This window comes from Actinomyces qiguomingii (assembly GCF_004102025.1).
GTDB lineage: Bacteria > Actinomycetota > Actinomycetes > Actinomycetales > Actinomycetaceae > Actinomyces > Actinomyces qiguomingii.
This window is the reverse complement of the sequence record NZ_CP025228.1, coordinates 1-115343: the sequence shown is the minus strand read 5'-3', so window position 1 is coordinate 115343 and position 115343 is coordinate 1. Positions and strand designations below refer to the sequence as shown.

General features: G+C 66.4%; 101 protein-coding genes, 3 tRNA genes, 2 pseudogenes and 1 CRISPR repeat array (1 of these 107 running past the window's edge). Of the genes and pseudogenes, 49 read left to right on the top strand and 57 right to left on the bottom strand.

Annotation, left to right across the window (positions count from 1 at the left end; translation table 11 throughout):
• The 3 genes from CWT10_RS00495 to CWT10_RS00485 form a co-directional block, all read right to left on the bottom strand.
• On the bottom strand, positions 1-309 hold the 5' portion of the coding sequence (locus CWT10_RS00495) for a flagellar basal body-associated FliL family protein (protein ID WP_103062272.1). The gene continues 201 nt to the left of window position 1, outside the view; 309 of the gene's 510 nt are visible here — the first part of the coding sequence; the start codon lies at positions 307-309; the stop codon falls past the left edge of the window.
• A 133-nt stretch (positions 310-442) separates the two neighbouring features.
• Positions 443-1186 (bottom strand): ABC transporter permease, encoded by a 744-nt coding sequence (locus CWT10_RS00490; protein ID WP_103062273.1) that lies wholly within the window; start codon positions 1184-1186, stop codon positions 443-445.
• The gene (locus tag CWT10_RS00485; protein WP_269843729.1) at positions 1183-2022 is read right to left on the bottom strand and encodes an ABC transporter ATP-binding protein; all 840 of its coding nucleotides are present in this window, start codon (positions 2020-2022) and stop codon (positions 1183-1185) included. The genes CWT10_RS00490 and CWT10_RS00485 overlap by 4 nt, the downstream gene beginning before the upstream one ends.
• Before the next feature lie 214 nt (positions 2023-2236).
• Here CWT10_RS00485 and CWT10_RS00480 point away from each other — a divergent pair, with 214 nt between their 5' ends.
• From CWT10_RS00480 to CWT10_RS00470, 4 genes are all read left to right on the top strand, one after another.
• Positions 2237-4153: a sensor histidine kinase gene (locus CWT10_RS00480; RefSeq protein ID WP_128683175.1), complete on the top strand. Its 1917-nt coding sequence runs from the start codon at positions 2237-2239 to the stop codon at positions 4151-4153.
• 140 nt (positions 4154-4293) lie between these two features.
• Positions 4294-4560: a sensor histidine kinase gene (locus tag CWT10_RS16685; protein ID WP_168190740.1), complete on the top strand. Its 267-nt coding sequence runs from the start codon at positions 4294-4296 to the stop codon at positions 4558-4560.
• On the top strand, positions 4557-5222 hold the full coding sequence (locus CWT10_RS00475) for a response regulator transcription factor (protein WP_158247628.1): 666 nt from the start codon (positions 4557-4559) through the stop codon (positions 5220-5222). Before CWT10_RS16685 ends, CWT10_RS00475 begins: the two co-directional genes overlap by 4 nt.
• A gap of 803 nt (positions 5223-6025) precedes the next feature.
• On the top strand, positions 6026-7336 hold the full coding sequence (locus CWT10_RS00470; protein ID WP_103062545.1) for an ISL3 family transposase: 1311 nt from the start codon (positions 6026-6028) through the stop codon (positions 7334-7336).
• 189 nt (positions 7337-7525) lie between these two features.
• On the opposite strand, the gene CWT10_RS00465 is transcribed toward CWT10_RS00470, so the two are convergent.
• The 14 genes from CWT10_RS00465 to CWT10_RS00400 all read right to left on the bottom strand — a co-directional run bounded on the left by CWT10_RS00465 (position 7526) and on the right by CWT10_RS00400 (position 19317).
• On the bottom strand, positions 7526-8005 hold the full coding sequence (locus CWT10_RS00465) for a pyridoxamine 5'-phosphate oxidase family protein (protein WP_168190739.1): 480 nt from the start codon (positions 8003-8005) through the stop codon (positions 7526-7528).
• A 48-nt stretch (positions 8006-8053) separates the two neighbouring features.
• Positions 8054-8836 carry an ABC transporter permease gene (locus CWT10_RS00460; RefSeq protein ID WP_103062457.1) on the bottom strand — a complete coding sequence of 261 codons (783 nt, stop codon included), beginning with the start codon at positions 8834-8836 and terminating at the stop codon, positions 8054-8056.
• A 2-nt stretch (positions 8837-8838) separates the two neighbouring features.
• The gene (locus CWT10_RS00455; protein ID WP_103062458.1) at positions 8839-9786 is read right to left on the bottom strand and encodes an ABC transporter ATP-binding protein; all 948 of its coding nucleotides are present in this window, start codon (positions 9784-9786) and stop codon (positions 8839-8841) included.
• Positions 9761-10609 carry a thiopeptide-type bacteriocin biosynthesis protein gene (locus CWT10_RS00450; protein ID WP_103062459.1) on the bottom strand — a complete coding sequence of 283 codons (849 nt, stop codon included), beginning with the start codon at positions 10607-10609 and terminating at the stop codon, positions 9761-9763. The genes CWT10_RS00455 and CWT10_RS00450 overlap by 26 nt, the downstream gene beginning before the upstream one ends.
• Positions 10606-13020, bottom strand: a complete 2415-nt coding sequence (locus CWT10_RS00445; RefSeq protein ID WP_128683173.1) for a hypothetical protein — start codon at positions 13018-13020, stop codon at positions 10606-10608. The genes CWT10_RS00450 and CWT10_RS00445 overlap by 4 nt, the downstream gene beginning before the upstream one ends.
• A complete protein-coding gene (locus CWT10_RS00440) occupies positions 13017-14135 on the bottom strand; it encodes a hypothetical protein (RefSeq protein WP_103062461.1) in 1119 nt (372 codons plus the stop codon). Before CWT10_RS00440 ends, CWT10_RS00445 begins: the two co-directional genes overlap by 4 nt.
• A gap of 76 nt (positions 14136-14211) precedes the next feature.
• Complete coding sequence (locus tag CWT10_RS00435; RefSeq protein ID WP_128683172.1) at positions 14212-14373, bottom strand: thiocillin family RiPP; 162 nt, start codon at positions 14371-14373, stop codon at positions 14212-14214.
• Positions 14374-14392: 19 nt separating this feature from the next.
• The gene (locus CWT10_RS00430) at positions 14393-14554 is read right to left on the bottom strand and encodes a thiocillin family RiPP (protein ID WP_103062462.1); all 162 of its coding nucleotides are present in this window, start codon (positions 14552-14554) and stop codon (positions 14393-14395) included.
• Positions 14555-14573: 19 nt separating this feature from the next.
• A complete protein-coding gene (locus CWT10_RS00425; protein WP_103062463.1) occupies positions 14574-14741 on the bottom strand; it encodes a thiocillin family RiPP in 168 nt (55 codons plus the stop codon).
• A gap of 60 nt (positions 14742-14801) precedes the next feature.
• Positions 14802-14960: a thiocillin family RiPP gene (locus CWT10_RS00420; protein ID WP_103062464.1), complete on the bottom strand. Its 159-nt coding sequence runs from the start codon at positions 14958-14960 to the stop codon at positions 14802-14804.
• A gap of 59 nt (positions 14961-15019) precedes the next feature.
• Positions 15020-15715 (bottom strand): nitroreductase family protein, encoded by a 696-nt coding sequence (locus CWT10_RS00415; RefSeq protein ID WP_103062465.1) that lies wholly within the window; start codon positions 15713-15715, stop codon positions 15020-15022.
• Positions 15705-17309: a hypothetical protein gene (locus CWT10_RS00410; RefSeq protein ID WP_103062466.1), complete on the bottom strand. Its 1605-nt coding sequence runs from the start codon at positions 17307-17309 to the stop codon at positions 15705-15707. Before CWT10_RS00410 ends, CWT10_RS00415 begins: the two co-directional genes overlap by 11 nt.
• Positions 17310-17326: 17 nt before the next feature.
• Positions 17327-17935 (bottom strand): TOMM precursor leader peptide-binding protein, encoded by a 609-nt coding sequence (locus CWT10_RS00405; protein ID WP_103062467.1) that lies wholly within the window; start codon positions 17933-17935, stop codon positions 17327-17329.
• 41 nt (positions 17936-17976) lie between these two features.
• Positions 17977-19317: a YcaO-like family protein gene (locus tag CWT10_RS00400; protein ID WP_103062468.1), complete on the bottom strand. Its 1341-nt coding sequence runs from the start codon at positions 19315-19317 to the stop codon at positions 17977-17979.
• Between the two features lie 565 nt (positions 19318-19882).
• On the opposite strand from CWT10_RS00400, the gene CWT10_RS00395 reads away from it, so the two are divergent.
• On the top strand, positions 19883-21043 hold the full coding sequence (locus tag CWT10_RS00395; RefSeq protein ID WP_103062469.1) for a Gfo/Idh/MocA family protein: 1161 nt from the start codon (positions 19883-19885) through the stop codon (positions 21041-21043).
• A gap of 114 nt (positions 21044-21157) precedes the next feature.
• Here CWT10_RS00395 and CWT10_RS00390 read toward each other — a convergent pair whose 3' ends face one another.
• Together CWT10_RS00390 and CWT10_RS00385 are read right to left on the bottom strand one after the other, a co-directional pair.
• Complete coding sequence (locus CWT10_RS00390; protein WP_103062470.1) at positions 21158-23179, bottom strand: FAD-binding protein; 2022 nt, start codon at positions 23177-23179, stop codon at positions 21158-21160.
• Positions 23180-23216: 37 nt separating this feature from the next.
• The gene (locus tag CWT10_RS00385) at positions 23217-24065 is read right to left on the bottom strand and encodes a 3-ketoacyl-ACP reductase (RefSeq protein WP_103062471.1); all 849 of its coding nucleotides are present in this window, start codon (positions 24063-24065) and stop codon (positions 23217-23219) included.
• A gap of 158 nt (positions 24066-24223) precedes the next feature.
• Between CWT10_RS00385 and CWT10_RS00380 the strand changes: the two genes are divergently transcribed.
• Positions 24224-25123, top strand: coding sequence for a sugar phosphate isomerase/epimerase family protein (locus tag CWT10_RS00380; RefSeq protein WP_218937323.1), 900 nt, complete (start codon positions 24224-24226; stop codon positions 25121-25123).
• Between the two features lie 1344 nt (positions 25124-26467).
• On the opposite strand, the gene CWT10_RS00375 is transcribed toward CWT10_RS00380, so the two are convergent.
• The 6 genes from CWT10_RS00375 to CWT10_RS00350 form a co-directional block, all read right to left on the bottom strand.
• A complete protein-coding gene (locus tag CWT10_RS00375) occupies positions 26468-27613 on the bottom strand; it encodes a Gfo/Idh/MocA family protein (protein WP_158247609.1) in 1146 nt (381 codons plus the stop codon).
• The gene (locus CWT10_RS00370; protein WP_103062473.1) at positions 27610-28518 is read right to left on the bottom strand and encodes a DUF6807 family protein; all 909 of its coding nucleotides are present in this window, start codon (positions 28516-28518) and stop codon (positions 27610-27612) included. The genes CWT10_RS00375 and CWT10_RS00370 overlap by 4 nt, the downstream gene beginning before the upstream one ends.
• Positions 28515-30293, bottom strand: coding sequence for a hypothetical protein (locus tag CWT10_RS00365; protein ID WP_128683171.1), 1779 nt, complete (start codon positions 30291-30293; stop codon positions 28515-28517). Before CWT10_RS00365 ends, CWT10_RS00370 begins: the two co-directional genes overlap by 4 nt.
• A 7-nt stretch (positions 30294-30300) precedes the next feature.
• Complete coding sequence (locus CWT10_RS00360; protein ID WP_103062475.1) at positions 30301-31221, bottom strand: carbohydrate ABC transporter permease; 921 nt, start codon at positions 31219-31221, stop codon at positions 30301-30303.
• Positions 31218-32102: a carbohydrate ABC transporter permease gene (locus tag CWT10_RS00355; protein ID WP_103062476.1), complete on the bottom strand. Its 885-nt coding sequence runs from the start codon at positions 32100-32102 to the stop codon at positions 31218-31220. The genes CWT10_RS00360 and CWT10_RS00355 overlap by 4 nt, the downstream gene beginning before the upstream one ends.
• 129 nt (positions 32103-32231) lie before the next feature.
• Entirely contained in the window at positions 32232-33584 is a 1353-nt protein-coding gene (locus CWT10_RS00350) for an ABC transporter substrate-binding protein (protein ID WP_103062477.1), read from the bottom strand.
• Positions 33585-33949: 365 nt separating this feature from the next.
• Here CWT10_RS00350 and CWT10_RS00345 point away from each other — a divergent pair, with 365 nt between their 5' ends.
• The 16 genes from CWT10_RS00345 (at position 33950) to CWT10_RS17815 (ending at position 51012) form a co-directional block, all read left to right on the top strand.
• The gene (locus CWT10_RS00345; protein ID WP_158247610.1) at positions 33950-35035 is read left to right on the top strand and encodes a substrate-binding domain-containing protein; all 1086 of its coding nucleotides are present in this window, start codon (positions 33950-33952) and stop codon (positions 35033-35035) included.
• Positions 35036-35496: 461 nt separating this feature from the next.
• A complete protein-coding gene (locus tag CWT10_RS00340; protein WP_103062479.1) occupies positions 35497-38262 on the top strand; it encodes a lysylphosphatidylglycerol synthase transmembrane domain-containing protein in 2766 nt (921 codons plus the stop codon).
• A 125-nt stretch (positions 38263-38387) separates the two neighbouring features.
• Entirely contained in the window at positions 38388-38786 is a 399-nt protein-coding gene (locus CWT10_RS00335; protein ID WP_103062480.1) for a hypothetical protein, read from the top strand.
• A 138-nt stretch (positions 38787-38924) separates the two neighbouring features.
• Positions 38925-39113 (top strand): hypothetical protein, encoded by a 189-nt coding sequence (locus tag CWT10_RS00330; RefSeq protein WP_103062481.1) that lies wholly within the window; start codon positions 38925-38927, stop codon positions 39111-39113.
• A 197-nt stretch (positions 39114-39310) separates the two neighbouring features.
• On the top strand, positions 39311-40546 hold the full coding sequence (locus CWT10_RS00325) for a sensor histidine kinase (RefSeq protein WP_233188063.1): 1236 nt from the start codon (positions 39311-39313) through the stop codon (positions 40544-40546).
• A complete protein-coding gene (locus CWT10_RS00320) occupies positions 40543-41232 on the top strand; it encodes a response regulator transcription factor (RefSeq protein ID WP_103062482.1) in 690 nt (229 codons plus the stop codon). The genes CWT10_RS00325 and CWT10_RS00320 overlap by 4 nt, the downstream gene beginning before the upstream one ends.
• Positions 41233-41827: 595 nt before the next feature.
• Positions 41828-42562, top strand: a complete 735-nt coding sequence (locus CWT10_RS00315; protein WP_158247611.1) for a class I SAM-dependent methyltransferase — start codon at positions 41828-41830, stop codon at positions 42560-42562.
• Between the two features lie 70 nt (positions 42563-42632).
• Positions 42633-44132: a DUF2079 domain-containing protein gene (locus CWT10_RS00310; RefSeq protein ID WP_103062484.1), complete on the top strand. Its 1500-nt coding sequence runs from the start codon at positions 42633-42635 to the stop codon at positions 44130-44132.
• Between the two features lie 165 nt (positions 44133-44297).
• Entirely contained in the window at positions 44298-44837 is a 540-nt protein-coding gene (locus tag CWT10_RS00305; RefSeq protein ID WP_103062485.1) for a nodulation protein NfeD, read from the top strand.
• A 65-nt stretch (positions 44838-44902) separates the two neighbouring features.
• Positions 44903-46288: a flotillin family protein gene (locus CWT10_RS00300; protein WP_103062486.1), complete on the top strand. Its 1386-nt coding sequence runs from the start codon at positions 44903-44905 to the stop codon at positions 46286-46288.
• A gap of 101 nt (positions 46289-46389) precedes the next feature.
• Positions 46390-46548 (top strand): hypothetical protein, encoded by a 159-nt coding sequence (locus CWT10_RS16680; protein WP_158247612.1) that lies wholly within the window; start codon positions 46390-46392, stop codon positions 46546-46548.
• Positions 46545-47375, top strand: a complete 831-nt coding sequence (locus CWT10_RS00295) for a DsbA family protein (protein WP_103062487.1) — start codon at positions 46545-46547, stop codon at positions 47373-47375. Before CWT10_RS16680 ends, CWT10_RS00295 begins: the two co-directional genes overlap by 4 nt.
• A gap of 244 nt (positions 47376-47619) precedes the next feature.
• Positions 47620-48564 carry an ROK family glucokinase gene (locus CWT10_RS00290; protein WP_103062488.1) on the top strand — a complete coding sequence of 315 codons (945 nt, stop codon included), beginning with the start codon at positions 47620-47622 and terminating at the stop codon, positions 48562-48564.
• A 1368-nt stretch (positions 48565-49932) separates the two neighbouring features.
• Positions 49933-50184: an antitoxin VbhA family protein gene (locus tag CWT10_RS00285; protein WP_103062489.1), complete on the top strand. Its 252-nt coding sequence runs from the start codon at positions 49933-49935 to the stop codon at positions 50182-50184.
• A gap of 152 nt (positions 50185-50336) precedes the next feature.
• A complete protein-coding gene (locus CWT10_RS16995) occupies positions 50337-50528 on the top strand; it encodes a Fic family protein (protein WP_199176319.1) in 192 nt (63 codons plus the stop codon).
• Positions 50529-50574: 46 nt separating this feature from the next.
• Positions 50575-51012 carry a Fic family protein gene (locus tag CWT10_RS17815; protein ID WP_199176320.1) on the top strand — a complete coding sequence of 146 codons (438 nt, stop codon included), beginning with the start codon at positions 50575-50577 and terminating at the stop codon, positions 51010-51012.
• 195 nt (positions 51013-51207) lie between these two features.
• Here CWT10_RS17815 and CWT10_RS00275 read toward each other — a convergent pair whose 3' ends face one another.
• Positions 51208-51906: a sugar O-acetyltransferase gene (locus CWT10_RS00275; protein WP_233188064.1), complete on the bottom strand. Its 699-nt coding sequence runs from the start codon at positions 51904-51906 to the stop codon at positions 51208-51210.
• A 292-nt stretch (positions 51907-52198) separates the two neighbouring features.
• On the opposite strand from CWT10_RS00275, the gene CWT10_RS00270 reads away from it, so the two are divergent.
• From CWT10_RS00270 to CWT10_RS00235, 8 genes are all read left to right on the top strand, one after another.
• Positions 52199-53251: an iron-siderophore ABC transporter substrate-binding protein gene (locus CWT10_RS00270; protein WP_103062490.1), complete on the top strand. Its 1053-nt coding sequence runs from the start codon at positions 52199-52201 to the stop codon at positions 53249-53251.
• A gap of 10 nt (positions 53252-53261) precedes the next feature.
• A complete protein-coding gene (locus CWT10_RS00265; RefSeq protein WP_199176321.1) occupies positions 53262-54362 on the top strand; it encodes a FecCD family ABC transporter permease in 1101 nt (366 codons plus the stop codon).
• Positions 54359-55483, top strand: coding sequence for a FecCD family ABC transporter permease (locus CWT10_RS00260; protein ID WP_233188065.1), 1125 nt, complete (start codon positions 54359-54361; stop codon positions 55481-55483). The genes CWT10_RS00265 and CWT10_RS00260 overlap by 4 nt, the downstream gene beginning before the upstream one ends.
• Positions 55480-56490 (top strand): ABC transporter ATP-binding protein, encoded by a 1011-nt coding sequence (locus tag CWT10_RS00255; RefSeq protein WP_103062491.1) that lies wholly within the window; start codon positions 55480-55482, stop codon positions 56488-56490. The genes CWT10_RS00260 and CWT10_RS00255 overlap by 4 nt, the downstream gene beginning before the upstream one ends.
• On the top strand, positions 56487-57500 hold the full coding sequence (locus tag CWT10_RS00250; RefSeq protein ID WP_103062492.1) for a siderophore-interacting protein: 1014 nt from the start codon (positions 56487-56489) through the stop codon (positions 57498-57500). The genes CWT10_RS00255 and CWT10_RS00250 overlap by 4 nt, the downstream gene beginning before the upstream one ends.
• A gap of 1433 nt (positions 57501-58933) precedes the next feature.
• Positions 58934-59206 (top strand): hypothetical protein, encoded by a 273-nt coding sequence (locus CWT10_RS00245; protein ID WP_128683170.1) that lies wholly within the window; start codon positions 58934-58936, stop codon positions 59204-59206.
• 79 nt (positions 59207-59285) lie between these two features.
• The gene (locus CWT10_RS17600) at positions 59286-60902 is read left to right on the top strand and encodes a Tox-REase-5 domain-containing protein (protein WP_128683169.1); all 1617 of its coding nucleotides are present in this window, start codon (positions 59286-59288) and stop codon (positions 60900-60902) included.
• 71 nt (positions 60903-60973) lie between these two features.
• Positions 60974-61639: a hypothetical protein gene (locus tag CWT10_RS00235; RefSeq protein WP_128683168.1), complete on the top strand. Its 666-nt coding sequence runs from the start codon at positions 60974-60976 to the stop codon at positions 61637-61639.
• Between the two features lie 53 nt (positions 61640-61692).
• Here the strand turns inward: CWT10_RS00235 and CWT10_RS00230 are convergent, their stop codons facing one another.
• Together CWT10_RS00230 and CWT10_RS17170 are read right to left on the bottom strand one after the other, a co-directional pair.
• Positions 61693-62781, bottom strand: a complete 1089-nt coding sequence (locus CWT10_RS00230; RefSeq protein WP_128683167.1) for an integrase core domain-containing protein — start codon at positions 62779-62781, stop codon at positions 61693-61695.
• Entirely contained in the window at positions 62781-63128 is a 348-nt protein-coding gene (locus tag CWT10_RS17170; protein WP_128683166.1) for a hypothetical protein, read from the bottom strand. The genes CWT10_RS00230 and CWT10_RS17170 overlap by 1 nt, the downstream gene beginning before the upstream one ends.
• Before the next feature lie 320 nt (positions 63129-63448).
• Here CWT10_RS17170 and CWT10_RS00220 point away from each other — a divergent pair, with 320 nt between their 5' ends.
• On the top strand, positions 63449-64057 hold the full coding sequence (locus tag CWT10_RS00220) for a hypothetical protein (RefSeq protein ID WP_103063959.1): 609 nt from the start codon (positions 63449-63451) through the stop codon (positions 64055-64057).
• A gap of 584 nt (positions 64058-64641) precedes the next feature.
• Here the strand turns inward: CWT10_RS00220 and CWT10_RS00215 are convergent.
• On the bottom strand, positions 64642-65454 hold the full coding sequence (locus CWT10_RS00215) for an ISAs1 family transposase (RefSeq protein WP_244936761.1): 813 nt from the start codon (positions 65452-65454) through the stop codon (positions 64642-64644).
• Positions 65411-65824 carry a transposase family protein gene (locus CWT10_RS17165; RefSeq protein WP_244936760.1) on the bottom strand — a complete coding sequence of 138 codons (414 nt, stop codon included), beginning with the start codon at positions 65822-65824 and terminating at the stop codon, positions 65411-65413. Before CWT10_RS17165 ends, CWT10_RS00215 begins: the two co-directional genes overlap by 44 nt.
• A 111-nt stretch (positions 65825-65935) precedes the next feature.
• Here CWT10_RS17165 and CWT10_RS00210 point away from each other — a divergent pair.
• A pseudogene (locus CWT10_RS00210) lies at positions 65936-67509 on the top strand (IS1634 family transposase).
• Positions 67510-67584: 75 nt separating this feature from the next.
• On the opposite strand, the pseudogene CWT10_RS17810 reads toward CWT10_RS00210, so the two are convergent.
• Positions 67585-68007: pseudogene (locus CWT10_RS17810) on the bottom strand (ISAs1 family transposase); the annotation flags it as partial.
• Entirely contained in the window at positions 67956-68444 is a 489-nt protein-coding gene (locus CWT10_RS17805) for a transposase family protein (RefSeq protein WP_425320996.1), read from the bottom strand. The pseudogene CWT10_RS17810 and the gene CWT10_RS17805, both read right to left, overlap by 52 nt.
• Positions 68445-68691: 247 nt before the next feature.
• On the opposite strand from CWT10_RS17805, the gene CWT10_RS00195 reads away from it, so the two are divergent.
• Complete coding sequence (locus tag CWT10_RS00195; RefSeq protein ID WP_233188119.1) at positions 68692-68850, top strand: hypothetical protein; 159 nt, start codon at positions 68692-68694, stop codon at positions 68848-68850.
• A gap of 140 nt (positions 68851-68990) precedes the next feature.
• Here the strand turns inward: CWT10_RS00195 and CWT10_RS00190 are convergent, their stop codons facing one another.
• From CWT10_RS00190 to CWT10_RS16925, 3 genes are all read right to left on the bottom strand, one after another.
• A complete protein-coding gene (locus CWT10_RS00190; protein WP_103062891.1) occupies positions 68991-69461 on the bottom strand; it encodes a transposase family protein in 471 nt (156 codons plus the stop codon).
• Between the two features lie 78 nt (positions 69462-69539).
• Positions 69540-69758 (bottom strand): DUF8175 domain-containg protein, encoded by a 219-nt coding sequence (locus tag CWT10_RS18110; protein WP_483396346.1) that lies wholly within the window; start codon positions 69756-69758, stop codon positions 69540-69542.
• Between the two features lie 60 nt (positions 69759-69818).
• Positions 69819-70913 (bottom strand): DUF8175 domain-containg protein, encoded by a 1095-nt coding sequence (locus CWT10_RS16925; RefSeq protein WP_174721924.1) that lies wholly within the window; start codon positions 70911-70913, stop codon positions 69819-69821.
• Positions 70914-71501: 588 nt separating this feature from the next.
• Between CWT10_RS16925 and CWT10_RS00180 the strand changes: the two genes are divergently transcribed.
• Positions 71502-71699 (top strand): hypothetical protein, encoded by a 198-nt coding sequence (locus CWT10_RS00180; RefSeq protein ID WP_128683163.1) that lies wholly within the window; start codon positions 71502-71504, stop codon positions 71697-71699.
• A 1111-nt stretch (positions 71700-72810) separates the two neighbouring features.
• On the opposite strand, the gene CWT10_RS00175 is transcribed toward CWT10_RS00180, so the two are convergent.
• From CWT10_RS00175 to CWT10_RS00155, 5 genes are all read right to left on the bottom strand, one after another.
• Positions 72811-74025 (bottom strand): AI-2E family transporter, encoded by a 1215-nt coding sequence (locus CWT10_RS00175; RefSeq protein ID WP_103062889.1) that lies wholly within the window; start codon positions 74023-74025, stop codon positions 72811-72813.
• Between the two features lie 79 nt (positions 74026-74104).
• The gene (locus CWT10_RS00170) at positions 74105-74575 is read right to left on the bottom strand and encodes a response regulator (RefSeq protein WP_103062888.1); all 471 of its coding nucleotides are present in this window, start codon (positions 74573-74575) and stop codon (positions 74105-74107) included.
• Positions 74572-76761 carry an ATP-binding protein gene (locus tag CWT10_RS00165; RefSeq protein ID WP_103062887.1) on the bottom strand — a complete coding sequence of 730 codons (2190 nt, stop codon included), beginning with the start codon at positions 76759-76761 and terminating at the stop codon, positions 74572-74574. Before CWT10_RS00165 ends, CWT10_RS00170 begins: the two co-directional genes overlap by 4 nt.
• The gene (locus CWT10_RS00160; RefSeq protein ID WP_103062886.1) at positions 76758-78197 is read right to left on the bottom strand and encodes an SLC13 family permease; all 1440 of its coding nucleotides are present in this window, start codon (positions 78195-78197) and stop codon (positions 76758-76760) included. The genes CWT10_RS00165 and CWT10_RS00160 overlap by 4 nt, the downstream gene beginning before the upstream one ends.
• 99 nt (positions 78198-78296) lie before the next feature.
• Positions 78297-79166 carry an alpha/beta fold hydrolase gene (locus CWT10_RS00155; protein WP_103062885.1) on the bottom strand — a complete coding sequence of 290 codons (870 nt, stop codon included), beginning with the start codon at positions 79164-79166 and terminating at the stop codon, positions 78297-78299.
• Positions 79167-79204: 38 nt separating this feature from the next.
• Here CWT10_RS00155 and CWT10_RS00150 point away from each other — a divergent pair, with 38 nt between their 5' ends.
• Positions 79205-79669 carry an S-ribosylhomocysteine lyase gene (locus tag CWT10_RS00150; RefSeq protein WP_103062884.1) on the top strand — a complete coding sequence of 155 codons (465 nt, stop codon included), beginning with the start codon at positions 79205-79207 and terminating at the stop codon, positions 79667-79669.
• 168 nt (positions 79670-79837) lie between these two features.
• Entirely contained in the window at positions 79838-80602 is a 765-nt protein-coding gene (gene mtnN, locus CWT10_RS00145; protein WP_233188118.1) for a 5'-methylthioadenosine/S-adenosylhomocysteine nucleosidase, read from the top strand.
• A gap of 60 nt (positions 80603-80662) precedes the next feature.
• Here the strand turns inward: mtnN and CWT10_RS00140 are convergent, their stop codons facing one another.
• On the bottom strand, positions 80663-82249 hold the full coding sequence (locus CWT10_RS00140) for an aspartate:alanine exchanger family transporter (protein ID WP_103062883.1): 1587 nt from the start codon (positions 82247-82249) through the stop codon (positions 80663-80665).
• Between the two features lie 1402 nt (positions 82250-83651).
• A CRISPR array of direct repeats spans positions 83652-84121; the repeat unit is 37 nt; unit sequence GTCAGGAAGCACCTCGCACCTCCAGGTGCATTGAGAC.
• Positions 84122-84693: 572 nt separating this feature from the next.
• Between CWT10_RS00140 and CWT10_RS00135 the strand changes: the two genes are divergently transcribed.
• Complete coding sequence (locus tag CWT10_RS00135; RefSeq protein ID WP_233188170.1) at positions 84694-85191, top strand: VanZ family protein; 498 nt, start codon at positions 84694-84696, stop codon at positions 85189-85191.
• Positions 85192-85590: 399 nt separating this feature from the next.
• On the opposite strand, the gene CWT10_RS00130 is transcribed toward CWT10_RS00135, so the two are convergent.
• Positions 85591-85677: transfer RNA gene (locus tag CWT10_RS00130), tRNA-Leu, on the bottom strand.
• A 427-nt stretch (positions 85678-86104) separates the two neighbouring features.
• Between CWT10_RS00130 and CWT10_RS00125 the strand changes: the two genes are divergently transcribed.
• Genes CWT10_RS00125 through pknB form a run of 7 tightly spaced genes read left to right on the top strand, consistent with a single transcriptional unit; the run spans position 86105 to position 94762 of the window.
• Positions 86105-86812, top strand: coding sequence for an FHA domain-containing protein (locus CWT10_RS00125; protein ID WP_103063245.1), 708 nt, complete (start codon positions 86105-86107; stop codon positions 86810-86812).
• Positions 86809-87270, top strand: a complete 462-nt coding sequence (locus tag CWT10_RS00120; protein WP_103063244.1) for an FHA domain-containing protein FhaB/FipA — start codon at positions 86809-86811, stop codon at positions 87268-87270. The genes CWT10_RS00125 and CWT10_RS00120 overlap by 4 nt, the downstream gene beginning before the upstream one ends.
• On the top strand, positions 87267-88733 hold the full coding sequence (locus CWT10_RS00115) for a PP2C family protein-serine/threonine phosphatase (protein WP_103063243.1): 1467 nt from the start codon (positions 87267-87269) through the stop codon (positions 88731-88733). The genes CWT10_RS00120 and CWT10_RS00115 overlap by 4 nt, the downstream gene beginning before the upstream one ends.
• Entirely contained in the window at positions 88730-90223 is a 1494-nt protein-coding gene (locus CWT10_RS00110) for an FtsW/RodA/SpoVE family cell cycle protein (RefSeq protein ID WP_103063242.1), read from the top strand. The genes CWT10_RS00115 and CWT10_RS00110 overlap by 4 nt, the downstream gene beginning before the upstream one ends.
• On the top strand, positions 90220-91713 hold the full coding sequence (locus tag CWT10_RS00105) for a peptidoglycan D,D-transpeptidase FtsI family protein (RefSeq protein WP_103063241.1): 1494 nt from the start codon (positions 90220-90222) through the stop codon (positions 91711-91713). Before CWT10_RS00110 ends, CWT10_RS00105 begins: the two co-directional genes overlap by 4 nt.
• Positions 91710-92927: a serine/threonine-protein kinase gene (locus CWT10_RS00100; protein ID WP_103063240.1), complete on the top strand. Its 1218-nt coding sequence runs from the start codon at positions 91710-91712 to the stop codon at positions 92925-92927. Before CWT10_RS00105 ends, CWT10_RS00100 begins: the two co-directional genes overlap by 4 nt.
• 20 nt (positions 92928-92947) lie before the next feature.
• Entirely contained in the window at positions 92948-94762 is a 1815-nt protein-coding gene (gene pknB / locus CWT10_RS00095; RefSeq protein ID WP_199176347.1) for a Stk1 family PASTA domain-containing Ser/Thr kinase, read from the top strand.
• Positions 94763-94932: 170 nt separating this feature from the next.
• Here the strand turns inward: pknB and CWT10_RS16675 are convergent, their stop codons facing one another.
• The 5 genes from CWT10_RS16675 to CWT10_RS00075 form a co-directional block, all read right to left on the bottom strand.
• Entirely contained in the window at positions 94933-95088 is a 156-nt protein-coding gene (locus tag CWT10_RS16675; protein ID WP_168190738.1) for a hypothetical protein, read from the bottom strand.
• Positions 95088-95858, bottom strand: a complete 771-nt coding sequence (locus CWT10_RS00090) for a class E sortase (protein ID WP_103063238.1) — start codon at positions 95856-95858, stop codon at positions 95088-95090. Before CWT10_RS00090 ends, CWT10_RS16675 begins: the two co-directional genes overlap by 1 nt.
• Positions 95859-95869: 11 nt before the next feature.
• On the bottom strand, positions 95870-96334 hold the full coding sequence (locus tag CWT10_RS00085; RefSeq protein WP_103063237.1) for a cell division protein CrgA: 465 nt from the start codon (positions 96332-96334) through the stop codon (positions 95870-95872).
• An 88-nt stretch (positions 96335-96422) separates the two neighbouring features.
• Positions 96423-97283 (bottom strand): aldo/keto reductase, encoded by an 861-nt coding sequence (locus tag CWT10_RS00080; protein WP_103063236.1) that lies wholly within the window; start codon positions 97281-97283, stop codon positions 96423-96425.
• A 208-nt stretch (positions 97284-97491) separates the two neighbouring features.
• Positions 97492-98118 (bottom strand): hypothetical protein, encoded by a 627-nt coding sequence (locus CWT10_RS00075; protein ID WP_103063235.1) that lies wholly within the window; start codon positions 98116-98118, stop codon positions 97492-97494.
• 158 nt (positions 98119-98276) lie between these two features.
• Between CWT10_RS00075 and CWT10_RS00070 the strand changes: the two genes are divergently transcribed.
• Both CWT10_RS00070 and CWT10_RS00065 read left to right on the top strand, forming a co-directional pair.
• Positions 98277-98798, top strand: a complete 522-nt coding sequence (locus tag CWT10_RS00070; RefSeq protein ID WP_103063302.1) for a peptidylprolyl isomerase — start codon at positions 98277-98279, stop codon at positions 98796-98798.
• Positions 98799-98845: 47 nt separating this feature from the next.
• Positions 98846-99688 (top strand): rhomboid family intramembrane serine protease, encoded by an 843-nt coding sequence (locus CWT10_RS00065; protein WP_103063234.1) that lies wholly within the window; start codon positions 98846-98848, stop codon positions 99686-99688.
• Positions 99689-101178: 1490 nt separating this feature from the next.
• Here the strand turns inward: CWT10_RS00065 and CWT10_RS00060 are convergent.
• The 6 genes from CWT10_RS00060 to gyrB form a co-directional block, all read right to left on the bottom strand.
• Positions 101179-101251 (bottom strand) — tRNA-Ala (locus CWT10_RS00060).
• A gap of 3 nt (positions 101252-101254) precedes the next feature.
• Positions 101255-101389, bottom strand: a complete 135-nt coding sequence (locus tag CWT10_RS16980; protein ID WP_218937322.1) for a DLW-39 family protein — start codon at positions 101387-101389, stop codon at positions 101255-101257.
• Positions 101390-101418: 29 nt separating this feature from the next.
• A tRNA-Ile gene (locus CWT10_RS00055) sits at positions 101419-101492 on the bottom strand.
• Positions 101493-101542: 50 nt separating this feature from the next.
• Complete coding sequence (locus CWT10_RS00050) at positions 101543-102043, bottom strand: DUF3566 domain-containing protein (RefSeq protein ID WP_103063233.1); 501 nt, start codon at positions 102041-102043, stop codon at positions 101543-101545.
• The gene (gyrA, locus tag CWT10_RS00045) at positions 102040-104694 is read right to left on the bottom strand and encodes a DNA gyrase subunit A (RefSeq protein WP_103063232.1); all 2655 of its coding nucleotides are present in this window, start codon (positions 104692-104694) and stop codon (positions 102040-102042) included. The genes CWT10_RS00050 and gyrA overlap by 4 nt, the downstream gene beginning before the upstream one ends.
• Positions 104695-104815: 121 nt before the next feature.
• Positions 104816-106918: a DNA topoisomerase (ATP-hydrolyzing) subunit B gene (gene gyrB, locus CWT10_RS00040; protein ID WP_269843778.1), complete on the bottom strand. Its 2103-nt coding sequence runs from the start codon at positions 106916-106918 to the stop codon at positions 104816-104818.
• 310 nt (positions 106919-107228) lie between these two features.
• On the opposite strand from gyrB, the gene CWT10_RS00035 reads away from it, so the two are divergent.
• The 3 genes from CWT10_RS00035 to CWT10_RS00025 are packed head-to-tail and all read left to right on the top strand — an operon-like array spanning position 107229 to position 110096.
• A complete protein-coding gene (locus tag CWT10_RS00035; RefSeq protein WP_103063231.1) occupies positions 107229-107861 on the top strand; it encodes an MptD family putative ECF transporter S component in 633 nt (210 codons plus the stop codon).
• A gap of 1 nt (position 107862) precedes the next feature.
• Positions 107863-108588 (top strand): energy-coupling factor transporter transmembrane component T family protein, encoded by a 726-nt coding sequence (locus CWT10_RS00030; RefSeq protein ID WP_103063230.1) that lies wholly within the window; start codon positions 107863-107865, stop codon positions 108586-108588.
• Positions 108585-110096 carry an ABC transporter ATP-binding protein gene (locus CWT10_RS00025; RefSeq protein WP_103063229.1) on the top strand — a complete coding sequence of 504 codons (1512 nt, stop codon included), beginning with the start codon at positions 108585-108587 and terminating at the stop codon, positions 110094-110096. Before CWT10_RS00030 ends, CWT10_RS00025 begins: the two co-directional genes overlap by 4 nt.
• 47 nt (positions 110097-110143) lie before the next feature.
• Here the strand turns inward: CWT10_RS00025 and CWT10_RS17150 are convergent, their stop codons facing one another.
• The 4 genes from CWT10_RS17150 to dnaA all read right to left on the bottom strand — a co-directional run bounded on the left by CWT10_RS17150 (position 110144) and on the right by dnaA (position 115211).
• Positions 110144-110821 carry a DciA family protein gene (locus CWT10_RS17150; protein WP_244936759.1) on the bottom strand — a complete coding sequence of 226 codons (678 nt, stop codon included), beginning with the start codon at positions 110819-110821 and terminating at the stop codon, positions 110144-110146.
• Positions 110814-112034: a DNA replication/repair protein RecF gene (gene recF, locus CWT10_RS00015; protein WP_103063228.1), complete on the bottom strand. Its 1221-nt coding sequence runs from the start codon at positions 112032-112034 to the stop codon at positions 110814-110816. The genes CWT10_RS17150 and recF overlap by 8 nt, the downstream gene beginning before the upstream one ends.
• Positions 112035-112089: 55 nt before the next feature.
• Positions 112090-113223: a DNA polymerase III subunit beta gene (gene dnaN, locus CWT10_RS00010; RefSeq protein WP_103063227.1), complete on the bottom strand. Its 1134-nt coding sequence runs from the start codon at positions 113221-113223 to the stop codon at positions 112090-112092.
• A gap of 503 nt (positions 113224-113726) precedes the next feature.
• Entirely contained in the window at positions 113727-115211 is a 1485-nt protein-coding gene (gene dnaA, locus CWT10_RS00005) for a chromosomal replication initiator protein DnaA (protein WP_103063226.1), read from the bottom strand.
• Positions 115212-115343 lie beyond the last annotated feature (132 nt).

Below are 115343 nucleotides of genomic sequence, written 5' to 3'. Positions count from 1 at the left end.
CTCCGGCGCTACGGCGTCGTCACGAAACCAGTGGCGCATCCACACGGTGGACGGCTTGGACAGCAGGCCGGGCGACGCCGACCGGCTGGAACGCACTGCCCGGTAACCGGCAACCGTGTCGGCGCCCATGGGGTCCTCGGCCATGACCTCCGCCGGCTTGACGGCTGTGGCCCCGGCGGAACGCAGCCACCACCAGGCTCCACCGCCCAGCCCGATGCCAACAACCGCCAGCCCCAACACACGACGCGGCACGCGACGAACCCCGCCGGTTCCGGCAACCGGGGTTACGGCATCATTGAAGTAGGCCATCGGAGAGGCTCCTTTCGAACCGGTATGGGTGAGCTGTTGCATTTGCCGGTGGGCCGCCCCGCTGAGACTGCGGAGCGGCCCACCAACGGCGTTTCAGGGACCGCGTTCATGACGCGATGCTCGCGACGGCGCCTCAGGTCCAGCGCATGAGCTTGGTGGCAGCCCAGAACAGTGCTGCCCCGACGACGCCGGTGACACCGAGCCCGATCAGCGCGTCGCTCAGTTCGCTCACGCCCGTCAGCGGCCAGCGCAACGCGTCGAGCAGGTAGGTCAGCAGCAGGAAGTTGGCGAGCGTCTGTATCCAGCCCGGCATCATCTCCAGCGGCATCATCGCACCGGAGGCGAAACCCATGGGCAGGACCACGATCATAACCGCCAAGGAGACTGCAGTGACGGTGGGCAGAATCAGGCCGACGAGCATGCCCAGGGAGTAGAAGACTAAATTCCCCAGGAACACCGGCACCACGGTAAGGAGCGCCCACGGCGACAGCGTGACGCCGACCGCCGGCACAAATCCGGTGAGCACGATGAGCACCGCCTGCACGAGCGCGGAAACGATGGCGACGGTCAGCGCCGAGGCGAGGATAGAGCTCACGGACATCGGCGCACTGCGCAAGACCCGCCCGACTCCCTTCTCCCGCCACTCGACAATAGTTGTGGCGCCAATGAACATACCGACGAATGCGACTCCGAAGCCCATAACGTTGGGACTGATGTCATTGACAATGTCATGTCCGTTGAGCCCCGGTTGGTCACCCATGGTCAGGGCAAGGACAACCAGCAGTGCCGGCGGGAAAGCGTAGGTGAAGAACATGGTGGACGGGTCACGCAGATTGGTGCGCGCCAGGGAAAATGTTAGGGTTTTGAAGGGGGTCATGAGTCGTACTCCTTTCCTGTGAGCTCCATGAACGCATCCTCCAGGGTCGGACCGTGCACCTGCGCCCCCGCCGTCGGCACATCCGCCGCACCAAGAGCCGCGAACGCCTCACCCACATCACGCACGTGAACCACCAGCCCATCCGCACTCACGGTCGCAGCCGTAACCACATCCAGACCGGTCACCACATCCAGGAACGGCACCGCCCCGGGCAGCAGCACCGAGGCACCACCACCCACACCGGCAACCAGAGCAGACGGAGAGGCCGTAGTCACCACCCGGCCACCATCAAGAATGGTGACCACATCGCACAGACGCTCCGCCTCCTCCAAATAGTGAGTCGTATACACCACCGTCGTACCCTCATCACGCACCGACCCCAGCAGACCCACCAGGTCATGCCGAGCCGTCGCATCCAAGGACGCCGTCGGCTCATCCAAGAACAACACCTCCGGCCGATGCACCATCGCCGAGGCCACCGCCAACTTCTGCCGCTCACCACCAGACACCCGCTCCACACGCGAATCGCGTACATGCTCCAGGCCCATGATCTCAATAAGCTGCTCTGCGCGAGAGGCTGAAGCACCGAAGATCGCGGCAACGGTAGACAGGTGCTCCCACACGGTGGCACGCGAGAAGAACGCCGTGGCCTGCGGCTGAATCCCCACCCGCGCCAGCAGGCGCGGATCACGCGGCAACGGCGCGCGACCCAGCAGCTCCACACTGCCCTCCTGAGCAGGTCGCGCACCCTGGATGATCTCCACCAGCGTCGTCTTACCCGCACCATTCGGACCGATCACACCATGGAACGCCCCCCGCTCCACCGCCAAATCCACATCCCGCAGAACCTGCCGCCCCCCATAAGACTGACACACACCGCGAGCAACCACCGGTTGCACCACAGTCTCCTTTCACGGTCGAACCTTCGGATGGCTCGACCATGGCACAGCAGCGGTCCCCGGCTGTTCCGACTTCCCGCCACCACCGCCCATACTTTGGTAGGAGAGGCACGATCTGAGCTAGTCTGTGGGCACTCTTGAAAGGTCGTTCATGCCTCCCCTACCGTCCCCAGCGCTCAGCGTCGCGCCGAGTCGACTTGGCGCTGTCTGGCGTGCTTACCGGGAACTCAGCATCTTCACGGCCTTCAGCCTGGCTTTCTCCGCGATGCCTGCGTTGTTCCAGGAGTTCGCCGTCACTGACGCGGTGGGGTTGGTGGTGCCGTGGGCGCTGCTGCTGATCCCCCGACACCCTTTGGCCGCCGCCCTGGTCCTGGCAGCAGGTACAGCTCACGGCATTGTAGACGCTAAAGGACCCGGATTGGTCATGGCCGGGTACTTCGCCACATACGTACTCGTCCGTCGGGGTCGTTATCGGCAGGCTGTTGTGATTGTGGTGGCCATGGTTGCCGGCAACCTCCTGGCCTGGCACGCGGGAACGAAGATGGATGACCTGCTCATCAGCCAGGTGTTGTGGATTGTCATCTGTCTGGGTATCGCCTCACCTCTGCGGCTTGCTGACGCCAACGTCTCCCGGGCCCAGGCCGCTCACGCCCAAGCCCTGCGTGACCAGCGCGCCCTCATAGCCCGCGAACTCCACGACACCCTCGCCCGCGCCAACACCCAAATCGTCCTGCGCGCCCAACAAGCACAAACCCAACTCAACAACCCCAACCACACCAACCAGATCAACACCGCCCTAGACGACATCATCACCACCGGACACCAGTCGGTCCTCGACCTGCGCACCATGCTGCGCCTCCTAAGACAAGACACCGACACCTCCCTGAACCCCACACCCCCCACACCCGACCTAACCACCACCCTCGCCCAAGCCCGCCACACCCTCCACCAAGCCGGCCTCCACGCCACCGTCACCCATCAAGGAGACCCCACCCGACTCACCCCCACCCTGACCACCACCCTGACCCGCATCCTGGACGAATGCGTCGCCAACATGACCAAATACGCCGCCCCCGACGCCCAATGCACCATCAAACTAAACATCACCGACACCACCGCCGAACTCCACGCCATCAACCCCCTATCCGACACCCGACACCCAACCCCCACCACCTCATCCAAACTCGGCATCCTCGGCATCCAAGAACGCACCCACGCCCTCGGAGGAACCACCACCACCAAACACACCAACCACCAATGGATACTCCACACCACCCTCCCCCTCACACCAACCAACAAGTCTCGAGAACACGTGCTAGACGCCCCCGGTAGCAGGCATCGGCGGGGTTGCACATGGAACTGGTTGCACGCCCATTGGGGCCTGAGCCTCTTGACCGGCATCAGTTTTGTCATCGCTGTATTCAACACAGTCGACGCCGGCATACGCTTCACCACGTTGGTGGGGTTGGTGGTGCCGTGGGCGCTGCTGCTGATCCCCCGCAACCCCTGGGCCGCCACCATCATCCTTGCACTCGGCGCGACACACGCGACGGGCAGCGACCAATTCACCGGAACCGTCATATCGACGACCGCTGCGACCTGCATCCTCCTCCGTCGGGGTCGTTATCGGCAGGCTGTTGTGATTGTGGTGGCCATGGTTGCCGGCAACCTCCTGGCCTGGCACGCGGGAACGAAGATGGATGACCTGCTCATCAGCCAGGTGTTGTGGCTCGTCCTTTGTCTCGGCACTGCCTCGGCCCTGCGGCTTGCTGACGCCAACGTCTCCCGGGCCCAGGCCGCTCACGCCCAAGCCCTGCGTGACCAGCGCGCCCTCATAGCCCGCGAACTCCACGACACCCTCGCCCGCGCCAACACCCAAATCGTCCTGCGCGCCCAACAAGCACAAACCCAACTCAACAACCCCAACCACACCAACCAGATCAACACCGCCCTAGACGACATCATCACCACCGGACACCAATCAGTACTCGACCTGCGCACCATGCTGCGCCTCCTAAGACAAGACACCGACACCCCCCTAGAACCCACACCCCCAGCACCGACCTGACCACCGCAATAACCCAGGCCCGCCACACCCTCCACCAAGCCGGCCTGCGCGCCACCGTCACCCATCAAGGAGACCCCACCCGACTCACCCCCACCCTGACCACCACCCTGACCCGCATCCTGGACGAATGCGTCGCCAACATGACCAAATACGCCGCCCCCGACGCCCAATGCACCATCAAACTAAACATCACCGACACCACCGCCGAACTCCACGCCATCAACCCCCTATCCGACACCCGACACCCAACCCCCACCACCTCATCCAAACTCGGCATCCTCGGCATCCAAGAACGCACCCACGCCCTCGGAGGAACCACCACCACCAAACACACCAACCACCAATGGATACTCCACACCACCCTCCCCCTCACACCAACCAACGAAGGCAACAAGGACGAAACATGACACAGAGCAGCCAGTCCAATCCGATCCGTACCGTCATCGTGGACGATGACGCCATCGTGCGCGATATGTTATCCACGAACCTCGGTGCGGACAGCAGCATCAAGATCGTGGCCACCGCCACCAACGGAGCCGAAGCAGTAGACCTGGTTCACGAACACATCGTGGACGTCGTGCTCATGGACGTTCAGATGCCTGTGCTGGGCGGCGTCCAGGCCACCTCGCGGATCCTCGCCGCCGGAGGGAATACGCGGGTCCTTCTGTTAACCACATTCGATGATGACACCTACCTCGACGGCGGAATCGCCGCGGGCGCGTCAGGTTTCCTACTCAAGAGCACGCCGGCTAAAGAAGTCGTGGCAGCGATTCGGACCGTACATGCGGGCGGCAAGGTCCTCTCTCCTGGACCGACCAGCCGCGTTCTGGAGCGTTATATGCGCGGTCAGCGTCCCAGTACCGGCTCAGACTCAGGCCTTGATCTGTCGACGCGCGAGCTTGAAGTGCTTCGTCTTCTGCGCAAAGGCTACTCGAACCGCAGAATTGCGCGCGAGATGAACGTTGCCGAGACGACCGTCAAGACTCATGTCTCCTCCCTCATGCGCAAGATGGGCGCAGGCAGTCGGCTGGAGGTCGTAGCCGAGGCGAACCAACGGGGCATCGGATGATAGCGCGTGTCACTCTGCTACTCTCTCTGGGACTTTCGTGGTCCGACTAAGGTAGGAGTCGGAACAGGCGTACTGAGGAGCAAATAGCATGTGCAAGTCGAGAGGATACAGCTGTTCCACCCGACTCACAACGAATAGGAGATCACTACCCTATGCGCTCCCCTCGCACCCTCGCCGTCTTTACCTTATCCATATCGCTCCTGGGGCTGGCGACTCCCGCCGCAGCAGCACCCGCCGAACTACCATCTCCCATCCGTGTCACCGCCTCACGTAGCGAATCGCCAACACTCATTTCGCCTTCGAGAATCCTGCACCCGAAGTGGACATGCCTCATCGTTCCATGTTGCAACTAACCGATCCTCTTGAGTGGGGATGTGGGATCATCTCGGCCTTCATGCCCCTGGGGAGGCGAACCGATCCTCTTGACTGGGGATGTGGGGTGCGGCGGGCTCCTGGGCACCATACGCCAGCTCCCACAGAGCCCCGGCACCTTTGAGGCAGTATGTCCACCCCGGTGATTGCGGCGACCTCAGCCCCAGGGCAGCGCCTTGAGCCTGACCTTGAGTGCTGGCTGGTTGTTCTTGACTGTCAGCAGGTAGTCGGCGCCCCGGCAGGGGCTCGAGCCCGCCAGTCCCACCGACCGAACTCGATGGTCATATCGACCGAACTCGGTAAACGGGCTCTTCGTGTTTGAGGGTGTGGTGGTGGGGTAGTCGTGGGTGCGCGTGTCGCAGGGGCGGGTAGGGGTCGAGGTCCCCGATGATTGGTGGTTGCTGAACACCACCGATCACGGAGACCTCGACATGGCCGAGACTACCTTTGCTGCCCCTGATTTTGCTAGTTTCCTGGGCCTGGACGCGCTGGGACTGACTGTCACCGGCATGCGCATAGATGGCGGCGGTGCACTGGTGGAGTGTCGGCTGCAGGTCTGCGAGGAGGATGCGTTCTGCCGGGTCTGCGGGGCCCAGGGCGCCCCGGTGGGGACCGTCGCGAGGCGGCTGGCGCATGTTCCGGTGGGCTGGCGCCCAACCCACTTGCTGGTGCGGCTGCGCCGGTGGCGCTGCCAGGGCTGTGGGCGTGTGTGGAGGCAGGACGCGTCTCGTGCGGCCGCCAAGCGGGCGAGGCTGACCTTGGCGGCCAAGGAGTGGGCGATCCGGGCCGTGGGGGTGGAGTTCATGTCCATCTCGCGTGTGGCGGCAGCTCTGGGGGTGTCCTGGCACACCGCCAATGAGGCCGTCCTTGAGCGGGCCAAGGACCGCTTGATCAATGATCCTGGACGTCTGAAGGGTGTGGAGGTCATCGGGGTGGATGAGCATGTTTGGCGGCACACCCGCAAGGGCGACAAGTACGTCACCGTCATCATCGACCTTACACCCGTGCGCGACCGTACCGGCCCCTCCCGCCTGCTGGACATGATCGAAGGCCGCTCCAAGCAGGCCTTCAAGCAATGGCTCCAGGAACGCGACGAGGACTGGCGCAGCCGGATCGAGGTGGTCTCGATGGATGGGTTCGCGGGCTTCAAGACCGCCGCCGCCGAGGCCCTACCCGGCGCGACGGAGGTCATGGACCCCTTCCACGTGGTCGCGCTGGCCGGGGACAAGCTGGATGAGTGCCGCCGCCGCACCCAGCGCGAGACCACCGGGCGGCGGGGCCGTAAGGACGACCCCCTGTACAAGGCCCGCAGGCTGCTGCGCACCGGGGCGGGCCTGGTGAGCGACAAGGGCTGGGAGCGTCTCGAACAACTGTTCGCCGACCCCCACAACACTCCGGTAGAGATCATGTGGGGCGTGTATCAGAAGATCATGGCCGCCTACCGCGCCAAGGCCCCCGCCCAGGGCAAGACCCTGATGGAGAAAGTGATGCAGACCCTCACCACCGGCGTGCCTGACGCCCTCGAAGAGCTGAAGTCGCTGGGCAAGACCCTGGCCCAGCGGCGCGAAGACATACTCGCCTACTTCGACCACCGCGGCACATCCAACGGACCCACTGAAGCAGTCAACGGCCGCCTGGAGCACCTACGCGGCATCGCCCTGGGCTTCAGGAATCTGACCAACTACACCATCCGCAGCCTCATCCACGCCGGAGGCTTCAGACAACAGCTACTACACCCCTAAACGCGAAGAGCCGGTAAACGCACCCGTAAACCGGAAAAGCATATAACCAGCAGCGTCACGACGCTCGTAGGTGAAGGGCCTCGGGTTAGAGCACCAAGCCGGGCACATTTTTGGGGCTTGGGAATGAAAGCCATTCCCAAGCCCCAAAGCCAATCCCATTACAGAACTAGCCTGCATAATTGGGGCGATTCACCTCCTGCCCACACGCATGGTGCCGCGACAAAGATGGGTGTCGACGAGTTCGATGCTCTCGGCTTCCAGAACGAACACCTTCTTGTCCAGTAGGCCATGCACGCTGCTTGCGCTCGAGGGAAGCCTGTTCCTCATCCGGGCCAGGTAGGTCGTCAGTGCAGCGAGCCGGCTCAGCCCTTGAGGGCGTACCACCTCTCCCGCCAGGAGCAGGGACACCAGTCGCCCCTGCTCCGCCTGCTCGGGAAGCACGAGTGCGGAACAATGCGGATCCGCCTGCATGTGAGCCACGTGCCGAGATCCCTTCGAGGAGACGAAGACCAAGCGGTGTTCATCAAGCGTGGCGAAGAAACACGGCGTGAGCCGGGGCTCCTGTGCGCCCACGGTGCCCAGGACGCACATGTCGTGCTCGTCGAGGATCGCGGTTACGCGCCTCATAATCGTGCTCACTTTCACGGATGAGTCGGTATTCCATTCCATAACGTCATCCCCTCCCATCGAAGTCCGTTCATTCAACGAACAAGCCACTCAGTTCTTTGCGGCCTCCCAGCGGAAGGTCTTCACCGCCAGGGGAACGGCCACGATCGCCAAGGCGGTGAGAACCGCGAAGTCCAGCGTCGTCTCGTACCTCTGCGCACCTCCGTTGATCCAGAACAGCAGGTCCCCGAAGTATGAGGTGGGGAGGAAGTCAAGGACACGCTTGACCGAGTCGGACAGCAGTTCCAGGGGGACGACCACCCCCGACGTGAAAAGGAAGAACAGCCCGGTGAATGTGGCGATATTAGTGGCGGCCTGTCCCGAACCGACGAGCGAGCCGATGAAGTAGCCCAGGGCCAGGAACAGCACGGAGGAGGGCAGGGCGACGAGCACAGCACGCCATACGGAGGCGGTCTCGCTTATGCCGAGAAGCGCACCCAGAACTCCGACCAGGACACTGAGCGCGATCGCAAGGAGCACTCGAACGGCCAGGTGGGTCAGGATGAATTGTCCTCGCGATACCGGGGTGGTGCCCAGAATACGCAGGGTGCCGTACTGGCGGTACTCGGCGATCGGGCCGGCGGTCAGGGTCATGCATGTCCCGGTGAGAAGCATGCACAGCGCGATGGGTACCACCATCACGGAGAAGTCTGGTCCCGGTCCCCCCATGGAAGAGCGGAGGATCTTGTCCATGCCCAGGTACAGTCCGGCCATGAAGAAGGGAAAGACGGTGGCAATGCCAAAGTTCGTCCGGTTGCGGGACATCTCCCGCCAGTGAGTGATGGTAAGGGGACGGGCGCTGCGGAGCGCGCCGCTGTTGATCGTGGTGCTCATGGTCAGTCTTCCTCGGGTGTCGTAGTGGCGGTCAGTTCGGTGCCGGTGGCGGCCAGGTAGGCGTCGCCTAGCGTGGGCTGACGGATGCTGAGGTCGTAGCATCCGGGGGTCTGGGACAGGAGGGCGAGCGCCTCATCGGTCCGCGCCGTCTTGAGAGCGGCGGAGCGGTCCGGGTTGACTGTGAGCTCCCCGAGGGACCGCAGCCGGGAGGCGTTCTCCTCTGACAGGTCCCCTGACAGGCGGAAGACGACTGCCGGCCCTCCGGCGAAGGAGGCGATCAGCTCCTTGGGGGTCCCGGAGCTGACGCACTTGCCGCGGTCCACGATGAACACGGAGTCCGCCAATGCGGTGGCCTCCTCCATGGAGTGTGTGGACAGGACGATCGTCGTGCCGCGGTCCCTCCAGCTGCCGAGGACCGACCACAGTCGTTCCCGTGCCCGCGGGTCCAAGCCGGTGGAGGGCTCGTCGAGAATGAGCAGTTCGGGGTCGGAGACCATCGCCAGGGCGACGTTGAGACGCTGGAGCGTGCCCCCCGAGAGCTTGGTCACCTGGCGCTCGACGTACTTCGCCAGCTCGAGGGAGTCGAGGATCTCGTCGGCAGGCCGGGGATGATCGTAGAAGGAGGACCACAGGTCCAGCAGTTCGCCGACGCGCAGGTATTGGAAGACCTTGGCCTCCTGCGGCTGGATGGCGACGCGGCGGCTGAGCTCGTCCCGTGCGGTGCGCGGGTCAAGGCCCAGGGTGCGCACGATGCCCGAGTCTGGGGTGCGCAGGCCGACCGTCATCTCCAGAGAGGTGCTCTTCCCGGCACCGTTGGGGCCGAGGAAGGCGTGGATCTTGTGCTGCTCGGCGGTCAGCGTCATACCCGCGAGTGCGTCGATGGCCCCTCCGGGGGTGTTGTAGCGCTTGCGAATATCCCGCAGCTCAAGCGCGGGGCTCTGGGCGGTCATGGCAGGTGTCTCCTTCGGTGGTGGGTGATGATGTTTCACAGAGATGTGCCGCCAGGCACTCCTCGAGCGGGTTCAGTCCAATCCTATTGATGTGCATATGTATGAGGTCGAGCGGAAAGTCAGGAGCGGCGGCCGAGCGCTCCGCCAGAACCCTGCTGGTTAGCTGCACCAACTCGCTCCAGTCGGCGGGCGGCCGGGCGCGGACGCGCAGGCGTTCATTGAGGTTGGGAGCCCTTTGGCGGAGCTTGTCCGGTTCGAGCCCGCCATAGCGGAGTCGGTTGGCCCACCGGTCCGCAATCCGACCGGACAGGGCTCCCGGCTTGAAGCCCCCCTCGCTTTCCACGGCACCGATGTAGTCAATGGCCGCCATGAGTCGATCCGTAGGAGTCCAGGCCCATACCCGGTTGTCCGCGCAGGCCTGGGAACTCTTCTCGAAGAGTACCTCCGCGTCCTCCATGCCCTCGGGACCGCCGTACTTGGCGAACTCGGGAGAGTAGAGGCAGACGCACACACCGCTGCGGTGGCCTGCGCGCTCGGCCATGGGATCGCGAATGATCCGGGTCATTGTCCGACCGGACTCGCGCCGGGCGAGCTGTTCGAGGCGGGGCAGCTTGCAGTACCAGTCATCCACGTCTTCGACGTGTCCCCGCAATCTCACCCGCAGGTGGTGGCCGGAGTGGTCCATGTAGCGCAGGAAGTGCCAGCGGTCCACGCCGTTCAGGGAGGCCTTCCACTCGAGTACTGCGGGCAGCAGCGCGCCGACGTCGTCTCCATCTCCGGAGTAGATCTTGACGTAGAGCCAGTCACGATTCTGCGAGTTCATTGTTCCTCCTGCCTGGGCCAGCGCAGTGAGACGGCGAGTTCACTGACGCGAGGACGCCCGGCCGGATCGTGGTAGGGGTGTTCCCCCGCGCCGGGGAGGGCCTCCGTGATCCTCACCATGTTCGCGCCCGAATCTAGCCAGTGGCTCAGCGAGGACAGCGAGGTGCGCGAGGCCAGATCGACGAACTGGGGCTTGCGACGGTCGTTGGTGGTTCCGCCCCCGGCGGCTAGCTGCTGAATGAAGACCTGTCGGGGCATGTGCTGCCGACGGCGCAACTCGTCAATGCGCCGGACCGATAGGCCCTCCCCGTCACGGACGGCGTCGAGCAGCGTCGGTGCGCTCAGCAGCCAGGACTCGCGGCGTGTGACCAGTCGCCTACCCGCCATCCGCCTCGGTTCGTGCTCAATCGCACCCTCCGCGAGGCGCTTGTATCCCGACGTCAGTGCCGCGTAGGCCTCGGTGTGCGGGGGGAAGCGGACCCAGGGGTCGGCCAGGAGGGCCACCCAGTGCAGGTAGGTGTTTAGCAGGTGCTGCGGAGTGAGCCCCAGGTAGGCCAGGCCGACCGGCCCGTCGTCGTCCCACAGCTCCAGGGAGTCGGTCGCGGGGTCGTGGATCAGGCTGAGCGATTCCAGGGGGACGCCGCGCGGCGACTTCGGTTCGCCGGGCAGCTGGAGTTCGGGCAGTACACCCGTACACATGGCCTGGCCGGTGTTGCAGTCGGCCCAGGCGGTTAGCTCCAGCACCTTGCAGCCGTGCCACAGGCCGCTGATCTCGGCCTCGAGATCCTGACGGAAGGTTTCCCCGAACAGGCGGTGGAACCGGGCCTGGTAGGCGCCGATACCGCTGCCCGTGTTGTTCAGGACCATCAGGTGTTCGTCACCGCTCAGGTCTTCCCAGCTCGAGGCCACGGGTTGGAGCATGACGCCCAGGTGGCGCGGGGCGGCGGTGGCGCCGCAGGCCAGCCTCGAACGGGCCGCGGCCTGTTCGACGTCGGCTCGTTGGTTCCTGATGAAGGCAGCCGAGAGCTCGCGGTCACCATCGTTGTCGACCGCCAGGGCCATACAGAAGGACAGCGGGGAGTCGCACCGACCACCGACGCCGTAGCGGGCGACGAAGCGCTCAACCATGAGGTCGTAGGCGTAGGACCGGAAGATCCACGGGGACATGAGTTCCGAGAGGTCCTCAAGGTCCTCGCGGAAGCCGGGTGCCGATAGCACGTCCGGAACCGGCCACGGGGCCTCCCGGTCCTCATACAGGAGGCCTCCGGGGCGTCGGCCCAGTTCACCGTGACAGAAGACCCGGGAGGAGAACTCCGTTAGTCTCTGCATGGACCGCACGCGAACGGCGGCGTCTGCGGTCTTACAGTCCCGTCCCGTCGCCCCGGCCCCGAGCATGTCGTCCGCACTGACGCCGTCTATCCCCTCAGGGAATACCGAGCTCATGGCCGCCAGTGGGGCCTCCCCACGGCTCCAGGGCACGCGCTCGCGCAGGGCCCCGGCGTCAAGGTGACGGCGCACCCGATCGGTGGCGACGCCCGGTACGAAGGTGTCGGGGTAGTCGGTAGGAGCCCAATCGGCCCCGGTTACGAGTTCCTCGCGGAAGATGATGCCGTCCTGGTGCACGTATTGCGCGAGCATGACCAGCCTGTCGTGCTCCTCGGCCGGGAGGTTCCCCATCGGCGAGGACTCGAGAACGAGTCCGGGGTGGAGGGCACCGTCGTGCGCCGCCCGGCGGAGCAGCCCGGAGGCCAGGTGGACGGCCACGGTCCGTGTGGAGCGGCCCCGCCCGTCGGCACCGGCGATGTTGACCGTGGTCAGGCCCGAGAATGGGCTGGTCTTGAGCGCGGTGCGGGTGGCGTAGTTGTACAGGCTGCGCACTAGGCGCTCAGAGAGGGCCTTGGCGGGCCGACGATCCAGAAGACGGGCGACGAGTTCGGGGGTGGCCAGCGCCAGACTGGCCAGGTACCCGGGATCGCTCACTGTGCGATCCAGGGCCTGAAGCATCTCGGCGTCGTCGGCCGCCAGGGCCTCGCTGAGCGAGGCGTCGAGGGCATCGCGCCGGTCGATCTGCTCGCGCCACTCCTCGAAGGCGGCCAGGAGTCCGGACGGGGCCACCGCGCGCAGTGCCCGCTCGGCCCGGCCGGCCACGGCCTGTCTGGCGAAGACCTCACGCTTGGCTTGGAGGACGAGTCGCCGGACCTTGCTGTCCTCAATGTCCGGCACCAGCTCAAAGATCTGATCGATGAGCGGCTGCGTGAGTGCCTCCAGGCGCTCCTCGACGTCGTGGAGCCGGTCCAGGCAGTCGGTGACCGCGGTTGAGGCTCCCGGCACCGCATCAGCGGGCAGCCCGCCCATCCGGGCGAATACGGTGGGGCTGACCCCCGCGCGCGAAGCAGTCACGGTATTGTTCATGAGGGAACCCCCTGCACAACCGTCGCAATGGAGCGCCAGAAGCTCCAAACCACGAACAAGACGACCCAGGCGGCGAAGAGGTAGGACAGGACTCCATAGGTCATGTAGGCGATCCGCCTGGGCGCCGGAAGGGCGGTCAGATAGCCCGGGAGTCGACGCCGCCTTATCGTGGAGACGAGCAGGGTCCGCGAGCGCCCTCGCAGGTCGATCTCCCCGGTCGCCGCCTCCAGAGCACTGACGGTGTCCGACGGCGCCAGGGGGTTGAGGTTGGCCACCAGGAGAACAAGCTGGTAGCCCATGAGCGTGGTGGCCACGAGACGGGTGGTACCGGTGGACACCGATGCCACGATGGTCGTCGCCCCCATGATCCAGCCGTCGTTGACCATCCCCGCCAGGGCGATCGCCACCCGCGGACCCCGCTCACGAATGCGGTAGGCATCCGTGCGGTCGACGTAGGCCACGGGCACCACCCAGAACAGCATTGCGACTCCCAGGCCGCGCGCAGGCTGCCCGTGCACCCCGCACACGATCCCGTGCCACGACTCGTGCATCAGGATGGCGAGCAGTTGGATGGGCAGAGCGATGAGTGCGGCAATGGAGAGCTGGAGCGGTGTTGCACCGGACGCCGAGTGTGCCCCCACCGTGATGACCCGGGCGAGGCCGACGACGTAACCGACCAGCGCCACTAGGACGGCGGCGGTGAGAGGGCCGCGGCGGTACAGGGGGCGGATGATCTCGACGACGGGCGCCAGGATCCGGGCGAAGCCCCTGCTGATGATGAAGCGGGGCATCATCCGGTCCAGACCGGTGCGGCGGCGCCTGCCGGGGGTTCCTCCGACCAGGAGCTGCTGATCGGCCAGGCCGCGGGTGAGAGCGTCCACGTGGGCGGCTCGGACCAGGACCGGCGTCACCTTCTGCGCATTCACCGCGGAGGCGATCTGCTCGGGGGTGCGGTGCCCGTCGAAGAGATCGATCATTGCCGAGGCGACATCACCCACGCGGTGGTAGGTGCCGTCGGCGGTGTCGTGGAGGAGCGGCAGCCCGTCCATACCCACGATCTTCTCCACACCATCGCGGAGCATGGGGGCGGGTGGTGAGCTGGTAGTGGTGGTCATGGGGGACTCCAAGGGGTTCGGCTCGTGCGGCGGGCGAGCGGCGCTGGCGCTGCCCGCCCGCCGCACGAAGGTGGTGTCAGCCCAGCGTGGAGGCCGTGCCGACTGTGGCCGAGGTGCTGGCCGGGCAGGAGCCCGTCGAGGCGCTGGAGGCGGAGAAGGTGCACCCCAGCGCGTTGCCGTCGGGCAGGACTTCCATGTCGGCGGAGTCCAGGGCCGAGAGATCGACATCGTCATTCATGATGTTCCTGCTTTCCGGGTCAGCCGAGGCAGGCCCAGGTGGAGGCGCACCCAGCAGTAGACGCGGGGCACGAGGCGGTAGAGGTGGAAGTGGTGGTGCTGAAACAGCCGAGCGCATTGCCCTCGGGAAGGACTTCCATGTCAGTGGCGTCCAGGGATGAGAGATCGACGTTGTCAGTCATGGTGTTCCTACTTTCCGGGTCAGCCGAGGCAACCCCATGAGGAGACGGTCGACGCCGAGGTAGCCGGGCACGCGGAGGTGCTCGCTGACCCCAGCGAGGAAGTCGTACCCAGGGCATTTCCCTCGGGCAAGCTCTCGACATCCTGGTCGATCTCCTGGGCGAGCAAGTCGATGATGCCGCTGTTCATGATGTTCTCGCTTTCTTGAGAGATGGTTCTGATGTGGTTGGTGTAGCGAAGCGAAGCGCTTCACCCATAGCTGGACGCCGTCGTAACGGAGGACGCCGAGGTGAGCGGGCACGAGGCGGTGCTCGCCGAGGAAGCCGAGGCGAAGCAGCCCAGGGCGCTCCCGTCTGCGAGGGTCTCGAGCTCGATGTCGTCACCGATGAGGTCAATGCCGTTATCCATCTGTTTCACCTCCTTTCTAGGTATGGGTCCGTTGTGTACCCCGGGTCGTCCGGGGAGTCTCATGCGCCGTCGGGCGGTGGGGCGACCGTCACGGCGAACATCTGATGGCGCGAGGCGCCGTCGGACTTCAGTAGGTGACGCACGGAGGCGGGGATGAAACCGGCGAATACCGTTCCGACGAGCCCGTGGCCCGTGCAGTCCAGGTGGAAGTCGTAGACGACGGCGGAGGCCCGGGCCATGGCTATGCGGTAGCCATGCGCCCCTCCCCAGGAGTCCGCTCGGTCGAGGTCCGTGGCGACCGAGACGATCGCGCCGGCCCTGGCGAATTCCTTCTGGACCCCGAAGTCCTCCCAGTGCTCGGGGGGAGGCGGCTGGGCGATGTATGCGGCACCGTCGGCGTCTACCCGGTAGACACCGGGGGCCAGGTCGATGCAGCGCAGGGCGAAGACGAAACCTTCGAGCGGGACCGCCTCGGCGGCCTCCCCCCAGTCCTCCCGATCCCGGCGCAGCGCCTCCCGCAGGGATGCCAGCCGCTCGGCGAGGAACAGGCCGTCGGTGCTGTAGGTCAGTGAGGAGGAACGCCGGTCGAGGGTCTCCCGCAGGCTGAGCCCCGGGTCGACGGATTCAGGTAGCGGGACTGGCCGTTCCTGGGGGAATCCCCGGAGTGTACGTTCCCGTCCGCGGCCGTCGGCCGTGGGGGTCCCGGTGGAGAAGCCCGCGATTGTCTTCTGCATTAGGGTGAACTCAGTGCGCATGGGTTTCTCCCAGGTAGGTCACGGTGGTGATGGGCTCCAGATTGGGGTCGGCGTGGCAGGCTGCGCACAGGGCGCGTTCGTCCCACCGGGCTACGGGTTGCCAGGGGATGGCGAGGGCCTGGCTGACCCTGCGCGCGGTCATGGCGGAGCAGCCGCCGTCCTGGATGGACACCCGCAGAGCGAATGACCCGTACTTCCTCGCCACCTTGCCGACATTGGCCGTAAGAATCAGGGCGACCGGGGCATCGAGTCCCGGAGCGGCCTCGCCGAGCCTGACCAGCGTGTGCTCGGACTCGCTGTAGGCGTAGGTGCCCACAGGGAGGATGTCCGGGTCGTTGACGACTACCCGTGCCCCGACGGAGCCGATATTGCCGCCAGCGGCCGTCCAGCGGCGCAGCTTGCCGCCCTGCTCGGCCTGCGGGCGCAGACCCGCGGCGTAGTTCAGGATCAGGCCGAGCGTCTCGAGGTTGAGTCCCGCTCCCGACCCGTCCAGGAGCTCGGGCCGTCGCTCGGGCAGGACCACCGTGTCTGTTCCCGAGTACTTGCGGAATTCGAACTGCAGTTTAAGGTTCGAAGGCTTGTAGTGGGCCTGGTGCCCCTTGATGTCCACGAACTCGCGGGGCGGGATGGCCACCGACTGCTCGTAGCGGGCGGCGAGCCCAGGCACGTCGGCCACGGGCCCCTCCGCGTCGCCGCAGATCGGGCAGGCTGCCCGGGTAGCCGCGGGTGCGTGCAGGGCACGGAAGGTGGCCGTACTCATGACCCTGGTGTCGATCGGCAGGTGGGTCACCATGCAGCGGGAGAGCAGGGCGACCACGGTGTGGCAGGCGATTCCGAGGCCCATGACCGTGGCGGCTGCGTCGGCAGGCTCATCTCCCGGAGCCGGAAGGCCAGCGAGGGCGCAGTCGATGCACGGGGTGAACTCCGGATCGATGTAGGGGCCGACCTGGAAGAAGTCCTTACGCAGGGCCACCCTGAGGAACGGGATCCCGCCCTCCCAGGCCCGCAAACCCCATTCGCTGACGTGGGGGTGCGACTCCGGGGTGTCGACGAAGATCATCAGGCCGGCGTCGTTGGGGGCGTCCACGACGACGCAGGATGAAGCGCTCAGCAGGTCCGCCAGCGCGCCCACCCCGCGCTGGTCCCCGGCGATGGCGACGCGGGTTGCCCGGAACCCCTCCAGGCCCTCGGTCCAGTGACGCGCAACCCCGGTGCAGTCACCCATGCGGGACAGCAGCGTCGCGAGTTCCTCCGGGACCTCCCCCTGCGGTATGGCCGCCGCCTGGTCCTCAATGGCGCCGCAGGACCACAGGAAGGCCACTGCTTTGAAGACGGCGTCTTCACTCAGCGAGAGTTCCTCGGCGAGCTGGGCGTGGGACCGACTGCCGTCGCACTTGGCGAGCAACTCGGACAGGTGGGTGCGGGCGAACTCGCCCGACAGAATCTGGGGTTTGGGGACGCCGCACAGGGTGGCGCCGTCCTCGTTCTCCACGATCGCCACACCCAGCCGGACCACGGGCAGGTCGGGGACCTGGAACTGTTGGTCGTAGCGGGCGGCAGTGCCGATAATCTCGGCGGAAATCGATGCGGCCATGATGATTCTCCTCTTCCTCAGACCAGGTTCTCAATCGCGGCCGTGGGGTGACGAAGTCGGTCGTAGCGCGAGCCGCAGCGTTCGCACCGGTCGACGGCGACCGTCTCGTACTTGTGGAGATCGCCCCGAACCAGGTCGAATACCCTCACCTCGCCACCCAGGGCAGTTGCGGCATCGCGCCGGTCCATGTCGGAAAGGGCCTGGCCGATGAAGCCGGCAGCAATAGCCACCTCACCTCCGCTGAAGCCCGCCGGAAGTTCCGCGCCGGCCCGCATGAGCGAGACGGTACGTTCCTGGTGCTGGCGAAGGCGCCGCCGGTAGCATCCGTAGCAGGCGGTGCGCCCTGGGACGACCACCGGGCCGCACTCCAGGGATGTCGGTAGGAGTTCGACACCGACGGCGGGGACCGCCCGGGCGAACGCGACTGAGTCGATGCGATCCCTATCCTCGGGGCGGTGCCCGGACCACACGGAGACTATCCGCGATGCGTAAGGAAGCGATGCGGTGTAGACCGGCCCGGTCGCGTGGTGGAGTCGTGCCTGGGAGGTGTCGAGTAGGTCGACAACCCTCCGGCCGAATTCTCCGGCGTATATGACGAGGGTCTCGTCAGGAAGAGTGATGAGCATAGGTTCTCCTAGTCGGCAGTGGTGTCCGTGGCTGCCCGTCGTCAGGCGAAGGGCTGGAAATCGGGGTTGATGTCCTCCTCGCCATGGACTTCCAAGCCCATGGCGGCCGGCGCGGCATACAGCCGGGGTGTGGCGAGGTAGCGCGCCGAGTGGACGAAGGACAGCGGCATCGCCTCCGGCACGAGGACCTTCACGACGTGCATGCCGACCTGACGCGCCTCATCGGTGGTGATGTCAACCGCGATCACCTCGGCGCCCCGCTGCGCTAGCCGATCGACCGCCCAGGACAGCGGGTCCTCCTGAGGGTCGGGTGTCTGTCCAATCTCATGGAGCGGCACCGTTGGACGGCTTCCTTCGAGGAGAAAGTCGAAGACTCCTCGATGCGAGGCCTGGGCATGCAGGACGGCGCCTCCGACAACCGAGATCCCCAACATCGCAAAGGGGTCGGGACTGGCGGCATGGGCTCGCAGGGCGATCCTCAGCGAGGAGAACTCTCGGTGGATCTTCGCCAGAGCCCGCTCAGGATCAAGGTCACAGGTAGCGGCCACCACCTGGGCCAGCACCGGGTCCTGGCTGAGTTGGATCCCGTAGATGACGGGGATGCCGTAGTCCGTGGTCGCATTGAACAGCCGGACCTTGATGTCCGAGGACGTCCCCATGCAGTGGTACTCGCGCGTGGCGGGACGTAGGAGCGCCTCATCGACCTCGATGCTCGGTAGGTGCAGCCGTTGTAGCCACGTCAGGGAGATCGAGTCGCGTTCAACTACCTCAAGCAGACCACCGAGAACAGCCTCATGTATGTCACTGTGCGCAGCCGTTCCAGTGGAGATCGGGTGGGTGAACAGCTCCGCCTGCGAGTGAACGGGGAAGCGCAGGTAGACGAGGTTCGCGGGAACGAATACCTCCCTGCCTCGGGTCAGCGACCAGGCGCGCTGCCAGCGGATGGGGAGACGGGGGTCGTACTCAACAAGGGTGGCCGTGTCAGCGGCGAGTTCACGCTCGGAGCAGCGGGGGAACCTGTCCGGCCCCACAGCGGCATCGCCCAGTTCCGCCTGCGTTGCCATGATCAGCGCGGCCTCGTCCCAAGTGCACGAGGAGTAGCGTTCTAGGGATTCAACGATGGAGATGTCCCTAGCCCGCACGGGGTCGATCGCGCCACCGGCGCCGTCGAAGTTGCCTTGGGCATTGGAGTGACTCCAGTTGCGCTGGGTGGACAGCACCGCCGATGGGTTGTCGAGGGCGGCCGTGTAGATCGCAAATGGTGGCTCGGTCTCACCGTTGGGCAGTCGGAAGGAACGTGAAACCAGGCCGCAGGGGGACTGGAGCCTGCGCGCGCGGCGGAGCCCTGCGGGGCTGGGCTCCTTGAGGTCACTGACGTACATCGGTCACTCCGATCAGCACCGAGCGCACACAACCGCCGTCCCGGGAGTTCGGATCGTTGGAGCGAAGGTTCTCGCTCGGCCAACCATCGGCATCATGCTGTTTCACCAGTCGGCACGGCCGACCGTTTAGGCCTGAGGATTCGATCATGGTCACTCCTTTGTGGCTAGAACGGAGCCGACCGCAGCGCCGCCCTGGCGGGTTCTCGATGACAGGAATAAGCTTCGCGAACGGTTTGGGCACCAAGTCACCTCCCAACGAGCTGTATCGCCTCCTCCCTTCCGAGGGGCATTTGCTCGCAACCATGTACGAAAGAAGGAGAGCCGCCGTACATACGGTTGTGTGCGCACCTCGGCGCCTATCGCGCCCAGGCCCCGCCGGTTACGTCTTTCAAGTGCGCTTGACGTTCAGGCGTGCCGGGACAGGCCGCCGAATGAATGGAGTCAGGTCGACCATGCCAACACCGATTGAAACTGTTCACTAGGTTCGCTATCGTTCAGTTTACGCCAGGATCGTTCACCAGCGTTCTTGGCTGCCTGCAGCCGTCACCAGGTAGGAGCGACAACGATGTCCCGGACCCTAACCATCGCCATGAACGGCATCACCGGCCGCATGGGCTACCGGCAGCACCTGATTCGTTCAGTCCTGCCGCTCCGCGACGGCGGCGGTCTGCTCCTCGAAGACGGCTCCCGCCTGCAGGTGGAACCGATCCTGGTGGGCCGCAACGCCAGCAGGCTCAAGGAGATCGCCGCCCGCCACGGCATCGAGCGCTGGACCACCGACCAGGACGCGATCATCTGCGACCCAGGAGTCGACGTCTACTTCGACGCCCAGACCACCTCACGCAGATACGCGGCCCTTGCCGCCGCCTTCGACGCCGGCAAGCACATCTACACCGAGAAACCGACCGCCGCGACCCTGCAGCAGGCGGTCGACCTTGCCAGCCGCGCCGCCGCCACAAATCTGACCGTCGGCGTGGTACACGACAAGCTGTACCTGCCCGGTCTGATCAAGCTGCGCCGCCTGGTGGACGAGGGATTCTTCGGCCGGATCCTGTCCCTGCGCGGCGAATTCGGCTACTGGGTGTTCGAGGGCGACGTCCGCCCCGGTCAGCGCCCCTCTTGGAACTACCGCAAGCAGGACGGCGGCGGAATGATGGTGGACATGTTCTGCCACTGGAGCTACGTCCTGGAGAGCATCCTCGGCTCCGTCAAAAGCGTCTACTCCCAGGCCGTCACCCACATTCCCACCCGTTGGGATGAGCAGGGCCAGGCCTATCCCGCCACGGCGGACGACGCCGCCTACGCGGTCTTCGAGGTCGAGACACCTACCGGCGAGACTGTGATCGCCCAGCTCAACTCCTCCTGGGCGGTGCGTGTGCATCGCCGGGAGCTGGTGGAGTTCCAGGTGGACGGCACCCACGGCTCGGCCGTTGCCGGACTGTTCCACTGCGAGTCCCAGCAGCGCGCCAACACCCCGCGGGCGAGCTGGGACCCCGACGTCCCCGCAGACCTCGACTTCATGAGTCAGTGGATCGAGGTTCCCGACGACGGCGCTCCGGCAAACGGCTTCCGCGCCCAATGGGAAGAGTTCCTGCGGGACGTCGCCACCGGCAGGCCGCACCGCTACGGGCCAGATTCGGCGGCGCGCGGCGTGCAGCTGGCCGCCCTGGGCCAGGAGTCGACCAACACCGGACGCAAATTGTCAGTCCCGCCACTCACCTTCTGAACCAGTCGCCCCGGCTCCATGGAGGCCGCTCTCCCCGCCGTCCCAGCCCCACCGCCTCAGCCCCGCCGTCCCAGCCCCACCGTCCCAGCCCCGCCGCTGTGGACCGTCGGCCCATCAGCGCACTCCGCCGTCGTCACGGAAATCCCGCCAGATATTCTCGAAGAAGTCGTCACCCGTGTCTGGGATCGGGCGGCGTGGGCGCCAGGTCGCCTCCACCGTCGGACCGCCGTCCGTCCCACGCCCGAGCGTGACTTCCTGCACCTGTGCGTCCAACGCCCCGTCGTCGGACTGGAAGCGCATGGATTCGGGCAGGCCAGGTTGTGGCAGCGAGCCGGCGGCATCGGTGTAGAGCACCGAGCCGCGGGAGCGCCCGCCACGCCGGAGGTAGTCGTCCATGGCCGTCAGGTAGACGAATTGGCTGGTCAAGATGTCCCGCAGCAGGAAGAGCCGATCCACGCTGCGGCGGGAGGCGGTATCCACCACCACCCGGTCGGCAAGGCCGGTCAGCATCTCGTGTATCCGCTCCAGGGCCTCGCTCACGCCCTGCGTCGAGCGGACCAGGCCGGCCCGCTCACTCATAATGCCCTGGGTGGCGGTGAGCAGGTCGCCGGTGTTGTCGGGCTCCTCCGCCGCTCGCGTCCCGGCGTCGGCCAGCAGCGTGCGCGCCCCGATGACCGCCGGGGTGGCGACGACGGCGAACTCCGTCATGTCCATCGGATCTCCCCGGCGACGGGCGGCTATCCACTGGGCGGCGCGCATCGCACCCACCTGGGTGGAGTTGAGGGCGGCACCGCCGGGCCGGTAAACGCCATGTGTGCCCGCCGCCTCGCCGACGGGGAAGAACCCGGTTAGTGAGGGCGAGTGCCACCAGTGGTCGACGGCGAGGCCGCCGTTGTTGTGCTGCACGCATACGTCGATCTCCAGGCGATCCCGCGCCAAATCGATGGCCGGATTCTTCTCACGGTACAGCTGGTAGGCGGGGCGGTTCATGGCAAGCAGCCGCTCGACCGGAGTGCCGAACAGGGCTCCGGCCCGCCCCAGATAGTCGCGGGCCGGCGGTTCCAGGGCGTCGGAGTCTAGCGGGATGCCGCCGGGGTTGCGGGTGAAGTCAAGGAAGACGCGCCGGCCCCGCAGCACGGTCTCGCGGTACACGAGCAGGTCGATTAGACAGGAGCCGCCGCGGGCCTTGCGGATGTCGAAGGGCCACTGGTAGCCCTTGAGGAAGGTCAATGACAGCAGGCGTTTATGGTCGGGGATCGCTTCGGTGAGGAACTCCCGCTCGTCATCGCCGTCGGTGTCGGTGGATATGAAAGTGGGGAGCACCTGCATGTAGCTGCCGGAGACGTTCCAGCGCGGCGCGATGGAGGCGAGGCCGAATTGCCATTCGGTCAGGTTCTTGCCGGTGGCTCCGGCTCTGAATGCGGCGCCGGAAGCGCCCCACTGGCCATGCGGGAACACACTGCGGGCGTACATGCCGGCCGGGCCGCCGGTGGCGTAGACAATTGACCGGGCACGCACCAGCAGGAAGCGGGAGGCACCCGCGGCCGCTTCTGCCTGCGTAACCCGACGACGCAGGCACGCCAGCCCCACCGCCTCGCCGTCGACGGCAAGTACGTCGATAACGCGCAGATTCTCAACCACGCGCGTGCCGTCCCGCCCAACCTTGGCTTCCAGACGCTCCACCATGGTCCGCGAGGTGTACGGGCCCGCGCTGGTGGCGCGCTGCCGCGGGTCGTGGTCAGTCTGGTAGCCGATGAACTCGCCGTAGCGGTTGCGGGGGAAGGCGACGCCCAGATCGACCAGGTGCATGAACGCCTGAACGGACCCAGCCGCCTCCACCAGGGCGTTATCGCCATCCATGGCGCCGCCGTCGAAGAGAGTCTGCGCCATCTCGGCCACGGAGTCACCGGTCGCGCCGCCCAGGGTGAGCTTGTAGTAGGTCTGCTTGTCCGAGCCGGCGTTGCGGGAGGAGCCGGTGGTGATCCGGTCGGAGATGATCAGCACATCCCGCTGCCCGTACTGCACCAGCCGGTCCGCGGCGCAATAACCGGCCGCCCCGGTGCCGACGACGACGGTGTTGGCGGACAGTACGGGCACCTCACTGCCGTCAATGCGAATGGTTGACCGCCCCGGCATGACTGCCTCCTTAGCCAAATCCATGTTGGGTGGACATTCATAAACGCGGGATGTGCATGCCGCCGTCGACGTGGATAACATCCCCCGTGGAGTAGGGAGCATGTCCGCAGGCGAGCATGGCGACGGTGCGACCGACGTCGTCGGGCCGACCCCAGCGGGGCATCGGTGAGATGCCCGCGGCGAAGAGGTCGTCATAGCGGTCTTTGACACCGGCGGTCATGTCGGTGGCGATCACGCCGGGGCGCACCTCGTAGACGACGATTCCCTCACCGGCGAGGCGGGCGGCATACAGAAGGGTGGCCATGTGCACGCCGGCCTTGGAGACGCAGTACTCGCCGCGGTTGGTCGAGACCGTGTCCGCCGATATGGAGGAGACATTGATAATGGTGGCGGCGGGGCGGTCCAGTAATGGCAGACCGTTGGAGACGTCGATGCCGACGGCGGCGAGGTCGCGGTCGCGCTGGGAGATCATCTCCCGGGCGACCAGCTGGGTGAGGAAGTACGGGCCGCGCAGGTTGACGCTGAGAACGCGGTCGAAGGAGGCGGGGGTGGCCTCAAGCAGGTCTGCCCGCACTTGCGGGGCAATACCCGCATTGTTGACCAGGAGGTCGACCCGGCCGAAGCGCTCCAAAGTGGCAGCAAGGTACCGGGGGCCGACGTCGAGGTCGTCAACGCCTCCCCGGATGTAGGTGACCCGACCGGAGCCCCCAGGAAGGGTGCGCAACTCCTGCAAGGTGTCGGTGGGCTCCGGGCGGGTGGCCAGAAGCGAGACCGCATAGCCGCTGCGCAGCAGTTCCTCGGTAATGCTGCGGCCGATCCCGCGGCTGCCCCCGGTGACCATGGCAACGGGGGTCCTTGGGGGTGGATAGGCGATGGCCTCGCGCATGGGATCTCCTGTGATCGTGCGGATCTCGCGTTAATGCGGTCACCGTGGGCCTACTTCGGGATGTGCCGGGAGCCGGGGCGCCGAAGGCAGCCACGCGAATGTTCTAAGAGTTACTATACTGATCGTTAGCGATCCTTCCAAGCGATGAGGCCAGGCGTGTGATCACTCGAAGTAACTTCACTCTCTCCCGATGCTCCCTCAACACCGCCACCATTAAGCACGCCAACCTCGCGCAGGCCGTGGATGCCGCGGCGGCGGCGGGCTACGGCGCCGTCGGGCTGTGGCGCGATCGGGTGCAGGAGGTCGGCACCGAGGAGGCGGGACGCATTGTCCGCGAGGCGGGCTTGGAGGTTTCGTCGTTGTGCCGGGGCGGCTTCTTCACCGGCAGCGACGCCGAACACGCCCGGGCGGCGGTTGATGACAATCGCCGCGCCATCGACGAGGCGGCCGCCATCGGCGCCTGCGAGCTGATCCTGGTGGTCGGTGGGCTGCCGGCCAATCCGAAGCCTGGTATGAGCGCTGCCCTCGACACCGGGCAGCCGGAGCGCGACCTACGTGCTGCACGAGACCGGGTCGGCCAGCGCCTGGCCGAACTCGTCCCCTACGCCCGGGAACGTGGCGTGCGCCTGGTACTGGAGCCGATGCACCCGATCTTCTGCGCGGACCGCGGTGTTGTCTCCACACTCGGGCAGGCGCTGGATATTGCGGCTCCCTTCTCCGCGCACGAGGTGGGCGTGGTGGTGGACACCTATCATGTGTGGTGGGACCCGCGGCTGGCCGAGTCGATTGCGCGCGCCGGCGCCGAGGGACGGCTCGCCGCCTACCAGGTCGGCGACTGGGTGCTTCCGTTGAAGGAGGACACGCTCAACTCTCGCGGATATGTGGGCGACGGGTACATCGATTTCGCGACGATCACCAGCTGGGTCCGTGACGCCGGATATACCGGGGCGGTGGAGACGGAGATCTTCAATGTCGACATCTGGGCGCGGCCATTCGGCGAGGTCGCCGAGCGCGTCGCCGCCGATTACGCGACGCGGGTGCTTCCGTACCTCGGCTGACGCGAGGCGGCAGGGCCTGGCCGAGCGGTCAAAGATACTCACGGTCCAGGCAATACCTCCGCGGGGGTGGCCAGGGCGGAGGCCTGGCCTGCAATTCGTGGTTGCGGATGTTGTCGGCAGTGGTGATTGCTGCCCGCAGCCCCCGTCTACTACGCCACTTAGGCGTTGGGTACGCCGGTTAGGCGTTGATTGAAGGCCCCGGAGCCCTTCAGCAAAGGCCTAAGTGGCGTAGTAGAGACCGAACCCGCGTAGTAGAGGCCGAACCGGCGTAGTAGACACCCGCGGGGCCAGGCCGGGGCGGAGGCCTGGCCTGCGCCCCGTGGGTACGGCCGTTGTCGGCGCTGGGGATCGCTGCCCGTAACCCCCGTCTACTACGCCACTTAGGCGTTGAGTACGCCACTTAGGCGTTGGTTGAAGGCCCCGGAGCCCTTCAGCAAAGGCCTAAGTGGCGTAGTAGAGACCGAACCCGCGTAGTAGACAGGCTCTTCCGGTTTGAGGGTGTAGTGGGTGGGTGTGGGCCCGGTCGGCTGCCGGCCTCGTACTTGGACCGCGTTCCTGCCGTTGGACCGTCTGAGAGTGCGTTTCAGACGGTCCAACGGCAGCCAGGTGGTCCAACGGCAAGCAGGTGGTCCGGGTGCGGGGGTGCTGACTCGGGCCGGTGGGGTTGCCTTGGACGCCGGTGCACCCAAGGTCAACGGTCAAGATGCCCTAGACCTAGGCCGCGGAGGTCGCCGGCATGGCCGGCAGCCAGGCCCGGCCTGGCAGCGGGCCGGGCTGGGCCGGACTGGTCTGCGCTCCCGACTGGGCTGCGGGCCCGGTTCATCGCCAAAGACGTCCCAGCCGACCGGACAACGGGGGGCCGGATCGGCAACCAGAGGCCCTGGCCTACTCACCACACCAGGGCGGCAGGCCGGCGCCTGGGAGCCAAAGCGTCCAGAATCGGCACGAACACCCCGCCCCTCCCAGCACACGCCCTCAGACTCGTTAGAACCATGCGGACCTGGTGAGCGGCGCCGGGCGGGAGATCCTCGTTCGTGCCGAATCTGGACACTTCCCCCGGGCCCGCCGACCCCACCAACCGAACTCGATGGTCATATCGACCGAACTCGATGGTTATATTGACCGAACTCGGCGAACACACCCGTAAACCGGAAGAACCCGATCGGGTACCGCACGCCCAACCAGTTCGAATGCGAGCTACTGCAGGCCGCCGCCCAGAAAGCGGCCTGACAAACACACAACAACCGAGAGTCTAAAAACACCCAGCACTCCGTTTCTGCGAAGGCGCCGGGCTTACCACTTCACGGTTAGCAGAGCCGCACGGCCTCCCAGTCAACCGACGGGTCAATCGTCCCGAGACGATACCGCCCACGGCGCCCCGGCCTCGCGGAACGTGCTCCCGGTCGAGGCGCAGTGGTGCACCCACCGGGTGGCGTCGCGCAGCACCGGCGTCCGGTCCGTTCCATCCGCCACCGGCTCATCCCTCCAAGTAACCAGCTCGGGTGCAATCGGGCGCGGGTCCGGAGCGCGACGCACGGCCTCCAACAGCGTCATGAAGCCGCTCACGGATTCCAGTGGCACCAGCAGTTCCTCCTCCCCCTGCCGCGCCGCCAGGAGATTGCCCAGCAGATCACGGCGGCCGTACTCGATGCCCGCCACCGTGTTCCCGTGCGCATCCAGGTGCCGGGCGCGATCCTCGGTGTACGCCAACTCCACTGCCCCCTTATCGCCGTAGAAGGTGATCAGCGGCGGCGCCTCACGCCTAGCACACAGCGTCAGGGCCGCCGTCACCGCTGCCCCGGTCCGGGTCTGGATCCGCACCGCCGAGGTGTCGTCGGCCTCAATGTCATTGACCCGGTACTGATCGAGCACGATCGGCCCGACGTCGTCGGCCCGCCCGCATCCCAGGATCGCCAGGGCCGAGGCGAAGGCGTGCGCGAATGGGTTGGTGAGCACGCCGTCGACGACGTCGCACCCGTCGAGGGTGCGTCTGCCCGCCCAAGGCGCACGCCGCCAGTATGAGACCGGCCGGCTCCAGCAGCCCGCTATCCCCACCGCACGCAAGGAGCCGACCATTCCGTCCGCGAACGCGCGCCGGAGCCGGGGGACCGCCGCCGAACCGAGTGCCTGAAAACCAATCTGCAGTATGCGCCCGGAGCTGCCGGCCACCGTTAACAGCCGACGGTATTCCTCCAGTGATGCGGTAGGAGGCTTCTCCAGCAGCACATCGCATCCTGCGCTCAGCGCCGTGACGGCGAGCTCGAGATGCGTGCTGATGGGGGTGGCAATGACCACCACGTCCACGTCGACGCTCTGCAGGCACCGCCGCAAGGTCGCAAAGTGGGGCGCGACCGCCGCTCGGGGCGGCCGGAGGTCAACCGTCGCCGCCAGGCGCGCCCAGCCACGCCCCTGCAGCGCCAGTACGTGGCGCACATGTCTGCCGCCGTGACCGTGGATCCCGACGACGGCGATTGTCGGGACTCGTTTCATCGTTCCCATCCGACCTCGGCCAGGGCGCGCTCGACCCGGGTGACAGTAGTCAGGTCCTCATCCGTTATCAGCGCCTCCAGTCCAAAACCGAAGGGGCGTCCTGCGGGCAGTCGCAGCGGCTCGCACCATGCCAGTGCCGGGCATACCCCCGGATACTCCGCGGTTCGCACGAACCAGGGGACGCGGGGACCGCGCTGGCGCAGCACTACTGTCACCGCTTGTCCAATCGCGTCAGACCGGTGCTCGGTCGACGGCGCGGAGCGCATGGCGATCCATTCGGCGCTGGATCCATTGATGCTCCGCTCCCCCGCGGCCTCGGGTGAAAACACCTCCCAGTCCAGCCGGCGCGGGAAACGCCAGAAGATGCCCCCGTAGCCAGCGCCGGCGCGCCCCTGGGCGCCGGGAGACGAGATAACCGCATCATGGTGCGGCGTGATGACACTGTTCCATCTCAGCACGGCCTTCCTCCCAGAACCGCCGGGCGGTGATACCAGCCGCGTGATGGACCGGTCCTCAATCAGTCGACTCTCCCCATCGGCGCCGATCCATTCGATTGTGCACTCTAGACCTCGCCCCCTAAACGTCTTGCCTGCCCCGTCCCTCCCACACAGCCGGTCCGGTCTCACATCAACCACCCGTTGACGCCCGTGCCTGTTGTGCCAGAGGTATCCCCGTCCCGGCACATAGGTCTTTCCACCCCAGAAGTGGCTGCCGTTGACGTCGGGTAGGGCCAGCGAGAGCCCCATGTGGTGGGGGTGGTCGGCCGGGGCGATCTCCGTGAGCACGGTGCCCGCGGGAGAGCAGATCGGATGCAGGTAGGGGCGCGGTGAGGCGGTGTCCGCGAGTGTGTCTCCCGCCTCGAATAGCAGCGTCGATCCGTCGGCTCCGGTCAAATCGATGGTCATAGCAGGTACCCCGTGTCGCGGATGCGCCTCGCACCGGAGTTCTCGACGTCGGCGTCCAGCGACGAATATGAGCGGAAGCGCAGCCTCATCTCCCCAGGCACTAGCGCGGATATGTATAAACGCTGTCCGCCAAGCGCATCCGTTCCGCCGATATGATGCAGCTCCTCGCCGGGCTCGTAGAAGGGCGGCGTGAAGCACACGTCTCCCGCCATGGTGATCCGCAGTGCTCCATCGCCCTTGCCCCAAGTCACCTCATCGGCGTCGGGCGTCCATACACCCTCCTTAACCCTAGTGACCGCCTCGGCGGGAAGATCCGGCAGTGCCACCTCCAGGCACACGCGGGTGCGGGGTCCCCGGGTCCTTACTGTCAGGTCGAAGCCACCTGGTCGAGGCACCACGGTCACTTCAGTGCTCAGGGTGAGGGTGTCTGACCCTCGCTGTGAGAACGCCATCGCCGCGGCGAAGCGCCCCTCATGCTCCAGGGCGTAATCACCGTCCGGGCGACGCGCCCCAACCGGCAGCGGCTGGTAGTAATTCGCCGTCGTCTCCTCACTGAGCAGATATCCCGCGGTGTCCTTGGCTGTGAGGGGGTTAATCCGCTGCGCCCGGAAGGGACCCAGGCCGAAGAAGTCGCGCGATAGTCGCAGTGACCTGATTTCCACATCCCCCACCCAGGCGTGCAGGAAGGTTGGATTTGTGGCCAGACCCGAGACGGTCCTCTTGAGGAAAGGCCAGTCCGAACCGCCGTTCAGGCACAGGTAGTGGCTCCGACGGCGCATCACGGCCAGGCCCGACGTGAATAGTCGCTCATCGGCGCCCGGCGCAATCGGCTGGGGTAGCGGCGCCGTGCTGCGCGGGTCAAGTAGTGCATTGCTGAGTTCGTCGCCCGGATCCGCTACGCCCATACGCCAGGCGCGTTCGCACCACCAGGCCAGATCGCCGCGGTTCCTGGTCACACTGATCAGGCGCAGCTGGTGGTGGAACAGACTGAGCGGCACCGTGCGGAACTGGTCCTGTCGGCGCGAATGAATGGTCTCCACCTTTCCTTCCCGATCGGTCATGGCCACCACCGCCTCCAGATTGCGTACAACCACGTCCTCCAGCTCCGGCCGGTGGAGTTCTCTGGCCAGAACCAGCAGGCTCCGGTTAGTCACATGCGCCGCGTAGCTGGCCGAACGCTCGGAGTATTGGCCGTCGGGGTCCACATCGATTCCCTCTGCCAGCCACTGGTCGATTCGGGCACGTCGCTCCTGATCCGGGCGGCGTGACTCCAACTTGGCCAGGGCCTGGCACAGTTCCCAGCGATGGTTGGGCGTGTGCACACCGCCGCGGCGCAAGGACGGATCGAGCCGGTCCAAACAGGCGTCAAGCACTTGCCGCAGACAAAAGATCAGCGGCTCACAGGTCTTACCGCCGTCCTTAAGGCAGGCGGGCGGGCGTTCAGCGGTGGGCGGTTGCTTGAGTAGCAGGAGGGTATCGAGCATGTCGTTGGCGGTGAAGGCGGTGTCGGGAGGGGATTGCAGGTTGCCGCCGTCGAACAGTCCGGTCGGCCCCTGCACCTCTACCAGCGCCTGCGCCATCCGGAGCGCGGCGCGAAGCAACCCGCCGTCGCCGTCTGCGCGCGCTCCGGGCGCGCAATAACACGCCACCATCACTTTCATTCGGCGGGCGAGTGCGCGGTGAGGCGGAGCCGAACGCAGAAAATCTTCCTGCTCACTCAGCATGCGCGCCGCCTGCCGCTGCGCCTGGGCTGCGAGTTCAGCAAAGTGAGTCATCGCGGGATCAGTCCTTGATTCCTGTACTCAGGTCCGCACCCATGATGTTGCGCTGGAAGACCAGGTAGATGATCAGCAGGGGAACGATGGAGATTATCGACGCCCCCAGGAGCACGGTCCAGTTGATGTTCTCCGCACCTACAATCGAGCGCAGCGCCACCTGGAGTGTGAACTTGTTCTTGTCCGAGATCACGATCAGCGGCCAGATGTAGTCATTCCAGCGCCATTGGAATGAGAAAATTGCCAAGGTGAGCATGGTGGGCCGGGACAGCGGCGCCATTATGCGGAAGAATGTTGACAGCTCCCCGGAACCATCGATCCTGGCGGCTTCTAGGAGCTCGTCGGGAACCGTGATGAAGAACTGGCGGAACATGAACACGCCCGTGGCCGTCATGATTGAGGGCATGACCAGACCGGCGAGCCGGTTGTATAGGCCCAGATCACGGATCACCAGGAAGGTGGGCGACAGTATGACCTCCGTAGGCAGCATGGTGGTCATGAGCAGGGCCACGAACAACACCTTCAACCAGCGATTGGAGTATTTGGCCAGCGCGTACCCGGTTGCGGCGGATACGATAACCGTAAGCACCGTCGTGGTGGAGGCGACTATGAGGGTGTTCTTGAAGTAGGTGGCGAAGTCGAATCGCGTCCACGCCTGCGCATAACCGTCAACCGTCCACTGCCGCGGGAAGAAGGACAGCGGAAAGGAGAACAGCTCCCCGCCGGGTTTGAACGAGGAGAGCAGAAACCACAGCACCGGGAATCCGTAAACCAGGGCCACCAGCCACATGGTTGCGGTGAGCAGAGGTGACTTTCGGGTGTGGGCGAGCTCCTGCTCGGACCGCCGCCTACCGGGCCTGCGGGCCCGGGCATCACGTCTTCTGGACGTTTTCGGAGCGGGTCTCGCCGAACGCTCGTTGCTTGTCATCGCGCCTCCCTGCGGTTATTCACATACAGCTGTGCCAGGGACAGCACCAGGAGGATGACCATGAGGATCATTGAGGCGGCCGATGCGTAGCCGATCTTCGCTTGGGAGAACCCGGTGGTGTAGATGTACTGCACGATCAGGTTGTTGGCGGTGCCCGGACCGCCCCCATTGACTGCCTGAACCATGGCGAACTCCTTCATCGCACCGAGCGTGGCCAGCAGAATCACCATGAACGACGTCGGCCGTATCGACGGCATGGTCACGTGCCAGAAGGTCTGCCACGGGGTGGCGCCGTCCAAGGCGGCAGCCTCCTTGAGGCTGCGGGGCACGTTGCGCAGGGCGGAAATGAACAGCAGCATGGAGAATGCAGTGCCAGCCCAGGCTCCAGCGAAGACCACCACCATGAGTGACAGGTCCGCATCCGTCTGCCATTTCGGTCCCGTTCCGCCCATTCGGGAGATCAGATAATTGATAAGACCGAAACTCTCGCCGAACAGCCACCGCCAAATGACCCCGACCACAATAGGGGATATCAGCCAGGGCATGAAGAACACCAACCGCGCCACCGACTTGCCCACCACGCGCTCACTCGTCAGAAACACGGCCGTCAGCAGTGACAGCGCGTATGTCAGCGGCACGGAGACGATCGCATACTGGAAGGTGCGCAGCAGTGCGCCGTAGAAATCCTCGTCGGCAAACAGGTCCGTGTAGTTGGCCAGGCCCACGATCTCATAGCTCCCCCGCCCGCGGTAGTCGGTGAAGGAGTAGAACAGGCCCGTCGCCGCTGGCCAGATGAAGAAGACCGCGTACAGGGCGATGATGACGCCGGTGAGGACCAGGGGCTGCCACCGGTAGGTCCCCGGCGACCTTCGTTTCCGCATGAACCCGGGCGTCCGCCCACCCGGAAAGCGACTCGTCGTCGTCCCGAAGGCCGCACGACTGACTGGCCGGACACTCATCATGTCACCCCCGGAGCTCACCTGGGATCCTGACGCCAACCGTGGTTACCGTCAGGACGCCCCGCCCACCTGCTCGCTCAGCTGTGTCTCGATGGCGCTGATCGTGGCATCGACGTCCTGTTCCCCGCTGAGGTACTTGATGACCTCGTCGCGCAGGGGATCTCCGTCCATGGTCTTGCCGGCGTTCTGCCACTGAAGTTGAGAAGTGATCTGGTAGCCGGCGATGTCGGGCGCTGCCGCGATCTCGTTGTTGTAGGTGTCGAAGGCGTCCTGCGCGAAGTCGTAGTCCACCTCGACTCCCTCAATGGAGGGCAGTGCGCCGGCGAGTTTGCAGTACTTCGCGTAGTGCTCGTCCTGGTAGGTCCAGGAGATGAAGTCTTTCGCCGCCTGTCCGTGTCCGTTGGCGGAGAAGGCCACCATCAGGTTTGTACCCAGGTTGGTCGCACGGGTGGGTTGAGCCGGCATGTAGACCGAGGCCCACTCGAAATCGGTGATATTTGAGTTGAAGTCCGCCAGCTGCCACACGCCGGAGTAGTAGGCGGCCACGCGACCCGACTTGAACAGTGCCGACGGGTCGTCCTCAGACAACCACACCGATCTGGGCATGGTGGCGTCGTCGTTGATGCCGGCGAAGAATTCCAGGGCGGTGCGGGCCGCATCGTCCGTGGTGTATGCGCCGTCCTCGCCCTCGGTGAAGCCCTTGGAGCCGAACTGGTAAAGGAAGGAGCGCAGCCGGTGCGATGAGCGGTCCATCACCAGGCCGTATGCGGCGCCGGTGTTCGCCCTGACCCGCGTGACCGCCTCAACGAACTCCTCCCAGGTCCAGATCTCCTCCTCCGCAGTCGGATACTCGACTCCGGCCTGGTCGAACAGGGATTTGTTGATGAACAGCCCCACTGCGGTGAGCGCGGCAGGTAGGGTGGTGACTCGCCCATCGTCATCGGGCACCAGCAGGTTGGTCATAATGCCCCGCTCGGAAGCGACGTCGGCCAGGTCCACCAGATCTTCGGAGAAGGTCGGGTCGACCGACGGAATGCGGCCGATGTCGGGAAGGTCGTTGGCCAGTGCGGCATTGACCAGCTTGGTGTTGAAGTCGTCGTAGGCGACGTCGACGATCTCAATGTGGATGCCGGTCTCCTTTTCATAGTCGGCGGCAAGTGCCGCGTATCCGCCTCCCTCATTGGCGTCGCCCGAAAGCCAGAAGGTGAGCGTGTCGGTCTCCTCTTCGGCGGAGGATCCGCCCGAGGCGCAGGCGGCCAGCGCCAACGCCGGCACGGCGAGTGCAGCACCTCTGGCGAATGAGCGTCGCGTGACCGGGACCGAAAGAGCCGCCCGAGGCGTGCGGGAACGCGGGCCGAGTGAGGAGTTGAGCGACGCGCGCGAAGGCGTCTTTGCGGCTGACATGAGCGGATCCCCTTCCCTTCATTGCAAACGAGACCTGCCGGTAGCATAGGGCGGGATGTTCCATTACGTCAAGTACTGATCTAGTTCGATCGTTTGTCCCTCAAGGCATCATGATCGAACTTGCCCGCGTGCCGTAGAGTTCGTGCTGTACCGATGCACCCCGTCAGCCGCGTGCACCGGCTGCCGCGCAGGGAGGCTGCGGCTTTGGCTGCAACTGCGGCTTCAGCTGAGACTGCGGCTGCGGCTGCGGCTGCGGCTGCGGCAGTGTTTCCCCTGGTTTCCCCTGGGGCCCGCCGCCAGGCGAGGATGCATCTGTACCGCCGGCGCCTACACCGCCGCATACAGTTGGAGGAACCCGAATGCTCATGGGAGACGACGCACAAGATCTGCCGTCCAACCGACGCGACCAGCTCCTCAAGCGTCTCAGGCTCCAGGGCAGCGTCCGTACGGCGGCGCTGGCCCAGGAGCTAGGCGTGACCCCGATCACCGTGCGCCGTGACATCAATGAGCTCGCCCGGCAGGGCTTGGTGACACGTGTGCGCGGCGGGGCCAGGCTCGCCGTCACCCCGCAATCACCCGCCCTGCTGCGAGCGGGCCTGACCATCGGCTTCATCGCCCCCTCGCTGGACTTCTACTGGCCCAGCATCATTGAGGGGGCCAACCTGGCGGCCGATGAGATCGGCGCTCGCGTGCTGCTTCAAGGATCAACCTTCTCCGCCCGAGACAACCTCAGTCAGGTCAAGCAACTGGTGGAGCACACACAGCTCGACGCACTCGCGGTGGTTCCCGACGTGGAGTCGACTGACAGCGACCGGCTCATCCAGTACTTGGAAGACCTGAGGATCCCGATCGTCCTGGTGGAGCGGGAGGCGAACCCGCATTCCTTCCAGGCGCGCGGATTCGACTCCGTCGTCGCCGATCACCGTCGGGGTGCCCAGGTGTGCGTGCAGTACCTGCGCAGCCTCGGGCACCAAGGCATCGCACTGATCCTGGACAAGCCGATCCCCTCGCGGCACGCCATCGCGGCCGGCTACACGGAGGCACTGCAGGCGGCCGAGCTTGAGCCGGCCGCTCATTTGGACACCACCCGACAAGACGGCGGTGCCCGACTGGCACTTATCAAGGAATTCACTGCGCAGTGCCTCGCCCAGGGTGTCACCGCGATCATGGTTCATTCCGACGAGGCCGCCCTGCTGTTGTTGGAGTGCCTTGTGGACTCGGGCGCTTCAGTGCCGCAGGACATTTCGGTCATCGCCTACGACGACGAGCTCGCGGCCATCGCTCGTCCCGCCCTTACCGCCATCGCCCCACCCAAGCAGGCGTTGGGCCGCTACGCCGTGCGTGCCCTCGCCTCTCGACTGACGTCACCCGACCAGCCGTGCACGCATCTGCGCGTCGAACCTGCCCTCGTCGTCCGCGACTCCACAGGGCCCGCACCCACCCGTCACTAGGGCTCCGCCCGATCTGCCGCACCCGACGAATAACTCCGCCCTACCACCGCAAACACCTATGGACCGTCTGGCTGCGGTCCAAGCGCAGTTACACCAGATCCACGCCTAGACGCGGTTCGGGCCCGGACTCCGTTTGGAGCCCGAGCCCGAACCAGCCAGGGATCTGCTTTCAGGGACCGGCGTTCCCTGCCGACGTAGATAAGTCTGCCAGCAGGCCAAGACCCTGCCATCAGCCAATCGGAGGTCCGATTCGGCTAACCGTTCGGCGGAGGGCCTCCGCCACCTGGCCGATGCGCGTCCGTGATGACATAGATGGCATAGCCGTCGATGCCCCAGCCTCCACCCAGCTCGCTCACGGCACCCTCCGATGCGGCATTCCCCGTGCTCCCAGGCTCGGCCTGGTAGGCTCAGGGAGCCCCGATCGGGGCAGATCGCACCAGCAGGACCACAGGTTGACCGACATGACTGATGTCCCGCCCCCGGACAACCCGGAACGCGCTCAGGCGACGTCACCGGTCGGTATCCCACGCATCGGCGTCACGCCCCTGGTCAATAAGACTGCACCGACCGACCATGATCCCGCCGCCTCCGCGACTACTCGTTCCCTGACCCTGCTGGTCGACGCCCCGGAGCGCCGACTGCGTCGCGCCGAAGACCTACTCGATCTGGCTATTGCCGCACTCATCCTGGCCTTCATGGTCATTCTGGCGGCCTACGCCCATGCCACCACCACCGGCGTAACCCTGGACGTGCAGAACGCATTGGCCGTGGTGCTGCGTCGCGTACTGGTCTTCCCCCTGCAGGCCGTTGAGGGTCTGATCACCTTCACGGTCCCGGTAGTTGTGATCATGCACCACCTGTTGCGCCGCGCCTGGTACACGGCGGGTGAGGCGCTGCTGGCGGGAGCCGGCGGCTTCATCCTGGCCTGGTTGTGCCTGCACGCACTGGACGCCTGGGGCCCGCCCATCCTCGCCTCCGGCCTGACGGTGACGGCCTCCGGCGCGGCCCGGGTCGGCATCTCCACGGTATTCGCCACCTTGGGAGGCCTGCTCACGGGGGCCGGCGAACGCCGCTCCTCCCCCGTGATCCGCCACACCTGGACCGCCGTGTGGATCGTAGTGGGCCTGGCGGTCCTACGCAGTGCGATCACACTTCCGGGCGCCGTCATCTCCATTCTGCTGGGTCGCCTGCCCGGGCTGGCCGTGCGCTATGCCTTCGGAGTCGACGACACTCGCGCCCAAGGCATCGCCCTGGTGCGCGCCCTGCGGAGGGCCGGCATCGACGCCGTCCGGGTGGTGCGCATGGACCGCGCCCCCGCCGCTCGCGCCTGGACCGTGGAGACCCGGGCGCCGCTGGGCTACACCGAGCGCGTTAGGGAGACCCCGCTGACGGCCCCCGCAGAGCTCGACGACGCCGCCCCCTCCGACGGGTCCGCCGCGGATGCCGGGCCGCAGGCAGCGCCGGCTCCGCAGGTGGGCGCGCCGGTGCCTGCGGAGGACCCCTCCACGATCAGGCCCGCCGACGACGTCGACCTCGACGCCATCCTGTCCGAGGCTTCCTCCGCCGCGCTCGCCGAGGGCAGACTGTCCATCCACCGCATGTATGCCGTCTGGGACTCCACGGGTGTGCGCCACGATGTCACGGTCCTGGACGCCGACCGGCAGGTGGCGGGCTTCCTCTCCACGCTCTGGGATCGGGTGCGTGTCAAAGGGCTGTCACCCGAGCGGGATCTGTCGGTGCGCTCGGCGGCCGAGCATGCGGCCCTGATGACCCTGGAGGCGGGTCGTGCGGGTGTGCGCACCCCCAGCCTGGTTGGCCTGGCCGAGGCGGAGGAGTCCGTGCTACTGGTCACCGACCATGTGTCCGGGGCCCGCGCCCTGGCCGACCTTGATGAGGTCGACGACGCCGTGCTGACCGACCTGTGGGATCAGATCAGCCGCGCCCACACGGCTGGCCTGGCTCACCGGGAGATCGACTCCTCCACTGTAGTCATTGATGACACCGGCGCCGTCTGGCTGCTCGGCTGGGACTCGGGCGAAACGATCTCCTCGGAGTTGTCCCGGCGGGTGGATCTGGCCCAGGTGCTGGCGCTGACCGCCTCGCTGACCGACGTTCATCGCGCCATCGCCGCCGCCTCCCGTTCGTTGAGCACACAGCAGCTCGCCTCCATCGCCCCCATGCTTCAGCGGGTGGTGCTGCCGGCCGCCACCCGTGAGGCCATGGGTCGGCGGGGCAAGGTGCTGCAGGAGCTGCGCGACGCCCTGGTGGATCTGACACCCACCGCGCATGCGGAGCCCGCCAAGCTGGCCCGTTTCTCCCCGCGCACCGTGATTATGGCGATTGTGGGATTGGTGGCGCTGTGGACGCTGCTGGCCCGCTTGAACATTGAGCAGATCACCGACGCCGTGGCCGGGGCGAATGTGTGGTGGATGCTCGGGGCGCTGGTCTTCTCGTTGGCCACCTATGTGGGCGCCGGGCTGACGCTGGTGGCCTTCAGTCCGGTGAGGCTTCCGCTGTGGAAGTCCACCGAGGTGCATCTGGCCTCTTCCGTGGTCGCCCTGGTGGCGCCCGCCGGTGTGGGCGGCGCCGCCATCAACCTGCGCTTCCTGTCCCGCAGGGGTGTTCCGACGGCGCTCGGCGTGGCGACGGTGGCACTGGTGCAGGTGGTTCAGTTCGTCATCACCGTGGTTCTGCTCATTATTGTGGCCGCCACCACCGGACAGTCCACCAGCTTGACGCTGCCCAGCGGCTGGGTGCTGGTGATCGCCGTCGCGCTGGTCGCCGTCGTCGCCACCGCACTGTTCATCCCGAAGGTGCGCAGTTGGGTCTGGGAGAAGATCGAGCCGACCTACCGGCAGGTGTGGCCGCGGCTGGTGTGGGTCATGTCCAATCCGGGGAGGCTGGCACTGGGAGTGGGCGGCGCCGTGCTGCTGAGCGTGAGCTACATTTTGTCCTTCGGGGCCAGCTTGTGGGCCTTCGGGCACACACTGTCCTTCTCGGTTCTGGCCATCACCTATCTGGCGGCCAACACGGTCGGCTCCGTGGTCCCCTCTCCCGGTGGAATCGGCCCTGTGGAGCTGGCGCTGACCGCAGGCCTGGTCACCGCGGGCGTGCCCAACGGCGTGGCGCTTTCCACGGCCATCGTCTACCGCCTGGTGACCTTCTGGATTCCGATCCCCGTGGGCTGGTTGAGTCTGCACCGTCTGCAAAAGCATGGCGATCTGTAGTCCGCGACCACGCCGCATCGGATCTACGTCGCCGCGCATCCCCCGATCGGACCGGCCGATAGGGGGATGCGTGCGGGCTGTGCGGCGGCCATGCTCGGCTTGATGCAGCCTTGAAGGAGTCCCTGATGAGCATCGAGATTCTCGCCGCCGTGGCCAGCAGCCTGGTCACGGCCGTAGTCGCCTACTTCGTGTCCCGCCGCCGCTACCGGAGTTTCCTCACCGCCCGTGCAGCCATGGGGGGAACGATCACCGACGCCGGACTGTTGGGCACGCTCAGGACAATTGTTCAGACTGTTACCACCGCAGGCGCCTGCGCCGCAGTAGGGGCCGTCCTGCTGGTGGTGGAAGGACGCCTCCTCACCCCGGTGCAACTAGCCATAACCTGCGGTGTTATCCTCCTGCTCGCCGCCGCGCTCGCATGGGTGTACGGAAGGTATGCGGTGCTGGCCGAGTTGGCTCGCACCCGAAACCTGGAGCTTCCCTACGGCCAGTGGGGAGTGTTCTTGGCCAGGGGCCGCTTCTGACCGCTGTGGACGCTGCCCGCCCCTGCGGGTATCGTCCGGCCACGCAGCTGTTCCCCGGTCCAACCGGACGGCCCTTCCCGGCACCCGCCCGGGCCCCGGAGGCGTCACTCTCCCCGCGACATCCCTACAGGAGTCTTCATGCCCGCTCCCCGCGACACCGGTTGGTCTCTTCTGCTGCTCGGCGTCGCCCTTGCCGTCCTGGCCGCCTGCCAGCACGCCGCCTGGCTGTGGTTCGTGGCGATCGTGGTGCTGGTGGTCGCCATTGGCGTCCTGGCCGTCAGCTTCGCCAATGACGCCGATGTGCCGCCGGACGATCAGCGCCCCTGAACACGGCTTCAGCAGTCGCCGCCACGCCGACGGTCGGAGACTACATTCCGGGTGCTAAAAGGCCACGTGAGAGCGTCACCTGTACCTCTTCCCACCTGCATACGCCACCTCAATCGCAACTACCGGTCAGGGCGCTGAGTCCCGCCCACTTGTTAAGGTGTTATGAGTACGGCGACTAAGACGAGAGGAGAGGGTTCATGGCCGAACTCAGCGCTGCCATCACCTCTCTGACGGCACGCGCACGCGCCGCCCTCCGGCGTCCGCCCGAGCCCCTGTCCAGTCGCCGCATCTACGTGATCATCGGGGTGATCGTTGGTATCGGTAGCCTCGCGAACAGCTGGGTCCTCGTCGGCACTCTGCCTACTCTGGGCGATCTGATCATTATGCTGGTCGCGTCGATTATTGTGACTCTTATCCCCCTGCATCCCCTCCCTGGTGCCCTGGCCTACCTGTGCTGCTGGACCGTGCTGTTGGTCATCCCGTCCGCGGATCTGGCGGACATGACTGTCACCAACCTGGCCTTCATGTTCTTCCTCGGGCGCTTCTTCCGCCCCCGTCCGGCCATCTCCCTATTCCTCACGACGCTGTTCATCGAAGTCATCGTCCTGGCCATCGTGGCCACCGGCGACCTGGCCAATTCTCTGGGATCGGTCTGGTTTATTGCGGTGCTAGGAGCACTCCTGATCCCCCTCGGCGCGCTTGTACGCTTTATTGAGGCCTCCCGCCTGGCCGACGCCGAGCAGGCCGATGCGCAGCTGGAGGAGATGCGGCTGGAGATCGCCCGAGAGATGCACGACCTGGTTGCCTACTCCATGTCCCAAACCGCCCTGCGCGCCCAGCGGGCCGCGGCCGATCCCTCCTACCCCGATCAGGCCCGCGACGAATTCGCCGCCCTGGAGGCCACCGCCTCCGATGCCCTCCACGAGCTGCGCCTGCTGCTGCGCACCCTGCGCCAGCCCTCCTCCACCCAGGAGCAGCCCGTCTCCACCGCAACAGGTCTGGGCGGCATTGTCACCGACCTCAGCACCGCTGTCAGCGCCGTCAGCGCCGATGTATCCGCCGCCGGTTTCGAGATCACCTACCACTACCGGGGCGACGCCGTCCCCACCCGCATCCAGGCGAGCGTACTGTCCCGAGTGGCCCGGGAGATGGGCGCCAATATCATCCGCCACGCGGACCCCAAAGCACCTGTCACCATGACGCTCACCCTGGGGCCGGAAGTCATCCGACTCGTATCCACCAACCGCGTGCGCAACACCGACGCGCATCTGCCCCGCTCGGGCACCGGCGTCCTGGGCATGCGCGAAAGGCTGGCCACCATCGGCGGCACCCTTACCACCCTTTCCGACGACGGCTCCTGGATGGTCACCGCAACCGTCCCCGTCGCCGAGTCCCGTAGTACCGTCCTCGCACCTTCGGAGAAGCGCCCATGATTCACGTCGGCATCGTTGACGACGACCCGCTCGTACGCCGCACCCTCACCGATCTACTCACTGCCAACATTGATGACATCCATGTGGTGTGGTCGGTCGGCGACGGGAACGACGCCCTAGACCTCCTGCGCTCCGACGGGCCCGACTCAAACGTGCAGGTGCTCCTACTGGATGTGCAGATGTCCCGCCTGGACGGCATCGCGGTAGCCAGGATCCTCAAGCGCGAGCGCCCCGAAATCGCCATCCTCGTGCTGACCACCTTCGTGGTCGATTCGGTGGTGGACCGGGCCCTGGACGCCGGGGTACGCGGATTCATCGCCAAGGAGGATCCGGTGGAGACCCTGGCCGCCAGCATTCGGCACGTCGCCGCCGGCAATATGGTGCTCTCACCGACCTCCTCCGCCATCATCACCGCCAAGCCCGGGCGCCGCGTGGCCGCCACGCCAGAACCACCCAGCACGCCGCCACCGGCCGCCGACGCCCTGCCCCCGGGCGTCACGCTCTCCCCCCGGGAGGTGGAGGTACTCGCCCTCATGGCGGAGGCGCAGACCAACAAACAGATCGCCCACACCCTGGGCGTGAGCGACGCCACCGTCAAGACCCATGTCTCCACCCTGATCGCCAAACTGGGGGTGCAGGACCGTGTTGGCGCGGTTGTCTACGCCCTCCGCGCGGGCCTGGTCTGAAAACTCCCCCAATCGGCCTAACCATATGGGTGGTACCGCCTCACATGAAATCCGGGAGCATGGAGCCGTTCGTTACAAGAACCGTAAGATCTCATCTCACAGAAAGAGCATCGCGATGAACCTTGTCGACACCGCAGGCGTCTACGCCTCTTGGAACCCCTGGGTAGTTCTTGGCTGCAGGTGGCGCTGGGGCTGATTCTCGGCAGTTCGATGGGGGCGCGGCCCGGACTTGTTCCGGGCCGCGCCCCCGTCTTCTTCCACATCCTTCGCCCCGCCACCTGCCACCGCGCCCCTCATTCGATAGGCAGCCCCAATAATCCCCCGATCGATCCACCCAGATGGCCGATCACTCGGAGCCACAACCAGGATGGAATACCTGCGTTCTAGCAAGGGCCGAGCTTGGCGCTCACAAGCCAGTTCGACCCGTACACCCATATATCAACTATCGGCCCCAGGCCGATACTCATCGGAGCACACACATGGACTCGACGATCACCACGCGGCGACCGCTGCGTAGGAACCAGGCGCACACCGCGTCCCCCAAACACTCAAACCACACCTGCACCCGCCGGTCCGGTGAGAATCGATGAGCCGCATGTCACTCTCCCTCAATCCATCCCGCCGCCACGCCGCCTCCCCCGCCTCGCTGTCCCTGTGCGACGAGCCGGAGATCCAGTCCGTCCTGGACCTACTGTCCTTCATCCAGAACCCGCGGTTGGCGGATCTACGCGTCCTGGAGCTGTCCTGCGCCGCCGGTCCCGTCACCCTGCCCATAGCCGCCGCCGGCCACCGCGTGCTGGCCACCGACCCGCGCACCGACTCCCTGGACCTGCTCGACGCCCGCATTGAGGACCTGCGTAACGTGCGCCCCCAGATCGCGGCCCGCATCCAGACGCACCTGGCGGATATGACCAACTTCCACTTCACCGAGAAGTTCAAGGCCGTCTGCATCCCCTCGGGCGCCATCACCGTGCTTTCTCCCGAGCAGCGCCGCGAAACCATTCGCCTGGCCACCGCGCACCTGATCCCCGGCGGTCGCCTCATCCTGTCGGCCGAGCACGTGCGCCCGGAAGCCCCTGCCAATGCCACCTTCACCGCCCGCCCCGGCATAACCCTGACCGAGCGGATCGACCATGCACGCCGTCGGCGGCGGGTCACCCTCACCCGCGGCAAGCTGACCCGCACCTCCGAACTATTCCTAGTCACGCCCCACGACCTGCTGCGCGACTTCGAAGAAGCCGGCGTCACGGTGGACTACCGCCATTTCATCCCCGACGCACGCCGCCCGCACCACACCAATATCGTCTTCGGCACCGTCAAACTGCACTGACTCCGGGCCCGGCAGCGCCTCGGCGGCGTCAGTGCCCGTAGGAGGCGGAGGGCTCGGTAGGCTCGCGTCGATGACCTCCGCTCACCTCCGCCTTAAGCGCCCGCCAACGCCGTCCCGCATTCACCGGTCGGCCCGGCTGCTCGATCTACTACCGGCCGCGCTGGCCGTGATTGTTGGCGCGGTCGGCATGATCGCCTACTCGGTCGGCCAGTGGCGGGCCATGCAGGTTCCCAGTTGGGACCTGGGGATCTTCTCCGAGCTGGCCAAGGCGTACTCGCGCCTGCAAGCGCCGATCGTCCCGATCAAAGGCGAGGGTTACAACCTGCTGGGTGACCACTTCCACCCGATCCTGATCCTCCTGGGTCCGGTGTGGCGGCTATGGCCCAGTCCGCTGGCCCTACTGGTGTTGCAGGACCTGCTACTGGCCCTATCCGCCTGGCCGCTGACTCGGCTGGCGACACGTCTGCTCGGCCGCCCGGTCGCCCTGGCGCTCGGCCTGTTCTACGTGCTGTCCTGGGGAATGCAGGGCGCGGTCGCCTCCCAGTTCCATGAAATCGCCTTCGCAGTCCCGCTGCTGGCCTGGGCCTCGGTGGCCTTCGCGGAACAACGCTGGCGCGACTGCGCCCTGTGGGTTCTGCCACTGGTCACGGTGAAGGAGGACCTGGGGCTGACCGTCTTCATGGCAGGACTGGCCATCGCCCTGCGCGGCCGACTCGGTGCGCCGCACCAGCCAGCCGGCCGTGGCCCGGCCTGGTGGCGCAACCTGAGCACCACCAGGCTCGGAGTGTTAGTCGCCCTTGTTGGCCTGCTGTCCTTCCTGCTCACCGTCGGCGTCATCCTGCCGTCCCTGAGCCCTTCAGGCACCTGGGAGTACGGGCTGTCAGGAAACGGCGGCTCCACCAGTCTGATCGCCCGCCTGCTCTCCTCCGAGGTAAAGGTCCAGACCCTGGGGATGCTCGTGGGCACGGCCGGCCTGATCGGACTCGCCTCACCGTGGATGTCCCTGGTGCTGCCCACGCTGGCCTGGCGCTTCCTGTCCTCCAACGAGTTCTACTGGACATGGCAGAACTGGCACTACAACGCGATCCTGATTCCGATTGCGCTGGGGGCCCTGCTCGACGTCGTCGCCCGCCTGAAAGCCCCCACCCAAGCCGACGCCGTCCCGATGTGGAGGCGCTGGCTAATCGCCCTGGGCGTCCTCATGCCCCTGGCCATTGGCCTGACCACCGCCCGCGACCTGCCGCTGTGGGAACTGCGGCAATCCGACTACGGCGCCGCCTCCCCGCGTGCGGCGACCGCCGCCCGAATCATGGAGCTGATACCCGACGGCGCCAGCGTGGAGACCGACCTGGGACTACTCGCCTACCTGGTTCCTGACCACACCGTGTACTGGGTCGGCACCGGCGACGTCGACACCGACTACGTCGTGATCGACTCCCACTCCACCGCCTGGGGCGGCAATCCACCGGCGGACGCCGCCCAGTGGGCCACCGCCCAGTCAACCACAGGCGCCGTCTATGAGCCGGTGCTTAACACCGACGGCTACCAGGTGGCCCGGCGCGTGCATTGACCACGCGCTCGGCGCGCCCTAGGCACGCGCCGTTATGGGAAGAACTACCCATCACCGTGCCGCCCGGCTCGTGGGACGGCAGTTCCCCACCTCCGACCGGTGTGTAACAATCCGGGCGTAAGCAATGCGGGAGTCGAGAGGCCGTCCCGGCCCGGAAAGGCGGACATGTCCCCGTTCATGTGGTGCGCCGTCCTAGGCTGCGGCGCTCTGGCCGTCTCGCTCCTGCTCGACGGCCTCTTCGACGGCCTGGACGACCTGTTTTTCGACGGCTCCATGCCGGTCCTGGCCTGCGCACTGGGCGTATTCGGCGCCGTCGGCATGGGCGTGCAGGCACTGGCCGGCGAAAGGCTGTCCACACCCCTGCTAGTAGGAATCCCACTGGTCTTCGCATTAGCGTCCGGAGCCGGCGCCCGCGCCACATGGGTGCGGCTGCGCCGATCCATGCCGCGCAACGCCGTGCCGCTGACCACCGGCGAGCTGGTCGGGACCGAGGTGCGCGTGATTTGGTGGAAGGACGGGCGCGGCGAGGTGATCGCCACCTCCCGCGGACACCAGGCCACCCTGCCCGCCCGCTCGGACGACCCCCTGCGGGGCGGCACCATCGCCTGGGTCATCGATGCCGCCAAAGACGACACGCTCCTCATCAGCCGCCTCGACCCACCCGCGCCGCCACTTCCGGAGCGACCCACCGCACCCGCCGCCTGATCCGGATCCGACCCGGGCACACCGGACCAACAATCTCCCAAATACCCACAGAAGAAAGGTACGTAATGCTCTACGCCATCATCGCCGTCGTCGTCCTAGCAATCCTGCTGGGCGTCTACATGCTCTCCCGCGTAGTAGTCGTGCCCTCCAACCTGACCGGGCTGGTCTCCGGATCAACCCGCAACGGCGAGGTCAAGATCATCCGCCCCGGCGGTCGCGACTTCGTCCTACCAATCATCCAGTCGATCCAGTACCTGCCCTTCACCCAGAACACCATCGGCTTCCAAGTGACCGCGGAGGACGAGAACAAGATCAACGTCTCCGTCTCCGCCGTCGCCGCCGTCAAGGTGGGCGACTCCGACCAGCAGGTGCGGGCCGCCGCCAAACGTTTCCTGGGCAAGCCGAACACCGACCAGGCGATCGCCGACTCCTCCCGTGACGCCCTGATCGGCTCGCTGCGCTCCATCATCGGCCACATGACGGTCACCGACCTGATCTCCGACCGCGACGCCCTCCAGCAGAACGTCTTCGACGACGCCAAGTCCGTCATGGCCAATATGGGCCTGGAGATCGACGTGCTGCAGATCTCCGAGATCACCGACGCCTCCGGCTACATCGACTCCCTGGGCGTGCCCGAGCAGCAGCGAGTGGCCAAGGACGCCCGCGTGGCCCGCGCCAATGCCGAGCGGGAGGCCAAAGACGCCGAGGTGTCCTCGCGCCAGCAGATCGCCGAGCGCGAGCGCGACCTGTCGCTGCGCCAGGCCCAGCTGAAGGCGGAGACGGACAAGGCCCAAGCGGAGGCAGACTCCGCCGGTCCGCTGGCCCGCGCCGCCAAGAAGCGCGAGATCGCCATCATCGAGCAGGAGGCCGCCGAGGCCAAGGCCGCCCTGACCGAACGGGAACTGGACTCCACGGTGCGTAAGCCCGCCGACGCCGCCCGCTACCAGCGTGAGCAGGAGGCCGAGGCCGCCAAGGCCGAATCGATCCGCAAGGCCGAGGCCGAGGCCGAACGCACCCGCCTGGACGCCGAGGCACAGGCGCAGGCCACCGTCGCCCGGGCCGAGGCCCAGGCCCGCGCCACCGCAGCCCAGGCCAAGGCGGAGGCCGAGGCGATCGCCGCCCGCGGTCGCGCCGAGGCCGAGGCCGTGCGCGCCGCCGGTGAGGCAGAGGCCAAGGCCATGAGCGACAAGGCCGACGCCCTGGCAAAGTACGGGCGGGCCGCCACCCAGCAGATGATCCTGGACAAGGCGCCGGAGATCGCCCGTGCCCTGGCCGAGCCCCTGGGCAGCGTCAAGGACATGTCGATCATCTCCACCGAGGGCGCCTCCGCGCTGCCCAAGGCGGTGGCCGGCAACGTCGAGCAGCTCGACGCCGTCATGCGCTCGCTGACGGGCACCAGCCTGACCGACATGATGCAGCGCTTCACCTCCGACGACAACGACGGTGTATAGCTTCCTGTGGCCCGGGTGGATACTCGAGGCCGAGTCCCGGAAGATTCGGCGCACTGCACGTCGGGCGCGTCGGCGCTAGGAACCGCACCGGCGTCGTCTTCATGCCCACGGGTCACTTCCGGCACACCGCCTTCATCCTTCATCTGCCGCCGACGGCGCCGCACCGCATCGTTCTTTATCGAGATGCCGCCAAATGGGGCCTGCATGTGGGCCCTGCCGCGGGCGACGCCGTCGTCGGCTCTGACACACTGCGCTCATGACCTCATCCACCTACGGTACCGCGCCAGAGCAGCGGCCCGTCTCCCGCGCCAACCCAATCGTCATCACCCTGCTTTTGGTAATTGCGATCCTGCTCTCCGTCATCGCGATCGTCCTGGTGGTACGACCCGGTCAGTCCAGCACCGGCACGACGGCGGAGTCTCCAGCGGCTACGGACTCGGCAACCGCCACGGCGTCGGCCAGCGCGGTTCAAACCTCTGCGCCCTCACAAACAGACGCCGGCCTGCTGGAGCTCCTGCACGGCGAGGTCACCCGCGACGGCAACGATTCGCGCGCCAAAGGCAACGTTGACGCCCCGGTGGTGATGGTCGTCTACTCCGACTTCGCCTGCCCGTACTGCACTCAATTCGCGCAGGAGGTTGAGCCGGAGCTGGAGGATCTGGTTGCGGAGGGCACGCTGCGCGTGGAATGGCGCGATCTGGCCCAGATCACCGAGACGTCCCCCCTGGCGGCGCAGGCCAGCATCGCCGCCGGAAACCAGGGTAAGTTCTGGGAGTTCCACGACGCCGTGTATGCCGCCGCCGACCCGACCGAGCACCCGGAGTACACCGAGGACTCCCTGGTCGCCTTCGCCGAGGAGGCGGGCGTGCCGGACCTGGAGCGGTTCCGTTCCGACATGAACGACGCCGCCACCGTGCAGGAGGTGCAGGACGCCAGGCAACACGCCTACGACATCGGCATCACCGGCACGCCCTTCTTCATCATTAACGACGCCTACATCGGTGGCTACGCGCCCGCGGACTACATGCGGAGAACCATCCTCGAGCAGGCCGCGGCAGCGGGGCATGGCGCCACTCCTGCCCCGTAACCGGGCTCCCCGTCATATCGACCGACCTCGGCGGTTACTTCGACCGACCTCGGCGAGGGGCGGCTTGCGCCCGGGGCGTGCCGATGCCGGCGCCGCCGGAGGTTGGCCCACACCGTCACAGCTGCAAGAATATGCCTGTAGATCCCCGCCAGATTGGCGCGAGTCGGCAACCACTGGGGGCACCGATGCCCTCACGCGGCGGTTTGGCACCTAAACGCAGGAAAGTGAAACAAGGAGGAAAGCCATGGCACTGAGCATCGGCGTCGACGTGGGTGGAACCAAGATCGCCGCAGGCGTGGTGGACGAGGACGGCACCGTACTGGCAACCGCCCGCCGCGACTCCCCCGCCACCAGCAGGGAGGCCATCTTCACGACCATCGCAGACGTGGCCAATGAACTCGCCGCGAAGTACGACGTCGAGGCCATAGGCGTGGGCGCGGCCGGCTTCACCTCCTCGGACCGCAACACCATGGTCTACGGCACCAACCTCGACTGGACCGGCGCCCGCATCGCCGATGAGATCGCCTCCCGCACCGGCAAGAAGGTCGTGGTGGAGAACGACGCCAATGCGGCCGGATGGGCCGAAGCCCGTTTCGGCGGCGGCAAGGGCGCGCAGAACGTCCTTGTGGTGACACTGGGCACCGGAGTCGGAGGCGCCGTCATCATCGACGGGCACCTGGTGCGCGGTGCCGCCGGCTTCGCCGCGGAGATCGGCCACATCAACGTAGTCCCCGATGGACGCCCCTGCGGATGCGGTCAGCGCGGCTGCCTGGAACGCTACGGCTCGGGCACGGCCCTGGGCGTCAACGGGTGGGAGCTGGCCAAGTTCCGGCCCGACTACGCCGCCCGCATCATCGAGCTGTCCGGCGGGGACCAGAACAGGATTTCCGGCAAGGCCGTCACGGCCGCCGCCCGCGAGGGCGACCCGGCGGCCCTGGAGTGCTACACCCACCTGGGCAGCGCACTCGGCCGGGGACTGGCCGACCTGTGTGCCGTGCTCGACCCCGAGGTGATCGTGCTGACTGGCGGTCTGACCGAGGCGGGCGACATCCTGCTGAACCCGGTGCGCGCCACCTTCAATGAGCGCCTGACGGCGCACGCTCATCGACCCGAGATCCCGATCGTCATCTCCTCTTCTGGTCAGGAGGCCGGACTCATCGGCGCCGCCGACCTCGCCCGCCAGAACTGATCCGCCTCTCACGTGCGCGTTTTGGAGTTCCCTGACTGTAAGACCCGGGGAAACCTCTAAAACGGCTCTTCCGGTTTGAGGGTGTAGTGGGCGGGTGTGCGCCCGGCCGGCTGCTGGCCTAGTACTTGGACCGCGTTACTGCGGTTGGACCGGGCTTCTGCGGTTGGACCGGGCTTCTGCGGTTGGACCGTCTGAGAGCGCGTTTCAGGTGGTCCAACGGCAGCCAGGTGGTCCATCCGCAGCCAGGTGGTCCATCCGCGGCCAGACTGTCCATCCGCGGCCAGACTGTCCATCCGCGGCCAGACTGTCCATCCGCGGCCAGACTGTCCAACGGCAGCCAGGTAGTCCGGGTGTGGGGGTACTGACTCGGGCCCGTGGGGTTGCCTTGGACGCTGGCGCACCCAAAGTCAACGGTCAAGATGCCCTAGACCTAGGCCGCGGAGGTCGCCGGCATGGCCGGCAGCCAGGCCGGGCCTGGCAGCGGCCGGACTGGACTGTGGGGCCGGGCTGGTCTGCGCGCTGGCTGGGCTGCGGGCCCGGTCCGTCGTCAAAGACGTCCCAGCCGATCGGACAAGGAGCTCTTCGTGTTTGGGGGTGTGGTCGGCGGTGTGTTCTGGTCGGCCGTGTGACGGCCTCTTCGCTCACTCGAACGCAGCCTCCCGCGTTCGAACGCGGCCAGGCGCCCGAGGACGGCCTCCGCATGGTTGTTCCGGGCGGCCGCGCCCTGGGGCGTGAGGTGCTGGTTCTCGACATCCATGGGGCGGTTTCATCAGATGGCATCGCGGGACGGAGGGTTCGTCAGGTGCCACCAACGATTCGGCATGAACAACCACGGCTCGTGCGCCCGCCCCTCGAACCGTCGAAACAAGTGACGAATCGTCGACCGCAACACACCAACCGTCGGGCCAGCACCCGAACTGTCGGGCCAGCACCCGAACCATCGGACACGATCCGCCGCAAGCCACCAAGACTCACGGCGAGCCATCCCGTCCCCGCCCACCGCGCCCACCGGGACGTACACACAAACCACCACCCACACACCCCACCCATCCACCACACCCCCAAACACGAATAACCTACATATCGACCGAACTCGATGGTAATAACGACCGAACTCGATGGTTATATCTACCGAACTCGGCGAACACTCCCTTAAACCGGAAGAACCTCTAAACGCGTGCGTGAGAGCAGAAGTCGTACGCCGAGCACCGGTCAACGATGTCGGCGATGCCGACTATGCGTTGTTGTGGATCTCATGGCAACCCGACGCGCTACTTGCTAGGTCGGATTGACCCGAAGGCACCCTTTGACCGTTTTTGGGTGGCGCGGTAAAATTAAAGTTGGACCGCTGGGGTGGGAGGTTCTGTTATGGCTGAGAAGTTCGATGTTGAGGATCGTTGGCCTGAGCTGTTCGAGCATCTTGATCAGGCCCAGCGGCGTGCCGTTGTGCAGTCGCTCGCCAGCGCGTGGCACGAGGGCTGGGTCCCGAACCGTGAGGACGTGGAGAACCTGACCGACGAGGCCCGTGGGGCGATCGACGCCGCTGAGTATCGTCGTCGCGCCCATGCTGCTGCCCGTCGTCGTGCCGCCCGTCGCGGGGCGCTTGCTGCTGTGCGCTGATGGTGTTCGATACCTGGGAGTCGTATTTCTACCCTGAGACTTACGACCCCAGTACGGGGCAGGGGACTCTGCGTAACCTGTTCGACGAACGTGACCCAGCACTGCTTAGGGAATTTGAGTATACCGAGACTATCCAGCGGCAGCGTGAGCTGATGTCAGGTCAGGTTGCCGTTCCCAGGACGTATGACGCCGACCATGTGCGTGCGATCCACGGTTACCTGTTCCAAGACGTCTACGAATGGGCCGGTCAGTACCGGAGCGTGAACATGTCGAAGAACTTTTCCTCCTTCGCTGACGTCCGCGCTGGCGAAATTGACCGGTACCTGGCCGACGTGCAAAATTGACCGGTACCTGGCCGACGTGCAAAGTCTTGTTGAAGGCACCAGTTGGATGAGGCTGGACCGTGACGGCTTCGCACGAGCCGGCGCCGAGGTCTTCGCCTACTTGAACCAGGCGCACCCCTTTCGAGAGGGTAATGGTCGCACCTCCAAGGTATTCATGAAGCATGTGGCTGAGCGGTCGCGCTTTACTCTTGACTTCAGTCGGGTGAGTCCCGAGGTGTGGAACCAGGCCAACATGTTGTCCGGGCCTGACCTGGGTCGCTACGAACCCGTGCCCGACTCGCTTGTGCCGATCTTCCGTGTTATCGCTCAGCCACGCGCCACCGGCCCGTCAAATCCGTCGACGGACATGGGACGATCGACGGTCCGAGCGTCCTACCCACAGGTGACGGCTGAAGAGACGAGGCGGTCTTCCGCTGCTATCCAGCAGCAGCGACCTAGTCGCCGGCCTGGCCGTGGCCAAGGATCCCAGGGGGTGGAGCGGTGAGAGAGGTGTCACGGCCTGTTTTCACACCACTCCGACTTACACAACACGACCTAGGACGACGCCACTCGTGCCTTGGACTCAATCCTCCGGGTGGCGAGGGAGAAGCCTGGCGCACCTCGCCGCGCAGGCCGCCTCATGGCAATCCTCCGGGTGGCGAGGGACAAGCCGTGGATGCCGGCGTCTTGGCGGGGCCGCTCAGACGCCGTCGCCCTCCGTCTGCCTGCCGGGCACGGGCAGTGTGCGGGGGGCCTGGTAGGACCAGTCGCGGTCGGCGTCGGTGATCTCGCGCAGCACACGCGCGGGCACACCGCCCGCCACCACCATGGGCGGCACATTGGCGTTGACGACGGCGCCCGCCGCGATCACGGAGCCGCGGCCTATGGTCACCCCCGGCAGGATCGTCACATTCCCGCCGATCCACACGTCATCCTCGATCACCACCGGTGCGGAGAACTGCTGGCCGCGGTCGCGGGCCTCGGGATGGATGGGATGGCCGGCGGTGGCGATCATCACCCGCGGGCCGAACATCACCCGGTTGCCGATAGTCACCGGAGAGTCGTCAATTATCTGCAGCCCCGCGTTGGCGTACACGGGTGAGCCCACCCGCGTGTGGCTGCCGTAGGCGACGTGCAGCGGCGGCTCCACCCAGAAGTACTCACCGATCTGGTCGAAGATCTCCTCAAGCAGACGTCGGCGCCCCTCGGCGTCACGCGGCGAGGTGGCGTTATAGGCGGCGGCGAGCTCCTTGCCGCGGATGCGCTGCTCGGTCAACGCCTCCAAGCCCGGCCCCTCATCCAGGTACAGCTCCTGGGCGGCCATGCGCCGGCGCACTTCCACCTCGCGGGGATCCATTCCGGTGTCCGCTCCGGGATCATTGTGGCTCTGCTGACTCATATCCGCTCCTTCGCGTAGAAACTGGTGGCGGAGGCGTGCGCCCCCTGCGGATAACTTAAATGATCGCTTCCATCGAAGGCGCCAATGCGCGGGCGGCAGAGGCGCGGGCGGCGGCGGTAGCGCGGGCGGCAGCGGTGGCGCAGGTGCGAGAGGCGGTGACGACGCAGGCGCCTGACGCTCTGGCCGCCCGGGCCCGGAGTGGGGCATTGCACGCAATCCCATCTATGAGGACAGCCTCACCTCTACTAATGTTCTAGCCGTTCACTTATCCGCGACCGAGAGCGAGACCTCTGTGACCGTCTCACGCAAGTCCTTCCTGACGGCCGGCCTGGCCGCACCCATCGCCGCGATCCTGGCCGCTTGCACCGCCGATTCCTCCGACAACTCCACCGCTTCCGTCGCCACCGCGGTAACCACCGGGGAGATCAGCGTCGAACACGCCTTCGGCACTACCGTCATCCCCGCCGGCGCCTCCCGCTTCACGGCCATCGCCTGGGGCAACCATGACGTCGCGCTGGCGCTGGACGTCATGCCCGCCGGCCTTTCCAGCCAGGAATGGGGCACGGAGGACGGCTCCGGCATGATGGAGTGGACCAAGCAGAAGGTCGACGAGCTCGTTGCCGCAGGCGCCGAGCAGCCCGTACTGTTCGACGACACCGACGGCTACGACTTCGAGGCCATCGCCGAGACCCACCCCGATGTGATCCTGGCCGCCTACTCCGGTCTGAGCCAGGAGGATTACGACACCTTGACCAAGATTGCCCCCACCGTTGCCTACCCCGGCGTGCCCTGGGGGACCAAGTGGCGGGAAATGATTCGCCTGAACTCCCAGGCCATGGGCCTGGCCGAGCAGGGCGATGCCCTCATCACCGACCTGGAGCAGCAGATCGACGACGCCGTCGCCCAGTACCCACAGATCGCCGGCAAGTCGGCGGCCTTCTTCTACATGAGCCAGTCCGACACCTCCACAATCGGCTTCTACACCACCGCCGATCCGCGCACCGCCTTCATGACCGACCTGGGCATGACCATTCCCGCGTCCGTGCAGGCCGTCTCCGACGCCGAACCGGAGACCTTCTTCATTGACGTCTCCAGCGAAAACGCCGACCAAGTAGCGGATGTGGACGTGATGATCATCTACGGGGAGAACTCCGACCTGGCCGCTCTTCAGGCCGACTCACTGGTGGGCACCATCCCCGCCATCAAGAACGGCGCGGTCGCGTTCGTCGGCAACGGCGCGCCGCTGTCGGCCTCCACCAACCCCGGCCCGCTGTCCATCCCGTGGGGCATCAAGGAATATGTCGCCCTGATCGCCGCCGCCGCGGACAAGGCCGCCGCCTCCTGAGCGACCACAAGTGACCGCCCACGGCCCGCTCGCCCCGCCCGATCCAGTTACGCCGTCGGATACCGCCTCCGGCGCGCCCACCGAACCGCCAGGCGAATTCCGGTCCTCCCGGCCCGTCCGCGCCCGCCGACCGCTGGTGGCGCTCGGTCTTCTCACCGCCCTGCTGGCACTCGCCATCGTGTGCTCAATAGCCTTCGGTGCGCGCGTGGTCAGTCTCGGGGAGATTCTGGACGGCCTGACCGGCAGGGGCCAGGAGCTCGGCGCGCTGGCGGTGGCAGAGCGGGTGCCGCGCACGGCCACCGCCGTGGTCGCAGGGGCGGCGCTGGGGGTATCGGGGGCGCTCATGCAGGCGCTCACCCGCAATCCGATCGCCGACCCCGGCATCCTCGGCGTCAATACCGGGGCGTCGCTGGCGGTTGTCGCCGCCATCGCCTTCGCACACATATCCTCGCTGTGGGAGTACCTGTGGGTGGCGATGGTCGGGGCGGGGGCCACCGCAGTGGTCGTGTACACCATCGGCTCGCTCGGGCCTGGCGGCACCACACCGGTCAAGCTGGCCCTGGCCGGCGTAGCCACGAGCGCGGCCCTGTCCGCGCTGATAAGCGCCATCATGCTGCCGCGAGCCGAGGGGCTGACCGATTTCCGCTTCTGGCAGGTGGGCTCGCTGGGGCGAGGCTCCTGGGCCGCGCTGGCCACCGTCGCCCCCTTCCTGCTGCTGGCCGCCGCCCTGGCCGCCACAGTGGCCCGACCACTGAACTCCCTGGCACTGGGTGAACAGATGGCCGTGGGACTGGGGGTGAAGGTGGGCCGCACCCGCCTGCTGGCGGCGGCCGCTGGCGTAATTGCCTGTGCGACGACGACGGCGCTGGCCGGCCCGATCGGTTTCGTCGGGCTGATGGTGCCGCATGCCGTACGCATGCTGGTGGGGCCGGATAACCGGTGGCTGCTACCCTTGGCGGCCCTGGGCGGCGCGGCGCTACTGACCTTCGCGGACGTGCTGGGGCGGGTGATCGCCCGCCCCGGTGAGGTGAGTGTGGGTGTGGTGACCGCTTTCGTGGGTGCCCCGGTTCTGATCGCGATTGCCCGTGGCGCTAAGGTGCGTGAACTGTGAGCACCCCCGGTGTGGCAACCGCATCCTTAGCGACCTGCGCCGCGCCGGGTACGAGTCCTTATCGCGTCGGCCGCGGATCTCCCGTTAACGATCCGCGGCCGGGTTTCACCGAGGCGGGTCGCCGCCGTCGCCGACGCCGTTACCTTACCGTCACGACGGCGTTGGCGCTGCTCGTGTTCTGCCTGTGGTGGGTGATGGTGCTGTACGGCTCGATCTGGTACTCCCCCGCCGAAGTGATTGCCGTGATGGCGGGGCGGGACGTGCCCGGGGCGTCCTTCGCCGTCGGGCAGTTGCGCCTGCCCCGCGCCCTGCTGGGGTTGACGGCGGGGCTCGCATTCGGAATGGCGGGCCGCACCTGTCAGACGATGCTCCGCAACCAGCTCGCCAGCCCGGACATCATCGGCATCACCTCCGGGGCGTCCATGGCGGCGGTCTTCGCGATTGTGGTGCTGGGGTGGTCCGGCCTGCGCGTGAACCTGCTGGCACTGGTATGCGGGCTGGGCACGGCCCTGGTCATCTACCTGCTGTCGGGGTCTGGCAGCACCCAGGGCGGGCGCCTGATCCTGATCGGCATCGGCATCTCCGCCATGTTTTCCTCCGTAATCTCCTACTTGCAGTTGAAGGCCTCGATCTACTCCGTCGCCGACGCCATGCGCTGGCTGTCGGGATCGCTGGGGGACGCCGGCTGGGCGCAGGTGCCGGTGCTGGGCGGCGCCGTCGTCGTCCTCGGCGGCACGCTGCTCGCGCTGGGACGGAATCTGACCGCGCTTTCGCTGGGTGAAGAGACGGCGACCGGCCTGGGGGTGCATGTGAACCGCACCCGCCTGGTGCTGTTGCTGTCCACCGTGGCGCTGGCGGCCTTCGCGACAGCGGCCACCGGGCCAATCTCATTCGTCGCCTTCCTCGCCGGCCCGATCACCGCCCGTCTAGTGGGGCGCACCGACCGGGCGTTGCTGGCGCCGTCGGCGCTGATGGGGGCCGCAATAGTGCTTGGCGCGGACCTGGCCGGTCAGCATTTGTTCCCCACCGCGCTGCCGGTCGGGGTGGTCACCGGAATCATCGGCGCCCCCTACCTGCTGCTTCAACTCATCCGCCTTAACCGGGAGGGAACCTCCGCATGAATCCTGGTCAAGTCCGGCCCGGCGCGACACCGGTCGGGGCCTGCGCAGCCCCAGCAAAACCAACCGATCCGGCCGATTCACGCGACAGGACCCGCGAATCCGGCCGCGCCACCGCCCGCAGCCTGAGCACCCGGCGACTGCGCTCCGGATATGGGCGGCGCACCGTCGTCGACGGCGTCGATATCACCGTGCCCACGGGCGCCATCACGGTGATTGTGGGGGCGAACGCCTGCGGGAAGTCAACCCTGCTGAAGACCATGGCGCGGATTCTGGCGCCAGCGTCCGGGTCGGTGCTGCTTGATGGCCGAGATGTCACCACGATTCCGACCAAGCGCCTAGCCACCCGGCTTGGGCTGCTGCCGCAGCAGCCGATCGCGCCGGAGGGGATCGTCGTCGCCGATCTGGTGGGCCGCGCCCGGCACCCGCACCAGGGGCTGTTCCGCTCCGCCTCGGCCACGGACCGGAGGATCGTGGAGGAGGCGCTGTTGGCCACCAACACGGCGCAGCTGGCCGACCGGAGCGTGGACGAGCTCTCGGGCGGGCAGCGGCAGCGGGTGTGGATCGCGATGGCGCTGGCCCAGCGCACCGACGTGCTGCTGCTGGACGAGCCCACCACCTTCCTGGACCTGACCCACCAGGTGGAGGTGCTGGATCTGCTCACCGACCTGAACCGGGAACGCGGCACCACCATCGTTATGGTGCTGCACGACATCAACCTGGCGGCCCGCTACGCAGATCATGTCATCGCCATGCGCGAGGGCCGGGTGGTGGCCGCGGGGGCGCCCGGACAGGTGGTCAGCCCCGGCCTGATGCGGGAAGTGTTCGGCCTGGAAGCCGAGGTGATCACCGATCCGGTTTCGGACACGCCGCTGGTGCTGCCCAAGGGACGTCATCACGTGGTCGGGGCGGAGGACTCGGGGCACGACGCGCACGCAGCTGGAGGCGCGGTGACCGCGCATGCCACCCCGTTGCTTTCCCAAGTTCCCGCTGCTGGTGACAACACGTGAGCACACGCGCAGCTGGGCCTACCCCGTTCCGGTTCTTCCCGGTGCGTGTGGTTCGGATCGTGGATGTCACGCCGCATCTGCGGCGGGTGACCTTCACCGGGGAGGAGCTGGAGGACTTCGCCGACCCGGGCTGGGATCAGCGGATCAAGCTGGTGCTGCCCGCCGTCGACGGCGGCTACGCGCACCTACCCACGGGTCCGCACTGGTATGGCGCCTGGCGGGCCCTGCCGGCCGAGCAGCGGCCGCCGATTCGCACCTACACCACGCGCGCCGTACGACTCGGGCCCGTGGGCGCGGCCCGGGCCGGTAAGGCTGACCTTGCACCCATCGCGCCGGCTGTGAGCCGGACGGGCACAGCCGGGACGCAGGTCGACGTGGACATGGTGGTGCATACGCCGCTGGGCCCGGCCGCCCACTGGCTGGGGGCCGCCCGCCCGGGCACGTCGGCAGTGCTGCTGGGGCCTTCGCGGGCCTGGCTGAGTGCGCAGCCGGACGGCGTGTTAGCCGGCGGGGTGGATTTTGTGCCGCCGTCCGTCACCGGCCGGTTCCTGATCGGCGGGGATGAGACGGCGGCTCCGGCGATCGCCAGGATCCTGGAGGACCTGCCGACAACAGCGCGAGGCATCGCCGTCGTCGAGCTGCCCACCGCGGCCGATGCCGCCTACCTGCCGACACATCCGGGCATTGAGGTACGAGTGCTCGCACGTGCCGAGCACCCGCATGGCGAGCGGCTCGTGGCGGGTGTAAAGCGGGCTGCGGCCGAGCTCATCCCGGAGGGGCAGCCGCAGGAGGTCGAGGAGATCGACGTCGATCGGGAGTTGCTGTGGGAGGTGCCGCGCACCGCCCGCGGCGGGGCCGCCCTCAAGCGGGCCGACGTATATGCGTGGCTGGCCGGCGAGGCGGGAGCGGTGTGCGCCCTGCGCCGCCACCTGGTGTCCGAACGGGGGCTGGACCGGCGGGCGGTAGCCTTCATGGGCTATTGGCGCCGAGGTCGCGCCGAGGGCAGCTGACCAGTGCCGACGGGGGGCGTTGGTGGTTTGGAAAGCTGGCGACCTTAGGCGGCCGCCCGGGCGCGTTAGTGACGAAGTAGCCAGGCGCACACATCTTGGTGCTCCCAGGGTCGAAAATCGACATGAACGGCCGTCCTGCACACCATCGCCGGGGAGCGTGCATGCCTGTGGCGGAGTGGGGCCGGGTGTTGCCCGACCAGTTGCGCTCACTGGGCGGTGGCGAACACGGGCGTCGTCGATGCCCTGCCAGGGGCCGTGGTCGTCGAGGTAATGGCGGCCCAAGGATCAGTTCCGCCTTGTACAGCCAGTATCAGGGCCTCGGCCAGAGCGAAGCCGAAAGGAAGTCGCCCTCGGGTGCCCACCGAGGCCACCGCATCACAGTCCGAGCAGGGCCTGCCCGCACTCGGATGGCCCGGTACAGCCGCACCCCGGCCGCGTGTGGCGGGGTCAGGCCCTTTTAGGTCCGCGCCCTCGCGCTGGCGCTGCCAGATACCCATTTTCAGGGCGCCCCTGGGCCAGGTCGGTGCACACGGGCTCGCGGGTGGTCTGCCAGCCGACGATCCGGCGGGAGCAGCACGTCGGCAGGCGAAAGCAGGCGCTCCACCCAGCCGCTCATGGTTCGGACATAGCGCCGAACCACTGGGGGGTGTGTTGGTGGGTGGCTCCGGGGGGTGGGTTGTGGTGGGTGTCACATGGGGTTTGGGTGGTGTGTGGGTTATGGGGTCGTTATGGTCGTTTGTGTGAGTTGGGGTGAGGCTTCGCTTGAGGAGCGTTTGGCGCGGATTCGTGCGGATGTGGAGCGGTCGCGGCGTGATGCGCGGGCGGCTGTGCGGATGCGGGATCGGGCTGAGGGTATCCGGGTTAAGGGTTGTTCGCGGGGTCGTGAGGTGAGTGTGGAGATTGATGTGGCGGGCCGGTTGTTGGGGATCACGTTCCTGCCTGCCAGTGAGGGTTTGTCGTTGCGGGGTTTGTCGGATGCGGTGATGATGGCGATGGCTGATGCGCGTAGGCGGGCGGGTGAGCAGGTGCGGTTGGTGGTTGATGAGACGGTGGGTGTGGATTCTACCTTGGGTAGGCAGGTGTTGGAGGATTATGAGCGGTCCGTCACTGGTGTTGGGGTGGGCGGGGATGGGGGTTCCCGGTCTGCCGGTGGGGCCTATGGCGGACAGGCTGATGGCGGGCGTTCCAGCGGTGGGCAGTCTGATGGTGGGCGGTCTGGTGGTGGGCGGCCGGCGTGGATGGTGACGCCTTGGCCGGTGCGGCAGCCTCCGGGGTGGGATGTTCCGGGCGGGTCGGGGAGGCGATGATGGGGTGGTGGTTGTTGGTGTGTTTGTGAGTGACTGTCTTTCTTTTTGTTTGTTCTTCTGGTTGTTGGGGAGTTGGTTGTTGTGAGTGCGGGGTGGGGTATTGGTGTTGATACTGAGGTGTTGCGTTTGGGTGGTGGTGATGCGTTGGGGGTGGCTGATGGTGTGAGTGTGGCGGTGGATGCTGCGGGGCGGGCGTTGGCGGGTGATGCGTTTGGGGTGTTGTGTTCGCCTTTGTTTGTGCCGGCGTATGTGTTGTTGTCTACGGCTGTTGATACGGCGGTGACGGCTGTGGGTGGGAGTGTGGAGGGTGCGGGTTTGGATCTGCGTGCTGTGGCGCAGGAGCTGGATGAGACTGATGCCGAGTCGGCCGCTGGGGTTAGGGCCCTGGGTGGCTGGTAGCTGTGGGCGGGTCGGTAGTTTTGTGCGTGTGTGGTCAAGCATCGGCATTGATTGTGCCGGTGTTGGTTGATTTGATTGGATGGTTGTTGTGAGTAAGTATGACGACATTCTGGGTGATGATTACACCAGGAGTCGGCGTGGGGTCGAGGTGGACGCTGCCGGTGCTGGTGGCGCCACCGCCACTACTGCTACTGCTACTGCTGCTGCTGGGTTTGGTGGTGGTGGTAGTAGCAGCGGTTTCGGTGATGGTGGTGGTCGTGGTATCGGGGGTGGTTTGCCTGTGGGGGAGTATGGTGGGGGTGGTGGTTCCTTTGGTGGTGTTGATTCGTCGGTGGTGCAGGCGGAGGATACGTCGACGGGGTTGTCGGGTCTGCGTTTGATTGAGGATGGTCGGGATGTTGTTGATGCGTTGGAGACTGATTCGTGGGTGGATGATGCGTTTGCGGGGTTTGGCACGGTGGTTGATGCGGTGGCGTTGGTGGTTGATCCGATTGGTGAGGTGTTGGGTACTGCGATTGCGTGGGCGATTGAGCATTTGGATCCGCTGAAGACCTGGTTGTATGAGCTTACTGGTGATCCTGGGCAGGTGGCTGCGGGTGCTGGGACGTGGGCGAATATTGCGGCGAAGCTGGATACGTGTAGTGAGGATCTGACTGATTCGGTCCGGGTGCGGTTGGCTGGGCAGTCGTCGCTGGCGGTGGAGGCGTATAAGTCGTTTCAGTTGGATAATGCGGTGCGGTTGTCGTTGTTGGGGTCGTTGGCGGGGGCTGTTTCCAAGGGGTTGACGGTGGCGTCGGTGATCGTGCAGGTCGTGCATGACATGGTGCGTGATGCGATCGCTGATGTGTTGTCGAAGTTGACTACTAAGCTTGGTCTTACCCTTGTGACTGCGGGGGTGGCGGGGATCTGGGCGGCGCCTGCGTTGATGGAGGATGTGTCTGAGTGGGCGGTGCGTCTGCGTCGTGAGGTCAGTGCGGTGGTCAGGTCCGCTTGTAGTTTGGGGAAGTTGTTCAAGCGGGCCAACGCGTTGATGGATGACCTCGCCGATAGTCTTAAAGGGCTTGGGTCTCGTCCTGCGATGGCTGCTGCCGGCCCCACGACCCCCACGCCCCGCACCCCCCGCACCCCCGGGGCCGCCCGGTCCTCCAACACCACACCCCGACCCAAAACAGGCAGCACCGGCGGCGGCAAAACAGGCAGCACCGGTGGTGGTAGAGGCACCGGTGGTTCTGGTAAGGGTGCTGATTGTCCTTATGCGCCGCGGGATGGGAATCACTATCCGGGTGTGCGCAACCCGACTCGGGGTGCTAGTGATGGTGGTCCGGGTGCTTGGGGGCCGGGTAAGAACTATGGGTCGAATCGTTCCCAGGCCTATGAGGAGCAGATCTCCGGGGTGAGTGTGGAGACCTCCTACATTGTTGATGGTGTGGAGTTCGACGGTTTCTACGATGGTGTCCTCCATGACGCCAAGGGCTTCTACTATGAGCTGACTAAAACCCCATTCGCCCCTAACGTAATTGATGATTTGGTAGACGGTGCGGAGCGTCAGGTAGAGGCGGTGCTGGCGGCTGGTACTAACACGCCTATACGCTGGTATATGGCCGAACCGGAAATGCTCGAGCTACTCCAAGACATGCAGGGACTGGGGGATTTCCCGGCTGGGATTGAGTTGGTGCACGTCCCACCGGATTTCTAACCCACACCAAACGTGATCAGCTGATATCATTGATCCAGACAGAGGAACACCAGGGGAAGGGAGACCTACTGATGACTGTGAAGTGGATGTTGTCGTTCAGGACGCATCGTCCGGGTCAGGAGGATCGTATGGAGGAGGAGGCCGCGCTGTCTTGGGAGTTGATTCAGTGGTTGCGGGGTCTGCATCCCACCCTGGATCCGTGGCGGCAGGCCAATCATGTCAAGGCGAAGGCTGCGGCGAACCCGAAGATCACCACCTTGGAGGAATACCTCGCCATCATGCACGCCAAAGTTCGTTCGCGCCCTAACTCCTCCGGTGTCAGGTTCTCACTGTTCTCCGGGGATGTGGACCGCGCCGACGGCGCCTCCATCAGTATTAGGATTGGCGGTTGGCAACCCGACACCGGCGGAGTTACCTTCAGGTTTCATAGTAGTGAGTTCGCTGAACTCATCGCCACCGATGGCGCGTTTGCTGATCGTCTGGTCGCCATGGGCGCGGACATCCTGGACCCCGAGATAGGCTCGCTCAGACGTCAAGGTCATCCGGTTAAAGGTCATCCTGAACCGTATGACTATGTTCAGGGGTGGAAGTTGTTCTTCCCCACGTTCTCGCCGCACTGGGCCCAGGCCAGTGCTCTGGCCACGGCCGCCTACCCCACCACGACCGGCGCGGTGTTCACCTACGGCACCCCCGACACCTACCCCACCATCCTGGACACCTGGCCCGAGAACACCTGAACACCCGCTCCCCTGACCTGTTTCAGCGTTAATGTCCGCTTGGGGCGGTTGGATCAGACATCATCGTGGTCTTCTTGGTTGGTTTGATTGTCTCGTTGTTTGCGGTTGTAGGCAAGGCGCTGCTGAGCGGCCCGTTTCAGGCCTTCCTGGCGGGCCTTGCGGATGGCCGGCCCGCGCCCGGTGTGCTCGTCCAGGGGTGTGACGTAGCCGATTCCGGAGTGCAAGCGCTGGCTGTTGTACTCGGTGCGCACAGAGTCGAGTTCGGCCCTCAGGACAGCGGGATCGGTGATTGCCAGCAGGTGAGGCCACTCGGCCTTGAGTGTTCCGTTGAGGGACTCGATCCAGGCCTGGTCGGTCGGAGTCGCCGGCCGTCCGAAGTGCTGGGCGATGGCGACCATGGCCATGAACCTGCGGGTGTTGGCAGCAATCATCTGGGAGCCGTTGTCGGACACCGCCAACAGGATCGGGGTCAGTTCATCGTCTCCGTCAAGCGTCAGCCGGCGCTTCAGGGCCTGGGCTCGTTCCAGGGCGGCCTCGAGCAGGCCTTCGGCGTCCAGGGCCTGCTCGAAGGCGAGGCGGACCTGGTGGTGGGTCTCCTCGCTGGAGACCACATGGGTGATCCACTTGCGTGAGACCAGATCCTCGATGATCAGCACAGTCATGCCGCAGGCGGTGAAGTGAGTGGAGTCGTAGATCCAGATCGAGTTGGGCTTGTACGTCGCCCAGTCGGGGAACGGACGACGCTTGGAGCGCGCTGGCCGGGCGGGATGCCTGAACCGAAGCTCGTGGTCATTCAGGACCCTGCGGACGGTGGAGGCCGACGCCCAGAACAACCCGTTGTAGGAGCCTCGGTGAGCCAGGCGACGGTGAGAGAAGTCCTTCTCACCGAAAGTCTCGAAGGCGTCCACAATCGCCTCGATCTCGCACGGCATCAGGGCATTGACAGCGGCGCCAGGCCGGGCGTCGGCCAGTCCTACCCCGTTCTGGCGCCGTTTCCAGCGCCGGTAGCGTCGCTCGGCCAGTCCCAGGACCTCACAGGCCTTAGCCACGGTCCAGCCCTGACCGGTGGCGTAGTCCACCAGCTCCAAAAGCCCCTGTTTGACGGGCGCATCCACCCGGGCGGGGACCGGGGCACCGGGCATCAGACCGAGCCCCCTTTTTTCTCCAGCACCACCAACTTCACCGCCTGCTCCGTCACCGTACGGGTCAAGCGGTCGATCTCGGCCCTGGCCTGCTCAAGCTCGACATCACGAGCCGACTTGCCAGACGAACCCGGACGCGAAGCCGACAACGCGTCCAAGGCGCCTTGCCTGGCGACCTGCCGCAGCCTCACGATCGTGGAGCGGTCCACTCCGGCCTCGGTCGCAGCCGCCCCCACCGTGACCTCCTCTCGCATCAGCCTTACGTAGATCTCATACTTCTGCGAAGGCGACAAGAACACCTTGGCCCGACGCCCCCAACCCCTCGTCGTGTCAGCATCACTGCTCATCGCGCACCCTCCTCAAGGTGTCACGAAGACCCTACCCATGCGGTCTGATCCTCAGCCCAAAACCGGACACGAACGCTGAAGCAAATCACCCCAAACCGGAGCACACAGGACGACCCACACCCGGCACACACACGCACCCCGGGATGCGGGCCGCCCTACTTGCGCCGCTCCTACCGCATGAGGAAGACGGAGGCGTTGGATGGACCTGGTCTGGCTGGATAGTTCTGCCCGGTTGGTGTGTAGTGGACGGTATGGTACAGGGCATGGTTGTGAAGTGGATGTTGTCGTTCAGGACGCATCGTCCGGGTCAGGAGAGTCGTATGGAGGAGGAGGCCGCGCTGTCTTGGGAGTTGATTCAGTGGTTGCGGGGTCTGCATCCCACCCTGGACCCGTGGCGGCAGACCAATCATGTCAAGGCGAAGGCTGCGGCGAACCCGAAGATCACCACCTTGGAGGAATACCTCGCCATCATGCACGCCAAAGTTCGTTCGCGCCCTAACTCCTCCGGTGTCAGGTTCTCACTGTTCTCCGGGGATGTGGACCGCGCCGACGGCGCCTCCATCAGTATTAGGATTGGCGGTTGGCAACCCGACACCGGCGGCGTAAGGCTTACGTTTTTCAGTAGTGAGTTCGCTGAACTCATCGCCACCGATGGTGCGTTTGCTGATCGTCTGGTCGCCATGGGCGCGGACATCCTGGACCCCGAGATCGGGGGCCTGTCCCGTGAGGATCATCCTGTCAAGGATCACCCTGAGCCGTATGACTATTCGCAAGGCTGGAAGTTGTTCTTCCCCACCTTCTCGCCGCACTGGGCCCAGGCCAGTGCTCTGGCCACGGCCGCCTACCCCACCACGACCGGCGCGGTGTTCACCTACGGCACCCCCGACACCTACCCCACCATCCTGGACACCTGGCCCGAGAACACCTGAACACCCGCTCCCCAAACCGGAGCACACAGGACGACCCACACCCGGCACACACACGCCCCTGGGATGCGGGCCGCGCCGTCTTGCTTGGCTCAAGCCGGGCAGCTCACGCTACGGAGGGCAACAAGAAGCGTTCGACTGCCTGGTCTTACCGGACAGCCCGGCCCGGGTGAAGCTCCCGGACGGACGCATCATCGAAATCACCGATGTTGAAGTCCTTCAAGCGTCCGGACAATACTGACCAACCGCCTCAGAGCATGAAAGTAAGCGAATAGTGAATTACTTCGTAACTTGGAATGTGGATGCTCGTCACGGGCGAGGGGAGCGATTCAAAGTTCGTCAGACTCCGGAGATGATCGCCGACGACATCGCACATGATCTGACTTACCCGACATTTCTTACCGGGGGACCCCGCTTCGCTTTGGGTGTTCAGCCTTTGCCTGAGGAGGTCAGGTTCCCTGATGAGTTGGCTGATGATGATCCTGAGCAGATGCGGCATATGCAGGCGGCTGGGTCTAATCGGGCGTTGACGATTGAGGCCCGCGTCCCGGGTCCGGGCGCAGGGGCTCGGCAAAGTTGGTGTGTGGTTAGGGGGTTGTTAGGAGTTTGATGGCTTTGGTGGGTCTTCGTGTCATGGCCCGGTTGGCTGAGGCGATGCTGGTGGTGGTGGGGTCGTCGTAGATGGTGCGGATCAGGCTTATGGCCAGGTTCCGCAGGGTGGCCATGACCTGCGGCCCGGAGCCGGTGCGCAGTTGGTGGCGGTCCTCGTCATAGGTGACATCGCGTACCCAGTGAACACGGTTTTCTATCGCCCAGTGGCCCTGTATCCAGGCGGCAACGGTCTCGGGTGGGGCCTGCTCGGGCGGTATGGAGCAGATGAGGTAGACGACCTCGGTGCTGCGCTTGCTGTTCTTACCGCGGGTGTGGGTGGTGCGGGTGCGACGCACCTGAAGCACCTGTGAGGCGCCGGGGAAGTCGACCCACGCCGGGGTTGCCACGGCTTTGATGGTGCGCCGCACCCGTCTACCGTGGGAGGTGTCAACCCCCGACACGGCGGGGACGTCCTTCCAGGGCAGCGCCTTCAGTTTCGCCCTGAGACTGGGCTGGTTGTTCTTGACCGTGAGCAGGTAGTCGGCGCCCCGGTCGCGTATCCACTGCGCTGTGTCGGTCTGGGTGTGCAGTGCGTCAGCAGTCACGACCGCTCCGGTAAGGTCGTGGGGTGCCAGCAGCTGTTTCAGGGCGGGTATCTCACTGGTCTTATCCTGTACGCGCTGCTGGGCGAGCACCGCCCCGGTGCCCTGGTCAAGGGCCGCCAGCAGGTGCGGGGCCCCACCGCCACCATCACCGCCGCCATCATCACCGTCTCCGCTGTTGTTGTTCTTGGGTTTGGCGCCGCGCATGGTCTTGCCCGTCCACCGCGATAATCCTGCGTCCGTCGATGGTGCCGGTGCGGGTGAGCACCCACGAGGCGATCCGAGCGTCAAGGTCGTCGGCGTCCAGGCCGGCCAGGGCGCGGCCGATGGTGGACTCCGACGGGATGTCCCGGTCTTGTGGTAGTCCCAGTTGCCGTAGTTGGCCGCCGGTCAGGTCGCGGGCGTGCTCCCAGATCGCCAGCAGGGTGCGGCACCCGGCCAGCACCCCCACCGCCGCCAAAGCCAGCACAGTGTCCAGGCGGTGACGCACCCCGCGCCGATCACGCGGGTCCGGGACACCCTTGAACACTCCGATCAGGGGCTGGCGCGACAAGGGGGCGGTGGGGGATGATGACACAGCGCCTGACTCCTGACAGCTGGTTGGGGTGGTTGGGGTTTTTCGTTGGTGTGGTGTGGTTGGGTTGGTGGTTGTGGGGCACTAATCCGGTGGCGGGTAGGGTGTAGGGGTGTGAGCCCGTTTATCCGTAAGGTGCGTACCGCTTCTGGTGCTACGGCGGTGCAGATCGTGGCTAAGGAGCATGGTGTGCGCCGGATTGTGGAGCACCTGGGCTCAGCGCACGACGAGGCGGAGCTGGCGGCCCTGGTTCAGGCGGGACGGGAGAAGATCCGGGGCGGCCAGGGCGTTTTGGACCTGGCCGGCCTGACACCGCAGGCCGCCGGCCAGGCCGCGCCGGCGGTGGTTGAGTCCAAGCGCTCAGTGCTGTTGTGGGATGTCCTGTCGGGCGCGTATGAGGCCCTGGGGCTGGGTGAAGCGGTGGGTGGTGATGAGAGCTTCAGGCAGATGGTGCTGGCCCGACTCGTGGAGCCCACCAGCAAGGAGCAGGTCCCCGCCGTGCTGGGAGAGCTCGGAGTTGACGCTGTGACCCCACGCTCCTTGTTCCGGTCCCTGGCGCGCTGCGTTACCGGCGACTACCGCTCCCATATCCAGGCCGCCTGCCTGCGGCACGTGAGTGCCGGAGGGGACTTGTCCTTGTGTTTGTATGACGTGACGACCCTGTACTTCGAGGCGGAGAAGGAGGACGACCTACGACGGGTGGGCTATTCCAAGGAGCGCAGGGTGGACCCGCAGGTGATCGTGGGGCTGCTGGTGGACCGGACGGGCTTCCCGTTACGTGTTGGCTGCTGGGAGGGCAACAAGGCCGAGACCAGCACGATCGTGCCGATGATCGAGGAGTTCCGGGAGGCGTCGGGGATTGAGCACCTGGTCGTGGTGGCGGACGCCGGCATGCTCTCCGCAACCAACCTCGAAGCACTCGACCAGGCCGGCTTGGGATTCATCGTCGGGTCCCGCATGACCAAGGCCCCGGCAGATCTGGCCGCGCACTTCGCCTGGCACGGGGACGCCTTGGCCGATGGGCAGATCATCGACACCATCACCCCACGCCGCGGCACGCGCTCGACCGAGAGGGACGAGAAGCTGCGTGATGAGCCGGTCTGGAGCCCAGCGGAGTTTGCGGGCTCGTGGCGCGCGATCTGGGCGTATTCCGCCAAGAGGTTCGCCCGGCACCAGCAAGACCCTGACCTCCCAGGAGAACAGGGCCCGGGCGGTCGTTGCTGGGGACCGGCGCCCCAAGGGGACCAGGTCCGTGACCACCCGTAAGGGCGACCAGGTCCTCGACGAGAAGGCTCTGGCCCGAGCCAAGCGGCTGGCCGGGCTGAAAGGCTACGTGAGCAATATCCCCGCATCGGTGATGCCCGCCAGCCAGGTGATTGCTTCCTATCACGAGCTGTGGCACGTGGAGCAGTCCCTTGCGCATGTCCAAGCACGACCTGCGCGCCAGGCCCGTCTTCCACCACACCCACCACGCCATCCAGGCCCACCTCACCGTGGTGATGGCATCCTTGGCCGTCGCCCGCCACCTACAAGCCGCCACCGGTGTGAGCATCAAGCGGCTCGTACGCGAACTGAAGCCGCTTCAAGAGGTAACTATCACCATCAACGGCCACCACATCACCGCCCAACCCCAGACCACCCAGACCGCGCAGCAAATCCTCAACAACCTGAACACCGCAGGGCACTAAACCGTCAGGAGTCAGGTCTATCGCCCAGTGGCCCTGTATCCAGGCGGCAACGGTCTCGGGCGGGGCCTGCTCGGGCGGTATGGAGCAGACCAGGTAGACGACCTCGGTGCTGCGCTTGCTGTTCTTACCGCGGGTGTGGGTGGTGCGGGTGCGACGCACCTGAAGCACCTGTGAGGCGCCGGGGAAGTCGACCCACGCCGGGGTTGCCACGGCTTTGATGGTGCGCCGCACCCGCCGCCCATGAGAGCAGTCAACCCCCGACACGGCGGGGACGTCCTTCCAGGGCAGCGCCTTCAGTTTCGCCCTGAGACTGGGCTGGTTGTTCTTGACCGTGAGCAGGTAGTCGGCGCCCCGGTCGCGTATCCACTGCGCTGTGTCGGTCTGGGTGTGCAGTGCGTCAGCAGTCACGACCGCTCCGGTAAGGTCGTGGGGCGCCAGCAGCTGTTTCAGGGCGGGTATCTCGCTGGTCTTATCCTGTACGCGCTGCTGGGCGAGCACCGCCCCGGACTCCTGGTCCAGCGCCGCCAGCAGGTGCGGGGCCCCACCGCCACCATCACCGCCGCCATCATCACCGTCTCCGCTGTTGTTGTTCTTGGGTTTGGCGCCGCGCATGGTCTCACCCGTCCACCGCGATAATCCTGCGTCCGTCGATGGTGCCGGTGCGGGTGAGCATCCACGACGCGACCCTGGCGCCGGTAGTCGTCGGCGTCCAGGCCGGCCAGGGCGCGGCCGATGGTGGACTCCGAGGGGATGCCCCGGTCTTGTGGTAGTCCCAGTTGCCGTAGTTGGCCGCCGGTCAGGTCGCGGGCGTGCTCCCAGATCGCCAGCAGGGTGCGGCACCCGGCCAGCACTCCCACCGCCGCCAAAGCCAGCACCACATCCAGGCGGTGACGCACCCCGCGCCGATCACGCGGGTCCGGGACAGTGGCGAACATCCCGGTCAGGGGCTGGCGCGACAGGGCAGGCGTGGGGGATGATGACACAGCGGCGCGACCTTCCGTGATGATGTTGATTTAGCACCACATATCCTCACCGGCGGGTCGCGCCGCACCCCCACCAACACACCGAAAACCCCTAACAACCCCCAACCCAGCCAACGACTTTGCCGAACCCCTGGGTCCGGGCGGGGGTTACATCCACTATGTGCTGGCCCGTGAACCTGTTGCGGACCCTGATCGGTGGGTGGCGCCGTCCTGGGATAACGGCTCGCCCGAGCCCTACACCATCGACCTGCACCCCGAGGAGATCTTCACCGGCGAGCAGGCCGTGCCCGTGTTCCGCGACTACATCATCAACGGCCAACTCCCAGAACCCCAACTCCTACGCACAATCGACGTCTGATGCTTGGTCGGTGACGCGTCGGGCTGGGGGTGCGGACATCGTCGCCGGTGGCGGTGGAACGTATAAGTCGTTTCAGTGAGCCTTTCTCACCAGAACTGACAGTAGGATGCTGGTTGTTTTTTGGCCTCTCGGAGGGTTATTCATGGGGTGTATGTGAATATGAGTGCGAGTACGACGGTGATGGGTTGTGGGAAGGTCTGTATGGGTCTTCTGTAGCCGGTGTCTAGTACGCGCCAGGTTTTGAGATCGGCCATAGCCCTCTCGACCTTGTGGTGGATGCGGTTCATGGAGGTGTTCTGTGTTTTGACGCTCTCGCGCAGGGGCTGTCCGGATTGCTTCTTGACGGCGGTGATCATGCCCGGCCCGATATAGCCCTTGTCTCCAATATGTAGGGGAGCAGCGGCACCCTCGAGCAGGTGGTCGGAAGGGATGTCCAGCAAGCCACTGGCGTGAAGCGCTCCGCCGTCATGCGTGGCTCCGGGTAGCGGATCGCGCACCCAGACGATCGCACCCGATAGGGTGCAGACCACCCGCACGTTCAGGCCCGTGGTGCGATACTCACCCGAGAACAGTCCCGGAACGTCTTTCCAGTCCCAGCACCCGAGACCCAACCACTCCGGCGCCCTCTACGGCACCTCAAGCGTTGACCGCAGGCACACCTTCACCATCCGCCACCACCATCAGCCATATCAAACCAGACGACCGCACCAACTAGAACCAGCACCTCCACACACCCGAACCGGAAAAGCCGCATTGGCTGTCGCACACACCGCCTCCTCGGACGACCGCTGAAAGCAATAGCGATGCCCCGAATCGGCGGTCACATCGGGACCGTATTGCTCAGACACAGGACAGGCAATGGTTCCCTGATGGTCCCAGGATTCGACATCGGGAGCCAGACCTGGCACGGTAGCTTGGTTTTCTGCTTTCTACGCTTCACCAGAGTGGACTCCGGAGCACCGGCGGCATCACGTCCCCCACGTCAAATAGCCGCTCAAGCTGGGGATAGTGCTCCCGTCAATCGGATGTTGGGGATCGGTGATATTGGCCTTCCAGTCTCCGTCCTGCCATACCAGTTCATACACCATCGACACGTTAGATGTTTGATAGTTTACGGTTACATAGGTAGCGACATCCACCCTCGCACTGTCTCCGTCGTAGGCGAGCAGCCGAAAACCAGCTACCTGAACGCGAGCGCCCCCGTCATCGTATTCTTCTACGTCCCCTTCCGTGTACTCACGCATGGCATCAAGTTGTTTTTCGTCGGCGACGAAGTAGCTCAACCAGTTTTCTAAGGTCTTCGCATTGGCGCCCTGTACCGCGGCATTTGTTGCGGCGAACACTGCCCCCTCCGGAGAGCGCTGGAAGCAGTAGCGGAAACCGGACTCCTCGTCGATCGCGCCAGGCCCATACTTTCCCGACACTGGATACGCAGTGGTGCCATCGTAGTCCCAGTAGTCGACATCGGGCACGTTAGTCAGACGCGCTTTCTCCGTCATCTCCCCGGGCAACCCGCACACGCTCGTGTTGGCCGTACCTACGGCGTCGGCATCCTCAGAACCGTTACTAGCATCCGCGGACGCCACAGCCCTAGTCTCCACGGCCGTCGTCGCGGCAACAGATGCCGACTCATTCGGCGCACTGCTTCCACAACCGGTAACGAGTCCCAGCGTCATCACCATGGCGACTGCCGGCATCGCGACACGTTCCGACCGCCCCCGCCGGCGCACCGATTCGGTTGTGGACACCGCTTCCCCCGCCTCTCGGCCGGCGCGGAGGCCAATTAGCAATGCAGCTAGGGAGACTACGATCATGCCGCCCAGGTCGACGCCGATCTTGCCGACGTGCTCACCGCCCTGATCACGCTGGGACTGGATGACAGTGAGAGCTCCCACTGCGAACAGGCCGAGGATGCACACCGCGAAAGCTGTCCACTTGACCCAACCTATGATTGAGGTCAAGCCCTCCACACTCGGCGGTCCCGCCTGCTCGGGGTTACGCGGATCGTGCGGCAGTGACAGCAGGAACTTGGCCTTGGCCTGCGTGATAGGGGTGAAAACCATCAGTTTTCCTCTCGTTCGTCGGCACCGTTGGCACCGACCTAGGTCGTGTTGATAAGTAGGTTCAACTCCTTGATGAGCTGGCGCATGTATCGCGGAGACTCCAAGAGCACAGCCTGTTCTCCCAAGCGCCACGGTTCCACACAAGGAAACTTCCACACGCGAGGGACTCCACCGACAACCGCCTGGGCGAGGTCCCGACGTGGTCGCGGGAGTCAACCGAATGACGCCGGGCCGGTACGACTGAAGCAGCGCTTCCGGTACCGGTGCCGATTTCGGCTCTTGCGGCGAGTGCCACGGGTTGGTGGTTTCTCGTGCATCGACATGTCTCCGTGGTGATCGTTCGACTCATATAGATCGGCTTCTCCTCGGTGAGAGTACGGCGACTATAGGATAACCGCTAGGCGGGAGTAACTCTGCTAGTAGTACTCATCTACTGCGTGAGACAGTACCCGGATGCCGTAGTGTCGCCGCGCGGCGACCAGCATGCGGACAGTTCCGGCCCAGCTTGCGATCGTCCCGCGAGGATACGGCAGGCTGAATGAAGGGACACGGGTCAGACCATTCTCCTCCGATCCCATCAACATAACCATGCGCGCACCGGCCGGCTCCGGAACCATCATTAAGGACGGCAGCTCCTACGTCGCCACCATGAAGATCTCTACTGGCGCTGGCCGCTCCGATGTCATGGTCATGCGCTCCCGCGGCGATCCACGGCTGGCAAACCGCATGTATCGTGCCGGTCGAAGAGTCCAGTCAGCAGTAACCAAAAGACATCCGCCGTTGTGATCGTCGTCCGTCTGGTGTCTGTGCGAGCTGGACGGGGCGCGGGTATCGATCGCGTCGTGGGTGCGGACGGTGCCCGACCAAAGCGCGTGTTAGAAGGTGGCGAGCACGGGCGTCGCCGGTGTGCTGCCAGGCGCCGTTGGCGTCGAGGTATTGGCGGCCACCGGATCAGCTCAGCCTTATACAGAGAGTTCAGTACGCGGGCCAAAGCAATGCCAAAAGGAGGTCGCCCGTGGAGCCTACCGAGGCGACCACGTTGCGGTCGGAGGAGACCTACCCGCACTCGGATGGCTTGGTACGGCTACTCCGCGGTCGGAGCTAATAAGGCTCTTCCGGCCTTACTGCGTAGCGGATGGGTGTGGTCCCGGCCAGCTGCGGGCCTCACACATGGACCGCGTTACTGCGGTTGGACCGGGCTTTTGCGCTTGGACCGTCTGAGAGTGCGTTTCAGGTGGTCCAACGGCAGCCAGACGGTCCATCCGCAGCCAGGTAGTCCAGTCCCACCCGATCGGACCTGGGGAGCCCGGTCGGCAACCAGACGCCCTGGCCTGCCTATCAAACCGGGGCGGTAGGCCAGCATCTGGGAGCCAAAGCATCCAGAATCGGCACAAACACCCCGCCCCTCCCAGCACACGCCCTCAGATTCGTTGAAACCATGCGGACCTAGTAGGCGACGCCGGGTGGGGGACCATCGTTCGTGCCGCATCCGGACCCTTCCCCCGCCCCGCTGGCCCCGCCAACCGAACTCGATCGTCATATCTACCGAACTCGATGGTTATATCTACCGAACTCGGCGAAGACGGCTCAAAGCGAAGGAGCCCGATTACCCCGCCGGCCGCGGTCGCCATTGGTATGGCGAGGCCCTCGGGCCGGGTCTCACCCGGCCCGAGGGCCTTCGTCAGTGAGGGGCTCCGCGCCCGGGTTCCCACATCCGGGGGAGCGCCCTCCTTCGCCGAAACGTCCGACCCGGGCTCCCTAATACCCGGGGCGTCCTCGAGCCGGGCCGGTCACTGGGTTCCCCAACCCTCGCGGTCCGCCTCGTCCAGCGGCAGTAACCATGTAACCCGGCTCATCTTAAAAGCCACCCCGCTGCACCTGTGAAAACCATGGGAATTCAGGTGCTCGCGACGTCCTTCGCCGGAGCCGTCAGCGCATCGTCGGCCGCCTCAGAGTCTTCCGCAGAGTCCTCCTCATCGTCTTCCTCAGAGTCCCCCTCATCGCGCTCCGGATCGCGCTCCACATCGACTCGCACAGCCTGCGCACCGCCCACGTCCACATCCGTGTCCCCGGCCGACAGGAAGACGCCTACCCACCGGGACCGCGGATCGGAGTCCACCAGCAGTGCCTTGACGAACAGCGTCAAAGGCACCGCCAGGATCGTGCCGAGAGCCCCAATCACTTGGCTCCAGAACAGCAGGGACAGGAACGTCATCGTCGTGTTCAGACCGACTGCATCACCGGTGAACTTCGGCTGAATGAGCGACTGGATCACGAAGTTCAGCGCGCTGTAGGCCACCACCACCCACAGGGCCGTCCACGGCCCGGAGTCCACCAACCCGATCAGAGCCGGCGGAATCACGCCCAGCACAAAGCCGATGTTGGGAATGTAGTTGGTGATGAAAGACAACACGCCCCAGGTAACGGCCATGGGCACGTTCAGGAACCATAGGGCGATCACATCCAGCACTGCCACGATCAGGCCGAAGATGGTCGAAACCAGCCAGTAGGAGCGCACCGACGCGGCGAAGCCGTTCAGAGCCGAGGCCACCCCCGGGCGCAGCCGGCTCAGCGCACGAGAACGCGCCTCAATACGGGAGGTATCGAACATCAGGAATACGACCGCCAGCCCCATCACACTCAGCACCGTTCCCAGATTGGACAGCTGCCCGAGCAGGGACTGTGCCACCGACACGATCCGATCGGTGTCCATCGACTGCGACACCTGATCAATCAGGGCCGTCTCGTCAACGCCCATGCGCTCCAACAAGGAGCGCATGTTGTCCCAGATGGCGGTGAACTGCGAGGCGTAACTGGGCAGCGTATCCACCAACTGCACGATCGCCACGGCCAGAGCGGCGAACAGTCCGATGACGAACGCGAAGACGATCAGTATGGCAACCACGGCCGACACCGGCCGCGGCACGTGATGTCTGGTAGCCCACGCGATCAACGGCCGCACCGTGATCACGAGCGTGAGGGCAAAGAACGCCGGCCCGAACAAGGACCGGACGTAGTACAACCCGACGCAGCCGATTACGAGTACGGCGATGACAAACGCAATTGATTCGCCTTGGGAGCGGCCTGCCGCCGCCTCACGTGCGTCACTCATAAGTTCATCCTTACACGTGATAGGCGTCGACCAGGGCAGCCGAGCCGGTACTACAGGTCACACCGTCGTTGCTGCCTGTTCAGCGCAACGCCTCCAGGGCGCGAACCCGGTCCAGGACCCGCAGATGCGGCAGCGGATCAATGCCCGCCTCAAGCACGAAGTCGGTCAGCTGGTCGCGTACAGCCTGCTGAAGCCGGACGGGATCCCACGGCTTGGCAATGTAGTGGTCCAAACCGGCTTCATTGACGGCGCGAATCGTGTCGGCCTGATCCGCTTGTCCGGTCACCAGCACCTTACGGGCCGCGGCGGTACGGGAGTCGTCGTTCATCTCCACCAGCATGTCCACGCCGGTGCGGCCCGGCATACGGTGGTCGGCCAGCACCAGGGCGAGCAGATCCCCGTCATCATCAATATCGGCGACCGCCTCCCAGGCGTCGTCGGCGTCCTCGGCCGGCTCAATGCGGAGCGTGTCGGCCAAGGCGCTCAGGTCCCCGACGACGGCGTCGCGTACCTCCGGCTCGTCCTCAACAACCAGGATGGCGAGTTTCATGACTTCTCCTTCGATGACCGTGACCGCTTGTGCGGCCGTTTCCGCGGCTTCTTAACCGCTTTCTTGTCCGACTGCTTCTGCAGACCATTCCGTGCCCGCCCCACCGGGGCGTCTGGCGGCGCGGCCTGCGTCAAATCCTGTTGGGTGGGCAGCACCACGGTGACGCGGGTACGGCCGGGCTCTGATTCCACGGCGATAGACCCGTGGTGGGCGTCCACCACGCTTTTAGCCAGCCCCATTCCCAGGCCCAGGCCGAAACGCACCCGGCCGTGCTTGGTGGTGAAGCGCGGCTCGAAGATGCGTGGCAGGACGTCCGGGGCAATACCCGGACCGTTATCCTCCACCCGCACACGCACCCCTCCCGTAACCGCCGTGATCCACACCCTCACCCGGGCCGCGGGCGGCGTCGAACCGGCGTCGGCGGCCTCCTTCGCCTGCGCGGCCAGCGCGTCTGCCGAATTGGCCAGGATGTTGGTCCACACCTGCACCAGTTCGCCGGCGTGACCGGGCACCGACGGAAGGGCCGACGGCTCTACCGGGTAGTCCCGCACCACATCCACCTCCTCCAGGCGGTGAGCGGTCAGGCGCAGGGCGTCCTCAACAACTTCCCGCAGGTCGACATCCACCATCTCCTCACCATCGGGACGCACGTAGGTGGACAGGCTTGCGACTAGGCCGCTGATGCGATCGGTGGCCAACCGCATATTGCGTTCGGAGCGCCCTATGGAGGCGGCCGCCTCAACCGTGGCCAGGCGCCCGGAGTCGGCGGCAAGCGTGCGAAGCGTATCCGGGTCGGCATCGTCGTCGAAACCAGCCGCCACCAGCCGACGGGCCAGCTCCCGGTCCCCAACGGTCTGCTCGAGCTTCTTGCGGGCGGCACGCTCGGCACGGGTGGAGGCGGCCGGCCGGGTCCGTGCCGCGGCCGCCACCCGTCCGATCGTCTCGCCGTCGGGGTGAGTTGCCATCATGGCGGCCAGATCCTCACGCAGGTGATCACCGGCGCGCTCGAGTGCGGCCACCGGGTTGTTCAGCTCGTGGGCGACGCCGGCGGCCAGCTCCCCCAAGGTGGCGAAGCGCTCCTGGGCCAGCAGTTCCAGGCGGGCCTGCTCCAATGCGGTGAGAGCCTCCTGCACCTGGAGGCGCTCGGCATCCAGCGCGGCCGCCAGCTCGATCTTCTCCACCTGGAGGATCTCCGAACGGGCCAGCCGCTTGGTCAAGGAGCGAATGATCAGGGCGGCCAACACCTGCTCGGTAACCGGGTTCTCTCGCAGGGCCCGGTCCAGCTGCTCAATGGACAGCAGGATGAGCTCCACATCCGTGGTGGTGGTGGCGGTTACGAAGGCGCGGCCGTGGCTGGCAAGCGATACCAGACCGATGATGCGGCCGGTGGTGGCATGGTGGAGAGTGACCTCGCCTACGCGGGTGTGGCGAGTCAAGGCGACCGCTCCGCTGATAACCACGTAAACGCTGTCAACGATCTGGCCCTGGTGGGTCAGACGCACCCCGGCCGGCAGCCTCAGGCGGGGCCGCGGCCCCAACACCTGCTCGCAAGCGGCGATCAGTTCGGCGGTGAGCACATCGGAGTGGCGGGTGAGCGCCTCCAGCAGCGGGGAGTGGCCGTTTCCGGCGCCGTCCTGCCGCCGGCGCGGATCATCCTCGGGCAGGTGGTCGCGCATCCAGCGGCGTATCTGCGCCCACGCACGATCCCCGATCGCGCCGGGCGTCCAGGGCACCGCGATCACCTCACGCACCAGGTCCTCGTCAATCGCCCGCCCGAGGTTGTGCAGCTCGGCGCGTTCGGTCAGCAGCACCAGCCGGGCGGTGGCCAGGGCCGGGTAATGGGCGACGGCGTCGGCGACGTCGTCCAGGCTGCCGACCTCGTCGGTGGCGATGATCAGGGCGACCGTGGCCGGTGCGGCGGGCGCGGCCTCATCGGCCCCTCCCTCGGCGCTAACGTCCGTCTGGCCAGAGTCTGTCTGCGCATCGGCGCTTTGACGCGCCCAGCGGAACAGTTCGGCCAGAGTGCGCACGCGCACCACCTCGGCCAGGGCATTCACCGCCGGAGTCACCTCATGAGCGGCCTGGGTTCCCAGCGACGTCGGAGAAACCACGGCAACCACCAGCGGCCCGGGCGCCGACTCAAAGTCCGCAACCTCCGGCGACGGCGTGTTGGGGGCGGCGCTCATAGCAGTCCCATCGCCGACCACAAGGCGGGCATGAGCAGAACCAATACGGCGGTGCCGGCAATTCCGACGATCAGACCCACCCGGGCCATATCGCCGGTGGCTATCTCCCCGGTCGCATAAGCGATGGCGTTGGGCGGGGTGGAGATCGGCAGGCTCATACCGAGCGAACAGGCCAGGGCCAGAACCACCGCAATCGTCACCGGCTCCAGGCCGACGATGCTGGTCGCCAGGCCCATGGCCAGCGGCACCAGCAGGTTGCAGGCGGCGGAGTTGGAGATGACATTGGACAGGGCCAGGCCGAGCGCACCCATGAGCACCACCACCGCGACGGCAGGCATGGCGGTCCAGTTGAACAGGTTCAGGATCCACTCATCCAGACCGGTGGCACCCACGCCGTCGCCCAGTGCGATACCGCCGGAGACCAGCCACAGCACATCCCAGGACAGCCCGGACAGATCCTTGCCGGTCATCACCCGAGTCACCAGCATGGACACGATCGCCAGGAAGCCGATGACATTGGCGCTCAGGCCATGCAGTTGCTCGGTCATCCACGCCAGGATGGTCATACCGGCGATCACGTAGAACATGACCGCCCGACGGTCGGTATACCAGTCGGCCCGCATGTCCAGTTCGATGGCCAATCCGCCGGGCAGGAACACGGCGCAGATCAACAGCCAGGCGCCCAGCAGGATTACGAGCATCAGCGGGATGGACATCACCATCCAGTCCAGGAAGCTGATGGAGTGGCCGGCCTCCGTGAGGGCGCCCAGGGCGATCGCGTTGGGGGGCGTTCCCACCGGGGTGCCCATACCGCCCACATTCGCCGCCACCGGGACGGACAGGGCCAGGCCGGTGCGGGGCTTCCCCTCCGGCAGGGCGCCGAGCACGGGGATGACCACGGCGAACATGGTGGCGGTGGTGGCCGTGTTGGACATGAACATGCTCAGCACTGCGGTGATGATCATCAGCCCCAGCACGGTGCGGCGCGCGGAGCCGGTGAAGGGCTTGATCAGGACGGCCGCCAGGTTCCTGTCCAGGTGGAACTTCTCCGAGCCGTCCGCAATGAGGAAACCCCCCAGGAACAGCACAATCACCGGGTTGGCCAGAGCGGCGAAGAAGGCGGAGTAGGCGGTGGCGTCCTCGGGGACGGGCAGCACCGCCTGGTCGGAGATGAGCAACACCTCCAGTCCGATCACCAGGACGGCGGTGGCCACCAGCGGGATGGCCTCACTGACCCACAGCACGATGGCGAGTAGGAAGATGGACAGCATCCGCTCGCCCATAGGGTCAAGGTCGGGGACGTCTACGAGGAAGGGCACCACGAAGACGACTACACCGAACAGCATCCCTATGATCTGCTTGCGTGTCAGCGGCTCAAGACGGCCAGGGGCGGCTGGGCGACGCCGGTTGTCGGCGGAACGCGTGCGCGGGGGCATGGATCCTCCTAATGGCACCCGATTGTCTGGACTATTCCGGCGTTGTACCGGATAGGGGAATGCTATGTGATGTAGGGCGCGAGCGCCGCGGATACGGCATCAAACCAGTAGCCGATTGAGCCAGAGGTCCACGGCCGCCCAGAACCCTTCGGGGCGGGTGCGCCGCACATCATGTCCCGCGCCCGGCACCAGGGCGGTGGCCACATGCGGGTTGGCGATGCGGGCAAGCACGTCCAGGCCGGCGGGACCTACACGGGCCGAGCCGGGACGGTCTCCGGTGACCAGGAGCGTAGGCACTCGCAGTGCGGCCATCGCTTCCTCCCACGGCACCGGCGGGGCGACCACGCCGGTGTCCAGCAGTGCCGTGTCGACCCGCTGGCTCGCCCACACACCGGCGATGGCCTCGCCCGCGGGCATGTCCGGATCAGCCAGGGCACGGGCCACCGCATCGGGAAGGTTGGCGAGCTCGGCATCACGGGCACGTTTGCGGGCGGCGCCGCGGGCGCGCAACTCCTCGGGGCTGCGAGTGCCATAGCGGGCTGGATCCAACAACACGAGGCCCGCAAGCAACTCCGGGCGTCGCACCGCCACAACCATGGCAGTGGCCGCTCCCATGGAGTGGCCCACGACCACCGGGCGATACGAGTCGACACCGTCGGCGGGGACCGCCTGTCCCCCTGAGGGAATCTCGGCTCGATCGCGCGCAACAGGGCGGCCGGACCGCATTTCCTCCAGGAGGTCGATCACGTCCTGTACGAGCACTTCTCCGGCACGGGTCAGTTCCGCCTGTGTCCAGCGTGGGGACAGGCCGTGGCCGCGGGCGTCGGCGGCGATGACGCGGTAGCCGCGGCCGACCCAGTGATCGATTGCCTCCGCCTGGGAGACGGCGGAACCGGTGATGCCGTGAAGCAGAACGAGGGTCGGGGCGGTGGCGGGGCCGGCGACGATGCGGGCCAGAGGTGTGCTCATACAGCCATTCTGGCCCCAAATGCGGCTAGGGTGAAGACATGGACAGGCAGCGCATGAACGTAGAGTCCTTCAACCTTGACCACACCAGGGTGGTTGCGCCCTTTGTGCGCATCGCGGACCGCAAGCGACTGCCCGGCGGCGACGAACTGGTCAAGTACGACGTGCGCTTGTGCCAGCCCAACCGGGAACATCTGGAAATGCCGACTGTGCACTCGATTGAGCACCTGACCGCCGAGCTCATGCGCAATCACACCGACCGGCTCATCGACTGGGGGCCGATGGGCTGCCAGACAGGCTTTTACGCGCTGACGCTGGGCCTGGAGCCGGAGGACTTCCTGCCGCTGTTGGAGGCGACCTTCCGGGACATCCTCAATGCCACTGAGGTTCCCGCGGCCAATGAGGTGCAGTGCGGCTGGGGCGCTAATCACTCCCTGGAGGACGCCCAGGAGGCGGTGCGAGGCTTCCTGGCCCGGCGCGACCAGTGGGACACCGTATTCGCCTGAGTGCTTCCGCACTGGGCCCTAAGTCCACCTGGCCGCGATCCCATAACCGGCAGTGTCCATCGGTGACCACTTTGACATTGACCGGCCTGCGGGCATGGTTGACAAGTTGGTCCGTCCCATCGCGCAGCGCCTGGGCTACTGGCCCGATCAGGAGCCTAAGCTCGGGGCATGAGCGCGAATCTGAGTCATGCGGGGGATTCGGTCCGGCGGCGGGTGGCCGCCGTGGTCGTGGTGGCGATGCCGGAGGAGGCCCGGCCCTTCTTGGAACACCTGCCCCGGTCCGAGGGCGCACTCCCGCTGGAACTACCCGGAGGGGCCGAGGCCTGGCCGTTGACCCTGAGCGGGGGCCGCGAGCTGCTACTGGTGCGTTCGGGCATCGGGTTGGTGGCATCCGCGAGCGCGCTGGCGACTGTGCTCACGCAGGCGGATCCACAGATCATCGTCTCTGCCGGCACCACCGGCGGCCTGGGACGGGAAGTTGAGGTGGGGGACGTGTGCGTGTCCACCGACCTGGCCTACATGGATGTGGACGCCACCGCCTTCGGTTACGCCCCGGGTCAGACTCCGGGGCAGCCCGCCACCTTCGCGGGCGATCCGGGCCTGGTGGCACGTGCCGGGGCGGTCTTAGGCGCCCTGCGTGCCGCCACGCCCGCGTCGGGTACGGCCCGCATCCATGCGGGCCAGATGCTCGCGGGCGGCTCCTTCGTCACCGCCGCGAATGTGAAGGACACCCGCGAGCGCTTCCCGCAGGCGATCAGCACGGACATGGAGTCCACCGCCCTGGCGCAGGTGGCGCATGCCGCCGGGATTCCCTTCGCTTCAATCCGCGGTGTTTCAGACCTGTGCGGGCCGGAAGCGGGTCAGGATTTCCACATTGGCGCTGAGGAGGCGGCGGCCCGCTCCGCGGCGGTGGTGCTGTCGGCGCTGGCCTGAGGCGCCGTGATCCCGGCGGCACCGGGCGGCGCCGGCCCGGGTCGCCGGCCCGATTGGCCGCTACACCACCACCAGCACCTGCACCATGACGATCTTGACGATGATCGCCAGCGCGAACAGGGTCGCATAGCCGGCCTCCACCCGTTCATCGTCGCGTTTGGACAGGGCGAAGGCGAGGATGGCGGGCTGGCCCACGAGCCCCGCCAGACCGCCGGCGGCGCGGGGTGCGCTCAGGCCCACCCGGCGGGCGCCGGTCAGCAGCACCGCCGCGCTCACCGCCACGATGAGCGCGGCCAGGCCACCCACCGCCAGGCCCGTCGTCGAGAATGCGGAGGCGGCGAAGTCCTGACCGGAGGCCAGGCCGATCGCGGCCAGGAAGAACAGCAGGCCCAGCTGGCGGATGGTGGAGTTGGCGGCGTGGGGCAGCTGCCAGATGAATGGGCCGGTGCGACCCAGGCGGCCCAGCACCATGCCGACTACAAGCGGCCCCGCCGCCACCCCCAGCCGCAGGGTGATGCCGCCAGGCAGCGGGATCGCAGCGAGCCCGGCCAGCGCCCCCAGTGCCATGCCGACCCCTACGGAGAAGGCGTCAATCTGGGCGATGGACTTCTCCGAGTCGCCGAAGTAATCGGCGGCCCGCTCCAGATCCCCGGAGGGGACCACGGCCAGCACCCGGTCGCCGAGTTCGAGCACCAGGTCGTCGTTGGCGAGCAGGTCCAGGTCACCGCGGCGCACCCGGGTGATGACACCCTGGAAGCGGCCGTGCATGTCCAGCTCGCCGATGGTGCGCCCGGCCACACGGGTGGAGGAGACGGTCAGGCGCCGGTAGTCGACGACGGTGCGGTCCTTGGCCAGGCAACGGTCATACCCGGTGCCGAGCTCATGAATGGCGTCCTCGAGGGCCGCCGGGGCGCCGACAATAACCACCTTGTCCCCCGGCAGCAGTTCCTCATCGGGGGAGATCACCCGCGTGGCGCCGTCACGCTCCAGGTAGGAGATGCGGATGCGGTTGCGTTGGAAGGCCTCCAGCTCGCTCAGGGCGACGGTGCGCAGCAGCAGCACGCTGGTGGCGGCCAGGCCATCGGCCGACGCCGGCCGGGGATCGCGCCGGCCCGGCCACTCGCGGCCAATGACCAGGGCGACGATGAGGATGGCGACGGCGACGCCGACCGGGTAGGCCAGGGCGTAGCCGACGGCGGGTTCCTGGTTGCCGGCGGCCTCGATTGCGGAGTCCAGCACCGGACTGGTCAGGGCGCCCGCGTAGGCGCCGGCGTCCATGGCCGGGCTGATGCCGGTCAGGTGGGCGTACACCGCCCCGGCGCCCCCGGCGAGCACGAGCGCCAGCACGCATAGGGCCATGAGGGGCAGGTGTCGGCGCAGGTTGCGGAAGAAGGTGTTGCCGGCGCCGATGCCGACGGTGTAGCAGAACAGCCCCAGGCCCAGGCTGCGCAGCAGGGTGAGGTTCTCCCCCAGGCGCGGGTCCAGGGCGCCGACGGCCAGGCCTACGAACAGTGCCCCGGCAGCCCCGAAGCGGATCGGTCCGAAGGGGATCTGCCCGACGGCGGTGCCCACCCCGATCACCAGGAAGACGGTCAGGATCGGCGCGGAGGCGAGCACGTCAACGGCGGAGGCGAGGAAGTCTGGCACGGGGCCAGGTTAAGGGGCTCTTCGTGTTTGTGGTTCGGATGTGTAGTTCTGCCGCTATGCGCGTTTGTGGTCTGCCGGCTCTTCCAGTTTGACCCGTGCTCGCCGAGTTCGGTCGAAATAACCATCGAGTTCGGTAGATATGACGATCGAGTTCGGTTGGTGGGGCTGGCGGACCCGGGGGAAGTGTCCAGAATCGGCACAAAGAAGGATCTCCCGCCCGGCGCCGCCCACTACAGCCGCATGGTTCTAATGAATTTGAGGGTGTGTGCTGGGAGGGGTGGGGTGTTTGTGCCGAACCTGGACACTTTGACTCCCAGGCTCCTGCCTTCCGCCCTGGTGTGATAGGCAGGCCAGGGCGTCTGGTTGCCGGCCGGCCCCCTTGTCAGATCGGCTGGGACACCTTTGGCGATGAACCTGGCCCGCGGCCCAGCCGGGCGCGCAGATCAGCCGGGCACGCGGCTCGGCCAGGCGCGCGGCTCGGTCAGGCGCGCGGCTCGGCCGGGCCAGCTGCTGACCACGTTCGCGGCCTGCGGCATCTTGACTGTTGACCGCGGGTGCGCCGGCGTCCAGGGCAACCGCACCGGTCTGAATCAGCGCCCCCGCACCCGGACCACCCAGCTGCCGTTGGACCACCCAGCTGCGGTTGGACCGTCTGGCTGCCGTTGGACCGCCTGGCTGCGGATGGACCCTCTGGCTGCCGTTGGACCACCTGAAACGCACTCTCAGACGGTCCAACCGCAAAAGCGCGGTCCATGCGCAGTAACGCGGTCCAAGTACGCGGCCGGTAGCCGCCTGGGTCCACACACACCACCGCCGGCACCCTCCAACTGGAAGAGCCGTGTTGGGGCCGGGGCCGGGGTCGGTGGGTTTACTACTCCGGTTCGGGCTCTACTACGCCACTTAGGTGTTTGTTGAAGGGCTCTGGACCGTTCAGCAGAGTCCTAAGTGGCGTACTCAACGGTGAAGTGGCGTAGTAGAGGTCCCGGCGGGGTTGGTGGGTGTTCGAGGTGGTGCTTGCCAGGGGCGTTGGTGGTCGGTGGTGCTGGTTGGGTGCAGTTCAGTGTCCGGGTGGTCGGTGGTGTTGGCTGGGTGTAGGTGGGTGGTGTCCGGGTGTGTGGCGCGTGGTGCTGGTGGGGCGCGCGTGGTTGGTGGGGTGTGGCGGTGAGGTTGCGATTTGGTCTACGGTACAAAGTTTGGTGCGTTTTGACCCCGACTTTTCCGCATGACTTCGTTGAAAGTTGGTGGCTGGAGGGGTCCAAGGGGGTGTCGGTGGCGCTTGGCTTGTTTTCAACGAAAGGTGGTAGTTTTGCCCTGGTGCCAGTCGGTTCCGTGGGGTGCTTGCGGGGTCGGTGGCGATCTGGCCTCTGGAAGTGGCGGAATGACGCGGTTTCCAGAGGCAGGGGTCAGGAAGCACCTCGCACCTCCAGGTGCATTGAGACGCGCCATCTGGTAGATAGTAGCTTCGACGTCAAAAAAGTCAGGAAGCACCTCGCACCTCCAGGTGCATTGAGACGTCCCGCGCCTCTACGCAAGCTTGGTACTCGACGTGTCAGGAAGCACCTCGCACCTCCAGGTGCATTGAGACCGGCGAGACTGATCTCGGACTGCCGGTCGGAGAACGTCAGGAAGCACCTCGCACCTCCAGGTGCATTGAGACGTCTTGTCCCGGATTACTGCCGGTTCAGTGAAAGCGTCAGGAAGCACCTCGCACCTCCAGGTGCATTGAGACGCGGGCGGCAGGACGTTTGCCACGGCGGCGGCAAGTCAGGAAGCACCTCGCACCTCCAGGTGCATTAAGACATGTAGCCGTCGGTGTGGCGCATCTTGCCGCGCGAGTCAGAAAGCACCTCGCACCTCCAGGTGCACTGAGGCGCTTGGCGCCCTGGAGTTCGGGGACGGCGTCAACCTTGACCCTGGCCCTGGTGCCTTTCGGCCACAGCCGTCTGCGCAAGAGCGGACCGAAGGCCCGTACTGCGCTGCAGTGTCTTCTACGCCGGTTGAAGGCTTGAATTACGCAGTGGCGCAGCAGGCAGCTATAGGGCGCAATGGATGGATTCACTGTCGGGTCCGCGGGACCGTCGGGCCCAAGCCCGAACGCGTAGCCCACCCACTCCATCGCCTTCGCCACGCCGCGAGATGACGACCTCCGGCACCACAGCGCCAAATACGCGGAGCCCCTTGACGGTGTGAGTAGTCAACCTCGTCGATCAGCGGACGCGCCCGGGGGACCCGCCTCAATTGCGAAGGGTGCGCTTCTCAGGAGAACGCAGTCCGCCTCCAGGAGTCCGGGGTAACTAGACCGCGTTGCCTCCTTGCATCGCGACACTCACATCCAGTCCCGCCCACCGCCACTACGATCCGCCACGTGACCGACGCGACTAACCCCGTCCCAACCACGCTTCCCCTCGACGACGTCGCCGGCTTCGCTAACCGAGGATTCCGCCGTGCCCGCCCCTGAAGAGCCCCTGGGCCCCGCCGATATCGAACGCCACGCCGTGCCTGGTGGCGTAACAAGGACAAGCAGCGCCGCCCGCGCCCTGGCCGCGCTCTACTTCGGCGTCGTACTGGTCGCCGTGCTGTGGCCCTCCGGGGCGGAGGTTTCCGCCTTCAAAGACGGTCTGGGACCGTGGTTCCTGACGCTTCGCAGCAAGGATGTGTTGCTGAACCTGATCATGCTCGCGCCGCTCACATTCCTGGCCACCCTGGGGTGGCCACGAGCGCCGTGGTGGGCGTGGGCCGTGGCGGGATGCGCCATAGGCCTGGGGGCTGAGTTTGCGCAGTGGGCACTGCCCGACCTGGACCGCCGCCCATCATTCACCAATGTCCTTCAGAACAGCGCTGGCGCCTGGGTGGGGGCAGCGCTGGCCCGCATGCTCGCGGCCATCGGCACCCACGCACGGATCACTTCCAGTGCGCGAGGCCAGCACCCAGATGTCACCTGACATACGACTATCCGTCTCACGTAGGCGTTTTGAAGAGTTATCGGCGTGAGCGTGTTGCTCAAGATCGGAGTTTTGGTTGGTGTAGTGCGGCAAAGTCGGAGCTAGCGTGGTCTGAGAGGTTAACCCGGACCGGTGCTTGGCATCCGCGGGTGAACATGCGGAGTGTCAGAACACGATCAGCGCGGGCGGAGGGCCTGCCGGCACCAGCTGCCCGTTGACGCACCGACTCGCGACACACTGCCCACCAGCGCAGCTCCGCCCGATCCGTCACACCCGACAAACCACTCCGGTCTTAAACACCACGCTCGCGCCGATAACCTCCGATAACTCCCGTTTTGGAGGTACGCGGGGTTGAGTATGACAAGGGCCCGGGCCGGTTGAACCGGTCCGGGCCCTCCCTGGTGCGCGGGGGGGGACTCGAACCCCCATGATCGCAAGATCACACGGACCTGAACCGTGCGCGTCTACCAATTCCGCCACTCGCGCGTCGAAGTGCTCTGATCGTATCGGCTCACGGACGCTCCCGTCCAATCCCGACGGCCGCCCACAGCCGTGAAACAGCTCACCCGCGCTCGGCCGCCGGTTACCGAGTCACCAAGCCTCCATGCCACCAAGCATCGAAACGGCATCGTGCGCCCACCGCCACCTGGACTGCACTCCCGACCACGCCGCACCCGCCCCCACACCTCCCACCATCCCGATCGCAACACGGTTGTCGTACTGGCCTGCCCTCAGCGCGGGTATCAGCCGTTACGATTGGCCGTAGTCACGTCTGGATTCCTGCCCATATGCTCTCGGCCTTCGGGCAACCCCAGTATCGTGACCGGATCAGGCCGCGCGTCGGGCGTCCGCCCGCCGCATGGACGGCCGCGGCGACGTCGCGGCCGCTGTAGAACACACGGGGAGGTAGTCCATGGGTCTCCTGGACAAGTTCGAGAAAGGCGTCGGCAGTGTCGCCAATCGGGCCATGTCCCGGTTCTCCGATGACGTCGAGCCCATCGAGATCGCCTCAAAACTGCGTGAGACGATGGATAAGCGCGCCGCCTCATTCGCACGCGATCGCTCCGTAGTGCCCAACATCTTCCGCATCCACCTGTCTCCCAGCGACGTCGAGCGCCTGAACACCTGGGGCCTGGACGAAATGGTCCGGCAGATGGAGGAGGTCGCCACCACTCACGCCGGCGAGCAGGGCTACTCATTCGTCGGCCCGGTGGACGTCTCATTCATACCCGATGAGTCCCTGACGCCACCCACCATAGAGATCGACTCCTCCACTCGCCGTGGTGCCGCGGCCCCGGCCGCCGCCGCCACCGCCACACCCGCGCACCCCATCCTGGACATCGACGGGCAGCGCTACCTACTCACCGGCCCGGTCACCGTCGTGGGCCGCGGCAGCGAGGCCGACATCATCGTGGACGACTCCGGTGTCTCCCGCCGCCACCTGGAGATCCGGCTCACGCAGGGCCATGCGATCGCCACAGACCTGGGATCCACCAACGGCACCTTCGTGGAGGGTCACCGGGTCGACGCCGCCACCCTCCTGGACGGCAACACGCTCACCATCGGACGCACCCGGATCATGTTCTGGGACGGCACGCAGAGTGCAGGGGCCAACGGGTGAGTGAGCTCGCCTTCACCATCGCCCGGCTGGGATTCCTGGTCCTGCTGTGGGTGTTCGTGTTCTTCGTTGTACGCACGCTACGCCGCGATGTAGCCGATGTCTCCGCAACCCCAACCCGGCGACGCTCCACCCGCGACTCCGGCCCCGCTCCGACCGGGCGCAACCGTGGCCCCACCCGCTTGATCATCACCGAGGGTCCGCTGGCCGGCTCCATGGTGCCGCTTACCCCCACCTCCATCACCATCGGCCGCGACCAGAACTGCACGCTGGTGTTGAACGACTCCTACGCCTCCTCCCGGCATGCACGCGTGTTCCCCAAGGACGGCTCCTGGTGGCTGGAAGACCTGTCATCCACGAATGGCACCACGCTCGCCGGTCGGCCCGTGTACGGTGCCGTTGAACTGCCCGTCGGCGTGCCGGTGCGAATCGGCCAAACCACCTTGGAGCTGCGCCCATGACCATCTCCCTGCGCTACGCGGCCAGGAGTGACGTAGGCCTGGTGCGCGCCTCGAACCAGGACTCCGGTTACGCCGGTCCGCACCTGATGCTGCTGTGCGACGGTATGGGCGGACCCGCCGGCGGAGACATCGCCTCCGCCGTCGCCGTCGAGCACCTGATTCCGTTGGACGCCGACTCCCACCAGGCCGGCGAACTGCTGGACCTGCTGCGCGACGCCGTGCAGGAGGCGCACACCGACCTGGTCTCCCTATCCGGCGACAACCCCGACCTGTCCGGCCTGGGAACCACCTGCATCGCCATCATGCGCAGCGGCAATAAGCTCGCCATGGTGCATGTGGGGGACTCCCGCGCCTACCTGCTGCGCGACGGCGAACTCACCCAGGTCACCACCGACCACACCTTCGTGGAGTACCTGGTGGAGACCGGCCGGCTCACACGCGATCAGGCCCGCCGCCACCCGCAGCGCTCTGTGCTGCTGCGGGTACTGGGCGACGCCGAAGGCGACGTCCAGCTAGACGAGTCCATTCGCGAGGCGGTGCCGGGCGACCGTTGGCTGTTGTGCTCCGACGGGCTCAGCGGCCCGGTCTCCGCCGAGACAATCAGCGAGGTGCTGAACAACGTCGAGGACCCCGGCCAGGTGGGGGACCAGCTCATCGACCTGGCCCTGCGTGCCGGCGGCCCCGACAATGTCACCGTGGTGGTATTCGACGTCGTCGAAGACGATCCGCAGCCACAGACAGACACGCAGATCGTCGGTTCCGCCGCCAACCGGCGCGCCCGCCTGCGGCAGGCCGCCACCGGTCAGCAATCGCCTGTCTCCCCCGATCCGGCCGAATCCGTGGAAGCCACCACACCGGCCGCCAAGGCCGCCGCCCTGGTGGCGGCACTGGAGTCCGAACCAGCCCCCACCGACACCACCGAGGAGGACGCGGTCGCCGCGCAGGCGCGCACCCAGTTCGCCAAGCGCCGCCAACGCCGGCTGCGCTCGGCCATAGCCTCCCTGATCCTGGTACTGGCCCTGCTGGGGGCCGCCGTCCTGGGCTACCAGTGGACCCAGTCCCAGTACTATGTCACCACCCTGAACGGCCAGGTAGTCATCTACCAGGGCATCCCGCAGACCATTGGCCCACTGTCGCTCAGTCACGTGGTCCAGACCTACGAGCAGCCCACCGTCACCGACCTCAATGAGCAGATTCTGAGCAAATTGGAGCGCACGGTACAGCAGCCCTCCCTGGACGCCGCCAGGGAGTATGTGCGCACCACGGTGATGGACAACCTGGTGGGCGAACCCGAGCCCGCCGCCACCCCGACTCCAACCCCGACCCCGACGGCACCGGAGTCGCGGTCACCCACACCCACGCCCACACCCTCCACCACCGGCTCCGGGAAAGTCGACTCCACATCCACCCGCGCCCTGGGCGGAATCCAACCTGAACCCGGGCGACAGGAGTCAACGGCATGACCCCTTCCGCCTCTCGTCCTGCAGCGGTACCGGCCTCGGCGTCGTCCCGCCGCACGGGCCGCTGGGCTGAGGCCGGTCTGCTCGTGGTAGCCCTGGTCATCGGATTGGCGGCCTTCATCCTGACCGCCGTCAACCGCACCGGCTCCTCACCGGCCCGGACCCTGCAGCTGACCGCCGCCCTGGTGATCGTATGCGTGGTGGTGCACCTGTGGGTGCGGCGCACCGCCCCGTGGGCCGATCCGGTGCTGCTGCCGACGGCGGTGGCACTCAACGGCATTGGGCTGGCAATGATTCACCGGCTGGACATGTCCTACGAGCGCCTCGGGCAGACCCACGACTACGGCCCCAAGCAGACGATCTGGACGGCGCTGGGCGTGATCCTGTTCTGCCTGGTGCTGCTGGTGCGCGACTACCGGCTGCTACGACGCTGGGACAACTGGGCCATGTGGGGCGGCCTGGCCTTCCTGGTGCTGCCCTTCGTGCCCGGGCTGGGCACCGAGGTCAACGGCGCCCGCATCTGGATCCGCCTGGGGCCGATGTCATTCCAGCCGGCGGAGCTGACCAAGGTGGCGTTGGCGGTCTTCTTCGCCTCCTACCTGGTGTCCAACCGCGACAACCTGGCCCTGGCGGGCAGACGGGTGCTGGGGATGAACCTGCCGCGCGCCCGGCACCTGGCGCCCCTGCTGGTGGTTTGGGGCGTGAGCATCGTAGTGCTGGTTCTACAACGCGACCTGGGCTCCTCGGTGCTGCTGTTCGGACTGTTCATCGTCACCCTGTACGTGGCCACCGACCGCCCCAGCTGGCTGGTGATTGGGGCGATGCTATTCCTGCCGGCCGCATGGTTCGCCGCCACCCACCTGTCCCATGTGCAACAGCGCATCACCGCCTGGTTGAACGCCATGGATGTCTCCGTCTATGAGATGCCGGGCGGCTCCTGGCAGCTGGTTACCGGGCTGTTCGGCATGGCCTACGGCGGACTGATGGGCACCGGCTGGGGTCAGGGCTATCCGAACCTGACCACCTTCGCCAACTCCGACTTCATCGTCGCCTCCCTCGGCGAGGAGCTGGGCCTTACGGGCACGCTCGCCATCCTGATGCTCTACCTGATCCTGGTGCAGCGGGGACTGCGCACCGCCCTGGCCCTGCGCGACGGCTTCGGCAAGCTGCTGGCCACGGCACTGTCCTTCACCATCGCCCTGCAGGTGTTCGTGGTGGTCGGCGGGGTCACCCGACTGATTCCACTGACCGGCCTGACCACCCCATTCCTCGCTTACGGCGGTTCCTCGCTGATCGCCAACTGGATCATCCTGGCGCTGCTGCTGCGCCTATCCGACGCCGCCCGCCGCCCCGCCACGGCCGCCCCCCGCATCATCGACACCGCCGACCTGCCCAGCTCCCTGCGTAAACAGATCCAGGAGGCCGACGACGAGGACTCCGGCCCGCCCGCCTTCACCCCCGGCCCACCCGCAAGCGAGGAGGACCGCGCATGAATCGGCAGATCCGCCAGATCACAGTCCTGGTACTGGTGATGGTCCTCGCGCTGGCGGTGTCCCTGACCAGCGTGCAGGGCCTAGCGCGCCCCGCCCTGTGGGAGTCCTCCTCCCGGCAGGGAACACTGACCACGGATGCACGCAACGTCCGCATGGTTTACGCCCAGTTCGGCACCGATCGCGGCCAGATCCTGGCCGGGGACACGGTGATCGCCGACTCCGAGCCCTCCGACGACGCCTACACCTACCAGCGCACCTACCCCGCCGGGCAGCTGTATGCGCCCCTGACCGGCTACTTCTCCACGGCCTTCTCCTCAATGACCGGCCTGGAGCTGGCCGCTAACTCCGTGCTCAACGGCGAGGACCCCTCACTGTTCTCCAGCCGCATCAAATCTCTCATCACCGGCGAAAACCAGCAGGGCGGCGCCATCAAACTGACCATCGACCCGCAGGTACAGCAGGCCGCCTGGGACGCACTGGGTGGCCGCCAAGGCAGCGTGGTCGCCATGGACCCCTCCTCGGGAGCGATCCTGGCCATGGTCTCCTCCCCCTCCTATGACCCCAACCTGCTGGCATCCCACGACAGCGGCACCGCCCAAAGCGCATGGGACACTCTCAACGCCGACACCACCAGGCCCCTGGCCAATCGGGCCATCGCCGGCGACCTGTATCCGCCTGGCTCCACCTTCAAGATCCTGACCACCTCGGCAGCCCTGCGCACCGGCACGGCCAATGTGGGAACCAAGGTCAGCGCCCCCGACACCCTCACCCTGCCGGGAACCAACCACGCCCTGTCCAACTACGCGGGTGAATCCTGCGGCAACGGCACCGTTACGCTCTCATTCGCCTTCGCCGAGTCCTGCAACACCCCCTTCGCCCAACTGGCCATGGATGTGGGCGATGAGGAGCTGGCCACCGAGGCCGCCAACTGGGGCTTCGGCGAGGACCTGGACATTCCCCTAACGGTCACCCCGTCCACCTACCCGGCCAACGACTCCCAGGCACAGACCGCCATGGCCGGTATCGGGCAGGCCTCCGTGCGGGTGACGCCGCTGATGATGGCCTCCGTGGCCGCCACGATCGCCAATGACGGCAAACAGATGACCCCCTACCTGGTTGCCCAGACCCTCGACTCTGATCTTTCCGTCGTCAGCACCACCACTCCCAAGGTCGCGCGCACCCCGATCGACTCCGACATCGCCCATACCCTCTCTGAGCTCATGCAGACCGCAGTCACGGACGGCACGGGCACCACCGCGCAGGTGGCCGGTGTAACCGTCGCCGGCAAAACCGGCACCGCGGAGACGGGCTCACCCGAAGGCGGCCCGGTCACCTGGTTCGTCGGATTCGCCGGCACCGACATCAACAAGCCCACGATCGCCCTGGCGGTAGTGCTCGACGGCGGTGAGCAGACGTCCACCACCGGCACCGGCGGTTCGGTCGCCGGCCCTATTGCCGCCTCTGTGATCGACGCGGCGGTGGACCAGTGAAACCAGACGTCGGCCTTGAACTGCAGGGCCGCTACCAGCTCGTTGAACGCATCGCCCTGGGAGGCATGGGAGAGGTGTGGCGCGCCACCGATCTGCGCTCCGGCCGGGCGGTGGCCGTGAAGATTCTGCGCCCCGAGCTGGCCGGGGATGAGATCTTCCTGTCGCGGCTGCGCGCAGAGGCGGCGAACTCCCGGGGCCTGCGGCACCCCAATCTCGCCGTCGTCCTGGATTCCGGTGAGCGCCGCGGATCCGGCTGGATCGTCATGGAGCTGGTGCAGGGCCGGGCCCTATCCGACATCCTCACCGAGCGGGGAACCATGGAGCCCGATGAGATCCTGCCGACCCTGGCGCAGGTTGCCCGCGCCCTGCAGGTGGTCCACGACTCCGGCGTGGTGCACCGGGATGTCAAGCCGTCCAATATCCTCATCAACCGGGAGGGCCTGGCCAAGCTCACGGACTTCGGCATCTCCATGGGCGTCAATCAGCGCCCCATGACCGCCACCGGCATGGTGATGGGCACGGCCCAGTACCTGGCTCCGGAGCAGGCGATGGGCAATATGGCCACCCCGTCGGGGGACCTGTATGCACTGGGGGTGATCGCCTACGAGGCGCTGGTGGGCCACCGACCCTTCACCGGCTCCACCCAGGTGGATATCGCCTTCGCCCACGTCAACCAACCGGTTCCACCGATGCCCGACCACCTGCCGGCCGAGGTGCGCGAAGTGGTGATGGAGCTGCTGGCCAAGAAGCCCACGGATCGTCCCCACTCGGCGCGCGATCTGGCCCGTCGCCTGGACCGGATCGTGGTCAACCTGCCCACCGAATCCTGGGATCCGCAGCAAAGACCCAGATGGGCGGCGACCGGTCGCACCACCGGGGGCACCGAGGCCGAAGCGGAGCGCAGCACCGCCACCGAGCCCAGCCCCCAGGACGCCGCCGCGCCGCAGGCGACCGCCGCGCCGACCGACACCCGCGCCATGCCGGCGGTGGATCACAGCAGCGGCCCCGCCGCGCCCGGCACGACGTCGGTCTCCACCCGGCACGCCTCCGGCCGCGAGCGCTTCGGTCTGCCGGCAGGCACCATTCGCATTGTGGTCGCCATCCTGATCCTGCTCATGCTACTGGTGGCGGCGGGTACCCTTACCTCAGCGCACCCGGGCGCCTCCCGTGATCATGCGGTCGTGTCCACCACCTCTTCGAAGGAGGCACTGTGACGATTCAGTCCCCTCAGCAGATGCTCGCTGGCCGCTATGAGCTCCGCGAGCTCATTGGCCGCGGCGGCATGGCGGAGGTTCACCTCGGCTATGACACGCGTCTGAGCCGGATCGTCGCCATTAAACTGCTGCGCTCGGACATCGCCGGCGATCCCACCTTCCAGGCCCGTTTCCGCCGGGAGGCCACATCGGCAGCCGCTTTGAACCACCCGGCGATTGTGGCCGTGTACGACTCCGGAGAGGAGGAGTTGACCCAGCCGGACGGCAGCCGCCGCGTGGTCCCCTTCATCGTCATGGAATACGTTGAGGGGCATACCGTGCGTGAGCTGCTCGGCGAAGGGGAGGCCGTGCCCATCGCCGAAGCCGTGGAGATCACCACCGGTGTGCTGGACGCCCTGGAGTACTCCCACCGCGCCGGCATCGTGCACCGTGACATCAAGCCCGGCAATATCATGCTCACCCAGGCCGGGGCCGTGAAGGTCATGGACTTCGGCATCGCCCGGGCCGTGGAGGACTCGGCCGCCACCGTCACTCAGACTCACGCCGTCGTCGGCACCGCCCAGTACCTGTCCCCGGAGCAGGCGCGCGGAGAGGTGGTTGACGCCCGTAGCGACCTGTACTCCACCGGCTGCCTGCTGTACGAGCTGCTCACCGGTCAACCGCCCTTCACCGGAGACTCGGCGGTAGCGATCGCCTATCAGCATGTGCGGGAGATCCCGAAGTCGCCGTCGTCCATTGCGGCGGACATCCCCGACTCCCTGGACCGGGTGGTGCTCAAGGCACTGGCCAAGAACCGGGACGACCGCTACCAGGACGCAGCCCATATGCGCGCCGATCTGCTGGCCGCGGCCCGTGGCCTGGATGTGGCGGCACCGGCCACCGACACCTGGGCGGCCACCACCGTACTCGCCTCCGAGGGCGAGTCCGCCGCGGTCACCTCCCCCGAGGAGGAGCAGGCCGGCCCGCAGGAGGAGGAGCAGCCCCGTCGCCGCTGGTGGCTGTTGGTGCTCATCCTCATCGCCCTGATCGCCCTGGGAACCCTTCTGGGTCTGTGGGCCTCCGGGATGCTGGAAGGCCCTTCACGGCCCACGCCGACGCCGTCGGCCACGGCGGTGGCCGTGCCGACCGTATCCGGCCTGAGCGAGTCCGAAGCCCGATCCGCCATTGAGGACCTGGGCCTGGTATACGCCAAGGGAGAGGACGTCAACTCAGACACGGTCGACGCCGGCCTGGCGGTGTCCACCGACCCCGGCGAGGGCACCTCGGTAATGCTGGGATCGACCGTCACCGTGCACTTCTCCTCCGGATCGGCCATGGTGGACGTGCCTGATGTGTCCGGGCAGTCCCAGGCCGATGCGCGCGCCGCAATAACCGAGGCCGGTCTGAGCGTGGGCGATGTGACCACCGAAGACTCCACCACGGTGCCCTCCGGCTCGGTCATTCGCACCGATCCGGTGGCTGGAACCCCGGTGGAGCGCGGATCGTCGGTGTCCCTGGTGATCTCCTCCGGCAAGACCACGGTGCCCAATGTGGTCGGCCTGACCCGGGATGAGGCGCAGTCGGCGATCACCGCGGCGGGCCTGAACTACAACAGCTCCACGGTGGAGGAGACCACCACCGAGCAGGAGCTGGACGATCAGTACATAGTCACCGCCGTCGACCCGGGCGAGGGCACCTCGATCGACACCGGCCAGTCGGTGACGCTGACCATCACCCACTACACCTATCGGGCACCGGCCACCTCCGCACCCACCCAGCAGCCGACGGCGCCCAATTCCTTCGGACCGATCGACGGTGGGGACGGAGACGATAACAACAACGACGACGAGGGCTGAGGATAGCCTCTCGAGAGGCCCTTCAGAGGCTCTCGAGAGGCCCTCGGCCCCTCGGCCTAAGGATGGAGCTCTTCCGGTTTGACGGTGTCTTCGCCGAGTTCGGTAGATATAACCATCGAGTTCGGTTGGTGAGGCCGGGGGGCCGGGGGAAGTGTCCGGATTAGACAGTGCTAGACGGTGGCCTCGCCGGACAGGTTCCACATCTCGTTGGCCCAGGGGAAGACGACCTCGAAAAGGAACAGCACCACCCCGGCCGCCAGAATCAGGGCCTCAATGGCGCGCAGCCATACCGGCCCGGGCAGGTGTCGCCAGATCCACCCGTACATCAGTTGACCCCCTCATCGTTCAGCACCGAGGCGGGGCGTCCCTCTGCGCGCTCCATCCAGTAGGTGAATTTGGCGTAGGTGATCCACCGGTGGTCATTGCCCCATTCACCAACCGTCAGGGAGTGGCAGGTGGTCATTGTGAGCATCCGCTCGGTGGGGGCCACGCCGGGCTCTCCGGGCACGGGGGCAATCACATCGACGTCGGTGGGTTCAACAATCTCATGACTGGTGACCGTGTACACGTACCACGTGTCCTTGGTGGCGACGATGATCTCATCGCCCTCCTCCAGCAGGTCAATGCGCCGGAAGGAATTGCCGTTGGTGCGGCGATGACCGGCGATGGCGAAGTTGCCGATGGCGCCCAGCTGCTGGGTGTCGGGGTAGTGCCCGGCGGCCGCCTGATCCAGCACGTCGGCGCCGATACCCTCCAGGACCGGCATATTGTTGTTGGTCACGCCGTACCACTTGGGAACCACCAGCATGCCGATCACCTCCCCGTAGCCGACGGGGGCCACCTCAGGCGGATCATCGTAGTGCTTGGTGCCCTCCACCTTCGGGGAGTCGACCTGCGTATCGGTGAAGGCGGTGGCCACCTCCGCCGCCTTGGCATTGGCATCGATTCCGGTCCACCACAGCTGCCAGGTCAGGAACAGGGCCACTACCAGCCCCGCGGTGATCAATAGTTCACCGATGCCGAACAAAAGCGCGTCGAATACGCGCCGGGGTCCCCGACGTCGCGCCGCTTGGTGTCTGGCCACCGTCGCCGCCATACTCGCACCGGCTACTTCCAGCGCAGCAGGCCGAGGAAGCCGACCAGCATGATCATGAAGCCGACATACAGGTTGCCGTTGACCAGCCAGTCGCTGGCATGGTTCTCCACGAAGTACGGCAGCGGGTAGGAGCCCTTGAACAAGTAGGTGACCACCACCCACAGCAGGCCGGTCACCAGAAAGGCAACCATCACCGGCGCATACCAGCGCGGCGACCCCTTCTCCTTGACTTTGCGGGGCACACGGGACACGCGGTTGGCAGCGGCCCGAGACTCCTCCATACGCTCCCGCTCCGCGGCGGCGCGCTTGGCCGGGTTCCCGGAGCGTTCCGGCCGTGACCGCCGGGCCTTGTTCTTGGCCCCGCTGCCGTCTTTGGACTTGTTGGACTTGTTGCCGGACTCATCCTTCGCCCTGGCTTTGCCGGCGGTCTTCTCGACGCTGCTGTCCGTGCTGTCCTGCGTCTGCGCCACGCGCATCTCCTCACTGGCCACCGGGCCACGACAGTGGCCCACGATTCACACCTGCTGCACCCTAGCCTATGGGATGGCCGGCTGCAGATCAGGCTCAGACCTGCACCAGATCAGGGTGGGAGCCGGTGCGCATGCCACGGTCCAGGGCGTCAAGGGCCGCCATCTGCGCCGTCGTCAATTCGAATCCGAAGACATCAGCGTTGGCGCGCATGCGCTCGGGGTGTGTGCTCTTGGGGATCACGACCAGGCCGTGCTGCAGGTGCCAGCGAACAATGACCTGCGCCGGGGTCACCTCCAGCTCGGCCGCGATCCTCCCGATTTCGGGGTCATCCAGCAACCGTCCGCGGCCCAGCGGCGACCAGGATTCGGTGACAATGCCGAGTTTTTCGTCTACGGCCCGCAGCTGATGCTGAATCAGGTAGGGATGCAGTTCAATCTGGTTGACGGCGGGGGTGACCCCGGTGGCGTCAATGATCGTGTGCAGGTGCTCGCTCTGATAGTTCGACACCCCGATGGCGCGAACCCGCCCGGAGTCCAGGATCTCAATCATGGTGCGCCAGGTGTCGACCAGGTCGATTCCCGGGGAGGCGGCGAGCGGCCAATGCACTAAGAACAGGTCCAGGACGTCCAGTTGCAGATCCCGCATGGTGGCGTCGAAACTGCGCAGGGCGTCATCACGACGATGGTTGGGGTTGTTGAGTTTAGAGGTAACCCATAGCTGTTGGCGGGCAATGCCGCAGGCCGCCAGAGCCCGGCCGACACCGGCCTCGTTTCCGTACATCTGCGCGGTGTCAATATGGCGGTAGCCGAGCTCCAAGGCGGCGGTGACGGCGCGCTCGGCCTCGGCGTCGGACACCTTATACGTGCCGAAGCCGAGCTGCGGCATGGTCACGACCTCGTTGCCCGCCGTGCCCCGGCGCAGGGACAGGCAGGGTGCGGCGATGGTTCTGTTCATGCACTCAGCCTAGCGATGCCGACGTGGTCAGGGCCACATTCTTCTGTCCCCGGTGCGGTGCGGCCGCGCAACCGTAGACACCCGGCCCACAGCAGGGTGTTGGATGCACGACGGCGCTTCGCATCCCACGGTGTGGGGCGCCGTCGTGCATCATTCCGCTCCGATGGGGCCGACCGGTTGGGGCCGACCGGTCCCGGCCCGGGCGATCCTATTCGGCCGCGGGCTCCTCGGCCGGTGCTGCGGGGGCATCGACCGGCTCCTGCGGAGCCTCGGAGACGACCGGTTCATCGGTGGAATCGGCCCAGTACTCCTCGGCCCACGGGTCTTCGATCGGCTGGCTGCGACGCCAGATGACGTAGGCGGCGCCCGCTGCGCAGCCGGCGACGGCCAGCCAGCAGAACGTCTTGAGGACAGGGTGCTTCTTCTTCACTGGTACCTCCGGGGTCAGTGCCGCCTGCTTTGCGGCGAGGGCGGCGCGCTGGGCGCGCTCGGTCAGCGTGCCCTCGGTGTTGACGGCCTCCTGGGCGGCGATCGCGGCGCGCTGGGCGGCGGGGACATACTCCTCGACAACCCGCGTGCGCGCCTCCTCGGCGGCGCGCTGGGCGGCGGGGACATACTCCTCAACGACCCGCGTGCGCGCCTCCTCAACGACCGGCTGGGCGCGCAGTTGCGCCTGCCTGGCTGCCTTGATGAACTCCTCCCGCGCCCTGCTGACACGCGGCGTCGCCCAGCCGACGGCACGCCCGGCCTGGGCGGCGATACTGTCCGCGAGCGTGGCGGCCTCCAGACGGGTCTGATCGCGCTCGATCTTCTTGCCTCGGAAATTGCAAACCATGTCGGTCTCCCTGCTCGGAACGATGAGGTTGTTCACCCAATGGTGGCACTGTAATGCAGCTCCCACCGCACATCCCGTGGGTGTTCTGCCTGGGGTGAACACCGGCTCCCAGGATCACCCGGGGTACACGTGGGACCATGGCGAACATGGAAGCGACCATTGATGCGACACTCCACACCACTCTCGGCGACATTCGGCTCGAGCTATACCCCGCCCAGGCGCCTGAGACCGTCTCGAACTTCGTTGGCCTGGCCACCGGCGAGAAGACCTGGACCGACCCGCGCACAGGCGAGCAGTCCAACGCCCCCCTGTATGAGGGCGTCGTCTTCCACCGGGTCATCCCCGGGTTCATGATTCAGGGCGGCGACCCCCTGGGCACCGGCACCGGGGGCCCCGGCTACGTATTCGATGATGAGATCGACCCCTCCCTGACCTTCACCGCCCCTTACGTCTTGGCCATGGCCAACGCCGGCCGACGACTGGGAAAGGGCACCAACGGTTCGCAGTTCTTCATCACCACCGCCCCCACCGAGTGGTTGCAGGGCAAGCACACGATTTTCGGCGCCGTAGCCGATGAGGCCTCCCGCAAGGTGGTTGACGCCATCTCTGCGGTGGCCACCGATCCACGTGACCGCCCCCTGGACGACGTCGTAATTACCTCCGTCACCGTGCGGCGGTGAGCTGGCGGTGAGCAGGTTCGGGCGGCCAGGCGTGGTAGGAGTGCTTCATGACTGAGGCGGACCCGCAGGTCGGCGCACCGCCGGTGTGTCCGCGTCATCCGGAACGGGTGGCCTACGTGCGCTGCCAGCGCTGCTCACGTCCGACATGCCCGGAGTGTCAGGTGCCCAGCGCCGTCGGCATCCACTGCGTGGACTGTGCGCGCAAGGCCAGTGCGAATCGTCGCGGCGTGCGCACCACACTGGGCGGCACCGCCAAGGCCGACGGAGCCCTGGTGACCAAGACCCTGATGGGTGTGTGCGTCGCCGTCTACCTGCTGCAGATGGTGTACCCGGTGGTCACCGTCTGGTTCGATTTCGTTCCCGCATTGGCTGCGGCGCAGCCCTGGCGCTTCCTGTCCACGGCCTTGTTGCACGGATCACCGCTACACCTGGCCATGAATATGTGGGCGCTGTGGCTGTCGGGTCATTCATTGGAGCCCCTGCTGGGGCGCTGGCGCTTCTTGGCTTTGGCCGTGCTCAGCGCACTGGGAGGATCCACCGCGATCTACTGGCTGTCCTCACCGGCTTCGTTCGCCTCATGGTACGCCGGCACCGTGGGCGCCTCGGGCGCCATCTTAGGACTGTTCGCGGCGGTCTTCGTGATCCTGCGCCGCTTCGGCCGGGACACCTCGACCATAGTGGGTTTACTGGTGATAAACCTGGTGATCTCCGTGGTGGGAGCGAACATCTCCTGGCAGGGGCATCTGGGAGGTTTCTTGACCGGGCTCGTGGTATCCGCCATCTACGCCTGGGCGCCACGTGAACGACAGACCGTGATCGGCGTGTGGGGGACCGTTGGTGTGGCGGTGTTCCTGGTGGCTCTGGCAGCCGTTCGCGCGCTCCTGGTCTGACTGCATCGCCCAGTGGGCTGCCAGTCCGGCTGCGGGCTTGAGTAGGCAGCCCCGGCCGGCGGCACCTCTTAGGGTCTTACGCCGTTCCTCGGCATTGCCATGCGGACGAATTGCGCCCCACGGCGTCTAGAGACGAATTCGTACGTCAGACCACCCCTCAAGTCGCCCACCGTATCCACATGCGTTCCCACGGTTACGGAATCTGGGGAAGTACACCCCTGTGATTCCTCCACACCTGTGGACACCTCTGGGGAAATACATCGATGTGGTTCTCCACAGGGTTGCGCACAGCTGGGGATGAACCGGCAGAAAGCGCGTATTCACGCTGAAAAACAGGTAATCCACAGCGTGGGGACATAACCGCTTCCCACCTGTGTATCTCCGAAGACGACGCCTGTGGACCAACCTGGGCCCCAGCCGTTCACCCTGTTGTGTGTGTGCGCCGTCGCGGCCGACGTCGGTGCGTTCCACCTCCAGGGTCACCTCCGCAACCGTGGCGGCGCCAACGCCGATCGCCGCCAGAACCAGCGCGGGGCCCGCCGTATCGAGCATTTGGCGTTGGCTTGGTGCTTAAGATTGGGGTTTTGGTTGGTATGGTGCGGCAAAGTCGGGGTAAGCATGATCTGAGAGGTTAACCGGCTCTTCGTGTTCGAGGCCGTGTTCGCCGAGTTCGGTCGACGTTACTGCCGAGTTCGGTAGATATGACGATCGAGTTCGGTTGCGGGGCTGTCGGGCCCGGGGGGAAGTGTCCAGATTCGGCACGAACGATGTTTCCCGGCTCTTCCGGTTTAGGGGTGTAGTAGGCGGGTGTGGGACCGGCCGGCTGCTGGCCGCGTACTTGGACCGCGCTTTTGCGGTTGGACCGTCTGAGAGTGCGTTTCAGGTGGTCCAACGGCAGCCAGGTGGTCCATCCGCAGCCAGACGGTCCGGGTGCGGGGGTGCTGACTCGGGCCGGTGGGGTTGCCTTGGACGCCGGCGCACCCAAGGTCAACGGTCAAGATGCCCTAGGCCGCGGACATCGCCGGCATGGCCGACAGCCAGGCCCAGCCTGGCAGCGGCCGGGCTGGGCTGCGGGCTGGGCCGGACTGTGGGCCGGGCCGGGCCAAGCGCCCGGCTGGGCCACGGGCCAGGTTCATCACCAAAGATGTCCCAGCCGCTCGCACGAGGGGGCCAGTCGGCAACCAGACGCCCTGGCCAGCTCACCACATCAGGACGGAAAGCCGGCGCCTGGGAGCCAAAGTGTCCAGATACGGCACGAACACCTCGCCCCTCCCAGCGCACGCCCTCAGATTCGTTGGAACCATGCGGACCTGGTGAGCGGCGTCGGGCGGGGGAACATCGTTCGTGCCGAATCTGGACACTTCCCCCCGGGCCCGCCAGCCCCGCAACCGAACTCGATCGTCATATCTACCGAACTCGATGGTAATGACGACCGAACTCGGCAGTAACGTCTGCCGAACTCGATGGTTATATCTACCGAACTCGGCGAGTGGAGCCAACGGGACTCGAACCCGTAACCCCCTGCTTGCAAAGCAGGTGCGCTACCAATTGCGCCATGGCCCCCGGTCATGCGACGGGGTCGGTGACCTCCGCCCAGGCGGCCCGCTCAGCCCGGCCCGCCTCCAGCTTCAGCCAGGCGGCGTAACCCACCGCCCCGAGGCATGAGAAAACCGCGGCAAGCAGGAACGACCGGCCCTTCATGAAGCCTCCTCACCTTCCACCGCGGACGGTGGGCCTAGCTGGACTTGAACCAGCGACCTCATCCTTATCAGGGATGCGCTCTAACCAACTGAGCTATAGGCCCTTGCGACGCGGAAGAGACTAACCCACCGAGCCGCCAGCAACCAAATGCGATCACTCGTCCGCGAGTGTGAGATGAACCCCACCGACCAGCGCCGCCGTGATGTTGTACAGGAACGCGCCAATGGTAGCCAGCGCCGTCGCCAGGATGATGTTTACCACTGCGATCACGGTGGCCATGGAGATGGCGCGGGAGAACTTCATGTACTCGATCAGCGCCGAGTAGGCGTTGTTGTTGGAGTCCATCACGGTGCCCACCAGGTCCTGGATCGTGGAGAACACGTGCATGGCGTCCAACATGAACCACACAAAGGCGGCAGCCACCACCAGCATGATGCCCGCGGCCACACTCAGCAGGAAGGAGGCCTTCATCACCGACCAGGGGTCGATGCGGGTCAGCGCCAACCTCACCCGGCGGGGGCCGGCGATGGTCTTGGCCGTCTTCTCGGGCTGCTTGGGGCTCTGCTGGCCCCCGGACGCAGCCGACACGGGCGCGCCCGCGGGGGACAGGGTCTGCCCGCCCGTGGCGGGCGGGAAGGACTCCGGCTGGCTCATGCCTGGACCTCACTCTCGTCGTCCTCAGACGATACCGCGTCAGTGCCCCCGCCCGCAGCGTCCATTCCGAAGTGATCCGCCTCGGCTTCCTCGGCTGCAAAATGGGCGGCATCTGCCGATGGGGCGGAATCGGACTGGCCGACCTGCTCCGCGAGCTCCTGTTCGGGGTTGCGGGCGACGGCGATGATCCGGTCGCCCGCATCGGGTTTGGCGAAGGTGACGCCGCGGGTATTGCGGCCGGTGCGGGAGACCTCGGCGACGGCGCTGCGCACCACCTTGCCGGAGGCCATGATGCACATCACTTCATCATTGGGGGCGGTGGTCAGGGCGCCGACAAGGTCGCCGCGCTCCTCCACCAGGTCGGCGACCTTCACGCCCAGGCCGCCGCGGCCCTTGACCGGGTAGTCGGTGGCCAGGGTGCGCTTGGCGTAGCCGCCCTCGGTGACGACGAACAGGTCGGCGTCCTCCCAGGCGGAATCCACCACATCCATGGCCAGCAGGGCGTCGCCGGTGCGGAAGCGCATGCCGGTCACGCCGCTGGTGGCGCGGCCGGTGGGACGCAGGGTGGCGTCATCGGCGGTGAAGCGCAGCGCCTGCCCGTGCCGGGAGACCAGCAGCAGGTCCTGCCCGTCGGACAACAGGGCTGCGGAGACCAGTTCATCGGGGTTGCCCTCGGCGTCCTCACGCAGGTTTATGGCGATCAGCCCGGCGGAGCGGTTGGAGTCGTACTCGGTCAGGCGGGTCTTCTTCACCAGGCCGCGGCGAGTGGCTAGCACCAGGTAGTCGGCCTGCTGGTAGTCGCCCAGCTCCATCACCTGGGCGATCTGCTCACCCGGCTGGAAGGCCAGGAGGTTCGCCACGTGCTGCCCCTTGGCGTCGCGGCCACCCTCCGGCAGCTCGTAGGCCTTGGCCCGGTAGACCCGGCCGAGGTTGGTGAAGAACAGCAGCCAGTTGTGGGTGGAGGTGACGAAGAAGTGGTCGACGACGTCGTCGTCGCGCAGGGCCGCTCCGCGCACGCCCTTGCCGCCGCGGTGCTGGGAGCGGTAGGCATCCGTGCGGGTGCGCTTGGCGTAACCGGAGCGGGTAATGGTGACCACCACCTCCTCCTCGGGGATCAGGTCCTCGGCACTCATCTCCCCGTCAAAGGGCAGGATCCTGGTGCGGCGCTCGTCACCGTACTTGTCGACGATTTCCGCCAGCTCCTCCGAGACGATGGCGCGCTGGCGGGCGGGATCGGCGATGATGTCCTTCAGGTCGGCCACGCGGGCGGTCAGTTCATCGGACTCCTGCTGGATCTTGAGCCGCTCCAGGGCCGCCAGGCGGCGCAGCTGCAGGGAGAGGATGGCCTCGGCCTGGGCCTCGTCGACGCCGAGCAACTCCATCAGCCCGATGCGGGCCTCATCGGTGGTGGGCGAACGACGGATCAGGGCGATCACGGCGTCCAGGGCGTCGATCGCCTTGAGCAGGCCCTCCAGGATGTGCAGCCGCTCCTCGGCCTTGCGCAGCCGGAACTTGGAGCGGCGCACAATCACGTCGATCTGGTGGCCCACCCAGTGGCGTACAAAGCCGTCCAGGGACAGGGTGCGTGGCACGCCGTCCACCAGGGCCAGCATGTTGGCGGGGAAGTTGTCCTGCAGCTGGGTGCGCTTGTACAGGTTGTTCAGCACCACTTTGGCCACCGCATCGCGCTTGAGCACGATCACCAGGCGTTGACCGGTGCGGCCGGAGGTCTCATCGCGGATGTCGGCGATGCCGGTGACCTGCCCGTCGCGCACCAGCTGGGCGATCTTGTCGGCCAGGTTGTCGGGGTTGACCTGGTAGGGCAGCTCGGTGACCACCAGGCACTGGCGGCCCTGGATCTCCTCGACGTTGACCACCGCCCGCTGGGTGATGGAGCCGCGGCCGGTACGGTAGGCGTCCTCAATACCGCGCCGCCCCAGAATGGTGGCGCCGGTGGGGAAGTCCGGTCCGGGGATGCGCTGGATCAGTGCCTCCAACAGCTCCTCCCGGGAGGCCTCGGGGTGATCCAGGAACCACTGGACGCCGGTGGCCACCTCGCGCAGGTTGTGCGGCGGGATGCGGGTGGCCATGCCCACCGCGATGCCCTCCGAGCCGTTGACGAGCAGATTGGGGAAACGTGCCGGCAGGATGACGGGTTCCTGGTTGCGGCCGTCGTAGTTGTCCTGGAAGTCGACGCTTTCCTCGTCGATGTCGCGGACCATCTCCATGGCCAGCGGCGCCATCTTGCACTCGGTGTAGCGGGGGGCGGCCGGCCCCAGATTGCCGGGGGTGCCGAAGTTGCCCTGCCCGGCCACCAGCGGGTAGCGCAGCGACCACCACTGCACCAGGCGGGCGAGTGCGTCGTAGATGGCGGCGTCGCCGTGGGGATGGTAGTTACCCATGACCTCGCCCACCACGCGGGAGGACTTGGAGAAGGAGGCATTGGGGCGGTAGCCGCCGTCGTACATGGCGTACAGGACGCGGCGGTGAACCGGCTTGAGCCCGTCACGCACATCAGGCAGGGCACGCCCGACGATCACGCTCATGGCGTAGTCGAGGTAGGAGCGCTGCATCTCCATCTGGAGGTCGACCGGGTGGATGCGGTCACCGGTCGGCTCCACGGCGGGCAGCTCGGTGGTCTCGTCGCTCACGGAATTCCTTTGCTGGTGGGGTACTGAAGTTCAGTGGTAGCGCGGTGCGCGGGCCGACGGCGAGCCGACAGGCACCGGGGCGGGCCCGGCATTTGTCAGTCGTTGGGAGCCCGCGGGCCGCCTAGATGTCCAGGAAGCGGACATCGGCGGCGTTGCGCTGGATGAAGGAGCGGCGCTGCTCGACGTCGTCCCCCATGAGGATGGAGAAGGTTTCGTCGGCGTCGGCGGCCTCATCCAGGGTGACCCGCTTGAGAATTCGGTTGGCCGGGTCCATGGTGGTCTCCCACAGCTCGTGGTCGTTCATCTCGCCCAGGCCCTTATAGCGTTGAATACCGCCCTCCTTGGGCAGGCGGCGCCCGGCCTCGGTTCCGGCCGCCAGCAGCTGGTCGCGTTCGGCGTCGGAGTAGGCGAACTCGTGCTCGGCGCCCACCCACTTCAGGCGGTACAGGGGCGGCATGGCGATATAGGTGTGGCCCTGCTCGATCAGGGGCCGCATGTAGCGGAACAGCAGGGTCAGCAGGAGGGTGGCGATGTGCTGGCCGTCGACGTCGGCGTCGGCCATGATGACGATCTTGCCGTAGCGCAGTTTGGAGATGTCGAAGTCCTCACCGATGCCGGTGCCGAAGGCGGTAATCAGGGAACGGATGGTGTCCGAGGACAGGGCCCGGTCCAGGCGGGCCTTCTCCACGTTCAGGATCTTGCCGCGGATCGGCATAATCGCCTGGTGCTCAGGGTCGCGCCCGCCGACGGCGGAGCCGCCGGCCGAGTCGCCCTCGACGATGAAGATCTCGCACTCCTCGGCGTTGCGGGAGGAGCAGTCGCGCAGCTTGCCGGGCATGGAGGCGGATTCCAGCACACCCTTGCGGCGGGTGGCCTCCCGCGCCTTGCGGGCGGCCAGGCGGGCGGCCGCGGCCTGGGTGGCCTTGGTCAGCACCGCCTTGGCGTCGGTGGGGTGGGAGTCCAGCCAGTCGCCGAGTCGGGCGTAGACGGTCTGCTGCACGAAGGTGCGGGCCTCGGTGTTGCCCAGCTTGGTCTTGGTCTGCCCCTCGAACTGCGGCTCGGTGAGTTTGACGGAGATGACGGCGGTCAGGCCCTCGCGGATGTCGTCACCGGTGAGGTTATCGTCCTTGTCTTTGATCAGGCCCTTCTCGCGCCCGTACTTGTTGACCAGGGTGGTCAGCGCCGTGCGGAAGCCCTCCTCGTGGGTGCCGCCCTCGGTGGTGTTGATGGTGTTGGCGTAGGTGTGTACGGACTCGGAGTAGGCCCCGGTCCACTGCATGGCGATCTCCAGGCTGATGGCGCGCCCCTCACCGAGATCCTGCTCAGCCTCGAAGTCGATGATCTCGGGGTGGATCAGCTCCACCTTCTTGGAGCGGTTGAGGAAGGCCACGTAGTCGCGCAGCCCGTGCTCATAGCAGTAGGTGACGGACCGGTGGCCCACCACCGGATCGTCGGCCGGACCGAGCTGGTCGCCGGTGATCTCATCCCCGGAGTCGGTCACGCCCTCACGCTCGTCGGTAAGGGTGATGCGCAGGCCCTTGTTCAGGAAGGCCATCTGCTGGAAGCGACGGCGCAGGGTCTCGTAATCGAAGTCAACGGTCTCGAAGATGGCCGGGTCCGGGTAGAAGGTCTGGGTGGTGCCGGTGGTGTCGGTCTCCTCGCCCTTGACCAGGGGGGTCAGTGCTCGGCCGCCGTCACCGAAGCTCATGCGCCACACGTGGCCCTGACGGCGCACCTCGGTGTCCACGCGGGTGGACAGGGCGTTGACCACGGAGATGCCGACTCCGTGCAGGCCGCCGGAGACGGCGTATCCGCCGCCACCGAACTTGCCGCCGGCGTGCAGGATGGTCATGACCACTTCGACGGTGGGCTTGTGCTCGGTGGGGTGTTCGTCCACGGGGATGCCACGGCCGTTGTCGACCACGCGCAGGCCGCCGTCGGCCTGAATGGTGACCTCGATGTGGTCGCAGTAGCCGGCCAGTGCCTCATCCACCGCGTTATCGACCACCTCGTATACCAGGTGGTGCAGACCCCGCTCACCGGTGGAGCCGATGTACATGCCGGGGCGCTTGCGCACGGCCTCAAGGCCCTCCAGGACGGTGATGTCTCCGGCGTCGTAGCCGTGCTCGGCGCGAGACTCCTCCGACGCACCCGCCTCCGCGGCGGCCGAGACGGCATTACCGGCGTCACCGCCGGCGGTCACAGGCTGATCCAGGTCAGACACGTGTCAGTTGCTCCTCTTCATGTGCGCCGGGCCTGCATTCCATGCGGTTACTCAGGCGCCGTCATCCGGGCATGGGATCCGGCGCGTGTAGGTGGGTACCTTGCGCATGGCCCTGGACGCACCATGGGCTATTACGTGCCGATTCTACCGTGGATCGGTTAATCGTCGGTCACGACGGCGCGGATGCTGGCGTGGGCAACGTCACCCGCGCGCGGAGTCCTCGCCGGCGGACGACACCCTGCCGCGGTATATGATAATGATGTTCTTATTCATATTAGGTATGGCTCCACTAAGCCTAGAAGGTTCGTCCATGTCCACCACCGCATCTGCTCCAAATGCCGACCTCGCCGCCTCAACCAGGCCGCGCTCCCTGACGCCCAGGGATCTGATCACGGTCGGTGTCTTCACGGCCCTGTACTTCGTGATCGGTTTCGCCTTCGGCTTCGTCGGCGTGCTGGGACCGGTGGCCCAGGCCGTCGGCATGATCGTCTCCGCCGCTGTCAACGGCATCGTCTTCTCCCTGTACATCACTCGCATCCGCAAGCCCGGCATGGTTCTGCTCACAGGGCTCATCGCCGCCCTGCTCATGGTGCTGACCGGTCACGCCTGGACCACCCTGGTGGCCGCCGTAGTCTTCTCCGGGATAGCGGAACTGATCCTGGCCCGCGGCCACTACCGCTCCGCTCGGGCCGCGATACTCGCCTACGCATTCTTCACGCTGTGGGTGATCGGGCCGATCGTGCCGATGTACTACCAGCGCGACGCCTACCTGGCCGACATCGCGGAACAGATGGGTGATGCGTACGCCGCCGCCTGGGAGACCGTGTTCTCGCCCGGTCCCTTCGCGGCGATTCTGGCGGTTATCTTCGTCAGTGCCTGCCTGGGCGGTCTCCTGGGGCAGAAGATGCTGCGCAAGCACTTCATCCGAGCCGGCATCGCTTGAGATGCAGCTACTGGCTCGGTCCCGCGCAACCGGACGGCTGCGACTTGATCCGCGCACCAAGTTGCTGCTGGTGTGCGTCATTAATGTGGCGGCGCTGACCCGGGTGGATCTGCTGGCGTCCCTGATGGCATTTGTCTGTGTGGCGGTCCTACTCGCATCCGCCGGCGCCTGGCGCATGCTCGGCGGCCTGGCGGGCCTGTTCGTGGCATGCCGGGTGGTGCGGCTGCTCGCCTCCGAGGTATTCGAAGGCGCCATCTGGTACACGTTGGGCGCGGTAGGTTTCTTCATCGGCAACTATCTGCCCGCCGTGGCCATCGGGGCGTACATCGTGCGCACCACCACGCCGTCCGAGCTGATCGAGGCACTGCGTCGTCTGCGCGCACCCGAAGCGCTAGTGATTCCCATGTCGGTGATGCTGCGGTTCTTCCCAACACTGGCTGAAGAGATGACCGCGGTGGTGCAAGCGGCCCGGCTGCGGCGGCTCCACTCGGGGCGTTGGGGGATCCTGCGCGAGCCGGTCCAGGCCATTGAGCACATCATGGTGCCACTGCTGGTCTCCTCCACACGCATCGGTGATGAGTTGGCGGCCTCCGCCCTGACGCGGGGCCTGGGCGGGAGTCGTCGACGCACCTCGATCGTTCAGCTGGACTTCGGTGCGGGGGACGTACTCGGCCTGGCCATGGCAGTACTGATAATGGGTGTCTTCATCGGGAGGCTTATCGGATGATTGACGTCGATCGGGTCTCCTTCGCCTACGGATCCTCGGACGGCGAGGTCTCGGACGCTCCAGGAGCGCTGGTCGCCGGACTGAACGACGTGGATATGCACATCGACGTCGGCGAGTGCGTGCTGCTGTGCGGGCCCAGTGGCTGCGGCAAGTCGACCCTGCTGAGGATGATCAACGGGCTGGTTCCGCACTTCCACTCCGGCCGGCTCACCGGTTCCGTGCAGGTGGATGGCCTCAACATCGCCACCACCTCGCTGCAAGTCGCGGGCCGCAAGGTGGCCACCGTCTTCCAAAACCCCCGCACCCAATTCTTCACCCCGCAGGTCCGCGATGAGATCGCCTTCGGCCCGGAGAACTTCGGTGTTGCACCGGACCTGATCCGCCACCGGGTGGCACAGGCGGCTCGGCGTACCGGAATCGAGGAACTGCTGGACGCCGATGTGTTCCGGCTGTCGGGTGGTCACAAGCAGCTGGTCGCATGTGCGGCCGCAATAGCGGCTCAACCGACGGTGCACCTGTTCGACGAGCCGACCTCGAACCTGTCCGCACCCTCGGTGGAGCGCCTGCGCCGTATCCTGCTGGACCTGCGGTCCGCCGGTGCCACGATGGTGATCGCCGAACACCGCCTCGCCTATCTCAACGGCGTCATCGATCGGGCCGTCATGCTCGACCACGGCCGTATCGTGCGACAGATGCCGGCCGCCGAGCTGTGGTCCCTGGACCAGGACGAGCGCAAGAAGCTGGGACTGCGCGCATTACACCGGCCTCCCCGCACACCTGCGGCCCAGATCCTCCATGCGCCGGCCACCGGCCATGCGGACGCTCCGGAGGCGGACCGGGCCACCGGGCACCGGCCCGATAACACCGGCACAAAGGTGGACGGCGTCGTCATGAACGGCCTGCGCTTGTCCTACGGCTCCCGGCAAGTACTCGACATTCCCCACCTGCATCTGCCCCGTGGCCGAGTTACGGCACTCGTAGGCCCCAACGGGGCCGGCAAGTCCACCCTTACCCGCATCCTGGTAGGACTGCGGCGCGCCCATGGAACCATCCTCCTGGATGGCAAGCCGGTGCGGGCACGGGAGCGCACCAGCCTCGGTTACATCGTCATGCAGGATGTACACCGCCAACTCTTCGGCTCCGATGTGCGCGAGGAGTTGACTCTGGGCGCATCTGCCGATTCCCCGCTCAACGGGACGGTCGAAGCGACCCTGGCGGAGCACGGGCTGGCCGACGTCGCCGAGCGCCATCCCATGTCCCTGTCTGGAGGGCAGAAGCAGCGGCTCGTCGTGGCCGCCGCGCAGATGATCGATAAGGAGATCTACGTATTCGACGAGCCCTCCTCCGGACTGGACTACCGGCATCTACAGTCCACGGCAAAGACGATTCGTCGACTGGCCAACGCCGGAAAGGTCGTCGTGGTGGTGACTCACGACGACGAGCTGCTGTCCGCCTGCGCCGACCGGATCATCGAATTACTGCCACTCACCCCCGAGGATCGAATGTGATCGGCTCGTCTGCAGCGACGCTCCCATAGGTATCCGGGCTGCGCCCTTCACCCGTAGGTGTCGCGGGGGCCCCGACCACCGCGGGCGGCGCCGAAGCGCCCATGGCGCCAGGAGGGTCCGGCCGGACCCAGGATGCGGATCTCGACGGCGCCTGCGCCCTCACCCAGAGCCTGTTCGACCTGCCGCTCAATGCCGGGCAGCAGCAGCCGCAGTTGCTGGGCCCAGGCGGTGGAAGAGGCCCGCAGCGTCAGGCGGCCCGGTTCGAAGCTCTCGATGACGGCGTGCTCGGCGATCTGCTCGCCGACGATCTCCCGCCAGCGCACGGACACCGACGCCATTGCCAGTTTGGAGGCCCAACCGTGCCGCTCGGCGTAGCGTCGCAGATCCTGCTTGCCGGTGCGCGGATCGAAACGGGTGGGGCCGGGCCGGTCACGGCCCGGGGGCAGCCCGGGGCCGCGATCCATATCGGAGGCATTGATGCCTTCGCCCTCGGTGTCCGTGCCGCCGCGACGACGCCGGTCCCAGGCGGCTACACCATCGGCGTCGGCCGCCTGCCGGTTCAGGGCGCGGCGGGTCTGTCCAGCATCCCAGGCGCGGGAACGTTCCCGCGCCAAGGCCCGAGCCGCCAATGCGTCGACCGACTCGGCCTCCGCCGACCTTCGCGGGGACGGCTCCGGGGATGCGTGCGGACGACCGGTGCCCGAGTCGGGGAGCGAGTCAGTCACGGCGCACCTGTGATCCGGTGGCGGTGTTGGTGACGTGGAAGCGTGCCCCGGAAAGCGCGGAGGGAAGATCCTCACCGACCGCGGCCGTGAGCAGCACCTGCTGGGCCTCGGCGGCGATCCCCGCCAGGGCCCGGCGGCGGCCCTCATCCAGGGAGGCGAAGACGTCGTCGAGGATGAGCACGGGCTCGCCATCGCCCCCGTAGGCGTCCACATCGTGGCGCAGCAATTCGTATGAGGCCAGCCGCAGCGCCAGCGCCAGGGACCACTGCTCGCCGTGAGAGGCGAAACCCTTGGCGGGCAGGGCATCCAGGAACAGGCTCAGATCGTCGCGGTGGGCACCCACCAGGTTGGCGCCCCGGTCGATCTCACGGGCATGCAGGGCGCCCATGGCCTCCTCCAGGCGGGCCGCCGTAGCCGAGGTATTGCGCAGCGACTCCTCGGCGGCAATGAAAACATCCTCGGCGGCGGGATCCGGTTCTGCCGCACCCTCATGCACCAGCAGGCTGGAACGGTAGGCGATGCGGGCGGCCGAACGGCCCTGGCTGACACGCCCATAGCTTTCAGCCACCCACGGGCGCAGCCGCTGCACCACGTCGATGCGGGCGGCGATCAGGCGGGCGGCCGCCGCGGCCAGTTGGGCATCCCACACCTCCAAAGTAGACAGCATGGAGGAGGTGGAGGCGCGGGCGGCGCGAGCCGACTTCAGTAGGCTGGCACGCTGGGCGAGGATCTTGTCGTGCTCGGCCCGCAGACTCGCCAGCGACGGCTTGAGGGTCACGGCCAGATCGTCCAGGAAGCGTCGACGCACGGTCGGCTGCTCGCGCACCAACGCCAAATCCTCCGGCGCGAAGACCACAGTGCGCAAAATCCCGAGCAGATCACGCGGACGCGTGGAGTTACGGTTCAGGCGCGCCCGATTGGCACGCCCCGAGATGAGCTCCAACTCCAACACGCTGGGGCGGTGACCGTGGACCACCTTGGCGCGGATCACGGCACCGGCTGGCTGTGGTTCACCGGAGGCGGCATAACGCACCAGTGCCGCGTCGGTGCCCACACGGTGGCTGGACAGGGTCGACAGGTAGGCGACCGCCTCCACCAGATTCGTCTTGCCCTGCCCATTGGACCCGACGAATGCGGTGGGTCCGGGCTCAAGGGCAAGGACGAGTTCGTGGAAGGAGCGGAAGTCGTCCAGTGCAAGGTCGGAGATATACATGACAGGTGTGACGCGGACGTCGCCCGCCGCCGTATCTCATGGATTCGGCGGCGTCTCAGGCGCCGAAGCGGATCGGCATGATCAGGTAGCGGAAAGAGGTGTCCTCCTCGCCGTCGATGGCACTCATGCCGGTCAGCACCGCGGGCTTGGAGGGGTGGGTGAAGTCGAAGCGCACATACGGCTGGGTGGTGGCGCCCAGGCCGTCCAGCAGGTAGGCGGGGTTGAAGGCCGTGGCGATGTCCTCCCCGTCCAGGTGGGCGACCAGCTGCTCGGAGGCCTGCGCGTCATCGCCCTGCCCGGCGTCCAGGGCCAGATTCCCGGCGGTGAAGGACATGTGGATGGGGGCGGCCCGGTCCGCGACCAGGCTGACGCGCCGCACGGCGGCCATGAGCTCCTCACGGCCCACGGTGGCGTGAATGGTGGTGCTTTCGGGGAACAGGCGCAGCACCGGCGGATAGTCGCCGTCGGTCAGCAGACTGGTGGTGCGACGCCCGCCGGCCTCAAAACCGATCAGGCTGGAGGCGGCCGAGTCGGCTTCGGTCAGGGCGACCGTCACATCCCCGGAGGAGGTCAGAGACTTGGCGACGTCGGATAAGGTGCGGGCCTTGAGCAGTGCCTGTGTGGCCAGTTCGGGGTCCTGCGGCTGCCAGGTCATCTCCCGCACCGCCAGCCGGTAGCGGTCGGTGGCCATCAGGGTCAGGCTGGGGCCGTTGACGTCGATCTGCACGCTTGTGAGCAGCGGCAGCGTCTCGTCGCGGGAGGCCGCGATAGATACCTGGGAGACGGCCTGGGCGAGGTCATGAGCGTCGACGGTGCCGGCTACACCCGGCATCTGCGGCAGGGCCGGATAGTCATCGGCGGCCATGGCCGCCAGGGAGAAGTGGGAGGCACCGCAGCTGACCGTCACCTTGGTGCCCTCGACCTCCAAATCAACGGGCTTGGAGGGCAGGGCCTTGGCGATGTCGGCCAGCAGCCTTCCGGAGACCAGCACCACACCCTCCTCCTCGACATCGGCCGCAACCTCACAGTGGGCGGAGACCTCGTAATCGAAGGAGGCCAGGATCAGTGAGGCTGCGGTCGCCTCTAGACGGACACCGGCGAGTACGGGCACCGGGGGGCGCGCCGGCACCGAGCGTGCGGTCCAAGTGACGGCGTCGGCGAGGACGTCGCGGTCGACCCTGAGCTTCATGAAGTGCCTCCTCGGCGGCCGGGAGCTCCCGGCATGTACGTGGTGTCGGTTTGCGGCCGAGTGTAGACGCTTGGGCTGCGGTAGCGCATCGCGGGATCGTCTGGGAGCCGGTGTCCAAGTGCGGGCGAGCAGATCGAGCGGTGAATGACAAGTCTGGTAGGGGTGGTAGGTGGTGTGGATCTTGGGGATAACCGGTGCTTATGGCGGCGCCTGGCTCCGGGCGCTTGTGGAATTACAGACTCGTAGTTCCGTGGAGCACGGGCTGTGCCGGTGGATTGTTGTAGTTCGCCCGCGGACGCGTCCCCAGGTGGCGATTCAGATTCCACACATCGGGGCTGTGGTTTCCACCGCCGCTCCGCAGCACGGTCCACATCCCGTCATGCCCCCTAGGCACAAACTTGCGTGCCTGGACGCCAGGGGGCGTCCCAGGTGCAGTACGGCACTGAGTCTGATCCCAAGTTGCGGGCCTGGACGCCCCGCGGCGTCCAGGCCATAGGGAGGCGTCAGCCAGCGGAGGACTGGGCCGCCTGCTTGATGCGGGCGGTCAGCTCGGCGACGTGGTTGTAGGTTTCGCGCCGCTCGGCCATCTGCGTGCGGATCTTCTTGTCAGCGCTCATGACCGTGGTGTGGTCCCGGCCGCCGAATTCACGCCCGATCTGCGGCAGGGACATGTCGGTCATCTCCCGACACAGGTACATGCCGATGTGGCGGGCGTGCACGATGGTGCGCGCCCGATTGGCCGAGCACAGATCGTCGATGCTGATGCCGAAGTAGTCCGCGGTCTGCGCCATGATCAGGGCGGGGGTGATCTCCTCGCTGGCCGGATCGGTGATGATGTCCTTGAGCACCAACTCGGCCAGGGTGCGGTCCACCGGCTGCTTGGTCAGAGACGCGAAGGCGGTCACGCGGATGAGGGCGCCCTCGAGCTCGCGGATATTGGTGGTGACCCGGCTGGCGATGTATTCCAGCACGTCCGCGGGCAGGTCCAATCCCTCCGCGCCGGCCTTGCGGGACAGGATCGCGGTGCGGGTCTCGAAGTCCGGGGGCTGGACATCGGCCAGAAGACCCCACTCGAAGCGCGAGCGCAACCTCTCCTCGAAGCCTCCCAGCGCCTTGGGCGGTTGGTCGGAGGTGAGCACCACCTGCTTGTTGGCGGTGTGCAGGGCGTTGAAAGTGTGGAAGAACTCTTCCAGCGTCTGCTCCTTGCCCTGGAGGAACTGGATGTCATCGACCAGGAGGATGTCGACCTCACGGTAGCGGCGCTTGAAGGCGTCCATGCGGCCGTCGGCCACCGAGGCGATGAAGTCGGAGACGAACTCCTCACTGGAGACGTACTTGACCCTTATGGAGGGGTACAGACGCCGGGCGTAGTGGCCGATGGCGTGCAGCAGGTGCGTTTTACCCAGCCCGGAGCCGCCATAGATGAACAGCGGGTTGTAGGCCTTTGCGGGTGCTTCGGCCACCGCAATGGCGGAGGCGTGCGGCAGCCGGTTGGACGAGCCGGTGACATAGGTGTCGAAGGTGTACTTGGGGTTCAGGTCCGAATCGGCATTGGGGGGCTCCGCCGTCGGGGAAGGCTGGCCGGCCATATAACCGGGGCTGGGGGTGGTTCCGGCGGGCGGAGCGGTTGCCGCCACCGCCGGGATGGGTGCCTCGGGGATCTGCTCGACGACGGGGCGGACCAGGCTGATGGCTGGAACATCGGCCCGGTTGGCTAGCACGGGCGCAGACGACTCCAAGGATGTGTCGACGATCACTTCGAAGGGGACTTCGTAGCCGGCGGCCCGGTGCAGTGCCTGGCTGATCAGCTCGCGTGAATTGTCAACCACACCCTTAGCGAATCCGGAGCCGACGATGAGCACGAGCGTGCCGTCCACATCGACGGCGTGGGTCGTGCGGATGATGGATAACTTGCCCTGGCCGAGCTCGGCCGAGGTGGCGAGGATCTCGAGGGCCGAGCGCCACTGTGTCGTCGCTTCGTCGGCCACGGCTCACTCCTGACTGACTGAAAACTGGTCGGACGGTTGGGGATGGACTTGCTGATGATCGTTCAGCCGGCTGGAAGTCGGCTGAACGGATGCGCTAGAAGAACGGTAACCGATCCCGCACACTGCGGTTGC

Coding starts and splice junctions, on each gene's coding strand:
- CWT10_RS00345 (WP_158247610.1), top strand. CDS start 33,950: ATGGGAGACGACGCACAAGATCTGCCGTCCAACCGACGCGACCAGCTC.
- CWT10_RS00385 (WP_103062471.1), bottom strand. CDS start 24,065: ATGCGCGAGGCCATCGCCTATCCACCCCCAAGGACCCCCGTTGCCATG.
- CWT10_RS00390 (WP_103062470.1), bottom strand. CDS start 23,179: ATGCCGGGGCGGTCAACCATTCGCATTGACGGCAGTGAGGTGCCCGTA.
- CWT10_RS00150 (WP_103062884.1), top strand. CDS start 79,205: ATGGACAGGCAGCGCATGAACGTAGAGTCCTTCAACCTTGACCACACC.
- CWT10_RS00290 (WP_103062488.1), top strand. CDS start 47,620: ATGGCACTGAGCATCGGCGTCGACGTGGGTGGAACCAAGATCGCCGCA.
- CWT10_RS00425 (WP_103062463.1), bottom strand. CDS start 14,741: ATGAACAGCGGCATCATCGACTTGCTCGCCCAGGAGATCGACCAGGAT.
- CWT10_RS00355 (WP_103062476.1), bottom strand. CDS start 32,102: ATGCGGAAACGAAGGTCGCCGGGGACCTACCGGTGGCAGCCCCTGGTC.
- CWT10_RS17805 (WP_425320996.1), bottom strand. CDS start 68,444: ATGTTCGCCACTGTCCCGGACCCGCGTGATCGGCGCGGGGTGCGTCAC.
- CWT10_RS00305 (WP_103062485.1), top strand. CDS start 44,298: ATGTCCCCGTTCATGTGGTGCGCCGTCCTAGGCTGCGGCGCTCTGGCC.
- CWT10_RS00050 (WP_103063233.1), bottom strand. CDS start 102,043: ATGAGCCAGCCGGAGTCCTTCCCGCCCGCCACGGGCGGGCAGACCCTG.
- CWT10_RS00470 (WP_103062545.1), top strand. CDS start 6,026: ATGGCCGAGACTACCTTTGCTGCCCCTGATTTTGCTAGTTTCCTGGGC.
- CWT10_RS00395 (WP_103062469.1), top strand. CDS start 19,883: ATGTCCCGGACCCTAACCATCGCCATGAACGGCATCACCGGCCGCATG.
- CWT10_RS00105 (WP_103063241.1), top strand. CDS start 90,220: ATGAATCGGCAGATCCGCCAGATCACAGTCCTGGTACTGGTGATGGTC.
- CWT10_RS00295 (WP_103062487.1), top strand. CDS start 46,545: ATGACCTCATCCACCTACGGTACCGCGCCAGAGCAGCGGCCCGTCTCC.
- CWT10_RS00155 (WP_103062885.1), bottom strand. CDS start 79,166: ATGAGCACACCTCTGGCCCGCATCGTCGCCGGCCCCGCCACCGCCCCG.
- CWT10_RS00455 (WP_103062458.1), bottom strand. CDS start 9,786: ATGACCGCCCAGAGCCCCGCGCTTGAGCTGCGGGATATTCGCAAGCGC.
- CWT10_RS00065 (WP_103063234.1), top strand. CDS start 98,846: ATGACTGAGGCGGACCCGCAGGTCGGCGCACCGCCGGTGTGTCCGCGT.
- dnaN (WP_103063227.1), bottom strand. CDS start 113,223: ATGAAGCTCAGGGTCGACCGCGACGTCCTCGCCGACGCCGTCACTTGG.
- CWT10_RS00475 (WP_158247628.1), top strand. CDS start 4,557: ATGACACAGAGCAGCCAGTCCAATCCGATCCGTACCGTCATCGTGGAC.
- CWT10_RS17170 (WP_128683166.1), bottom strand. CDS start 63,128: ATGAGCAGTGATGCTGACACGACGAGGGGTTGGGGGCGTCGGGCCAAG.
- CWT10_RS00490 (WP_103062273.1), bottom strand. CDS start 1,186: ATGACCCCCTTCAAAACCCTAACATTTTCCCTGGCGCGCACCAATCTG.
- CWT10_RS00235 (WP_128683168.1), top strand. CDS start 60,974: ATGACTGTGAAGTGGATGTTGTCGTTCAGGACGCATCGTCCGGGTCAG.
- CWT10_RS00075 (WP_103063235.1), bottom strand. CDS start 98,118: ATGGTTTGCAATTTCCGAGGCAAGAAGATCGAGCGCGATCAGACCCGT.
- mtnN (WP_233188118.1), top strand. CDS start 79,838: ATGAGCGCGAATCTGAGTCATGCGGGGGATTCGGTCCGGCGGCGGGTG.
- CWT10_RS00325 (WP_233188063.1), top strand. CDS start 39,311: ATGGCCGAACTCAGCGCTGCCATCACCTCTCTGACGGCACGCGCACGC.
- CWT10_RS00300 (WP_103062486.1), top strand. CDS start 44,903: ATGCTCTACGCCATCATCGCCGTCGTCGTCCTAGCAATCCTGCTGGGC.
- CWT10_RS00440 (WP_103062461.1), bottom strand. CDS start 14,135: ATGACCACCACTACCAGCTCACCACCCGCCCCCATGCTCCGCGATGGT.
- CWT10_RS00285 (WP_103062489.1), top strand. CDS start 49,933: ATGGCTGAGAAGTTCGATGTTGAGGATCGTTGGCCTGAGCTGTTCGAG.
- CWT10_RS16925 (WP_174721924.1), bottom strand. CDS start 70,913: ATGGTTTTCACCCCTATCACGCAGGCCAAGGCCAAGTTCCTGCTGTCA.
- CWT10_RS00400 (WP_103062468.1), bottom strand. CDS start 19,317: ATGTACGTCAGTGACCTCAAGGAGCCCAGCCCCGCAGGGCTCCGCCGC.
- CWT10_RS00085 (WP_103063237.1), bottom strand. CDS start 96,334: ATGCGCGTGGCGCAGACGCAGGACAGCACGGACAGCAGCGTCGAGAAG.
- CWT10_RS00175 (WP_103062889.1), bottom strand. CDS start 74,025: ATGAGTGACGCACGTGAGGCGGCGGCAGGCCGCTCCCAAGGCGAATCA.
- CWT10_RS00230 (WP_128683167.1), bottom strand. CDS start 62,781: ATGCCCGGTGCCCCGGTCCCCGCCCGGGTGGATGCGCCCGTCAAACAG.
- CWT10_RS00170 (WP_103062888.1), bottom strand. CDS start 74,575: ATGAAACTCGCCATCCTGGTTGTTGAGGACGAGCCGGAGGTACGCGAC.
- CWT10_RS00415 (WP_103062465.1), bottom strand. CDS start 15,715: ATGCGCACTGAGTTCACCCTAATGCAGAAGACAATCGCGGGCTTCTCC.
- CWT10_RS00445 (WP_128683173.1), bottom strand. CDS start 13,020: ATGAACAATACCGTGACTGCTTCGCGCGCGGGGGTCAGCCCCACCGTA.
- CWT10_RS00025 (WP_103063229.1), top strand. CDS start 108,585: ATGATTGACGTCGATCGGGTCTCCTTCGCCTACGGATCCTCGGACGGC.
- CWT10_RS00180 (WP_128683163.1), top strand. CDS start 71,502: ATGCGCGCACCGGCCGGCTCCGGAACCATCATTAAGGACGGCAGCTCC.
- CWT10_RS00465 (WP_168190739.1), bottom strand. CDS start 8,005: ATGGAATGGAATACCGACTCATCCGTGAAAGTGAGCACGATTATGAGG.
- CWT10_RS00090 (WP_103063238.1), bottom strand. CDS start 95,858: ATGGCGGCGACGGTGGCCAGACACCAAGCGGCGCGACGTCGGGGACCC.
- CWT10_RS00035 (WP_103063231.1), top strand. CDS start 107,229: ATGTCCACCACCGCATCTGCTCCAAATGCCGACCTCGCCGCCTCAACC.
- CWT10_RS00430 (WP_103062462.1), bottom strand. CDS start 14,554: ATGACTGACAACGTCGATCTCTCATCCCTGGACGCCACTGACATGGAA.
- CWT10_RS00435 (WP_128683172.1), bottom strand. CDS start 14,373: ATGAATGACGATGTCGATCTCTCGGCCCTGGACTCCGCCGACATGGAA.
- CWT10_RS16980 (WP_218937322.1), bottom strand. CDS start 101,389: ATGAAGGGCCGGTCGTTCCTGCTTGCCGCGGTTTTCTCATGCCTCGGG.
- CWT10_RS00215 (WP_244936761.1), bottom strand. CDS start 65,454: ATGCGCGGCGCCAAACCCAAGAACAACAACAGCGGAGACGGTGATGAT.
- CWT10_RS00220 (WP_103063959.1), top strand. CDS start 63,449: ATGGAGGAGGAGGCCGCGCTGTCTTGGGAGTTGATTCAGTGGTTGCGG.
- CWT10_RS16675 (WP_168190738.1), bottom strand. CDS start 95,088: ATGTACGGGTGGATCTGGCGACACCTGCCCGGGCCGGTATGGCTGCGC.
- CWT10_RS00115 (WP_103063243.1), top strand. CDS start 87,267: ATGACCATCTCCCTGCGCTACGCGGCCAGGAGTGACGTAGGCCTGGTG.
- CWT10_RS00320 (WP_103062482.1), top strand. CDS start 40,543: ATGATTCACGTCGGCATCGTTGACGACGACCCGCTCGTACGCCGCACC.
- recF (WP_103063228.1), bottom strand. CDS start 112,034: ATGTATATCTCCGACCTTGCACTGGACGACTTCCGCTCCTTCCACGAA.
- pknB (WP_199176347.1), top strand. CDS start 92,948: ATGCTCGCTGGCCGCTATGAGCTCCGCGAGCTCATTGGCCGCGGCGGC.
- CWT10_RS00310 (WP_103062484.1), top strand. CDS start 42,633: ATGACCTCCGCTCACCTCCGCCTTAAGCGCCCGCCAACGCCGTCCCGC.
- CWT10_RS00460 (WP_103062457.1), bottom strand. CDS start 8,836: ATGAGCACCACGATCAACAGCGGCGCGCTCCGCAGCGCCCGTCCCCTT.
- CWT10_RS17815 (WP_199176320.1), top strand. CDS start 50,575: ATGAGGCTGGACCGTGACGGCTTCGCACGAGCCGGCGCCGAGGTCTTC.
- CWT10_RS00080 (WP_103063236.1), bottom strand. CDS start 97,283: ATGAACAGAACCATCGCCGCACCCTGCCTGTCCCTGCGCCGGGGCACG.
- CWT10_RS00340 (WP_103062479.1), top strand. CDS start 35,497: ATGACTGATGTCCCGCCCCCGGACAACCCGGAACGCGCTCAGGCGACG.
- CWT10_RS00450 (WP_103062459.1), bottom strand. CDS start 10,609: ATGAACTCGCAGAATCGTGACTGGCTCTACGTCAAGATCTACTCCGGA.
- CWT10_RS00350 (WP_103062477.1), bottom strand. CDS start 33,584: ATGTCAGCCGCAAAGACGCCTTCGCGCGCGTCGCTCAACTCCTCACTC.
- CWT10_RS00360 (WP_103062475.1), bottom strand. CDS start 31,221: ATGACAAGCAACGAGCGTTCGGCGAGACCCGCTCCGAAAACGTCCAGA.
- CWT10_RS00255 (WP_103062491.1), top strand. CDS start 55,480: ATGAATCCTGGTCAAGTCCGGCCCGGCGCGACACCGGTCGGGGCCTGC.
- CWT10_RS00375 (WP_158247609.1), bottom strand. CDS start 27,613: ATGAAACGAGTCCCGACAATCGCCGTCGTCGGGATCCACGGTCACGGC.
- CWT10_RS00410 (WP_103062466.1), bottom strand. CDS start 17,309: ATGGCCGCATCGATTTCCGCCGAGATTATCGGCACTGCCGCCCGCTAC.
- CWT10_RS00110 (WP_103063242.1), top strand. CDS start 88,730: ATGACCCCTTCCGCCTCTCGTCCTGCAGCGGTACCGGCCTCGGCGTCG.
- CWT10_RS16685 (WP_168190740.1), top strand. CDS start 4,294: ATGACCAAATACGCCGCCCCCGACGCCCAATGCACCATCAAACTAAAC.
- CWT10_RS00330 (WP_103062481.1), top strand. CDS start 38,925: ATGCCCGCTCCCCGCGACACCGGTTGGTCTCTTCTGCTGCTCGGCGTC.
- CWT10_RS00370 (WP_103062473.1), bottom strand. CDS start 28,518: ATGACCATCGATTTGACCGGAGCCGACGGATCGACGCTGCTATTCGAG.
- CWT10_RS00335 (WP_103062480.1), top strand. CDS start 38,388: ATGAGCATCGAGATTCTCGCCGCCGTGGCCAGCAGCCTGGTCACGGCC.
- CWT10_RS00480 (WP_128683175.1), top strand. CDS start 2,237: ATGCCTCCCCTACCGTCCCCAGCGCTCAGCGTCGCGCCGAGTCGACTT.
- CWT10_RS00420 (WP_103062464.1), bottom strand. CDS start 14,960: ATGGATAACGGCATTGACCTCATCGGTGACGACATCGAGCTCGAGACC.
- CWT10_RS16995 (WP_199176319.1), top strand. CDS start 50,337: ATGTCAGGTCAGGTTGCCGTTCCCAGGACGTATGACGCCGACCATGTG.
- CWT10_RS00315 (WP_158247611.1), top strand. CDS start 41,828: ATGTCACTCTCCCTCAATCCATCCCGCCGCCACGCCGCCTCCCCCGCC.
- CWT10_RS16680 (WP_158247612.1), top strand. CDS start 46,390: ATGCCCACGGGTCACTTCCGGCACACCGCCTTCATCCTTCATCTGCCG.
- CWT10_RS00165 (WP_103062887.1), bottom strand. CDS start 76,761: ATGAGCGCCGCCCCCAACACGCCGTCGCCGGAGGTTGCGGACTTTGAG.
- CWT10_RS17600 (WP_128683169.1), top strand. CDS start 59,286: ATGGTTGTTGTGAGTAAGTATGACGACATTCTGGGTGATGATTACACC.
- CWT10_RS00125 (WP_103063245.1), top strand. CDS start 86,105: ATGGGTCTCCTGGACAAGTTCGAGAAAGGCGTCGGCAGTGTCGCCAAT.
- CWT10_RS00365 (WP_128683171.1), bottom strand. CDS start 30,293: ATGACTCACTTTGCTGAACTCGCAGCCCAGGCGCAGCGGCAGGCGGCG.
- CWT10_RS00030 (WP_103063230.1), top strand. CDS start 107,863: ATGCAGCTACTGGCTCGGTCCCGCGCAACCGGACGGCTGCGACTTGAT.
- CWT10_RS00160 (WP_103062886.1), bottom strand. CDS start 78,197: ATGCCCCCGCGCACGCGTTCCGCCGACAACCGGCGTCGCCCAGCCGCC.
- CWT10_RS00405 (WP_103062467.1), bottom strand. CDS start 17,935: ATGCTCATCACTCTTCCTGACGAGACCCTCGTCATATACGCCGGAGAA.
- CWT10_RS00275 (WP_233188064.1), bottom strand. CDS start 51,906: ATGAGTCAGCAGAGCCACAATGATCCCGGAGCGGACACCGGAATGGAT.